The 105,806-nt window shown below is 61.0% G+C and carries 110 protein-coding genes (1 of these 110 cut by a window edge); 53 read left to right on the top strand and 57 right to left on the bottom strand.

Annotated features, from left to right (window positions below; genetic code table 11):
- On the bottom strand, positions 1 to 374 hold the 5' end (the start) of the coding sequence (locus tag AC1RO0_RS18780) for a diacylglycerol/lipid kinase family protein (protein WP_498594329.1). Its footprint begins 574 nt before the window's first position; the window shows 374 of its 948 coding nt (coding positions 1-374); its start codon is at positions 372 to 374; its stop codon lies beyond the left edge, outside the window.
- Here AC1RO0_RS18780 and AC1RO0_RS18785 point away from each other — a divergent pair.
- Positions 352 to 723: a hypothetical protein gene (locus AC1RO0_RS18785; RefSeq protein WP_498594330.1), complete on the top strand. Its 372-nt coding sequence runs from the start codon at positions 352 to 354 to the stop codon at positions 721 to 723. The two genes, AC1RO0_RS18780 and AC1RO0_RS18785, sit on opposite strands and share 23 nt — an antisense overlap.
- Positions 720 to 1,937, top strand: a complete 1,218-nt coding sequence (locus AC1RO0_RS18790; RefSeq protein ID WP_498594331.1) for an MFS transporter — start codon at positions 720 to 722, stop codon at positions 1,935 to 1,937. Before AC1RO0_RS18785 ends, AC1RO0_RS18790 begins: the two co-directional genes overlap by 4 nt.
- Here AC1RO0_RS18790 and AC1RO0_RS18795 read toward each other — a convergent pair.
- On the bottom strand, positions 1,902 to 2,306 hold the full coding sequence (locus AC1RO0_RS18795) for a winged helix-turn-helix transcriptional regulator (protein ID WP_498594332.1): 405 nt from the start codon (positions 2,304 to 2,306) through the stop codon (positions 1,902 to 1,904). The two genes, AC1RO0_RS18790 and AC1RO0_RS18795, sit on opposite strands and share 36 nt — an antisense overlap.
- 101 nt (positions 2,307 to 2,407) lie before the next feature.
- Here AC1RO0_RS18795 and AC1RO0_RS18800 point away from each other — a divergent pair, with 101 nt between their 5' ends.
- The gene (locus AC1RO0_RS18800; RefSeq protein WP_498594333.1) at positions 2,408 to 3,421 is read left to right on the top strand and encodes a zinc-binding alcohol dehydrogenase family protein; all 1,014 of its coding nucleotides are present in this window, start codon (positions 2,408 to 2,410) and stop codon (positions 3,419 to 3,421) included.
- A 354-nt stretch (positions 3,422 to 3,775) separates the two neighbouring features.
- A complete protein-coding gene (gene mgtE, locus AC1RO0_RS18805) occupies positions 3,776 to 5,149 on the top strand; it encodes a magnesium transporter (protein ID WP_498594334.1) in 1,374 nt (457 codons plus the stop codon).
- A gap of 52 nt (positions 5,150 to 5,201) precedes the next feature.
- Here mgtE and AC1RO0_RS18810 read toward each other — a convergent pair whose 3' ends face one another.
- Positions 5,202 to 5,723: an Lrp/AsnC family transcriptional regulator gene (locus AC1RO0_RS18810; RefSeq protein WP_498594335.1), complete on the bottom strand. Its 522-nt coding sequence runs from the start codon at positions 5,721 to 5,723 to the stop codon at positions 5,202 to 5,204.
- 97 nt (positions 5,724 to 5,820) lie between these two features.
- Here AC1RO0_RS18810 and AC1RO0_RS18815 point away from each other — a divergent pair, with 97 nt between their 5' ends.
- From AC1RO0_RS18815 to AC1RO0_RS18825, 3 genes are all read left to right on the top strand, one after another.
- Entirely contained in the window at positions 5,821 to 6,723 is a 903-nt protein-coding gene (locus AC1RO0_RS18815) for a DMT family transporter (RefSeq protein ID WP_498594336.1), read from the top strand.
- A gap of 104 nt (positions 6,724 to 6,827) precedes the next feature.
- A complete protein-coding gene (locus AC1RO0_RS18820; protein WP_371109162.1) occupies positions 6,828 to 7,025 on the top strand; it encodes a type II toxin-antitoxin system VapB family antitoxin in 198 nt (65 codons plus the stop codon).
- Positions 7,022 to 7,387: a type II toxin-antitoxin system VapC family toxin gene (locus AC1RO0_RS18825; protein ID WP_498594337.1), complete on the top strand. Its 366-nt coding sequence runs from the start codon at positions 7,022 to 7,024 to the stop codon at positions 7,385 to 7,387. Before AC1RO0_RS18820 ends, AC1RO0_RS18825 begins: the two co-directional genes overlap by 4 nt.
- Positions 7,388 to 7,396: 9 nt before the next feature.
- Here AC1RO0_RS18825 and AC1RO0_RS18830 read toward each other — a convergent pair whose 3' ends face one another.
- Positions 7,397 to 7,903, bottom strand: a complete 507-nt coding sequence (locus tag AC1RO0_RS18830) for a GNAT family N-acetyltransferase (RefSeq protein ID WP_498594338.1) — start codon at positions 7,901 to 7,903, stop codon at positions 7,397 to 7,399.
- Positions 7,904 to 7,929: 26 nt separating this feature from the next.
- On the bottom strand, positions 7,930 to 9,594 hold the full coding sequence (locus tag AC1RO0_RS18835) for an electron transfer flavoprotein-ubiquinone oxidoreductase (RefSeq protein ID WP_498594339.1): 1,665 nt from the start codon (positions 9,592 to 9,594) through the stop codon (positions 7,930 to 7,932).
- 297 nt (positions 9,595 to 9,891) lie between these two features.
- Between AC1RO0_RS18835 and AC1RO0_RS18840 the strand changes: the two genes are divergently transcribed.
- The 7 genes from AC1RO0_RS18840 to AC1RO0_RS18870 all read left to right on the top strand — a co-directional run bounded on the left by AC1RO0_RS18840 (position 9,892) and on the right by AC1RO0_RS18870 (position 18,462).
- Positions 9,892 to 10,680, top strand: a complete 789-nt coding sequence (locus AC1RO0_RS18840; RefSeq protein ID WP_498594340.1) for an SDR family oxidoreductase — start codon at positions 9,892 to 9,894, stop codon at positions 10,678 to 10,680.
- 426 nt (positions 10,681 to 11,106) lie between these two features.
- Positions 11,107 to 12,351: an efflux RND transporter periplasmic adaptor subunit gene (locus tag AC1RO0_RS18845; RefSeq protein ID WP_498594341.1), complete on the top strand. Its 1,245-nt coding sequence runs from the start codon at positions 11,107 to 11,109 to the stop codon at positions 12,349 to 12,351.
- Positions 12,348 to 15,467 carry an efflux RND transporter permease subunit gene (locus tag AC1RO0_RS18850; RefSeq protein WP_498594342.1) on the top strand — a complete coding sequence of 1,040 codons (3,120 nt, stop codon included), beginning with the start codon at positions 12,348 to 12,350 and terminating at the stop codon, positions 15,465 to 15,467. Before AC1RO0_RS18845 ends, AC1RO0_RS18850 begins: the two co-directional genes overlap by 4 nt.
- Before the next feature lie 243 nt (positions 15,468 to 15,710).
- Positions 15,711 to 17,000 carry an Hsp70 family protein gene (locus tag AC1RO0_RS18855; RefSeq protein WP_498594343.1) on the top strand — a complete coding sequence of 430 codons (1,290 nt, stop codon included), beginning with the start codon at positions 15,711 to 15,713 and terminating at the stop codon, positions 16,998 to 17,000.
- 55 nt (positions 17,001 to 17,055) lie between these two features.
- Positions 17,056 to 17,949 carry a uracil-DNA glycosylase gene (locus tag AC1RO0_RS18860; RefSeq protein WP_498594344.1) on the top strand — a complete coding sequence of 298 codons (894 nt, stop codon included), beginning with the start codon at positions 17,056 to 17,058 and terminating at the stop codon, positions 17,947 to 17,949.
- A gap of 142 nt (positions 17,950 to 18,091) precedes the next feature.
- A complete protein-coding gene (locus tag AC1RO0_RS18865; protein WP_371109154.1) occupies positions 18,092 to 18,283 on the top strand; it encodes a hypothetical protein in 192 nt (63 codons plus the stop codon).
- A gap of 14 nt (positions 18,284 to 18,297) precedes the next feature.
- Positions 18,298 to 18,462, top strand: a complete 165-nt coding sequence (locus AC1RO0_RS18870; RefSeq protein ID WP_498594345.1) for a hypothetical protein — start codon at positions 18,298 to 18,300, stop codon at positions 18,460 to 18,462.
- A gap of 106 nt (positions 18,463 to 18,568) precedes the next feature.
- Here the strand turns inward: AC1RO0_RS18870 and AC1RO0_RS18875 are convergent, their stop codons facing one another.
- Complete coding sequence (locus tag AC1RO0_RS18875; RefSeq protein WP_498594346.1) at positions 18,569 to 19,444, bottom strand: hypothetical protein; 876 nt, start codon at positions 19,442 to 19,444, stop codon at positions 18,569 to 18,571.
- A 307-nt stretch (positions 19,445 to 19,751) separates the two neighbouring features.
- Between AC1RO0_RS18875 and AC1RO0_RS18880 the strand changes: the two genes are divergently transcribed.
- The 4 genes from AC1RO0_RS18880 to AC1RO0_RS18895 all read left to right on the top strand — a co-directional run bounded on the left by AC1RO0_RS18880 (position 19,752) and on the right by AC1RO0_RS18895 (position 27,650).
- The gene (locus tag AC1RO0_RS18880; protein WP_498594347.1) at positions 19,752 to 20,990 is read left to right on the top strand and encodes an MFS transporter; all 1,239 of its coding nucleotides are present in this window, start codon (positions 19,752 to 19,754) and stop codon (positions 20,988 to 20,990) included.
- Positions 20,991 to 21,178: 188 nt separating this feature from the next.
- A complete protein-coding gene (locus AC1RO0_RS18885) occupies positions 21,179 to 22,288 on the top strand; it encodes a methyl-accepting chemotaxis protein (protein ID WP_498594348.1) in 1,110 nt (369 codons plus the stop codon).
- 168 nt (positions 22,289 to 22,456) lie between these two features.
- Positions 22,457 to 25,105 carry an aminopeptidase N gene (gene pepN / locus AC1RO0_RS18890; protein WP_498594349.1) on the top strand — a complete coding sequence of 883 codons (2,649 nt, stop codon included), beginning with the start codon at positions 22,457 to 22,459 and terminating at the stop codon, positions 25,103 to 25,105.
- Positions 25,106 to 25,334: 229 nt separating this feature from the next.
- Positions 25,335 to 27,650: a PAS domain-containing sensor histidine kinase gene (locus AC1RO0_RS18895; RefSeq protein WP_498594350.1), complete on the top strand. Its 2,316-nt coding sequence runs from the start codon at positions 25,335 to 25,337 to the stop codon at positions 27,648 to 27,650.
- Between the two features lies 1 nt (position 27,651).
- On the opposite strand, the gene AC1RO0_RS18900 is transcribed toward AC1RO0_RS18895, so the two are convergent.
- The 14 genes from AC1RO0_RS18900 to AC1RO0_RS18965 form a co-directional block, all read right to left on the bottom strand.
- Entirely contained in the window at positions 27,652 to 30,612 is a 2,961-nt protein-coding gene (locus tag AC1RO0_RS18900) for a bifunctional [glutamine synthetase] adenylyltransferase/[glutamine synthetase]-adenylyl-L-tyrosine phosphorylase (protein WP_498594351.1), read from the bottom strand.
- Between the two features lie 138 nt (positions 30,613 to 30,750).
- Positions 30,751 to 32,166 carry a sensor histidine kinase gene (locus AC1RO0_RS18905; protein WP_498594352.1) on the bottom strand — a complete coding sequence of 472 codons (1,416 nt, stop codon included), beginning with the start codon at positions 32,164 to 32,166 and terminating at the stop codon, positions 30,751 to 30,753.
- Positions 32,163 to 32,921, bottom strand: coding sequence for a response regulator transcription factor (locus AC1RO0_RS18910; protein ID WP_153366283.1), 759 nt, complete (start codon positions 32,919 to 32,921; stop codon positions 32,163 to 32,165). The genes AC1RO0_RS18905 and AC1RO0_RS18910 overlap by 4 nt, the downstream gene beginning before the upstream one ends.
- Before the next feature lie 105 nt (positions 32,922 to 33,026).
- Positions 33,027 to 34,580, bottom strand: a complete 1,554-nt coding sequence (locus AC1RO0_RS18915) for a Do family serine endopeptidase (protein ID WP_498594353.1) — start codon at positions 34,578 to 34,580, stop codon at positions 33,027 to 33,029.
- Positions 34,581 to 34,754: 174 nt separating this feature from the next.
- Positions 34,755 to 35,204 (bottom strand): cytochrome c-type biogenesis protein, encoded by a 450-nt coding sequence (locus tag AC1RO0_RS18920; RefSeq protein ID WP_498594439.1) that lies wholly within the window; start codon positions 35,202 to 35,204, stop codon positions 34,755 to 34,757.
- Positions 35,205 to 35,365: 161 nt separating this feature from the next.
- Positions 35,366 to 37,357 carry a heme lyase CcmF/NrfE family subunit gene (locus AC1RO0_RS18925; protein ID WP_498594354.1) on the bottom strand — a complete coding sequence of 664 codons (1,992 nt, stop codon included), beginning with the start codon at positions 37,355 to 37,357 and terminating at the stop codon, positions 35,366 to 35,368.
- A complete protein-coding gene (gene ccmE / locus AC1RO0_RS18930) occupies positions 37,354 to 37,803 on the bottom strand; it encodes a cytochrome c maturation protein CcmE (protein ID WP_498594355.1) in 450 nt (149 codons plus the stop codon). Before ccmE ends, AC1RO0_RS18925 begins: the two co-directional genes overlap by 4 nt.
- Positions 37,800 to 38,957 (bottom strand): c-type cytochrome biogenesis protein CcmI, encoded by a 1,158-nt coding sequence (ccmI, locus tag AC1RO0_RS18935; RefSeq protein ID WP_498594356.1) that lies wholly within the window; start codon positions 38,955 to 38,957, stop codon positions 37,800 to 37,802. The genes ccmE and ccmI overlap by 4 nt, the downstream gene beginning before the upstream one ends.
- Positions 38,958 to 39,209: 252 nt before the next feature.
- Positions 39,210 to 39,641: an RT0821/Lpp0805 family surface protein gene (locus tag AC1RO0_RS18940; protein WP_498594357.1), complete on the bottom strand. Its 432-nt coding sequence runs from the start codon at positions 39,639 to 39,641 to the stop codon at positions 39,210 to 39,212.
- A 90-nt stretch (positions 39,642 to 39,731) separates the two neighbouring features.
- On the bottom strand, positions 39,732 to 41,129 hold the full coding sequence (locus AC1RO0_RS18945; RefSeq protein WP_498594358.1) for an ATP-binding protein: 1,398 nt from the start codon (positions 41,127 to 41,129) through the stop codon (positions 39,732 to 39,734).
- Entirely contained in the window at positions 41,119 to 41,790 is a 672-nt protein-coding gene (locus tag AC1RO0_RS18950) for a response regulator transcription factor (RefSeq protein WP_007693256.1), read from the bottom strand. Before AC1RO0_RS18950 ends, AC1RO0_RS18945 begins: the two co-directional genes overlap by 11 nt.
- 136 nt (positions 41,791 to 41,926) lie before the next feature.
- On the bottom strand, positions 41,927 to 42,178 hold the full coding sequence (locus AC1RO0_RS18955) for a hypothetical protein (RefSeq protein ID WP_371109139.1): 252 nt from the start codon (positions 42,176 to 42,178) through the stop codon (positions 41,927 to 41,929).
- A gap of 569 nt (positions 42,179 to 42,747) precedes the next feature.
- Positions 42,748 to 43,056: a Dabb family protein gene (locus AC1RO0_RS18960; RefSeq protein WP_012651154.1), complete on the bottom strand. Its 309-nt coding sequence runs from the start codon at positions 43,054 to 43,056 to the stop codon at positions 42,748 to 42,750.
- A gap of 105 nt (positions 43,057 to 43,161) precedes the next feature.
- The gene (locus tag AC1RO0_RS18965; protein WP_498594440.1) at positions 43,162 to 43,647 is read right to left on the bottom strand and encodes a YcgN family cysteine cluster protein; all 486 of its coding nucleotides are present in this window, start codon (positions 43,645 to 43,647) and stop codon (positions 43,162 to 43,164) included.
- A gap of 165 nt (positions 43,648 to 43,812) precedes the next feature.
- Here AC1RO0_RS18965 and AC1RO0_RS18970 point away from each other — a divergent pair, with 165 nt between their 5' ends.
- From AC1RO0_RS18970 to AC1RO0_RS18980, 3 genes are all read left to right on the top strand, one after another.
- Entirely contained in the window at positions 43,813 to 46,008 is a 2,196-nt protein-coding gene (locus AC1RO0_RS18970; protein WP_498594359.1) for a transglycosylase domain-containing protein, read from the top strand.
- A gap of 138 nt (positions 46,009 to 46,146) precedes the next feature.
- Positions 46,147 to 46,734 carry a DUF1214 domain-containing protein gene (locus tag AC1RO0_RS18975; protein ID WP_498594360.1) on the top strand — a complete coding sequence of 196 codons (588 nt, stop codon included), beginning with the start codon at positions 46,147 to 46,149 and terminating at the stop codon, positions 46,732 to 46,734.
- Positions 46,727 to 47,275 (top strand): DUF1254 domain-containing protein, encoded by a 549-nt coding sequence (locus AC1RO0_RS18980; protein ID WP_498594361.1) that lies wholly within the window; start codon positions 46,727 to 46,729, stop codon positions 47,273 to 47,275. The genes AC1RO0_RS18975 and AC1RO0_RS18980 overlap by 8 nt, the downstream gene beginning before the upstream one ends.
- 111 nt (positions 47,276 to 47,386) lie before the next feature.
- On the opposite strand, the gene AC1RO0_RS18985 is transcribed toward AC1RO0_RS18980, so the two are convergent.
- A complete protein-coding gene (locus AC1RO0_RS18985; RefSeq protein WP_007693246.1) occupies positions 47,387 to 47,554 on the bottom strand; it encodes a hypothetical protein in 168 nt (55 codons plus the stop codon).
- 523 nt (positions 47,555 to 48,077) lie between these two features.
- Between AC1RO0_RS18985 and AC1RO0_RS18990 the strand changes: the two genes are divergently transcribed.
- Positions 48,078 to 48,284 (top strand): hypothetical protein, encoded by a 207-nt coding sequence (locus AC1RO0_RS18990; protein WP_498594362.1) that lies wholly within the window; start codon positions 48,078 to 48,080, stop codon positions 48,282 to 48,284.
- Between the two features lie 426 nt (positions 48,285 to 48,710).
- Positions 48,711 to 49,727 (top strand): DUF2336 domain-containing protein, encoded by a 1,017-nt coding sequence (locus AC1RO0_RS18995; RefSeq protein WP_498594363.1) that lies wholly within the window; start codon positions 48,711 to 48,713, stop codon positions 49,725 to 49,727.
- Between the two features lie 10 nt (positions 49,728 to 49,737).
- Here AC1RO0_RS18995 and AC1RO0_RS19000 read toward each other — a convergent pair whose 3' ends face one another.
- From AC1RO0_RS19000 to AC1RO0_RS19010, 3 genes are read right to left on the bottom strand one after another with little or no spacing between them, the layout of a single operon-like run.
- The gene (locus AC1RO0_RS19000; RefSeq protein WP_498594364.1) at positions 49,738 to 50,097 is read right to left on the bottom strand and encodes a DUF1491 family protein; all 360 of its coding nucleotides are present in this window, start codon (positions 50,095 to 50,097) and stop codon (positions 49,738 to 49,740) included.
- A 48-nt stretch (positions 50,098 to 50,145) separates the two neighbouring features.
- Positions 50,146 to 50,988 carry a peptidoglycan-binding domain-containing protein gene (locus AC1RO0_RS19005; RefSeq protein ID WP_498594365.1) on the bottom strand — a complete coding sequence of 281 codons (843 nt, stop codon included), beginning with the start codon at positions 50,986 to 50,988 and terminating at the stop codon, positions 50,146 to 50,148.
- Positions 50,960 to 52,492: a sensor histidine kinase gene (locus AC1RO0_RS19010; protein WP_498594366.1), complete on the bottom strand. Its 1,533-nt coding sequence runs from the start codon at positions 52,490 to 52,492 to the stop codon at positions 50,960 to 50,962. Before AC1RO0_RS19010 ends, AC1RO0_RS19005 begins: the two co-directional genes overlap by 29 nt.
- 469 nt (positions 52,493 to 52,961) lie before the next feature.
- Here AC1RO0_RS19010 and AC1RO0_RS19015 point away from each other — a divergent pair, with 469 nt between their 5' ends.
- Both AC1RO0_RS19015 and AC1RO0_RS19020 read left to right on the top strand, forming a co-directional pair.
- Positions 52,962 to 53,423 carry a DUF5330 domain-containing protein gene (locus AC1RO0_RS19015; RefSeq protein ID WP_498594367.1) on the top strand — a complete coding sequence of 154 codons (462 nt, stop codon included), beginning with the start codon at positions 52,962 to 52,964 and terminating at the stop codon, positions 53,421 to 53,423.
- A 123-nt stretch (positions 53,424 to 53,546) separates the two neighbouring features.
- On the top strand, positions 53,547 to 53,969 hold the full coding sequence (locus AC1RO0_RS19020) for a SufE family protein (RefSeq protein WP_153366301.1): 423 nt from the start codon (positions 53,547 to 53,549) through the stop codon (positions 53,967 to 53,969).
- A 72-nt stretch (positions 53,970 to 54,041) separates the two neighbouring features.
- Here AC1RO0_RS19020 and AC1RO0_RS19025 read toward each other — a convergent pair whose 3' ends face one another.
- The 9 genes from AC1RO0_RS19025 to AC1RO0_RS19065 all read right to left on the bottom strand — a co-directional run bounded on the left by AC1RO0_RS19025 (position 54,042) and on the right by AC1RO0_RS19065 (position 61,620).
- Positions 54,042 to 54,473, bottom strand: coding sequence for a Ros/MucR family transcriptional regulator (locus AC1RO0_RS19025; protein ID WP_007701904.1), 432 nt, complete (start codon positions 54,471 to 54,473; stop codon positions 54,042 to 54,044).
- 535 nt (positions 54,474 to 55,008) lie between these two features.
- Positions 55,009 to 55,371, bottom strand: a complete 363-nt coding sequence (gene mnhG / locus AC1RO0_RS19030; protein ID WP_498594368.1) for a monovalent cation/H(+) antiporter subunit G — start codon at positions 55,369 to 55,371, stop codon at positions 55,009 to 55,011.
- The gene (locus AC1RO0_RS19035; protein ID WP_498594369.1) at positions 55,371 to 55,760 is read right to left on the bottom strand and encodes a cation:proton antiporter; all 390 of its coding nucleotides are present in this window, start codon (positions 55,758 to 55,760) and stop codon (positions 55,371 to 55,373) included. Before AC1RO0_RS19035 ends, mnhG begins: the two co-directional genes overlap by 1 nt.
- The gene (locus tag AC1RO0_RS19040) at positions 55,757 to 56,230 is read right to left on the bottom strand and encodes a Na+/H+ antiporter subunit E (protein WP_498594370.1); all 474 of its coding nucleotides are present in this window, start codon (positions 56,228 to 56,230) and stop codon (positions 55,757 to 55,759) included. The genes AC1RO0_RS19035 and AC1RO0_RS19040 overlap by 4 nt, the downstream gene beginning before the upstream one ends.
- Positions 56,227 to 57,792, bottom strand: coding sequence for a Na+/H+ antiporter subunit D (locus AC1RO0_RS19045; protein ID WP_498594371.1), 1,566 nt, complete (start codon positions 57,790 to 57,792; stop codon positions 56,227 to 56,229). The genes AC1RO0_RS19040 and AC1RO0_RS19045 overlap by 4 nt, the downstream gene beginning before the upstream one ends.
- A gap of 4 nt (positions 57,793 to 57,796) precedes the next feature.
- Positions 57,797 to 58,174 carry a Na+/H+ antiporter subunit C gene (locus tag AC1RO0_RS19050; RefSeq protein ID WP_498594372.1) on the bottom strand — a complete coding sequence of 126 codons (378 nt, stop codon included), beginning with the start codon at positions 58,172 to 58,174 and terminating at the stop codon, positions 57,797 to 57,799.
- A complete protein-coding gene (locus AC1RO0_RS19055; protein WP_183692071.1) occupies positions 58,174 to 58,593 on the bottom strand; it encodes a Na+/H+ antiporter subunit B in 420 nt (139 codons plus the stop codon). Before AC1RO0_RS19055 ends, AC1RO0_RS19050 begins: the two co-directional genes overlap by 1 nt.
- On the bottom strand, positions 58,590 to 60,965 hold the full coding sequence (locus AC1RO0_RS19060) for a putative monovalent cation/H+ antiporter subunit A (protein ID WP_498594373.1): 2,376 nt from the start codon (positions 60,963 to 60,965) through the stop codon (positions 58,590 to 58,592). Before AC1RO0_RS19060 ends, AC1RO0_RS19055 begins: the two co-directional genes overlap by 4 nt.
- A gap of 148 nt (positions 60,966 to 61,113) precedes the next feature.
- A complete protein-coding gene (locus tag AC1RO0_RS19065) occupies positions 61,114 to 61,620 on the bottom strand; it encodes a GNAT family N-acetyltransferase (protein WP_498594374.1) in 507 nt (168 codons plus the stop codon).
- Positions 61,621 to 61,825: 205 nt separating this feature from the next.
- Between AC1RO0_RS19065 and AC1RO0_RS19070 the strand changes: the two genes are divergently transcribed.
- Complete coding sequence (locus AC1RO0_RS19070) at positions 61,826 to 62,341, top strand: hypothetical protein (RefSeq protein WP_498594375.1); 516 nt, start codon at positions 61,826 to 61,828, stop codon at positions 62,339 to 62,341.
- Here the strand turns inward: AC1RO0_RS19070 and trhA are convergent.
- Positions 62,316 to 62,984 (bottom strand): PAQR family membrane homeostasis protein TrhA, encoded by a 669-nt coding sequence (trhA, locus tag AC1RO0_RS19075; RefSeq protein WP_498594376.1) that lies wholly within the window; start codon positions 62,982 to 62,984, stop codon positions 62,316 to 62,318. The genes AC1RO0_RS19070 and trhA overlap by 26 nt on opposite strands.
- Positions 62,985 to 63,315: 331 nt before the next feature.
- Between trhA and AC1RO0_RS19080 the strand changes: the two genes are divergently transcribed.
- Together AC1RO0_RS19080 and AC1RO0_RS19085 are read left to right on the top strand one after the other, a co-directional pair.
- Entirely contained in the window at positions 63,316 to 64,182 is an 867-nt protein-coding gene (locus AC1RO0_RS19080) for a VOC family protein (protein ID WP_498594377.1), read from the top strand.
- Between the two features lie 100 nt (positions 64,183 to 64,282).
- The gene (locus AC1RO0_RS19085; RefSeq protein ID WP_498594378.1) at positions 64,283 to 65,455 is read left to right on the top strand and encodes an AI-2E family transporter; all 1,173 of its coding nucleotides are present in this window, start codon (positions 64,283 to 64,285) and stop codon (positions 65,453 to 65,455) included.
- Between the two features lie 42 nt (positions 65,456 to 65,497).
- Here AC1RO0_RS19085 and AC1RO0_RS19090 read toward each other — a convergent pair whose 3' ends face one another.
- Entirely contained in the window at positions 65,498 to 66,292 is a 795-nt protein-coding gene (locus AC1RO0_RS19090; RefSeq protein WP_498594379.1) for a polysaccharide deacetylase family protein, read from the bottom strand.
- 269 nt (positions 66,293 to 66,561) lie between these two features.
- On the opposite strand from AC1RO0_RS19090, the gene AC1RO0_RS19095 reads away from it, so the two are divergent.
- Both AC1RO0_RS19095 and AC1RO0_RS19100 read left to right on the top strand, forming a co-directional pair.
- The gene (locus tag AC1RO0_RS19095; RefSeq protein WP_498594380.1) at positions 66,562 to 67,473 is read left to right on the top strand and encodes a DnaJ C-terminal domain-containing protein; all 912 of its coding nucleotides are present in this window, start codon (positions 66,562 to 66,564) and stop codon (positions 67,471 to 67,473) included.
- 3 nt (positions 67,474 to 67,476) lie between these two features.
- Positions 67,477 to 67,809: a chaperone modulator CbpM gene (locus AC1RO0_RS19100; protein WP_498594381.1), complete on the top strand. Its 333-nt coding sequence runs from the start codon at positions 67,477 to 67,479 to the stop codon at positions 67,807 to 67,809.
- A gap of 5 nt (positions 67,810 to 67,814) precedes the next feature.
- Here AC1RO0_RS19100 and AC1RO0_RS19105 read toward each other — a convergent pair whose 3' ends face one another.
- Complete coding sequence (locus AC1RO0_RS19105; protein WP_498594382.1) at positions 67,815 to 68,204, bottom strand: DUF930 domain-containing protein; 390 nt, start codon at positions 68,202 to 68,204, stop codon at positions 67,815 to 67,817.
- A 292-nt stretch (positions 68,205 to 68,496) separates the two neighbouring features.
- On the opposite strand from AC1RO0_RS19105, the gene AC1RO0_RS19110 reads away from it, so the two are divergent.
- Positions 68,497 to 70,590, top strand: a complete 2,094-nt coding sequence (locus AC1RO0_RS19110) for a S9 family peptidase (RefSeq protein WP_498594383.1) — start codon at positions 68,497 to 68,499, stop codon at positions 70,588 to 70,590.
- A gap of 20 nt (positions 70,591 to 70,610) precedes the next feature.
- Positions 70,611 to 71,132: a DUF1697 domain-containing protein gene (locus AC1RO0_RS19115; protein ID WP_498594384.1), complete on the top strand. Its 522-nt coding sequence runs from the start codon at positions 70,611 to 70,613 to the stop codon at positions 71,130 to 71,132.
- A gap of 12 nt (positions 71,133 to 71,144) precedes the next feature.
- On the opposite strand, the gene AC1RO0_RS19120 is transcribed toward AC1RO0_RS19115, so the two are convergent.
- Both AC1RO0_RS19120 and AC1RO0_RS19125 read right to left on the bottom strand, forming a co-directional pair.
- The gene (locus AC1RO0_RS19120) at positions 71,145 to 71,522 is read right to left on the bottom strand and encodes a VOC family protein (protein WP_498594385.1); all 378 of its coding nucleotides are present in this window, start codon (positions 71,520 to 71,522) and stop codon (positions 71,145 to 71,147) included.
- A gap of 27 nt (positions 71,523 to 71,549) precedes the next feature.
- A complete protein-coding gene (locus tag AC1RO0_RS19125) occupies positions 71,550 to 71,741 on the bottom strand; it encodes a type II toxin-antitoxin system ParD family antitoxin (protein WP_498594386.1) in 192 nt (63 codons plus the stop codon).
- A gap of 130 nt (positions 71,742 to 71,871) precedes the next feature.
- Between AC1RO0_RS19125 and AC1RO0_RS19130 the strand changes: the two genes are divergently transcribed.
- Positions 71,872 to 73,377 carry a protein adenylyltransferase SelO gene (locus AC1RO0_RS19130; RefSeq protein WP_498594387.1) on the top strand — a complete coding sequence of 502 codons (1,506 nt, stop codon included), beginning with the start codon at positions 71,872 to 71,874 and terminating at the stop codon, positions 73,375 to 73,377.
- Positions 73,378 to 73,486: 109 nt separating this feature from the next.
- Here the strand turns inward: AC1RO0_RS19130 and bla are convergent, their stop codons facing one another.
- The 3 genes from bla to dmeR form a co-directional block, all read right to left on the bottom strand.
- Positions 73,487 to 74,506 (bottom strand): class A beta-lactamase, encoded by a 1,020-nt coding sequence (bla, locus tag AC1RO0_RS19135; protein WP_498594388.1) that lies wholly within the window; start codon positions 74,504 to 74,506, stop codon positions 73,487 to 73,489.
- 85 nt (positions 74,507 to 74,591) lie between these two features.
- Positions 74,592 to 75,551, bottom strand: coding sequence for a CDF family Co(II)/Ni(II) efflux transporter DmeF (gene dmeF, locus AC1RO0_RS19140; RefSeq protein WP_498594389.1), 960 nt, complete (start codon positions 75,549 to 75,551; stop codon positions 74,592 to 74,594).
- A 37-nt stretch (positions 75,552 to 75,588) separates the two neighbouring features.
- On the bottom strand, positions 75,589 to 75,861 hold the full coding sequence (gene dmeR / locus AC1RO0_RS19145) for a Ni(II)/Co(II)-sensing transcriptional repressor DmeR (RefSeq protein ID WP_498594390.1): 273 nt from the start codon (positions 75,859 to 75,861) through the stop codon (positions 75,589 to 75,591).
- 340 nt (positions 75,862 to 76,201) lie between these two features.
- On the opposite strand from dmeR, the gene AC1RO0_RS19150 reads away from it, so the two are divergent.
- Positions 76,202 to 76,690, top strand: coding sequence for a GNAT family N-acetyltransferase (locus AC1RO0_RS19150; RefSeq protein WP_498594391.1), 489 nt, complete (start codon positions 76,202 to 76,204; stop codon positions 76,688 to 76,690).
- 40 nt (positions 76,691 to 76,730) lie between these two features.
- Here the strand turns inward: AC1RO0_RS19150 and AC1RO0_RS19155 are convergent, their stop codons facing one another.
- Positions 76,731 to 77,381, bottom strand: coding sequence for a cysteine peptidase family C39 domain-containing protein (locus tag AC1RO0_RS19155; protein ID WP_498594392.1), 651 nt, complete (start codon positions 77,379 to 77,381; stop codon positions 76,731 to 76,733).
- A gap of 86 nt (positions 77,382 to 77,467) precedes the next feature.
- Between AC1RO0_RS19155 and AC1RO0_RS19160 the strand changes: the two genes are divergently transcribed.
- Positions 77,468 to 78,238, top strand: a complete 771-nt coding sequence (locus AC1RO0_RS19160; protein WP_498594393.1) for a class I SAM-dependent methyltransferase — start codon at positions 77,468 to 77,470, stop codon at positions 78,236 to 78,238.
- 24 nt (positions 78,239 to 78,262) lie between these two features.
- Here AC1RO0_RS19160 and AC1RO0_RS19165 read toward each other — a convergent pair whose 3' ends face one another.
- The 3 genes from AC1RO0_RS19165 to AC1RO0_RS19175 all read right to left on the bottom strand — a co-directional run bounded on the left by AC1RO0_RS19165 (position 78,263) and on the right by AC1RO0_RS19175 (position 80,521).
- A complete protein-coding gene (locus AC1RO0_RS19165) occupies positions 78,263 to 79,177 on the bottom strand; it encodes a c-type cytochrome (protein WP_498594394.1) in 915 nt (304 codons plus the stop codon).
- 106 nt (positions 79,178 to 79,283) lie between these two features.
- On the bottom strand, positions 79,284 to 79,730 hold the full coding sequence (locus AC1RO0_RS19170; protein WP_498594395.1) for a c-type cytochrome: 447 nt from the start codon (positions 79,728 to 79,730) through the stop codon (positions 79,284 to 79,286).
- Positions 79,731 to 79,885: 155 nt separating this feature from the next.
- Positions 79,886 to 80,521 (bottom strand): LysE family translocator, encoded by a 636-nt coding sequence (locus AC1RO0_RS19175; RefSeq protein ID WP_498594396.1) that lies wholly within the window; start codon positions 80,519 to 80,521, stop codon positions 79,886 to 79,888.
- Positions 80,522 to 80,649: 128 nt separating this feature from the next.
- Here AC1RO0_RS19175 and AC1RO0_RS19180 point away from each other — a divergent pair, with 128 nt between their 5' ends.
- Positions 80,650 to 81,351: a helix-turn-helix transcriptional regulator gene (locus AC1RO0_RS19180; RefSeq protein WP_498594397.1), complete on the top strand. Its 702-nt coding sequence runs from the start codon at positions 80,650 to 80,652 to the stop codon at positions 81,349 to 81,351.
- A gap of 32 nt (positions 81,352 to 81,383) precedes the next feature.
- On the opposite strand, the gene AC1RO0_RS19185 is transcribed toward AC1RO0_RS19180, so the two are convergent.
- Complete coding sequence (locus AC1RO0_RS19185) at positions 81,384 to 82,166, bottom strand: SDR family NAD(P)-dependent oxidoreductase (protein ID WP_498594398.1); 783 nt, start codon at positions 82,164 to 82,166, stop codon at positions 81,384 to 81,386.
- 163 nt (positions 82,167 to 82,329) lie between these two features.
- Here AC1RO0_RS19185 and AC1RO0_RS19190 point away from each other — a divergent pair, with 163 nt between their 5' ends.
- The gene (locus tag AC1RO0_RS19190) at positions 82,330 to 83,226 is read left to right on the top strand and encodes an AraC family transcriptional regulator (RefSeq protein WP_498594399.1); all 897 of its coding nucleotides are present in this window, start codon (positions 82,330 to 82,332) and stop codon (positions 83,224 to 83,226) included.
- Positions 83,227 to 83,254: 28 nt separating this feature from the next.
- Here AC1RO0_RS19190 and AC1RO0_RS19195 read toward each other — a convergent pair whose 3' ends face one another.
- The 4 genes from AC1RO0_RS19195 to AC1RO0_RS19210 form a co-directional block, all read right to left on the bottom strand.
- On the bottom strand, positions 83,255 to 83,506 hold the full coding sequence (locus AC1RO0_RS19195) for a toxin-antitoxin system HicB family antitoxin (RefSeq protein ID WP_498594400.1): 252 nt from the start codon (positions 83,504 to 83,506) through the stop codon (positions 83,255 to 83,257).
- Positions 83,503 to 83,919 (bottom strand): putative toxin-antitoxin system toxin component, PIN family, encoded by a 417-nt coding sequence (locus tag AC1RO0_RS19200; protein ID WP_498594401.1) that lies wholly within the window; start codon positions 83,917 to 83,919, stop codon positions 83,503 to 83,505. The genes AC1RO0_RS19195 and AC1RO0_RS19200 overlap by 4 nt, the downstream gene beginning before the upstream one ends.
- Positions 83,920 to 84,003: 84 nt before the next feature.
- Entirely contained in the window at positions 84,004 to 84,849 is an 846-nt protein-coding gene (locus AC1RO0_RS19205) for a metallophosphoesterase (protein ID WP_498594402.1), read from the bottom strand.
- A 106-nt stretch (positions 84,850 to 84,955) separates the two neighbouring features.
- Entirely contained in the window at positions 84,956 to 85,558 is a 603-nt protein-coding gene (locus AC1RO0_RS19210) for a superoxide dismutase (protein ID WP_007699507.1), read from the bottom strand.
- Positions 85,559 to 85,925: 367 nt separating this feature from the next.
- On the opposite strand from AC1RO0_RS19210, the gene AC1RO0_RS19215 reads away from it, so the two are divergent.
- The 8 genes from AC1RO0_RS19215 to AC1RO0_RS19250 all read left to right on the top strand — a co-directional run bounded on the left by AC1RO0_RS19215 (position 85,926) and on the right by AC1RO0_RS19250 (position 91,043).
- Positions 85,926 to 86,132 carry a cold-shock protein gene (locus tag AC1RO0_RS19215; RefSeq protein ID WP_498594403.1) on the top strand — a complete coding sequence of 69 codons (207 nt, stop codon included), beginning with the start codon at positions 85,926 to 85,928 and terminating at the stop codon, positions 86,130 to 86,132.
- A 197-nt stretch (positions 86,133 to 86,329) separates the two neighbouring features.
- Entirely contained in the window at positions 86,330 to 86,545 is a 216-nt protein-coding gene (locus tag AC1RO0_RS19220; RefSeq protein WP_498594404.1) for a hypothetical protein, read from the top strand.
- Between the two features lie 146 nt (positions 86,546 to 86,691).
- Positions 86,692 to 87,132 (top strand): hypothetical protein, encoded by a 441-nt coding sequence (locus AC1RO0_RS19225; RefSeq protein ID WP_498594405.1) that lies wholly within the window; start codon positions 86,692 to 86,694, stop codon positions 87,130 to 87,132.
- 14 nt (positions 87,133 to 87,146) lie between these two features.
- Complete coding sequence (locus AC1RO0_RS19230; protein WP_498594406.1) at positions 87,147 to 87,398, top strand: BON domain-containing protein; 252 nt, start codon at positions 87,147 to 87,149, stop codon at positions 87,396 to 87,398.
- A 48-nt stretch (positions 87,399 to 87,446) separates the two neighbouring features.
- On the top strand, positions 87,447 to 88,097 hold the full coding sequence (locus AC1RO0_RS19235; RefSeq protein WP_498594407.1) for an aspartate/glutamate racemase family protein: 651 nt from the start codon (positions 87,447 to 87,449) through the stop codon (positions 88,095 to 88,097).
- A 105-nt stretch (positions 88,098 to 88,202) separates the two neighbouring features.
- Positions 88,203 to 89,015 carry a helix-turn-helix domain-containing protein gene (locus AC1RO0_RS19240; protein ID WP_498594408.1) on the top strand — a complete coding sequence of 271 codons (813 nt, stop codon included), beginning with the start codon at positions 88,203 to 88,205 and terminating at the stop codon, positions 89,013 to 89,015.
- Positions 89,016 to 89,124: 109 nt separating this feature from the next.
- The gene (locus AC1RO0_RS19245) at positions 89,125 to 89,817 is read left to right on the top strand and encodes a YbhB/YbcL family Raf kinase inhibitor-like protein (protein ID WP_498594409.1); all 693 of its coding nucleotides are present in this window, start codon (positions 89,125 to 89,127) and stop codon (positions 89,815 to 89,817) included.
- The gene (locus AC1RO0_RS19250; protein WP_498594410.1) at positions 89,814 to 91,043 is read left to right on the top strand and encodes an MFS transporter; all 1,230 of its coding nucleotides are present in this window, start codon (positions 89,814 to 89,816) and stop codon (positions 91,041 to 91,043) included. The genes AC1RO0_RS19245 and AC1RO0_RS19250 overlap by 4 nt, the downstream gene beginning before the upstream one ends.
- A gap of 61 nt (positions 91,044 to 91,104) precedes the next feature.
- On the opposite strand, the gene AC1RO0_RS19255 is transcribed toward AC1RO0_RS19250, so the two are convergent.
- Positions 91,105 to 91,992, bottom strand: a complete 888-nt coding sequence (locus AC1RO0_RS19255) for a LysR family transcriptional regulator (protein WP_498594411.1) — start codon at positions 91,990 to 91,992, stop codon at positions 91,105 to 91,107.
- 140 nt (positions 91,993 to 92,132) lie between these two features.
- On the opposite strand from AC1RO0_RS19255, the gene AC1RO0_RS19260 reads away from it, so the two are divergent.
- The 3 genes from AC1RO0_RS19260 to AC1RO0_RS19270 are packed head-to-tail and all read left to right on the top strand — an operon-like array spanning position 92,133 to position 94,969.
- Entirely contained in the window at positions 92,133 to 93,425 is a 1,293-nt protein-coding gene (locus tag AC1RO0_RS19260) for an MFS transporter (protein WP_498594441.1), read from the top strand.
- Positions 93,328 to 93,801: a cyclophilin-like fold protein gene (locus AC1RO0_RS19265; protein WP_498594412.1), complete on the top strand. Its 474-nt coding sequence runs from the start codon at positions 93,328 to 93,330 to the stop codon at positions 93,799 to 93,801. The genes AC1RO0_RS19260 and AC1RO0_RS19265 overlap by 98 nt, the downstream gene beginning before the upstream one ends.
- Positions 93,802 to 93,853: 52 nt before the next feature.
- Positions 93,854 to 94,969, top strand: a complete 1,116-nt coding sequence (locus tag AC1RO0_RS19270; protein WP_498594413.1) for an alpha/beta hydrolase — start codon at positions 93,854 to 93,856, stop codon at positions 94,967 to 94,969.
- Positions 94,970 to 95,135: 166 nt separating this feature from the next.
- Here the strand turns inward: AC1RO0_RS19270 and AC1RO0_RS19275 are convergent, their stop codons facing one another.
- Together AC1RO0_RS19275 and AC1RO0_RS19280 are read right to left on the bottom strand one after the other, a co-directional pair.
- On the bottom strand, positions 95,136 to 95,387 hold the full coding sequence (locus AC1RO0_RS19275; RefSeq protein WP_498594414.1) for a DUF1488 family protein: 252 nt from the start codon (positions 95,385 to 95,387) through the stop codon (positions 95,136 to 95,138).
- Positions 95,388 to 95,458: 71 nt separating this feature from the next.
- Positions 95,459 to 95,581, bottom strand: coding sequence for a hypothetical protein (locus AC1RO0_RS19280; protein ID WP_007699477.1), 123 nt, complete (start codon positions 95,579 to 95,581; stop codon positions 95,459 to 95,461).
- Between the two features lie 158 nt (positions 95,582 to 95,739).
- Between AC1RO0_RS19280 and AC1RO0_RS19285 the strand changes: the two genes are divergently transcribed.
- On the top strand, positions 95,740 to 96,276 hold the full coding sequence (locus tag AC1RO0_RS19285; protein ID WP_498594415.1) for a GNAT family N-acetyltransferase: 537 nt from the start codon (positions 95,740 to 95,742) through the stop codon (positions 96,274 to 96,276).
- A gap of 24 nt (positions 96,277 to 96,300) precedes the next feature.
- Here the strand turns inward: AC1RO0_RS19285 and AC1RO0_RS19290 are convergent, their stop codons facing one another.
- Positions 96,301 to 97,188, bottom strand: coding sequence for a branched-chain amino acid aminotransferase (locus AC1RO0_RS19290; protein WP_498594416.1), 888 nt, complete (start codon positions 97,186 to 97,188; stop codon positions 96,301 to 96,303).
- 207 nt (positions 97,189 to 97,395) lie between these two features.
- Between AC1RO0_RS19290 and AC1RO0_RS19295 the strand changes: the two genes are divergently transcribed.
- The 3 genes from AC1RO0_RS19295 to zwf all read left to right on the top strand — a co-directional run bounded on the left by AC1RO0_RS19295 (position 97,396) and on the right by zwf (position 100,990).
- Positions 97,396 to 98,436, top strand: a complete 1,041-nt coding sequence (locus tag AC1RO0_RS19295) for a zinc-dependent alcohol dehydrogenase family protein (RefSeq protein ID WP_498594417.1) — start codon at positions 97,396 to 97,398, stop codon at positions 98,434 to 98,436.
- A gap of 57 nt (positions 98,437 to 98,493) precedes the next feature.
- On the top strand, positions 98,494 to 99,264 hold the full coding sequence (gene tam / locus AC1RO0_RS19300) for a trans-aconitate 2-methyltransferase (RefSeq protein WP_498594418.1): 771 nt from the start codon (positions 98,494 to 98,496) through the stop codon (positions 99,262 to 99,264).
- 205 nt (positions 99,265 to 99,469) lie between these two features.
- Positions 99,470 to 100,990, top strand: coding sequence for a glucose-6-phosphate dehydrogenase (zwf, locus tag AC1RO0_RS19305; RefSeq protein ID WP_498594419.1), 1,521 nt, complete (start codon positions 99,470 to 99,472; stop codon positions 100,988 to 100,990).
- 38 nt (positions 100,991 to 101,028) lie between these two features.
- On the opposite strand, the gene AC1RO0_RS19310 is transcribed toward zwf, so the two are convergent.
- The 3 genes from AC1RO0_RS19310 to AC1RO0_RS19320 form a co-directional block, all read right to left on the bottom strand.
- Positions 101,029 to 101,892 (bottom strand): carbon-nitrogen hydrolase family protein, encoded by an 864-nt coding sequence (locus AC1RO0_RS19310; RefSeq protein WP_498594420.1) that lies wholly within the window; start codon positions 101,890 to 101,892, stop codon positions 101,029 to 101,031.
- A gap of 126 nt (positions 101,893 to 102,018) precedes the next feature.
- Positions 102,019 to 103,380 (bottom strand): metallophosphoesterase family protein, encoded by a 1,362-nt coding sequence (locus AC1RO0_RS19315; protein ID WP_498594421.1) that lies wholly within the window; start codon positions 103,378 to 103,380, stop codon positions 102,019 to 102,021.
- A gap of 81 nt (positions 103,381 to 103,461) precedes the next feature.
- Entirely contained in the window at positions 103,462 to 103,860 is a 399-nt protein-coding gene (locus AC1RO0_RS19320) for a hypothetical protein (RefSeq protein ID WP_498594422.1), read from the bottom strand.
- 226 nt (positions 103,861 to 104,086) lie between these two features.
- On the opposite strand from AC1RO0_RS19320, the gene AC1RO0_RS19325 reads away from it, so the two are divergent.
- Positions 104,087 to 105,613 (top strand): helicase HerA-like C-terminal domain-containing protein, encoded by a 1,527-nt coding sequence (locus AC1RO0_RS19325; protein WP_498594423.1) that lies wholly within the window; start codon positions 104,087 to 104,089, stop codon positions 105,611 to 105,613.
- Positions 105,614 to 105,806: the final 193 nt, after the last annotated feature.

A 105,806-nucleotide genomic window follows, 5' to 3' on the forward strand; every position in this document is an offset into this window, starting at 1 on the left:
CCGATATCGACCTGCTCGACCTCACCGGTCGCCAGCACGTCCAGCACCTGCCAGATGTCGAGCGGCAGCTTCAGCGACCGCGCAAAGAGGTTCATGGTTCCAGCCGGAATGACGCCGAGCGCGACGCCGTTTTTCCATGCGACGGACGCTGCGGCCGAGATCGTTCCGTCACCGCCACCGGCGACGATGCCGTCGATATCGTCGCGCCGCGCCGCGCGCTCCATCGCCGCCACCACCTCGCGGCCCGAGACCACCAGGCCCTCGAACTCGTGACCTGCATCGCGGAAAACCTGTTCCGCCTTCTTTTCATAGGCGGCCATGTCCGTGGTCTTGAACGTACCGCCATCGCGGTTGAAAAAGCCGATCAGTTTCATCAATGCTCTCAATTTCCTGCCAATTGCGCCTCAGGAAGGAGCTGATCCCCACGCCTGCTCCTTCACAGGTGGTTCCAACTGGAGCGATTTCAAGCAGCCGGTGTCACTTGCGACGACCGTGATGGGCGCCAGAGGGGCAAGCCAGCGGCAATACGTATGCGTGAAGCGATATGCTGCACTGCAAAAAATGCACGCGACAGAGGTATGGTGCCGCTCATACTATCGCATGAGGCATATTCGTGCCTTCCCGATCTTTTCATTTTCTATGCTGTGCCCGAAGCCTTTATCCCAGGTTTCGCTGCCTGCTTCGCGGCACTTCCGCATGATCGCCGACATGGAGTTTTCATGAGCGATATTACCGCCGACGTCATCGATTCCCAATCCGTCATCGAGGCGCCGTCGCGCGCCGCGATCGCACTCGTCACCCTGGCTCTCGCCGTCGGGAGTTTCGGCATCGGCACCGGTGAATTCGTTATCATGGGCCTGTTGCCGAATGTCGCCGACGCATTCGGGGTGACGACCCCGCAGGCAGGCCACGTCATCAGCGCCTATGCGCTCGGCGTCGTCGTCGGCGCGCCGATCATCGCCATTCTCGCCGCCAAGATGGCGCGTCGCACGCTGCTCCTGCTGATGATGGCGATCTTTGCCGCCGGCAACATTTCCAGCGCGTTTGCTCCGACTTTCGAAAGCTTCGCGGCCCTGCGTTTCATCACCGGCCTGCCGCATGGTGCCTATTTCGGCGTTGCAGCGCTTGTCGCCGCCTCGATGGTGCCGGTTCATCGCCGCGTCCGGGCCGTTGGCCAGGTCATGCTCGGCCTCACCATCGCCACCCTGATCGGCACGCCGATCGCCACCTTCCTCGGCCAGATCCTGAACTGGCGGGCGGCCTTCATGTTGGTCGGCGGTATCGGCCTTGCGACCATGCTGCTGATCGCCTTGTTCCTGCCCAAGGACCGGGTTGAGGAAGGCGCCAGCATCACCCGCGAACTCGGCGCACTCAAGCGTATTCAGGTCTGGCTGACGCTCGGCATCGCCGCCGTCGGCTTCGGCGGCATGTTCTCGGTCTTCAGCTATGTCGCAACGACGACGACGCAGGTTGCCGGTCTGGGAACCGCGATGGTGCCCATCGTGCTGGCGCTCTTCGGCATCGGCATGAATGTCGGCAACGTCGTCGGCTCGCGCCTCGGCGATCTGTCGATCAAGGGCACGATCGGCGGCATGATGGTCTTCAACGTCATCGTCATGACGCTGTTTTCGCTGACCGCCGCCAATCCGGTGATGCTCTGTCTCTGCGTCTTCCTGATCGGCTGCGGCTTTGCCGCCTGCCCCGCCGTGCAGACGCGGCTGATGGATGTCGCGGCCGATGCGCAGACGCTTGCCGCCGCCTCCAATCATTCCGCCTTCAATATCGCCAATGCGCTCGGCGCCTGGCTCGGCGGCATGGTAATCGCCTGGGGCTTCACGGCCGCCGCGACCGGCTATGTCGGCGCGGTGCTTTCCGTCCTCGGCCTGGTCGTCTTCGGAATATCAGTTGCCCTGGAGCGCAAGACCCGGAGCGCATGAGGCGGGCGAAAGCCGCACCTCCTGCTTGCCGGTACGGCAGAGGACATTTTCCTCACCCCAGATGGCCATCGCCTTGATGATCGGCTCAAGGCTGGCGCCAAGCGGCGTCAGCGCATAGTCGACGCGTGGCGGCACGACCGGAAAAACGGTGCGCGACACCAGGCCGGACACTTCCAGTTCCCGTAGCTGCTTTGTCAGCATGCGCTGCGTCACCGACGGCAGCTTTCGGCGGATTTCATTGAAGCGCAGCGTCCCGTCCATCAGATGGAACAGGATCACGCCCTTCCACTTGCCATCGAGCAGGCTCAGCGTCGCCTCAACCGGACAACCGGGGAAATTCTGGACGAGCTTGGCGCGGGGTAGTGACATCGACAGTATCCTTTTAGGTACTACGTACAGAATTTGTGCATTCTTGTATGTTCCGATCATAAGACGCATCTGGATCCTGTGCAACAAAACAGGAGTTTGCCATGCGTGCCGTCGCCTACAAGATCCCGCAGCCCATTTCCGCCGAAACGTCGCTTATCGACGTCGATCTCCCGACACCCGAAGCCAAGGGCCGTGATCTCCTGGTCGAAATCAAGGCTGTCTCCGTCAATCCGGTCGATATCAAAGTCCGTGCCAGCGCCGCCCCCGCCGAGGGCGAATACAAGGTGCTCGGCTGGGATGCCGCCGGTGTCGTCAAGGCGGTTGGCCCCGATGTCACCATGTTCAAGCCTGGCGACGAAGTCTTCTACGCCGGCGCCATCAATCGCGATGGTTCGAACGCCGAGTTTCAGCTGGTGGACGAGCGCATTGTCGGCGCAAAGCCGAAGAGCCTCGATTTCGCAGCCGCTGCTGCCTTGCCACTGACCTCGATCACCGCTTACGAGATCTTGTTCGACCGCCTCAAGGTTCAAGATCCGGTTCCGGGTGCGGCCAACGCCATTCTGATCATCGGCGGCGCCGGCGGCGTCGGCTCGATCGCTATCCAGATCGCCCGGGCGCTGACCGGCCTCACCGTGATCGCCACCGCCTCACGGCCGGAAACCCAAGCCTGGGTGAAGGAACTCGGCGCCCACCACGTTATCGACCACTCCAAGCCATTGGCCCCACAGATCGAAGCCCTTGGCATCGGCGCCCCGGCCTTCGTCTTCACGACCACCAACACCAGCGATCATATCGCCTCGATCGTGGAGATCATCGCGCCACAGGGCCGCTTGGGGCTGATCGACGATCCGAAAGTGCTCGATATCGTCCCCTTCAAGCGCAAGGCGATCTCGATCCATTGGGAGATGATGTTCGCCCGCCCGCTCTTCAACACGGCCGACATGATCGAGCAGCACCGGCTGTTGACCAAGGTCGCCGAACTGGTCGACGCCGGCAAGATCCGCACGACGCTGACCGAAACGCTGGGCACGATCAACGCCGCCAACCTGAAGAAGGCGCATGCGCTGGTCGAGACCGGCAAGATGAAGGGCAAGGTCGTTCTGGCCGGCTTCTGAGGCTCATTTATCTGCTCAATTGGCCGGGTGCAGGTCACCCGGCCAAACCGTTTTTGGCCTTTCTACAATAGCGATTGCTGCAATGCACAAGCCATTAGCCACGCAATCGAATTTTTACTGCGACATTATGGCATTAACCGTCTCTGCCACTTGACTTTTCGCCACTTCGGAGCGACTTCTGGCCACATGTGGGGAACAGCGTTTTCCATACCGATTAACCGGAGCCATCTTACGATGCCTAGCGACAGTAGTAGTCGATTGCCTTTGCCGTCAGTGGCCTTCGTGCAGTAACCGACTCCTGTCGGCTCGCCACGATCCGCCACGACGGCAGATCGACTGGAAAGGCGAGCTATAATGAACATCAACAGCTTCCCCATGCGGGCCGGCAATGCCGCTCGTGCATTCATCAATAACAACCGCGTCGGTACCATCGCGGAACGCGTCGAGCAGCTAAATGCTATCGATGCGAAAGAGGCCGCGCGCATCCTCGCCAAAATGCCGGAGGAGCGCGCCGTGCGTATCCTCGACCGGCCGGAACTTCGCAACGCCTCCGCCATTCTCGAGGTCATGAGCAATGCCGACGCCGCACGGCTGCTGCACGGCATGTCCAACGACCGCGTGGCCGACGTCCTGCTGGAGCTGGACGGCGATGCACGCACCCGCCTGTTTGCCACCCTCGACGAGCCGGTTCGCGTCGCGATCCAGGGCCTGATGGGCTATCCGCCGCGCACGGCCGGCGGCATCATGACGACGGAATTCGTCAGCGTATCCGCCAGCTGGACCGTTGCCCAGACGCTCGACCATGTTCGCCAGGTCGAACGCTCCCGCGAGACCGTCTATGCGATCTATGTGCTGGACGACGAAACGCAGGCGCTGCTGCATGTCGTGACACTGCGCCGCCTCATCACCGGCGAGCCCGACGCCTGCATCCTGACGGTTGCACAGAAGGGCACACCGGTCACCGCGCCCGCCCTGATGAAGCAGGAGGATGTCGCTCGCCTCATTCGCCACCACGATCTGCTCGCGCTGCCGGTTGTCGACGAAAACTGTCGCATGCTCGGCATCGTCACGGTCGATGACGTCATCGACACGATGATCGCCGACACGACGGAAGCAGCCCAGAGGTTCGGCGGCATGGAAGCCCTCGGCCAGCCCTATATGAAGATCGGCTTCGCCGGCATGATCCGCAAGCGCGCCGGCTGGCTCGCCGCTCTCTTCCTCGGCGAAATGCTGACGGCGAGCGCCATGCAGCATTTCGAAGGCGAGCTGGAAAAGGCCGTCGTCCTGACGCTGTTCATCCCGCTGATCATGAGCTCGGGCGGCAATTCCGGCTCGCAGGCGACCTCGCTGATCATCCGGGCGCTGGCGCTTGGCGAACTCAAGCTTTCGGACTGGTGGCGCGTCGCCCTGCGCGAGCTGCCGACCGGCATGGTGCTCGGCTCCATCCTCGGCCTCGTCGGCTTCGCCCGCGTCGTGCTTTGGCAGACTATCGGCCTGTTCGACTACGGCCCGCACTGGCAGCTGGTCGGCCTGACCGTCTTCGCAGCACTGATCGGTATCGTTACCTTCGGCTCGCTTGCCGGTTCGATGCTGCCGTTCCTGCTGCAGAGGCTGCGGCTCGATCCGGCCAGCGCATCGGCTCCGGCCGTCGCAACGCTGGTCGATGTGACCGGCTTGGTGATCTACTTCTCGGTCGCACTGCTGATCCTCAGCGGCACGATGCTCTGAAGTCTATCGAAATCCCGATCTCGAAGGGGCCGGCATCGGCCCCTTTTTCATTTCAGGCAGGTTGAGACAGCTTCAGGGCACCGTTGGTCTTGAGGGTGCGGATCGCAAAATTCGAGCGCAGATCGGTGACACCGGGCAGGACGAGAAGCTTTTCCGACATCACCTTTTCATAGGCCGCCAGATCCTCCACCACGACCTCGGCCAGAAAGTCGGCCGTTCCTGAGATCAAATGGCACGCGACGATCTCGGGAATCGCAAGCAGTGCCGCCTGCTGAGCCTCGGAGTTTTCCTTCGAGTGATGCCCAACCTTGAGTTCAACGAAAACCGTCAGGCCGAGACCCGCCTCCTTGCGGTCGATATCGGCGCGGTAGCCGCGTAGCAGGCCCGATTTTTCCAGATTGCGGATGCGCCTCAGACAGGGTGACGGAGAGAGGTTTACCTTCTCGGCGATCTCGACATTGGTGGCGCGCGCATCTTCCTGCAGGCAGTTGAGGATGGCAATATCGAATTTATCCAGTTTTAGCATTTTTGCGAAATCCAATATCTTATATTGGCAGATTATTGCCCATAGCACGTTTTCAGAGCCATAACTAGCAAGGACATGCCTCGGCCTCCGGCGCTATCTTTTCTTCAACCGGATGATGATCCGGACGGTTAGAAAGGATATGTCGATGACCACTTTGGCTTTTTCCTCCCGCAAGACGATGCCCACCGCGATCGGCTATGCCGGCGCCATCATCACAGTTTTGATCTGGGCCAACTGGATCCTGGCCACCCGCCACACCGCTGAAACTCAGATGAGCACGATCGATCTCGGCCTCATCCGTTACGGCATTCCGGCGCTGGTGCTCTCCCCTGTCTGGCTGCGTACCGGTCTCTTGCCGAAAGGCGTGCCGCTGAAGCTTCTGGCGCTGATGGTGTGCGGCTCTGGCGCGCTGTTCTTCCAATTGACCACCTTCGCCATTCACGTCACACCCGCCACCTCGGCCGGCATCCTGCTCGGCGGCTCGATGCCTCTGGCGGCCGCCCTCATCGGCGTGCTGCTGTTTCGCGAACGTCCGGATGTCACCCGCTGGCTCGGCCTTGGCGGCATCGTCGCCGGCGTCGTCATCCTTCTGGTACGCAGCCTTTCCGGCGCCGAGGTATCCTGGATCAGCTTCACGCTGCTGCCGCTCGGCGCGCTACTCTGGGCCGGTTATACCCACGCCTTCCGTCGCTCCGGCCTGAATGCCGTCCAGTCGAGCGCCATCATCGCTGTCTGGTCGTTCCTCATCCATGTCGTGCTGGCTTTCGTCTTCGGGAGCTCGCTCGCCTCCATCCCGCTGCCGGAAATCGGTCTGCAGGTCGTCAGCCAAGGCCTGCTTTCCGGCCTCGCCGCCACCCTCGCCTACGGTCTTGCCGTCCAGGCCCTCGGCGGCACGCAAGCCGCCGCCTTCACCGCCATCACCCCGGTGCTTGCCACCTTCGGCGGCGGGCTGCTGCTGGGCGAGCCGCTCGGTGTCGCCGAGATTTCGGCAGCGGTGGTTACGGGATTGGGTGTCGCGCTGTCGACCGGACTGCTGTCTCGGAAATGAGAGCGCCGTCCGCAAAGGGATAGATTGAAGGCTGCCCATTGGCAGCCTTTGGCATTGAAAGTGACATCATCTGATGCTAATTTTGATGCCAAAGGAGCACATCAATGCGGACCACGGTAGCCATCGATGACAAATTGCTCGCGGATGCACGCGAGGTTACTGGCCTGGCCGAAACCTCAGCGATCCTGCGCGAAGCATTGAAAGCTCTCGTGGAACGCGAAGCCGCCAGAACCCTGATACGTCTTGGCGGCACGGAACCGGATATTACGGCTCCTCCTCGTCGTCAGTTTGGCGTCGAATGATCTTGGTCGATACATCGATCTGGATCGATCATTTTCATTCGCTGGACGCCCGGCTCCAATCTCTGTTGGAACAGAAACAAGTTCTTATTCATCCCTTCGTCGTCGGCGAGATCAGCCTTGGAAGTCTGCGGCAATATGATCTCGTGATGCGGAGCCTCAGCCGGCTGTATCAGATCGCGAAGGCGTCGGATGAGGACGTCTTCTATTTCATCCGGAGCAACCAATTGCAGGGTACAGGGATCGGCTATGTCGACGCTCATCTCGCCGCAGCCGCCATGCTGACACCCGGAACCTATCTCTGGACGCGTGATAAACGGCTTCAGCGCGTTGCGGAGGATCTTAGAATTGCTGCGCGCTTGTAAAGCTGCCATTCAGAACCACAGCGCCATCGCAACCCGCCGAGCCGGGTCGGCGCCGTGCTCGACCTCTCTTTCCAGGATCCGCGACAGCTCCGCCGATCTCTGGCTTTCGTTCAGTATGCGGAATCCAAGCGACGCATAGAATGGCGCGTTGAAGGGGACATGACGGTCCGTTGTCAGGGTAATGCCCGATACACCGCGCGCCCGAACGGTCTCAATGGCAGCCTGCATCAAGCGGCGCCCGACACCCTTTTTCTGCCAGTGCCGGATCACATCGATTTCGGCGATATGGACGGCATCTGCCATCGCGATACCCGCGAGGAAGCCGAACGGCTGGTCCAGCGCATCGACTGCGACGAACAACAGATCCGCCTCCAGGGATTGCCGGAGCACGCCGATCGGCAAGGAGGTCGGCTCGCAGGCGACCGCGCCGGCATCGTGCAGTGCCCAGAAAGCGTCGACCTCGATCGCCGCCAGCAGGTGCAATTCATCCGGCCGGGCGGAACGGATCGCATACATATCTCAACCGTTCCCCGACATCTCCGTCACATATTCGGATAGACCGGTCCCTCGCCGCCCTGCGGCGGGACCCAGTTGATGTTCTGGTTAGGATCCTTGATGTCGCAGGTCTTGCAGTGGACGCAGTTCTGGGCGTTGATGACGTAGGTCTCCTCGCCGTCCTTCTCCACCCATTCATAGACGCCGGCCGGACAGTAGCGGGTCGACGGGCCGGCAAAGATATCGTGCTCCGAGTTCCTCTGCAGAGCCATGTCATTGACCTTCAGATGAACCGGCTGGTCCTCCTCGTGATTGGTGTTCGACAGGAACACCGAAGAGAGACGATCGAAGGTGAGGACGCCGTCCGGCTTCGGATAGTCGATCTTCTTGTGTTTCGCCGCCGGCTCCAGCGATTGCGCATCTGTCTTGCCGTGCTTCAGCGTGCCGAAGAAGGAGAAGCCGAGGAGCTGGTTGGTCCACATGTCGAGGCCGCCAAGTGCCACGCCGACCGCCGTGCCGAACTTCGACCACAGTGGCTTGACGTTGCGCACGCGCTTCAGATCCTTGCCGATGTCGCTTGCGCGCCATTCGTTCTCGATCTCGATGACTTCGTCATTGGCGCGACCCGCCGCGATCGCGTCTGCAATCTTGTCCGCCGCCAGCATGCCCGAGAGAACGGCATTATGGCTGCCCTTGATGCGCGGCACGTTGACGAAACCGGCGGAACAGCCGATCAGCGCGCCGCCGGGGAAGGACAGCTTCGGCACCGACTGGTAGCCGCCCTCGGTGATGGCGCGGGCACCATAGGAAATGCGCTTGCCGCCTTCAAACGTGCCACGGATCGCCGGATGCGTCTTGAAGCGCTGGAATTCCTCGAAGGGGAAGAGATAAGGATTCTTGTAGTTCAGGTGCACGACGAAACCGACGGCAACCAGATTGTCTTCCAGATGATAGAGGAAGGACCCGCCGCCGGTCTTCATGCCGAGCGGCCAGCCGAAGGAGTGCTGTACCAAGCCCTGCTTATGGTTCTCGGGCTTCACCTGCCAGAGCTCCTTGATGCCGATGCCGAACTTCTGCGGTTCGCGATCCCTGGACAGATCGAACTTGGCGATGAGCTGCTTGGCGAGCGAGCCGCGCACGCCTTCGCCGATCAGCACATATTTGCCGAGCAGTTCCATGCCGCGCGTATAGTTCGGGCCGGGCTCGCCATTCTTCTCGATACCCATGTCGCCGGTGGCAACGCCGATGACGGCGCCGTCGTCATTATAGAGCACTTCGGTTGCGGCAAAGCCGGGATAGATCTCGACGCCGAGCGCCTCCGCCTTTTCGGCGAGCCAGCGACAGACGTTCCCGAGAGAGACGATATAGTTGCCGTGATTGTTCATCAATGGCGGCATGGCGAAATTCGGCAGGCGGATGGAACCGGCGGGACCCAGCAGCATGAAGTGATCGGCCGTCACCTCGGTCTTGAAGGGATGCCCCTCCTCGTCGCGCCAGCCGGGCAGCAGGCGATCGACGCCGATCGGATCGACGACGGCGCCGGACAGGATATGCGCGCCCACCTCGGCGCCCTTCTCGAGCACGACGACGGTCAGGTCCGGATTGACCTGCTTCAGGCGGATCGCCGCCGACAGCCCGGCAGGGCCTGCCCCGACAATCACAACGTCGAATTCCATGCTCTCGCGTTCAGGCAGCTCGCTGGCGTCAGTCATTCACTCTCTCCGATTGGCCAGGCTCCGATTGAACCGGATGCGCGGCCTTGTCCCCTTTGGGCGTCTTCCCCGTTTCGATTATCTCTTGTCAAAACGGGAGAGGATTGTCGAGCCGGGAAGCGACAGGCAATCCTCCAATTCACCCAACACGGCAATCAGGTTAAATTACGCTTACGTTAACGTCAATATTTTAACCCGTATTTCGCTGTCCTTTGTTGGCATTCAACTTTCAAAAGCAGTTTGCGACGCTCTATAAATTCCGCCTGAAAGACTCGAACACTATGAAGGATGAACAGGATGGATCTCGGCATCAAGGGAAAGCGGGCGCTGGTTCTCGCCTCGTCCAAGGGATTGGGTCACGGCATTGCTCTGGCGCTGGCGCGCGAGGGAGCAAATGTCCTGCTTTGCGGGCGCAGCGGCGAGCGGCTGGAAGCCAATTGCAAGGCCATCAATGCCGAAGGCAAAGGACGGGCCAACTGGATCTGGGCTGATCTCAACGACGAAAACTTCGTAGACGTCGTCAGCAAGGCGGTTACCGACAAGCTTGGCGGCCTCGACATTCTCGTCAACAATAGCGGTGGGCCGACACCGGGGACGACGGCGGATATGACCGCCGAGCGGCTGGAAACCTATTTCCTGTCGATGGTGGCGCGGATCATCACGCTCACCAACACGCTGTTGCCGGGCATGAAGGCACAAGGATGGGGACGGATCCTCACCGTCGCCTCCTCCGGCGTTATCGAACCGCTCTCCAATCTGGCGCTGTCCAACACGCTGCGTCCCGCGCTTGCCGGATGGAGCAAGACATTGGCGACAGAGGTGGCCGCGCATGGCATCACCGTGAACATGCTCCTGCCGGGCAGCATCGCCACCGACCGGCTGGCCGACCTCGACAATGCGGCGGCCAAACGCAGCGGCAAGAGCCTGGAGGATATCAGCGCCGAGCGACAGCAGCGCATCCCGGTCGGCCGTTACGGCCGCGTCGAGGAATTCGCCGCCACGGCTACCTTCCTCTGCAGTGAACCCGCAAGCTATGTGACCGGCTCGATGATCCGCTGCGATGGCGGCGCGGCGCGGTCGCTCTAAATAACAACTTTCACGCGCTAGAAGAGGCCGACTGAAACCACCAAAGGCAACACAATTGCGTGAGTAACAGCGAGTCTCGCCATGACGACGGGACTCGCCGTTTCAAGATAAACCCAGCAAAAATCGACTTTGCCCCAGTTTTATTACATGGCGGCAATCAAAAAATAGTCATTTCGGTCATTTGCTGCGCTGCGAGAAGCGTCGCGCCGGCAAAGCTTTCCAAGCTTTAATTTTTCACCACCGCGAACTGTGGTAAATTGCGGCGGAATGGCGTTCACGAATTCGCGTTATAGGGACAGAATAACCGAACGTTAGCGGTAACGGCGATGTGAGGAGTTGTAGCGAAACCCGTCTTTGTTTGCGCCGCAACAAATCCACTTCGAAGTCATCGCATTTCCCGCAACTCGCCTCGACCGGTTCTTAAATATGAAGAAATTCTGGCTCTCTCTCGGCCTCCTCGTTATTGCCGCCTTTGCAATATGGAATTACCGCGACCGTATTCCCTTTATGTCCGCTTTCGTCGACAAGGCGTCCGCCAAGACCGAGGACAGCGCCAAGACGGCGGATGCCGGCGGCCATGGCAAGCGCCAGGCCGCCGCACAGGTCGTCAAAACCGTGGCGGTCACCAAAACGACGCTTGCCAACGATGTCACCGCCACCGGCTGGGCCGATGCGCAGGATACGACAACGATCGCCGCGCAGGAGTCCGGTATCATCGTCTCGATAGAGGCTCAGGACGGCGCCATGGTCAAAGCCGGCGACCTGATCGCCAAGCTCGATCCGCGCACGGCCCAGGCCTCGGTCGACAAGGACCAGGCGACGCTGGCCAAGGATCAGGCGACCCTGACGCAAGCCGAATCCGCCCTCACGCGCGCCAAGAGCCTGTTGAACGGCGCCGGCACGCAGCAGACGCTGGACCAGGCCGTCGCGTCACGCGATACCGCCGTGGCAACGGTCAATGGCGACAAGGCACAGCTCGCCTCCGATCAGGTCCTGCTTGAGAACACCCAGATCCGCGCGCCCTATAATGGCCGCCTCGGCGACGTCGCTCTCAGCGTCGGCGCCTATGTGAGCCCGGGCACGGCGATCGTATCGATCGCACAGTACGATCCGATCTACGTCAAGTTCCATCTGCAGGAGAGCCATCTTCGCGAACTGGAAGAAGCGATGAAGACCGGCTCCGTGCCGGTCAGCACCGTGCCCCGGTCGGAACAAGGCAAGGCGCGCCAAGGCGCGATGAGCTTTTATGACAATCAGGTCGACGCCGCCTCCGGCACCATCCTCGCCAAGGCAAAGTTCGACAATGCCAATGGCGCGATCTGGCCCGGCCAGTCGGTCAATATCGTCGTGCACTTCAACGACAGCCAGCCAGTCATCGTCGCGCCCACGGTTGCAGTCAGCCCCGGTGCCGAGGGCTTCTACGCCTTCGTCGTCAAGGATAACAAGGTTCATATGACGCCGGTCACCGTCGCCCGCCAGAATGGCGGCTTCACCGCCGTCGCCACGGGTCTTTCGGAAGGTGATCATGTGGTGGTCGAGGGCCAGGTGCAACTCAACGACGGCCAGAGCGTTGTCGAACAGTTCAACGATGGCAAGTCCCAGAATGTCGCCTCGGCCGACGGCGCGTCGGGTCAGAAAACCGAAACGATCACGGTTGGAGCACAGCAATGATCCCCAATTTCTGTATCCAACGGCCGGTTGCGACGACACTTCTGGCCCTGGGTGTAGTCATGGCCGGTCTGGCCGGCTATCAGCTCGTGCCCGTGGCGGCCCTGCCCCAGGTCGACTTTCCAACCGTCAACGTTACCGCACAGCTGACCGGCGCCTCCCCGCAGACCATGGCGACCTCGGTTTCGACACCGCTGATCAAGCAGTTTGAAACCATCCCGGGCATCAGTGAAATCTCGTCGACGAACTCGCTCGGCAATACCAGCATCGTTCTGCAATTCGACCTCAGCCGCGATATCGATGCCGCCGCCGCCGACGTCCAGGCGGCAATCTCGAACGCGACGCGCCAGCTGCCCGACAATCTGACCGTGCCGCCAAGCTATCGCAAGACCAATCCGGCCGATGCGCCGATCCTGCTGCTCGCCGTACAAAGCGATACGATGCCGCGCAGCAAGCTCGATGAAATCGCCGAAGACATCATCTCGCCGTCGCTGTCGACCATTTCCGGCGTCGCCCAGGTAACCGTCTATGGCGCGCAGACCTACGCCGTGCGCGTCGAAGTCGACCCGAACAAGCTGCAGAACCGCGGCATCGGTATCGATACCGTCAATACGGCCCTTTCCAACGCCAACAGCCAGGTTCCGATCGGCACTCTGCAGAACAATTCGCAGAGCATGACAGTCAATGCCAACACTCAGCTGCTCAACGCCCAGCAGTTCCGCACGCTGGTCATCGCCAACCCCAATGGGGCGCCGATCCACCTGAGCGATGTCGCCGACGTCCAGGACAGCGTGCAGAACACCAATACGGGCTCCTGGTATGACGGCAAACGGGCGATCATTCTCGCCGTTCAGCGCCAGCCGGACGCCAACACCGTCGACGTGGTCGATGCGATCAATGCCAAGCTGCCGCAGTTGCACGCGGAAATCCCGGCTTCGGTGAAGACGAGCATCATGAACGATTCGGCACAGCCGATCCGCGATGCCATTGCCGACGTCAAATTCACGCTGTTGCTGACGATCAGCCTCGTCGTCCTGGTCATCTATCTCTTTACCGGCAAGCTGATGGCAACGATCATTCCGGGTCTTGCCGTGCCGCTGTCGCTGATCGCGACATTCGGCATGATGTATGTGCTCGGATACAGCGTCGACAACATCTCGCTGCTGGGATTGACGCTCGCGGTCGGCCTTGTGGTGGACGATGCCATCGTCATGCTTGAAAACATATTGCGGCACGTCGAGGAAGGCATGCCGGTGCTGCAGGCGGCGATCAAGGGCTCGGCGGAAGTCAGCTACACCATCATCTCGATGTCGATCTCGCTGATCGCGGTCTTCATTCCGATCCTGCTGATGGGCGGCGTGGTCGGTCGTATCTTCAACGAATTCGGCATGGTGGTCGCCATCGCCATCGTGTCGTCGGCGATCGTCTCCCTGACCGTCACGCCGATGCTCAGCTCTCGGCTTTCCAACGACCACCGCCCGCCACCGCTGCCGGTGCGCCTCTTCAATATCGGCTTCGACTGGGTCCAGCGCGGCTACGACAGGGGTGTCGCCTGGTGTCTGCGCAACCGGAGCATCGTTCTTCTCTGCTTCGCCGGCTCGATCGGTCTGTCCCTCTACCTGTTCATGGTGCTGCCGGCGAGCTTCTTCCCGCAGGAAGATATCGGCCGCCTGCAGATATCCACCCAGGCCCGCCAGGATATTTCCTATGCAGCCATGCGCGATCTGCAGAATCAGGCGGCAGCCGCCATCAAGCAGAACCCCGCCGTTGCCCATGTCATGTCGATCGTCGGCGGCAATGCGCGCCAGCCGTTGAACAACGGCACGATGTTCGTCGAACTGAAGCCGAAGGATCAGCGCGAGCCTCTGGACACGACATTGCGTGAACTGCGCGCCAGTATCGGCAAGATCGCCGGTATCAAGGCCTTCATCACGCCACAGCAGAGCCTTCGTTTTGGCGGCCGCCAAACGGCCAGCCAGTATCAGCTCGTCGTCCAGGCGCTCAGTGCCGACCAGACCAACCTCTGGGCCAACAAGATCGAAGACACCATGCGGCGCGATCCGCGCTTTACCGACGTGACGTCGGACGAGCAGAACAATGCGCTTCAAGCCAATATCGTCGTCGATACCGAAAAGGCCGCAGCCTACGGCATCAATAACAACCAGTTGCGCACCACGCTGGAAGAGGCTTTCAGCAGCTACGAAGCCGCGCAGATCCAATCCACCGGCGACAGCTACGACGTCATCGTCGAATTCGACACCAGCAAGCCCTGGGATGACCAGAAGCTTCAGGAGATCCAGATCGCCTCGGCAAGCGGCGCCCTCGTTCCGCTATCGAACTTCGCGCATGTCGAACGCACGACCGGTCCGGTCACCATCAACCAGACCGGACAGCTCGTTTCGACCACGGTGTCCTTCAACCTGCCGGCCGGCGAGGCGCTCGGCGACGCCACCGCTCAAATCGAACAGATCAAGAAGGACCTGAATGTGCCGGCAGACGTCTTCACGTCCTACGGCGGCACCGCGCAGATCTTCCAGCAGTCGCAGGGCAGCACACCTTACCTGATCCTAGCCGCCGTGCTGACGATCTATGTAGTCCTCGGCGTTCTCTATGAAAGCTTCATCCACCCGCTGACCATTCTTTCCGGTCTGCCGGCCGCGGCCCTCGGCGCGCTGCTCGCCCTGAAGCTCTTCGGCTTTGACCTGTCGATCATCGCGCTCATCGGCCTCTTGATGCTGATCGGTATCGTCAAGAAGAACGCGATCATGATGATCGACGTGGCGCTGGAAACACTGCGAACGACCGCCGGCATATCGCCCGCGGAGGCGATCCATGAAGCCTGCGTGCGCCGCTTCCGTCCGATCATGATGACGACTTTCTGCGCCCTGCTCGGCGCGCTGCCGATCGCCGTCGGCGGTGGCGCCAGCTCGGAGCTGCGACAGCCGCTCGGTATCGCCGTCGTCGGTGGTCTCGTCGTCTCGCAGATCCTGACGCTGTTCATCACGCCGGTCATCTTCCTCGAAATGAACCGCCTGAACGACTTCGTCGGCCGCCTCGGCAAGCGCAAGGACAAACATCCTCACGAAGAGGAAAGGCCGACCGCTATCGCGGCCGAGTGATAGATGACGGGCGCCGAGAAGGCGCCCGTTTCGCTTTGGCACGGTCTCGAACTCAAGGACGGCGCGGCGAAAAGCACGAGGCCGTTTCCGGATCGGATCTCGCCCAAATAAATCCGTCCTCCTGTCTTGCGCTTGCAATCCAGCCATGCCATGACGCGCCCTCTTTCAGACAGGGGCGCGTCTTGCGTTCCATGAGGGGCATCGGTCCCATTCCATAAAATTTCGACAGAAGGGAGTGCGGGCATGGCTCGGGCGCTTGGTCTTGACTTCGGCACAACGAATACGGTTCTGGCTCTGGCCGACGGTCCGTCGACGCAATCGGTCGCCTTCACCAGCGCGGCCGGCACGGCGGACAGCATGCGTACGGCGCTGTCTTTCATGAAGGATCCGGGATTGGGTGCCGCGGCTTTGAAGGTCGAAGCCGGGCATGCCGCCATCCGTCAGTTCATCGACAATCCCGGCGACTGTCGCTTTCTGCAATCGATCAAGACTTTTGCCGCCAGCGCGCTTTTTCAGGGCACGCTGATCTACGCCAAGCGCCATACGTTCGAGGATCTGATGGAGATCTTCGTGCGCCGTCTGCGAGCCTATGCCGGCGATGGCTGGCCGGCGGAAGTCGGCCGCATTGTTGCGGGCCGGCCGGTGCATTTTGCCGGCGCCAATCCTGATCCGGAGCTTGCCACCGCACGCTACAACGAGGCGCTGTCTCGCTTCGGCTTTCCGGAAATCCACTATGTCTACGAACCGGTGGCAGCCGCCTTTTACTTCGCCCAGCATCTGAAGACGGATGCGACCGTGCTGGTCGCCGACTTCGGCGGCGGCACGACGGACTATTCGCTGATCCGCTTCGAGAGCCATGCCGGTCGGCTGACGGCGACGCCGATCGGCCATTCCGGTGTCGGCATCGCCGGCGATCATTTCGACTTCCGGATGATCGACAACATCGTCTCGCCGGAGATCGGCAAGGGCAGCTACTTCAAGAGCTTCGACAAGCTGCTGGAAGTGCCCACCTCCTACTACGCCAATTTCGGCCGCTGGAACCAGCTTTCGATCTTCAAGACCTCGCGCGAATATGCCGACCTGAAGAAGCTGGTGCGCAGTAGCATGGAGCCGGACAAGCTGGAGACCTTCATCGATCTTGTCGAACATGACGAGGGCTATCCACTCTATCAGGCGGTGTCGGCGACGAAGATGGCGCTGTCGGCCGAAGAAGAAGCCGAATTCAATTTCCCGCCGCTTGGCAAGGCCGGCCGCAAGACGGTGCGCCGCGCCGATTTCGAGCGCTGGATCGGCGACGATCTCTCCCGCATCGAAGGCGCGCTCGATGACGTGCTGACGACCACCAACACGTCGCCCGACACCATCGACAAGGTATTCCTCACCGGCGGCACCTCCTTCGTGCCGGCCGTGCGCCGCATCTTCACCGAGCGCTTCGGTCAGGAGCGGATCGAGACCGGCGGCGAATTGCTGTCGATCGCCCACGGTCTCGCCCTGATCGGCGAGCGTGACGACATCAGTCAGTGGACGGCGTGAGAAGGAAGGGAACTCAGCACTTCCCCTGCCCTGCCGGGTTGGTTACAGTTCACCCATGATCTCCGCCAACGACCTCTCGCCAGCCGAACTCGCCGCCCTTCTGCATTTTCATGCGGATGCCGGCGTGGAGTGGCTGCTGGAAGAAGAGGCCGTCGACCGCTTTGCCGAGTTCGACGCGATGAAGGCCGCTCGGCAGGGTGCGCGGGCGGCTCAGCCGCGTGTCGAGGCACAGCAACCCGCAGCAGCACGACTGGCACAACAGCCGGAGCGCCGTCAGGCTGCGCCAAACGCCGCCGCCCCTGCAGCGGCGCCCCGCAACGCACCTGCCATTCCAGACGAACAAGCCGTCGAGCAGGCCCGCTTCGCGGCCGAAAGCGCGCGGTCTCTCAGTGAACTCAAGACGGCGCTCGAGGCTTTCAATAGCTGCAATCTGAAAAACAGCGCCCGCTCGACCATCTTCGCCAGCGGCACCCCGGAGGGCCGGATCATGGTGATCGGCCCGATGCCGAGCGCCGATGACGACCGCGAGGGTGCGCCCTTTGCCGGGCGGACGGGATTGTTGCTCGACAAGATGCTGGCTGCCATCGGCCTCAAGCGCGACGATATCCTGCTCACCAATGTCATCCCCTGGCGACCGCCGGGCAATCGCGCGCCGTCGGCGCCGGAAATCGAGATCTGCCGCCCCTTCATCGAGCGGCAGATCACTCTTGCCGAACCGCAAGCCCTGCTGCTGCTTGGCAATTTCACGGCCCGCCACTTCTTTGGAAGCAACGAAACGATCCACGGCCTGCGCGGCCAATGGCGGGACGTGACGATATCCGGCCGAGCGATACCGGCGATCGCCAGCCTCCACCCCCAGGAATTGCTCACCGCCCCAATCAACAAGCGATTGGCCTGGAATGACCTGTTAGCCTTCAGAACGCGCATCGACGCCGAAACCAAAGGCTAATTTTTTAGCAGCATTAACGGAATATGAAAGCTGCCATGCATCTTGCGCATAGCAGCACCCCAATTGCGTGCATTGCGAAATCAATGCTGCACTGCAATATATAGTGCGTGTCTTGGGAGGAACTTTAAAAGGAACCAAGGCCGTGACAGCACGTTTTCGACCTATCCATTGCGGGTTTGATACCCTGCGCCGCGCCATTGAACCTGTGCGCGCCATCAACGGCCATCGCAGCGTCGGTATTGCCGCTAATGAGCAGATGACTGCTCGCGGCACCGGGATTTCCGCGCGCGTTGCCCGCCCGACCGCCATATTCGCCGATTTTCGTCAGTGCTGAAGAAGGATCACATCATGTCTGCAGGATTTCGTTCCCTCTTCACCCTCCTCGATACTGTTGGGCATATCGGCTCGGCGGTGCGCGCGGCGGAAGAATTCGAGCGCTCCCGAGGCCTGCATAAGGTCGCGAAGCGCGAAATAAGCCCCGCCCATGCAGCGGCGGCTGGCATTCCCCTGTAAGTTTGGAAAGGGCGGGATCGATGATCCCGCCCTTTTTCGTTTCGGATTTTCATCATCAATTTTCATGAAGTACGCGCCGGGCCTAGCCCGGCGTTTTTTCTTCGGATCATTCCCTCGGCGCGGCGCCCGCCACAACGGCTTGCGCCCATTCGAACCCCTCGTCCACAGCCGCGAACTTCACCGCTTGCCAGCTGCAATATTCATCGAGAAAGTCACGCGACATCCATAGCCGCGTCTTCTTCGGCTCGTCGTACCAGCCGATGCAGCCGTGGTCGGCGGCCTTGCGCAAAAGGCGCTGCAAATGAGTGCGCGACATCATGAACTGCGCGGCGATGGCGCGCGCATCGATACGGCCAAGGTCGATACGACCATCGGCCTCTGCACTCGGATCCAGCCGGGACATGAGATTGTCGACCACGAGGCCGCCAGCCTCCGTCCAGAGAAACATGCCGACACGCTCCGGCGGCTCGCGCCAGGCCGTGTCTTCCAGACAGCGGCGCGCCATGCGTGGCTGCGCCAGATCGAACAACCCCGGATGGGTGGCAAGCGTCACGGCACGGCTGCCATTGTCGATGAGGTCGAGAGCGGCAAGATTGGCGAGAAACCAACTGAACATCGCAGCATGGCTGATCTCCGCCGGCTCATAGCGCCGCGGGCGCAGGACCGGGCCGGAAGCTGGAACGAGGAAGCGATAGGTCAGCAATTCCTCGATGTAGGTCAGCACGGTATTGCGGCTTGCCACGCGGTAATGAGTAATGAGATTGCGAAGCTCGACGGCGGTCAGGCCGGAACCGGGTATGGCGGGATCGTATTCCAGATGAAGCGCATAGGCCATCTGGGTCAAAAGCCAGCGCTGTTGCGAGGCAAGCAAGCGCGCAATCCGCGGTCCGCTGTCATAACGGTTCCGCAGCGCCTCCGCCAGAAAGCGCAAGGAAGATACGAATTCGGGATGGCGAGCAAGTTGCTCGACGGAAAAGCTCAAGCGGGCCTCCTTATGGCGCCCTTTTAAATACCAATAGGCAAGGAATGTTTCTAATTCTTACACAAATTTATCGTCACCGTGTACAATACTGGCACAACATAGCATGCTATAAACACAGTTGTCGCAATAGGTTAAACAAAAAATGCTTTCCTAACTGCCTTTTCCATAGCCGCGCGTGATCGCAAGACGGGAACGACCATCCGCGTCACACAGAGTCGCGATTGATCGCGCATCCTTGCCGGGTTAGAGCAAGATGGCCGTGGCAATCGGCGCGTTTTTCAACCCACTTGACCGGAATCCCGTTCCAATGCTGGCCAGCCTCGTCTCGATCGCCAGTCTGATGCTGTCAACGCTGTTGATGATGATCGGCTATGGCCTGATGAATTTCGTCGTTCCGATCCGCTCGGTAGCGGAGGGCTGGTCGACCTTCACCATCTCGGTGATCGCCACCGGCTATACGTTCGGCTTCACCATATCCTGCATCATCACGCCGCGCTTCGTGCGGCGAGTGGGGCATGTGCGCGTCTTTGGCGCGCTGATCTCGCTGCTCAGCATCGGCATCCTGCTATGCGCATTGATGGTCGATTGGCGTGCCTGGCTCGCCTTCCGCTGCATCAGCGGCTTCGGCATCGCCGGCGCCTACCTCATCATCGAGAGCTGGCTGAACGAGCGGGTCAACAACGAAAACCGCGCGACCATCTTCTCCGTTTACATGATCACCTGCTTGATCGGCTCGATCGGCGGCCAATATCTGGTGCCACTCGGCGATCCCAGCAATACCTCGCTTTTCATCCTCTGCGGCATCATCTTCGCGCTCGCCATGCTGCCGACGGCACTCTCGACCGCCAAGTCGCCGACGCCAATCCATGAGGCCAAGTTCGACCTGCCGAAGCTTTACCGGTTGTCGCCCATCGCCTTCATCGGCTCGCTGCTATCGGGCGCCCTCTCCGGCACCTGGAGCAGTCTTGGCGGCGTCTACACCCAGAATGTCGGCATGAACACGGCCGAGGGAGCGACGCTGCTTGCCTGCGTGCTCGCTGGCGGCGCGGTGTCGCAAATGCCGATCGGCCGCATCTCCGACCTGGTGGACCGGCGCTACGTCATGATCGTCTGCGGCGGCATCGGTGTCCTCGCCTGCATCATCATGACATTGTTCGACGCGCATACGCTGATGACGCTCTATGTCGCCGGCTTCTTCATCGGCACCGTGCTCTATCCGATCTATGCGCTCAATGTCGCCCATGCCAACGACCGCGCCGCACCCGACGAATATGTCACCATTTCCAGCGGCATCATGCTGCTCTACGGGCTCGGCACCGTCTCCGGGCCGCTGGTCGGCGGCGCGATGATGGAATTCGCGGGGCCATCCGGCCTTCTCTGGTTCCTGGCACTCGCCTTCGCCCTCTATGCCGGCTATGCCGGCTGGCGCATCGCCAGGCGCAAGCCAAACGAAGGCCGTATCGAGAAGACCGACTTCCAGTCGATCCCGCTCCCGGTACGCGGTGGCGAGCCACCCGTTCCTCCGGTGTCGTCAACAGTCGACTGATCGTCTTAGGTCGCGCGGCCAAGACTTTTTTTGGGTTAAAACGATATGGCTACTTCAGAACAGGCCATATTAACCTTTTAAAAACCATAGTATTTCAACTTCATTTCACCGCATTCAATAATTCCAGCGGCACAACATGTATTTCCGATAACTACTTCAGCTTTTACTGTTTACGAGGTCTTGGTCCGATGACAGCAGCCCCATCGATGAAACGGAGCTCTCAGCAGCATGCGGTAACGCCGCGCTCGATGCGCGTCGTGACCGATGGCATCGGCAAGGACCTCGAGCGCTTCAGCACCGATAACACCCATGTCGTCAAGCAGATCAAGCTTCTGGCGATCAACGCACTGATCGAGGCCGCCCGTGCCGGCGAAACCGGCAAGGGCTTCGCCGTGGTCGCCAACGAAGTGCAGCGCCTCGCTCAGATCGCCACCGATATCGCAAGCAAATTTCAGGATAACGTACTCAGCCGCATCGGCGTCAGCCGCGGCATGGCCGAAGCTCTGGTGGAGGAGATGGAGGGCGTTCGCCTGACCGATCTCGCCCAGACGCTGGTCCAGCTCATCGTCCGCAATCTCTTCGAGCGCACCGCCGACGTCCGCTGGTGGGCAACCGACACGGCCCTCTGGGAAGCGCTTCAGGACCCGCAGCCACAACGCATCGCCTTTGCCGCCGAACGGCTCGGTGTCATCAATCGCTTCTATACGGTCTATCTCGATCTGGTCGTGACCGACATGAAGGGACAGGTCATCGCCTCGGCCAATCCCGCCTACCAGCGCATGCTCGCCGGCGCCAATCTTGCCTCGGATCCCTGGTTCAGGGCGGCCGCGGCCTGCCGGTCGGGGGATGACTATGTCGTCGACGAGGTTCGGCCGAGCGAGTTCCACGAGCGGCGAAACGCGCTCGTCTACGCCACCGGCATTCGCGAAGGCGGACGATCGGACGGCAAGCAGATCGGCACGCTGGGTGTCTATTTTGACTGGCAAAACCAGGGACAGGCGATCGTCGACAAGGAAGCCAATCTGCCGCCGCAGGTCGCCGAAAAGACCGTGGTGATGCTGCTTGACGGCAAGAGGCGCGTGATCGCCTGCAGCGACCCGAAACTGATGTTCTCGCATTTCGCGCTTGCCAATCCCGAAGGCATGACGCGGGGAAGCTATTACGACAATAACGGCGCCATCGTCGCCTACGCCAAGACGCTCGGCTACGAGGATTATGATGGTCTCGGATGGTACGGCGTCGTCGTGCAACAGACCGAAGCCGACGATGTGATCAGGACTGCTTTCAACCTGAAATAAAGCACAACCTTCTCGATCAAATACTTTCCCGCCGTCACAAATTGCAGCGATGCGATGACATGACTTTAACTTTAGTTCAGATTTCGATGCAATGATGCGGCGGATTTCGCTCCAGAGCATTGCTCCGGATCAATGCCCGCCGCAGTATCAGCCCGATCAGGATAGACCATGCGAACAGACACCGGCCAGATCGTTCATCTGGCAGACTATCGTCCCACCGACTTCGTTCTGGAACGCGTGGACCTTACCTTCGATCTGCATCCGACGGAGACCAAGGTCGAAGCCCGGCTGATCTTCCATCGCCGCGAAGGCATCGATCCCAAGGCACCGCTGGTACTCGACGGAGACGAGCTTGTCCTTTCGGGACTGTTGCTCGACCAGACCGAACTGCCAGCCGAACAGTATGCGGCAACGCCCGATAGCTTGACGGTCAAGAACCTGCCGGAAAGCGCGCCCTTCGAACTGACGATCACGACAGTCATCAATCCCGAAGCCAATACGCAGCTCATGGGGCTCTACCGCACCAGCGGCGTCTACTGTACCCAATGCGAGGCCGAAGGCTTCCGCCGCATCACTTACTTCCCCGATCGGCCCGATGTTCTTGCGCCCTACACGGTCAACATCATCGCCGACAAGGCCGCCAATCCGCTGCTGCTGTCGAACGGTAATTTCCTCGGCGGTGCCGGTTATGGCGAGGGCAAGCATTTCGCCGCCTGGTTCGACCCGCATCCGAAGCCGAGCTACCTCTTTGCGCTGGTCGCCGGCGATCTCGGCGTGGTCGAGGATACGTTCGTCACCGCGTCCGGCCGCGAAGTCGCGCTGAAGATCTATGTCGAACACGGCAAGGAGCCGCGCGCAACCTATGCGATGGACGCGCTGAAGCGCTCTATGACATGGGATGAGGAGCGGTTCGGCCGCGAATACGATCTCGACATCTTCATGATCGTCGCCGTCTCCGATTTCAACATGGGCGCGATGGAGAACAAGGGGCTCAACGTCTTCAACGACAAATATGTCCTTGCCAATCCTGATATCGCCACCGACGCCGACTATGCCAATATCGAGCGGATCATCGCGCACGAATATTTCCACAACTGGACTGGCAACCGCATCACCTGCCGCGACTGGTTCCAGCTCTGCCTCAAGGAAGGCCTGACAGTCTATCGCGACCACGAATTTTCCGCCGACCAGCGCTCGCGTCCGGTCACGCGCATCGCCGAAGTTCGTCATCTGAAATCGGAGCAGTTTCCGGAGGATGGCGGCCCCCTCGCCCATCCGGTGCGTCCGACGACCTATCGCGAGATCAACAATTTCTACACGACGACGGTCTACGAGAAGGGCAGCGAAGTCACCAGCATGATCGCCACCCTGCTCGGCCGCGATCTGTTCAAGACGGGCATGGACCTTTATTTCGACCGGCACGACGGCCAGGCCGTGACGATCGAGGATTTCGTCAAATGCTTCGAGGATGTCAGCGGCCGCGACCTCGCGCAGTTCTCGCTCTGGTATCACCAGGCCGGCACGCCGCTCGTCACCGCTTCCGGCGCCTATGATGCCGCCACGAAGACCTTCACGCTGTCGCTCGAACAGATGCAGCCGGCCACTCCGGGCCAGACAAGCAAGGCGCCGCTGCACATTCCACTGCGCATGGCGCTGATCGCCGAGGACGGCACGTTGCTGACGCCGACATCGGTGACTGGCGCGGAACTGACGGGCGACGTCCTGCACCTGACGGCGCGGACGCAGACGGTCGTCTTCCACGGCATCCCGTCGCGGCCGGTGCTGTCGCTCAATCGTAGCTTCTCGACGCCGATCAATCTGCAATTCAGCCAGAGCGCCAAGGATCTGGCGCTGATCGCCCGTTACGAGACCGACCATTTTGCCCGCTGGCAGGCGCTGATCGACCTTGGCCTGCCCAACCTGTTGCAGTCCGCCCGCGACGCTCGTGAGGACGCTCCGGTCACCTGCGATGCCGTCTTCATCGACACGCTCCTGGCTGCGGCCAGTGACGAGAGCCTGGAGCCCGCCTTCCGCGCCCTGGCACTCGCTCTGCCGAGCGAGGCCGACATTGGCCGCGAACTCGGTGGCGATAACGATCCCGACGCAATCCACACCGGCCGCCAGGCGATCCTCAAGCAGATTGCCGAGGCCGGGAAGAACATCTTCGCAGCGCTCTACGACGGCATGCAGACACCTGGCCCCTTCAGCCCGGACGCGGCGAGCGCCGGACGGAGGGCATTGCGTAATGCCGCCCTTACCTATCTTTCGCAGTCGGACAATAGCCCTGCCCGTGCCAAGGCGGCCTATGACGGCGCCAACAACATGACCGATCTCAGCGCCGCGCTGACAATCCTTGCCCACCGTTTCCCAGATACGGCTGAGGCCAAGGCCGCCCTTCAGGACTTCCACGACCGTTTCGCGGAAAACGCACTGGTGATCGACAAATGGCTCTCCATCCAGGCGGCCATTCCGGGGGCAGCGACGCTCGAGCGCATCCAGGGCCTCATGAAGATGCCTTTCTTCAAGCGCACCAATCCGAACCGCATGCGCGCCCTCGTCGGCACCTTCGCCTTCTCCAATCCGACCGCCTTCGGCCGCGCCGATGGTGCCGGCTATCGTTTCCTCGCGCAGGAAATCCTCGATGTCGACCAGCGTAACCCGCAGCTCGCCGCACGCATTCTGACCTCGATGCGCTCCTGGCGATCGTTGGAACCTGTTCGCGCCGACCATGCTCGCTCCGCCTTGATGCAGATCGAACGCGCCAACAGCCTTTCGACCGACGTTCGCGACATTGTGGATCGCATCCTCAAGGACTGATTTTCCGCTTGCCATCCGGCGATCGAAGCGGGTGATTTGCACCCGCTTTTTCATCCTGAACGAGTCTTGGGTGCCCGTTCCCTACCCTTGCGGGTACAAAAAGCGCTGAAATCACTTATGGTTAACAAAGTTTTACCGGACCCTCTGGACAAGGCGAATCACGAGTGATTCATTAGGGTAGATTCGGGCGAGCGGCGCAGCGAATCACACGAGGGACAAGGCTAGAGCGATGGTGGACGTGCGGCGGGCAACCGCGGCCGAAGGACGGCTGCGTGTTAATTTCGACGGTCTGAAATCCTGGCATAGCGGTGTTAACGACAGAGCGGGAGTCCGCGCGGAGACCATTTCGCGCCGTTTTCCGCAAACGGAACATATCCTGAAGCGGGTCATTCCCGTGCTCATCGTCTCCTTTTTGATGGTCGTTGCCGCCTCGCATTTCTTCAGTATGATCACCGAACACGGACGCATGGCAGCCTCGGCCCGCCAGGCGACATCGCTTTCGATTGCCGCGGCGGCCGCTGCCTTTTCCAACGATCCCAGCCTGTTCCGGGCCGGGGATCGCAATGGCGCCGAGCAGAAGCTCGCGACCTACCTGCCGCAGGATCGGCTCGATCCCGGCGCCTTCGTGCTTATGGTCCAGGCGAGCGGTCGCGTCTTCGGCTCATCGGCTGCCGGTTCCAACTATATCGGCCTGACGATCTCCGATTTCTTCCCCGAGGTCTCGGCCATCCGCAGTTTCGGCGACCATGCCGGCGTGATCGAAACGATGATCGACGGGGCGCCCTATTATGCGGCGATCTCGCTAATCGGCGACAAGGGCGATTTCGTCCTCTCCGCGGCCTCCATGGAGCAGATCGACAAGCTCTGGCGCGATGAGTTGACCCTCAATGTCACGCTCTTTGCTGGCATTTCCTCCATTCTGCTCGTGATCCTCTACGCCTATTACACCCAGGTGAAACGGACGCGCGACGCCGACGAGATCTTCCTCGAATCCAACATGCGTGTCGAAACCGCACTGTCGCGCGGCCGCTGCGGTCTCTGGGATTTCGATTTCGCCAGCCGCGAATTCTTCTGGTCGCGGTCGATGTACGACATGCTCGGCCTGCCGGCCGCCGACCGGCCGCTGTCGTTTGCCGACGCGGAACGGCTGATGCATCCCGACGATAACAGCCTGCATACGCTGGCGCGCTCGATCACCCGCGGCAGTGCCGGCCAGGTCGACCAGATCCTGCGCATCCGTCATGCCAAGGGACACTATGTCTGGATGCGCGCCCGCGCCCAGGTCATCCGCACCAATTCCGGCCGCGTCCACATGATCGGCATCGCCATGGATGTCACCGAGCAGCACAGGCTGGCGCAGCGCTATGCCGAGGCCGACCAGCGTCTGGCGGACGCAATCGAATGTACCTCGGAAGCCTTCGTGCTCTGGGACAAGAACGACCGGCTGGTGATGTGCAACGACCATTTCCAGCAAGCTTACGGCCTGCCGAATGGCGTGCTGGTGCCGGGCACGGAACGCGCAGTGGTCAACGCCGCCGCGGCGCGCCCGATCATCGAGCGGCGCATCGTCGATCCCGGCCGGTCCAACCATTCGCAGACGACGGAAGTGCAGCTTGCCGACGAGCGCTGGCTGCAGATCAACGAACGCCGGACCCGCGATGGCGGCCTGGTATCCGTCGGCACCGACATCACCCAGCTCAAGCGCAACCAGGAGCGCCTGCGCGAGTCCGAGCGCCGGCTGATGGCAACGATCAACGACCTCTCCGCCTCCCGGCAGATCCTCGAGCGGCAAAAGGCGGAGCTTTCGACCGCCAACACCAATTATCTCGCGGAAAAAGAACGCGCCGAAGCCGCCAACAAGGCCAAATCGGAATTCCTCGCCAACATGTCGCATGAACTGCGCACGCCGCTCAACGCCATCCTCGGTTTTTCCGAAATCCTGCAGGACCAGATGTTCGGTCCGCTCGGTTCGGCGCGGTACAATGAGTATGCCAAGGATATCCACGACAGCGGCAAGCATCTGCTCAACGTCATCAACGACATTCTCGATATGTCGAAGATCGAGGCGGGCCATATCAAGCTGTCCTGCGAGAAGATTGATCTCGCACCCCTGATCGAAGAATGCCTGCGCCTGACCTCCATCCCGGCCGCCTGCAAGAACATCCACGTCGAGCAAAGCATCTCCTCCGGCATCAGGCTGACGGCCGACCGCCGCGCCATGAAGCAGATCCTGCTCAATCTCCTCTCCAATGCCGTGAAGTTCACCAACAATGGCGGCCGCATCGCGGTGCGCACCCGAAAGGTCGACGACGCCGTCGTGCTGACCATCGCCGATACCGGTATCGGCATTCCCAAATCGGCGCTCAGCAAGATCGGCCAGCCCTTCGAACAGGTGCAAAGCCAATATGCAAAGAGCAAGGGCGGCTCAGGCCTAGGGCTTGCCATCTCGCGGTCACTGACATTGCTGCATCACGGCCGCATGCGGATCCGCTCACGCGAAGGCATCGGCACCGTCATCGCCATCCGCATCCCCGACCGGGGCTGAATCAAGCCTTCACGACCGAGTGAAAAACTTTCCGCACCGCTTTCGACAGCCGCTTCAGCTCCGCCTCCAACGTGCGGATATCGGGGCAGTCTCCGGCGCGGCAAACAAGCTCGATCAATCCCGAGGGCGCCTTGCCCGGATCGAATGGGCCGTCGACGCAGAGCCGGATCAGCTGCGACAGCTCGGTGTAGAGATGCAGCGCTTCGAGGCAAAGATCGAGATCGTTGCGGTCCATCAGGCTGCCGCCAAGCAGTTTCAGCGCCTCGCCGGTGCTCAAACCATTGGCATCGATGCCGACGCCGCGAACAGGCGCGATCAATCTCAGATATTGCGCAATGAATTCGATATCGATCAGCCCGCCGGGGATCAGCTTCAGGTCCCAGATGCTGACCGGCGGCTTTTCCTGTTCGATGAGACCACGCATCTCGGCGACATCTCCGGCGATCTTCGGGATATCTCGTTTTGCCGAGAGCACTTCGCCGATGATCCGTTCGGCACTGAGAATAAGGTCCTCATCGCCGCAGATCAGGCGGGCGCGGGATAGCGCCATATGCTCCCAGGTCCAGGCCTCCTCGCGCTGGTATTTCTCGAAGGAATTGATGCGGGTCGCGACCGGCCCCTTGTTGCCGGAGGGACGTAGGCGCATGTCGACCTCGTAGAGCACGCCCTCCGCCGTCGGCGCTGACAGAGCCGCGATCAGCCGTTGAGTGATGCGGCTAAAATAACGTGTGGCGTCGAGAGGCTTCGGACCGGAGGATTCGCCTGCGGTGTCGTCGTAGTCGTAGAGCAGGATGATATCGATGTCCGAATCGGCGGTGAGCTCGAAGCTGCCAAGCTTGCCCATGCCCATGACTGCGACGCGGCCGCCGGGATAGTCGCCATGCGCCGCCGTGATCTCTTTCATCACTGCGTTCAGCGCCGCCACAACAATCAGATCGGCAAGATAGGTGAAGGCGCGGGCCGCCATGGCGCCGCCGATCGTGCCCGTTAGCAGACGGATGCCGATCAGGAAGCGTTGCTCCGAGGCGAAGATGCGCAGGCGGTCCAGCACCTCCTCATAGTGCCGCGCCGATGCCAGAAAGCTGGTGATGCGCTCGGCCAGATAATCGCGCGTTGGCAGCTCCGCCATCAGGCCGGGGTCCAGCATCCCGTCGAAGACGTGCGGCTTGGCGGCGATGATCTCGGCGAGTCGAGGTGCCGACGACATGATATTGACGATGAGGGAGAGCAGCGCCGGGTTGGTGCTCAGCAGCGAGAAAAGCTGGATACCGGCGGGCAGGCCGGAAATGAAACTGTCGAAGCGCAGCAGCGCCTCGTCCGCCCGCTTGCTTTCACCGAAGACCCGCAGCAGCTCAGGCGTCAGTTCGGTCAGCCGCTCGCGCGCCTCGACTGACTGCGTGGCGCGATAGCGGCCGTAATGCCAGGTGCGGATGACGTTGGAGATGTCGGAAGGGCGTTCGAAGCCGAGGCGGCGCAGCGTCTCCAGCGTGTCCGGATCGTCGCCCTGCCCGGTGAAGACCAGATTGCCCGTTCCGCCCGAAAGCTTCGCTTCCTGTTCGAACAGATGTGCATAGCGCCGCTCCACGGTCTTCAGCCTGGCGACCAGCGCCTCGGAGAAGCTGGAGATATCGGTGAAGCCCATCATGAAGGCGACCCGCTTCAGCTCGGCATCGGTTTCGGGCAGCAGATGCGTCTGCTCGTCGCGCACCATCTGGATGCGGTGTTCGACATCGCGCAGGAACCAATAGGCCTCCGTCAGCTCGTCGCGCGTTTCCGCGTCGATCCATTTCGCCTTGGTCAGCTCCGCCAGCGTTTCCTCGGTGGCGCGGGAGCGCAGCTCCGGCATGCGGCCGCCGGCGATCAGCTGCTGCGTCTGGACGAAGAACTCGATTTCGCGAATGCCGCCACGGCCAAGCTTGACGTTGTGGCCTTTGACCGCGATCGCGCCGTGGCCCTTATGCACATGGATCTGCCGCTTGATCGAATGGATATCCGATATCGCCGCATAGTCGAGATATTTGCGGAAGACGAAGGGCACGAGATCGCGGATGAAGGCCTGGCCGGCGGCAATATCACCGCCAACGGCGCGCGCCTTAATGAAGGCGGCGCGCTCCCAATTCTGTCCCCTGCCCTCGTAGTAGATCATTGCCGCATCGACGGGGATGGCAAGCGGCGTCGAGCCGGGATCAGGACGCAGGCGCAGATCGGTGCGGAAGACATAGCCGTTGGCAGTGCGTTCCTGAAGGATACGCACCAAGCGGCGCATCAGGCGCGGGAAGATATCGATGGCATCATCGGGATTGGGGACGATGCCGGCCATTTCGTCGAAGAAGACGACCAGGTCGATATCGGAGGAATAGTTCAGCTCGCCGGCGCCGAGCTTGCCCATGCCAAGCACGATCAGGCCGGAACCACGGCTTGGCGCGGCGGGGTCGCGAAGCGTGATCTTGCCGGCCTCATGCGACGACAGCAGCAGATGATCGATCGCCGCCGAAATCGAGGCCTCGGCGAGTGCGCTCAACCAGCGCGTCGTCACCCTGCCATCGAAGATGCGAGCGAGGTCGGCAAGCGCGATCAGGAAGGCGGCGCGGCGCTTGGCGATGCGCAGACGGCTCATGACCTCGGATTCGGAAGGAGAGCATGTATCCCTCTCTCCCGGCAGCCAGGCACGGCGGGCCTCGGCCACCAGGGTCTCGATCTGCGGCGACAACGGCTTGCTGATGGCCGCAACGAGCAATGCCGGATCGAGATTGGCGGTTTCACAAAGATAGGGCGAGAGCGTCAATGCGGCGACGATAAAATCGCGCAAGGAACTGTCGCCATCGAGAAGAGCGGCGATTGCCGGTTCCGATTTGGCGATATCCTTGAGGTCGGCGAGCGCCGCTTTCAGCTCCGTCTGGTTGAGCGGCCGAAGTCGACCCGGCGGAACATTCCGCAACAAATCGCTTTCCATCATCGTCATGCAGTGTCCTCCCTACCGCGGCGCACGTCCGATTGAACACGCAAAGACGCAGTAACCCCTTGAATCGAAACATGATCCCAAAGATCGTCAACGACTTTCGGGATCATGTTTCGAGCAATCCGATGAAGCAGGATTAACCTATTGTTTCTGCGTGGGGAAGATCATGGTCACGGTGAGGCCACGGGCATCGGGGTTGGCGGGGTCGGTATCGGAAAGTTCCAGCTGGCCACCATGCAGCTCCATCACCGCCTCCACCAGCGAAAGGCCAAGGCCGGTGCCGGGCTTGGAGCGGCTCTCGTCAAGGCGGAAAAAGCGCTTGAGTACCTCGGTCCGCTGGTGAGCGGGAATGCCCGGGCCATTATCCTCAACGGCAAGGTTCACGGCGTCCGGCGTCCGCGACAGTTTCAGTGTTACCGCCTGCTTGCCGGGGCAGCCGGAGGCATATTTGACGGCATTGTCGATGAGATTGAAGATCGCCTGGCCGATCAGTTCGCGATTGCCCTGCACCTCGACATCCGGTTCGATTTCAGCGGTCAGAGTGAGGCCTGCCTCTTCGGCGACAGGCTCATAAAGCTCGGCCGTATCCGCGACGATGGAAGAAAGATCGACGCCGGTCATTTCGGCAGCGACCGAGCCCGCCTCGACGCGGGAGATCATCAGCAGCGCGTTGAAGGTGCGGATCAGCTGGTCGGACTCGCCGATAATGCCTTCCAGTGCGACGCGACGGCCTTCGCCGTCGGCATTGTCGAGCGCATCCGCCGCCTTGTTGCGCAGCCGCGTCAACGGCGTCTTGAGGTCATGGGCGATATTGTCGGAGACCTGCCGCAGGCCTTCGTTCAGTTTCTCGATGCGTCCGAGCATGGCGTTCAGCGATGTCGACATGCGGTCGAATTCATCGCCGGAACCACCGACCGGCAGGCGCTGCGACAGATCGCCGGCCATGATCTTGCGGCTGGCGTCGGTCATGCGGTCGATGCGCTTCAGCGCGTTGCGGCCGATGCCGAACCAGATGACCAGCGCGCCGAGACCCATGATCGCCAGCGCCAGCATCAGCGCCTGACGCACCAGCACGCGGAAGCGCTCCGGCTCGCCAAGGTCGCGGCCGATCAGAATGCGCAAGCCGTTGTCGAGGAGGAAGATATTGGCGATGGCCAGATGCCGGCGCTCCGGATCGACACCGGAATCCGTGTAGCGTTCATAGACGAAAGGCAGCTCCGTCCAACCGGCCTGGCCGAGAACGCCGGGCTGCACCGAAGCGACGTTGCCGGCGAGGATATCGCCGGTGGGGCTGGCGATGACATAGAGGTTGGCGCCCGGCTGACGGGCGCGGCGTTCCATCGTGCGCAGCAGCAGGTTCAACCCGCCGACATCATAGGCGCGCTTGACCTGGCTGACTTCCTGCTGCACGGCATCGCGGATCTGCCCGGTCAGCAAGCGCTCGGACATGGCCGTGACGTAGAAGACGAGCGTGGCGGCGCAGAGCGCAAAAAGAAGGATATAGAGGGCGGAAAGGCGGACTGCGGTGGACTTGAAGAGGACGCGAAAGCGACTCATCCTTCGTCCTTGATCATGTAGCCGGCGCCACGGATGGTCTTCAACAGCGGCTGGCTGAAGTCTTTTTCGATCTTCGAGCGCAGGCGCGAGACGTGGACGTCGATAACGTTCGTCTGCGGATCGAAATGATAATCCCAGACATTTTCGAGCAGCATGGTGCGCGTCACCACCTGACCGGCATTTTTCATCAGATATTCCAGCAGACGGAACTCGCGCGGCTGCAAGGGTATCTCCTTGCCGCCGCGCCGGACCTCATGCGACAGCCGGTCGAGCTCCAGATCGGCAACGCGGTAGAGCACGTCCTGATCCGGCGTGCCCTTGCGGCGACCAAGGACTTCGACGCGGGCAAGCAACTCGCTGAAGGCGTAAGGCTTCGGCAGATAGTCATCGCCGCCGGCGCGAAGGCCGGTGACGCGATCGTCGACCTGGCCGAGGGCGGACAGGATGAGAACCGGCGTGTGCACGCCCTTGCGGCGCAGCTCGCTGATGACGGAAAGACCGTCGCGGCGCGGCAGCATGCGGTCGATGATGGCGACGTCGTAGACGTTCTCAGTGCCCATGAAGAGACCGCTCTCGCCGTCGCTCGCATGGTCGGCAACAATGCCGGCCTCGCGAAACGCCTTGGTGAGATAGGCAGCCGCTTCCAGATCGTCTTCGATAATCAAAATCTTCATGTGGGCAACATTATCCGCCGGCAGTGCTTTAGCACAACCGGAATCGGAGGAGTCCACAGCATGTTGGCCAGAGGTTGTCATCTTGTACCCGCCTGAAAACGTTGATCGATGAAGGCACGTTGGAAACAGAGGAGCCGCGCCAACCGTGGCCAGCGCGGCTCCCAATTCATTCAGTCGGCCGAAAAATCAGCCGGCGTTGATCGGCAGCGCAACGAAGCGGCTGCCGTCGCCGGACTGAATCTGGAAAAGCGCGCGGGTGCGGCCATCCTTCTTCGCCTGCTCGATGACCTTCGCGATGTCGCCGGCATTGGAGATCTCCTGGTTGTTGACCGAGGTGATCTTCTCGCCTTCCTTCACGCCCTTGTCGGCGGCGTCGGAGTCGGGATCGACACCGGTGATCGCGACACCCTTGCCATCGTCGGAGGGGCCGACGGTGAGGCCGAGATCGGCAAGCGCCTTTTCGGAAGACGGCTGCTGCGGCTGGGACTGCTGCGAATTATCGTCATTCGACGCCTGGCTCTGTTCGGCCGGCAGCGTACCGAGTTCGACGGTGACCGACTGCGACTTGCCGCCACGCCACAGCGAGACATCGACCTTGGCACCCGGCTGCATCGCGCCGATGCGGCGGGCGAGATCGCGTGGATCCTTGACCGGCTCGCCGTTGACGGCGGTGACGACGTCACCGTTCTTGATGCCGGCCTTCTGGCCCGGAGAACCCTCTTGCGGGGAGACAACCAGCGCGCCGCTCGGCTCGGACAGGCCGAGAGATTCGGCAATATCCTTGGTGACCGGCTGGATCTGAACGCCGAGCCAGCCGCGTGACACGGTGCCGCTCTTGATCAGGTCTGCCACGACGTCCTTGGCCGTGGTAGCGGGAATGGCGAAGGCGATGCCGACGCTGCCGCCCGACTGCGAGAAGATTGCGGTGTTGATGCCGACGACCTGGCCATTGAGGTTGAAGGTCGGGCCACCGGAATTGCCCTTGTTTACGGGCGCATCGATCTGGATGTAGTCGTCATAGGGGCCGGAATGAATGTCGCGGCCACGCGCCGAGACGATACCGGCGGTCACCGTACCGCCAAGGCCGAAGGGGTTGCCGACGGCAACGACCCAGTCGCCGACACGAACCTTCTCGTCGTCTGCCCAATTGACATAGGTGAACTTCTTGCCCTTGCCGTCGACCTTCAGCACTGCGAGGTCGGTGCGCGAGTCCTTGCCGACCAGCTTGGCGTCGAACTCGGTGCCGTCGTTGAGAATGACAACGAAAGCAGCGCCATCGGAAACGACGTGGTTGTTGGTGACGATATAGCCATCTTCCGAGACGAAGAAGCCGGAGCCCTGGGCGACGGGGCGCAAATGGCCCTTGCTATCGGGTTGAGCTTTTTGCTGACCTTGCTGCTGGTTGCGACCCTGCTGCTGCTGGAACTGCTTGAAGAACTTCTTCAGCGGATGATCGTCCGGCAGCTCATCGAAACCGCGGCCGAGACCAAAGGAATCGTCCTCGTCGGCCACCGGATTGATGCGGGATTCGACGCGAACGGAAACGACGGCCGGAGAGACGGCGTCGACGACATTGGCGAAGCTCGGAACCTGCGGAGCCTGAACATTGACGGCATCTGCATAGGAACGGCTGACTTCAGCCGGGACACCGGCAGCAAGGGCAGCGACAGCGAGACCGGCGACGACAGAAGCTTTCATAGCGGTGCTACGGGACAAAGTGTCCTTGATATTCCTGAACATATGCTAGTTACCTTTTCTTCTCTCGTCCGATTTTCTTCCACCGGCGGAACCGGTGATGAAGGCTCATGGGAATGATATAGGGCTTCGGACCTTACGGCGAACTGTCCGACCCATGAAAACTTGGTAATGTAACGAAATATTGTCGACAGGAGCAAAACAACCTGTCGTGTGACATCACTTGTCGAGGATCTCGCTGAGGCGCGCCTCTTCCTCCGGCGTCAGCCGTGTGCCCGTCGGCTTTCCGGCGCGGCGTCTGGCGTAAACTGCAAGAGCAAGCCCGCCGAAAACGAAGAGCGTCACCGGCGCTCCCCAGAGCAGCAACGTCTTTTCGGTAAAGCGTGGCTTCAACAGCACGAACTCGCCGTAGCGGGAGACGATGTAGTCGAGTACCTGCTTGTCGCTATCGCCGTCGGCGAGGCGCTTGCGCACCAGAAGGCGCAGGTCGCGGGCAAGATCGGCATTGGAATCGTCGATCGACTGGTTCTGGCAGACCATGCAGCGCAGTTCGGCCGAGATCGTGCGCGCCCGCGTTTCCAGAGCCGGGTCGGACAGCACCTCGTCCGGATTGACGGCGAAGGCGGGGATCGGACACAGCATGAGGGTGAAGACGAATAGCAGGCGCATCAGCGCCTTTACCTTCTCCCCGTCGGGGAGAAGGTCGCGCGCAGCGCGGGTTGAGGGGGCGTTGCACCGTAATGGGCTGTCGAACATGCCGAGCCACCCCCTCATCCGACCCTTCGGGCCACCTTCTCCCCAAGGGGAGAAGGGGACGTAGCCAGACTTCCTCATTCCGCCGGCTCCATGACTGGACCGGGTACCGGCTTCGCCTTGCGGCTCGGTGCGCCGACGCGCAGGCGGCGGTCGCTGAGCGAGATGAAGCCGCCCAGCGCCATGATGACAGCGCCGCCCCAGATGCAGAGGATGAAAGGCTTCCACCAGATGCGGACGACCATTCCGCCATCATTGGTGGGATCGCCGAGCGAGACGTAGAGCTGGCTCAAGCCGAGGGTCAGAATGCCGGCCTCGGTCGTCGCCGTGCGGCTGGCGGTGAAGACGCGCTTGGACGAGGAGACATCCGCGACAGCGACGCCACCGCGGCTGACCGTGAAGTGGCCACGGTCCTCGGTGAAGTTGGGGCCGACGCCCGGTTTCGTGCCGTCGAAACGCAACGTATAGCCGCCGAGTTCGGCCGTGCCGCCCGGCTTCATCGTGGTGATATTCTCGGTCTCGAACGTGGTGACCGCGACGATGCCGAGGACGGTGACGCCGAGGCCGGCATGAGCGAGCGCCGTTCCGAAAGCGGAGCGCGGCAAGCCGCTCAGGCGTCGCCAGGCGACATTGCCCTTAACCTTGCCGATGCCTGCACGATACCAGAGATCGGTGACCGCACCGAAAACCAGAAAGAAGCCTGCGGCAAGGCCGAGAACAGCAAGCACCGGGCCACCGTGGCGGACATAGAATAGGACGAGGCCCGCGATCAAAGCCAGACCGGCGGCGACATAGAGCCGCTGCAGCACGCCGAGCAGATCGCCGCGCTTCCAGGCCAGAAGCGGTCCGAAGGGAACGGCGACCAGGATCGGCGTCATCAACAGACCAAAGGTCATGTTGAAGAAGGGCGGCCCGACGGAAATCTTGTCGCCGGTCAGGGTTTCCAGCGCCAGCGGATAAAGCGTGCCGGTGAGCACCGTGCCGCAGGCGACCGTCAGGATGAGGTTGTTCAGCACCAGCGCGCCTTCACGCGAAATCGGCGCAAACAGGCCGCCGGCGGCAAGCCTCGGAGCACGGAAGGCGAAGAGCGACAGTGCGCCACCGATGAAGATCAGCAGGATACAGAGAATGAAGATGCCGCGTGTCGGATCGCTGGCGAAGGAATGCACCGAGGTCAGCACGCCCGAGCGGACCAGGAAGGTGCCGAGCAGCGACAGCGAGAAGGTCAGGATCGCTAGCAGAACCGTCCAGATCTTCAGCGCATCGCGCTTTTCCATGACCAGGGCTGAATGCAGCAGCGCGGTGCCGGCAAGCCAGGGCATGAAGGAGGCATTCTCCACCGGATCCCAGAACCACCAGCCGCCCCAGCCGAGCTCGTAATAGGCCCAGTAGGAGCCCATGGCGATGCCGAGCGTCAGGAAGGTCCAGGCGGCGAGCGTCCAGGGGCGAACCCAGCGCGCCCAGGCGGCATCGATACGGCCTTCGAGAAGGGCTGCGACCGCGAAGGAGAAACAGACCGAGAAGCCGACATAGCCGAGATAAAGCAGCGGCGGATGGATCGCCAGGCCGATATCCTGCAGCACCGGATTGAGGTCCTTGCCCTCGGCCGGCGCCGGGTTGAGGCGGATGAAGGGATTGGAGGTCAGCAGGATGAAGACCAAAAAAGCGGCCGAGATCCAGGATTGCACCGCGAGCACGTTGGCGCGCAGCGTATCCGGCAGATTGCGCCCGAACAGCGCGACCAGCGCACTGAACAGCGCCAGGATCAGCAGCCAGAGCATCATCGATCCCTCGTGATTGCCCCATACGCCGGAGATCTTGAAGATCAGCGGCATCAGCGAATGCGAGTTCTCCCAGACGTTCAGCACCGAAAAGTCGGAAACGACATAGGCATAGGTGAGCACCCCGAAGGAAAAGGCGACCAGCGCGAACATGAGCACCGCACCGATCGGGGCGATATCCATCATCGACAATTCGCCCCGCCGCGCACCGATCACCGGGATGATCGAGACGATGATCGCGGTCGCAAGCGCCAGCACCAGCGCGTAATGTCCAAGCTCGATGATCATTGGCTTGCTTCCTCGCCCTTCCAGACGCCGTCGGCCTTCAGCCTGTCGGCAACCTGCTTCGGCATGTAGCGCTCATCATGCTTGGCCAGCACGCTGTCGGCAACAAAGACGTCGCTGCCCGGCTCAAATTTGCCTTCGGTCACAACCCCCTGCCCCTCGCGGAAGAGATCCGGCAGGATGCCGTTATATCGGACCTTAACCGCATCGGAGCCATCGGTGACGGAGAACTGGACCTGCGTGCCCTCGCCGCGCACGATGCTGCCCTCGCCGACGAGACCGCCGAGGCGGATCAATGTGCCGGCGCCGATGGGGTTCTTGGCGAGATCGCCGGGCATGTAGAAATAGGCGACCGACTGGCTGAAGGCAAAGAGGACGAGCAGTACGGCGGTGGCGATGAAGCCCATGCCGCCGGCAATGACGGCGAGGCGTTTCTGCTTGCGGGTCATTGCTGCGTCACCTCCATCGGCAGTCCAAGCTCCTTCGCCAGAGCCACGAGTTGCTGCCCCTCGCCGCCATCGGCGGGAAACGCGGCAAGACCACGCTTCAGCGCGTCGGCCGCGCGGTCCCTGTCGTTCAGCACGGCATAGGAGCGGATCAACCGCATCCAGCCCTCGAAATTGTTCGGATCTTCCTTGAGCCTGGCGTCCAGGCTCTCAACCATGCTGCGGATCATTTGCTGACGATCGCCGCTGCTCAAGGAATTCATGGCCTCCACCTGCTCAGGCGTGGGGTTCCCCGGCGCCTTCGCGTCAGCCGATCCAGCCGTCGCCATATCATCGGCTGTGCCGCTGTTCTTGGCGATATGATCATTGACAGCAACCATCCACGGCGCCTCGGGCGGCGACTGCTTCGCCAGCGCCACGAAGGCGGTTCTGGCTTCTGCCGCCTTGCCGTCCTGCTCCAACGCCAGCGCGAGATAGAAGAGTGCGCGGGGGTTGTTGGCATCGAGCGCCAAGGACTGCTGCAACGTACTGCGCGCCTCTGCCGTGACGATACCGCCGGCCTTCATGATGAGCACCTCGCCCAGACTGCCGAACCGCTCGGCGCTGGGGCCGAGCAGGCGAATGATATTGCGGTAGGCAAGCTCCGCATCAACAATGCGGTTGGTCTTCAGGTAGATCGGCGCCAGCACCTCCCAGCCTTTGCCGTCATCGGGGTTTTGCGCCAGATGCTGCTCGACCTTGACGATCGAGATGGCGAGATCATTGCCGGGCTGCTCAAGGCGCGCCTCCAGCGGCTGCGACGGCAGGCCGGGGGCGCCTTTCATGAGATAAAGACAGAGGCCGATAGCCGGCAGGATGACGATGATGAAGGCCTGCGAGAAACGATAATGGCCCCGCGTCGCCGCTTTCGCGGTGTCCGATGCAGCATTCGAAACGGCCAGCAGGCGCCGTCCGATTTCGGCGCGGGCATAGCCGGCCTCTTCGGCGGAGATCAGGCCGCCCGCAAGATCGCGGTCCAGCTCACGAAGCTGGTCGCGGTAGACCGCAGCCTCTCCGGCACGGCTGTCTTCCGCCACATTTGCTCCGCGCAAAAGAGGATAGAGCAGGACGGCGCCGACAACGGCCGTCAGAACGGCCACGAGAATCCAGAACAGCATAGACGCCCAATACTTTAACCGGGCGCTTATTCCAACCATCAAAGCCGGGTTGACGAAGATTTGAGGCGTTTGGCCGCGCTTGCTAAAACCTTCTCCCCAGCGGGGAGAAGGTGCCCAAAGGGCGGATGAGGGGGTGAGGAGCGAAGCGACGAACGCCCTGAGCGACGACGACGGCAATCCTCACGGTGCAACGCCCCCTCACCCGGCGCTATCGCGCCACCCTCTCCCCGATGGGGCGAGGGTAGGAACACCTCAGTTCAACGGCGACCAGGTGCCGTCGTCATTGCGGCAGGCAGCGCCCCTTGCCTGGGTCGGCTTGCCGTCGACGGTGACCGTGTGCCGATACTGGCGGCAATTCTGCGAGCCGACCTGATAAGGGGCCGCGGCCACGACTTCGCCACTGATATTCTTGCTCGTCCAGACGACAGGCATACCAAGCGGCGCGGTTTCCAGTGCCCGATATTCAGCTTCCAGCGCCCGCCGCTGGTCATTGTCACTGAGCTGGATGCCGGTGCGACCGACAATACCGCCCTCCAAGGCCGCAATATACGGCGTCGAAGCCGGCGGTTTGGCGGTCGACAGGAAACTGACACCGGGGATTTTGCCACTCGATGTCGAGCAGGCGGAAAGGCCGATCATGACAAAAAAGGACGGAACGATCAGAAAAAAGGTGCGAAGCTTCATACAACCGAACCAATATCAACGAGCAAACCAGAGGTACTGCAGTGCGGCATCTTCATGACGCAGCACATCTTTTTGGCATCATGCCGCGCATCAAGCAACATCCTTCGTTACCCCCGGCAGAATTAGGCTGGCGCGAAGACCGCCCCAGGGACCGCGGGACAGTTCGAGCCGCCCCTGATATTCGCTGATGATCTCGCTGACGATCGAAAGCCCAAGGCCTGTGCCCGGCTTGCTCTCATCGAGCCTGCGGCCGCGCTTCATCGCCTCGCGGATCTGGTCCGGCTCCAGGCCGGGTCCGTCATCCTCGACCACCAGTTCCACCCAATGGCGCCTGGCCGGATCGATGCCCTTCACCTCGGCCGGCGCCTCATTGGCGGCCACGCGCACCTTATGCTCGGCAAAACGGGCGGCATTCTCGAGGAGGTTTCCGACCGTCTCCTCCAGATCCTGCTGCTCCATGGCGAGCGCCAGGTTCGGCGACACGGAAAGCTCGAATTCCTTGTCGGCATTGAGCCGCCGCATGACGCGCACCAGACGTTCCAGTGCCGGCTCCGCCTCGGTGCGGGCCAGTACGGATTCGCGCTGCGCGGCAATGCGAGCGCGGTTGAGATAGGACTGCACCTGCCCCTGCATGGCCTCGGCCTGGCTCTTGACGAGATCGCCATGCGAGCGTTCCAGCACGCGGGATTCGTTGAGCAGGACCGCTATCGGCGTCTTCAGCGAATGGGCGAGATTGCCGACCTGCATGCGCGCCCTCTCGACGATGCGGCGGTTGCTCTCGATCAGTGCGTTGACCTCGTTGGCGAGCGGCAGGATTTCGCGCGGGAAATCCCCCTGCAATCGTTCGCTCTCGCCGGCGCGGATGCGCTCCAGCGCCGCACGCGCCTTATCGAGTGGCATCAGGCCATAGAGAATGGCAAGCGCATTGACGATGAGGCTGCCGACACCGAAACCGACGAGCGCAAAATAGAGGCTGTGGGAGAAATTGCGGACATCGTCCTCGACGACAGCGACATTGCCGGTGACGCGAAAGCGCGCTGCACGGCCATCGGTGTCAAGCACGACCTCGGTCTCGGCCACCTGCACCTGATTTCCGAAGGCATCCGTGACGATGTAATAGCGCTCGTAATTCTTGTCGAAGGGCGCTTCCAGCACCGACAGAACAGGCAAGGTCGAGGCTCCGAGCGAGGGCGAAACCAGCGGCGTCGCCGTATAGGTGCCGAGCGGCTCGACCATCCAGTACCAGCCGGTCTTCGGCTGCGCGAAACGCAGGTCGCCAAGCTGCGGGCTGCCCGACAGCGCGCCCTGATCGCCGATCGTGACGGAGTTGATGACGTTATAGAGCTGCGCTCTCAGGAGGTCCTGAAAACCGCGCTCGGCGCTCTTGCGATAGATATTCGAGATGACGAGCCCGATCACCACCAGCGCCACGGCGGACCAGAGTGTGGTCAACAGCAAGACGCGAGCGGTGAGTGACTTAATTCGCATTGGTCGGAGCTTGGATGCGATAGCCGAGACCGCGGACAGTCTCGATCAGGTCGACGCCCATCTTCTTGCGCAGACGGCCAACGAAAACCTCGATCGTATTGGAATCACGGTCGAAATCCTGATCGTACATATGCTCGACCAGCTCGGTGCGTGAGACGACCTCGCCCTTGTGGTGCATGAGATAGGCAAGCAGGCGGTATTCATGCGAGGTGAGCTTCAACGGCTTGCCGTCGACACTCGCCTTCGAGCTCTTGGTGTCGAGGCGCACCGGGCCGCAGATGATTTCAGAGGAGGAGTGACCGGCGGCGCGGCGGATCAACGCCCGGATGCGGGCGAGCACTTCCTCGACATGGAAGGGCTTGGCGACATAGTCGTCGGCACCGGCGTCGATGCCGGCGACCTTGTCGCTCCAACGGTCGCGCGCCGTCAGGATCAGCACCGGCGTTCCCCGGCCCGCGCCACGCCATTTCTCAAGCACGGTGATCCCGTCCATTTCAGGCAGGCCGATATCGAGGATGATGGCGTCATAGGGTTCGGTATCGCCGAGGAAATGCCCTTCCTCGCCGTCGAAGGCGGTATCGACCACATAGCCAGCCTCTTTCAAGGCGTCGGCAAGCTGGCGGTTGAGATTGATATCGTCTTCGACAATGAGAATTCGCATATTCCGACCCAATTTCCCCGGTTCGAGAAACAGTACTGCAAATCAGGTTTGAGTGGAATCCACCCGGCCATAAGATTTTGCGTGAGATTCAAAGCGTTAGAGTGTTCCCTGCGTGTCGGCGTAACAGTGTTTCCACCTACATCGGCACCTTCATGGTCACTTTGCGAGGCCGCTGGCCGTTGCCCTGAACGAGGACGGTGACGACGCAACTATCACCCGACGGCTGCGCGGAAAGGAGCTGCCCTCCGGTCTTGGCGACAACTTCGGCCGCAGCCTCGCTGCAGTCGCTGTTTGCACGCGCCACCAGGGTCGGGGTCGACGGCGTCGGCAGAACAGTCGAGCCGGCCATGAGCGCGGCCGCTGCTGCTATGCTTATGAATGATGCCATACTCTGACTTCCCACGGGGACGTTAACTTGACCGAATATGTACCCAAACGCGTCTGAATGGCAAATGAATGGGTGGTAATTTTCCACGCGCAAAACGTGCGGCCGGAGTTTTTCCTCTTTTAAGTCATTGCGTTAATTATACTTATCGTAATCCATATCTCCGATCTGGCAGCGAGCGGCCCGATGAAGCGGCCAAGACCCCGGCCGCATCCGGAAACGGCTGACGAGCCGCGCCAATTGCCCGCTCCCGAGCACCAGAACCAAGCCTGAGACTCGGGAGAAGTCAGGCATTTTTAATCTTTCTTGATTATCATTACCTGATAGGCGCGCCATGACAGGGTGACGCATCACGGGCCGATGCAACCGGCCTTAAAGTGTTTTACGCACGTAAGACGCGTAGATTTCCTTGAGTCTTTTGAATCGCTTGCCGTCACTTTTTCGCGAGTTGAATCGTCAGCAAGAGAAGTTGAGTCGGGATCTTCGCGTGATGAATCCGGTCGCGGCGAAACTGATTCCGCTCCCATATCCAACTATCCGGATTGACTGCGCTATAGTGCTTTCGCCAAGCGTTAAACCGGCTCGCGTACTGCCGCTGTGCTTTCGTAATCCGCCGCGATCCGCATTTCGCGCAGCGGGCGAACCCGCTCGATCGAAAGCTGATAGTTCGGATGCGCCTTATAGGCGGCCAGCGCCGCTTCGTCGTCGAATTCGCCATAGACCACGATATCGACATCGGTGCCGAGCTGATCCGTCTTCACATTGGTGCCGATCTCCAGCAGGCGCGCATGCGGAATAGCCGTCAGGATCGACAGTCCGGACCGTACAGCCTCGAGATTGGCGCGATCGGGAACGGTGAAGAAGACGATATGACGGATCACGCGGAGGCTCCCTGTGCATTGGCGAAGGCACCGCGCGATATCATGCGTGGCCGGTGAATTCAACGCGCGTCCATGCGACAGCTTGGCGCGACAGGGTGCCGAAACCTAGGCTTTTGCCGGAGGGGTGGCCTCCATATCGTCTTCCACCGTCAACGGCCAGTCGACGACATAATCCTCGAAATCATCGACGGAGACCTCATTCTCGCTGATGGTGCGGCCGCGTGCCGAAGCGCGGGCGATATGAACCGTTTCCGGATCGCCCGATATCAGCGGATGCCACCAGTAGAGATCGCGCCCCTCGTCGACGAGACGATAGGCGCAGGTCGGCGGCAGCCATTGTAGATCCGGGACCTTTTCCGGCGTGAGCTGCACGCATTCGGGCACGAAATCCCAGCGGTTCGGATAGCTGGTGCATCGACAGCTTTCGCTATCCATCAGCTTGCAGCGGACCGAGGTGAAATAGACGTCGCCGCTATCCCAGTCCTCGAGCTTGTTAAGACAACAGAGACCGCAGCCGTCGCAGAGGCTTTCCCATTCGGGTGTGCTCATCTCCGTCAGCGTCTTGCTTTTCCAGAAAGGTGTGTCGTCCATGATCGTCGTCCTCGCCGCACGCGAGGGAAATGCGGGCTGCGGCATGCATGTCTCTTGTTCTTTTTGGTAAATCAACCAAATATTCAGTATGCCAGTCTATCAGAAGATAGGCATTGCGTGTTTCAAAAGAATACGCGACGCGGCATTGTGGTCGGGAAGTAGAGCGTGGAAGACCCATCCAACCCAGAAAACGGGCCAGAGACCAAGCCCGACACGCAACCGGAGGGCCAGGCGGAAAAGCGGCCGCGCCGGAAGCGGCATATTCTGCTGCGCATCGATTCCTGGATCGACTCCTCTCTCTGGAACGCGGGCTTTCGCCTTGGCGAGCTCTGGGAAGACATTACCATCTTCTTTCGCCGTTTCCGCGCCCGCGGCTGGAAGCGCATCCTGTTCGAACTGCTTGGCGAAGGATTGACGCTCGGCACAGCCGGCTCTGTCGTGCTGCTGATGCTCGCCATGCCGGCTTTCGAGGCGACGCAGGGCGACTGGCGCAATCGCGGCAATTTCGCCGTCACCTTCACCGACCGGTACGGCAACGTCATCGGCCATCGCGGCATCATCCATGAGAATTCCGTGCCGGTGGACCAGTTGCCGGACTATTTCGTCAAGGCGGTGCTGGCGACCGAGGACCGGCGCTTCTTTGATCATTTCGGCATCGACGTCATCGGCCTCTTCCGGGCGTTATCGGTGAATGCCCAGGCCGGCGGCGTCGTCCAGGGCGGGTCTACCCTGACGCAACAGCTCGCCAAGAACATCTTCCTCAGCAATGAACGCTCCCTCGACCGCAAAATCAAGGAAGCCTTCCTGGCGATCTGGCTGGAAGCCAATCTCTCGAAGAAAGACATCCTCAGCCTCTATCTCGACCGCACCTATATGGGCGGCGGCACGTTTGGCGCCGCCGCGGCCGCGCAATTCTACTTCGGCAAGAGCATTACCGACGTCAATCTGGCGGAAGCCGCGATGCTCGCCGGCCTATTCAAGGCACCGGCCAAATATGCGCCGCATGTCAATCTGCCGGCCGCCCGCGCCCGCGCCAACGATGTTCTGAGCAATCTCGTGCAAAGCGGGCTGATGACCGAGGGGCAGGTGATTGCCGCGCGGCGCAACCCCGCTTCCGTGGTCGACCGCGCCCAGATCGAATCCCCCGATTTCTTCCTCGACTGGGCTTTCGACGAGGTGCAGCGTCTCGCCGCCCGCTTCCCCGAACGGTCGCTGATCGTACGCACCACCATCGACATGGGGTTGCAGAAGGCGGCGGAGGATTCAGTCGAATCCAGCCTGATGGAATATGGCGAGCGCTATCATGCCAAGCAGGGCGCCACGGTCGTCATCGAAAACGGCGGCGCGGTGCGCGCCATGGTCGGCGGGCGGGATTACGGCGAGAGCCAGTTCAACCGCGCCACGCGGGCGCTACGTCAGCCGGGCTCGTCCTTCAAGATCTACACCTATTCCGTTGCCATGGAGAAAGGCATGACGCCGACCTCCACCATCGTCGACGCGCCGATCACCTGGGGCAATTGGAGCCCGCACAATTACGAAAACCGCTATTCAGGCAAGGTGACGCTGGCGACTGCGATCGCGCAATCGATCAACACCATTCCGGTGCGCCTCGCCAAGGAAAAATTCGGCATTCAGCCGATCCGCGACATGGCCAAGGCCATGGGCGTGGAAACGCCGATCCGCAACGACAAGACCATTCCGATCGGGACGTCCGAAGTGACAGTGCTCGACCAGGCGACGGCCTACGCCGTCTTTCCCGCCGACGGCATGCAATCCCGCCGCCATGGCATCGCCCAGATCGTCGGCTATGACGGCAAGGTGCTCTACGACTTCAGTCATGACGAACCGCCGGCCAAGCGTGTCCTTACCGAAAAAGCCAATTCCTACATGAACCAGATGCTGATCCAGATCCCGCAGATCGGCACGGGCCGCAGAGCGGCGCTCGATCGCGGCATTCTCGTCGGCGGCAAGACCGGCACGACGCAAGCCTATCGCGACGCCTGGTTCATCGGCTTCACCGGCAACTACACCTGCGCCGTCTGGTTCGGCAACGACGACTACACTTCCACCAACAACATGACGGGCGGCACCCTGCCGGCCATGACCTTCAAGAAGATCATGGACTATGCCCATCAGGGCATCGTGCTGAAGCCCCTTCCCGGCATCGACAATCCCTTCCCGGTGCAAAAACCGCAGGCGGTGGCCGCCAAGAAGCCGGCCGATGGAAGCGAAAACACCTTGCCGCCGCTTATTCGTCCACGCTCGCTATCGGTGGACTCCACCAAGATCCTGCGCGACCTCGGCGAGAAGCTGAAGGCAGCGGCACCGCTTGCGACGCAGAAGGTGGCGACAGCGGAATAAGGTCAAGCGGCCCGCACAACGCGACGGTTATAAGCTAGTTTTGATGCGCAAGTTCGGCAATCACCCCACTAACCCTTTCCCCTGCCGTCAGAATCAGGGATAAATCGCCACCTGATTGGTCATAAGGACGATCTTAGGGTGTTCCGAGTTCCGCTTCTTGTTGCGCTTTCGCTGATGCTCGCCTTTGGCGGCGGAATCCTGTTCACGCTTTTTGCTCTGGACGCGACCTCCGGCTTCGGTGCGATCAAGCTTGGCGCCTGGCAGGCTTTTCCTGATATGCACACCTCCGACGCCGACCCCTATGCGAAATCGCATCGCGCGCGCGCCGGACGATTGCTCTATGGCACAGCAGAGGGGTTGTCGTTCATTGCATCCGATGACGATAGCGGCGCTCGACTGACGGCGGCTTGCAGCTATCGCATCAGCGGACAGACCCCGCCGGCGCGGCTCTGGACACTGTTCGTCGCCGGCAATGACGGCGAAGCGCTTGAAGCGCCTCCAGGCCGTCCCTCGGCGATCAATTCCTGGCTGGTTCTGCGCAATCCGGATTCAAGCTTCAGCATCACCGTTTCATCCGACGCACAAGCCGGCAATTGGCTGGCCCTGCCCTCCGGAGGCAATTTCCGGCTGGCATGGACGCTGCTGGATACGCCGGCCGCCGGCAATTCCGGTCTGATCGACCTCTCCATGCCGAAGCTCGAAAAAATCGGATGCGGCCATGTTTAGGACCGTCTTCGCCATCCTGACTGGAGTGCTTGGCGCAGCCCTGCTGCACCTCATCATCATCCTGTCTCTGCCGCATTTCTCGGACCGCGACGCCTATACTCGCATCGAGGATGAGGGCGATGAAAACCACTTCTACATGCTGGACAACAAGGATGACGATGCGGGGCTTTCCAATAGCGATCCCTATATCCGCACCGCCGTCTGCGCTTTCGATATCGGGTCGCAACCGGTTCGCCTGACCGCCAAGGGCAACGTGCCGTTCTGGTCGCTATCGGTCTATGATGCGGCATCCAATGAGGTATTCAGCATGAGCGACCGCACCTCGGTCGGCGGGGCGCTGGACCTGTTGCTCGCCTCGCCGGTCCAGCTGACGGGCATCCGCAAGGCGCTGCCGCCATCGCTTGCGCAATCGATTCTGGTCGAAGTGCCGCGCGCGGAGGGCTATATCGTGCTGCGCGCCATGGCGCCCGAAGCAAGCTTCGACGATGCCGCCCGAAACTTTCTGTCGGAAGCCGGATGCGACGTGTTTGACGGAGAGTGAGATTGAGCTGAAAAGCCGAGGCTGATCGGCGGCATGTCGTGGTTTGAACCGCGAAGCTGAAAGCCGCCCTGGCGGCTGAGCGCCGGCGAGATGCGCCGGCCTATGATAGAGCTACTTGCCCTTTGCCCGCTTCGGTCCCGTGCCGGGACGGTGGGAGCTGGCGTCGAGGCGCTCGTAGCGCACGCCGGTGAACAGAAGGATCTTCGCCTCAACCGGCTCCTTTTGGGCACGTCGCGGCAACCGCGATCGTCGGTCCGAAAGGGATATGATCTTTGCCATTCTCGTCTCCATTAACAACCCGAGACGGATGAATTTGCGACTGATTTCACCCTGTCCGCCATCGAGGCGGACCAGCGTGCCCTGCGGTCTTCGCCGCCTCCTGCGGCTCCGACAAAGGGCATTCACGCCTTCTCACGGTATTCCCTGAACACCGTGACATGGACGCCCAACTGTGGCTTCCATGCGAACTATCCTACGACCAAATTCTGCAAATCGCTGTTTTCACCCGAATTCAGACATACTGTGGTTAACAGAATGCTAATCATCGCCGCGCCCTACCGCGGGCTTCCACGGCCTCCTGAGCAATAAACGCGGAAAGGCCGGTTTTGGTTTCATATGCGATGTAAAAAACTCGAAGACCCTTTCCTCCATAAAACATCGAAAAATCATATTCTTAAGTGAAGATAACCCTCTGTCCGCGAATGGAGCCGGGACACGGTGCGTTGCAGAAAAGTGTCACGCAAATATTATTTGCGGTAAAGGCAAATTAACGTATTGTGACGGGTGAAACAGAGGGTGGGCAATGTCAGTGGCGTCCAATTCCTTCTTCTCTCCCGAGGACGTCAACGTCCTGCGCGGCGCGCTTGACAAGTGGTGCCTGGAGAAGCGGATCGACATCAAAAGCACCGAAGCCCAGTTCGCGGCAACGGCGGCGATTAGCCTGTTTCAATCTGGTTGCGACACTTCCGAGAAGCTGCTGGTGGCGTTGCGTGAGCATAAAGGGCTCTGAGGCGGAGCCGTCGCAACCCGGGCATCCAGCCCCATCTTCACGCGATTGGACGACACAAGCCATCAAAGCTCTCATAAGTCGAGCACAGCAATCCAAGCATCGCGCCAAAACGCCCTCGATGCGGGCCGGGAACCATCAAACATAGGCGATCCCAAGCGAATGCCGCGGAAAACCCCGCGCAAGCTTAACGCGCAGTTTTTATTTGGATTTTAATAAAGTTTTCACCAACCATTAACCCTGCCAGCCTTACTCTCCCCAAAAGCCAGATCAGGACGACCGTGTATACGACCGTTTCGACAGCCACCGCCGATTGCGCGCGCGAAAACCACGCGCGCTCCGGCTCGGCGGCGAAAAGATGTCGCGTCGCATGCGTTTGATGACCGGGTTCCCGTTCTTTTTGTTTCGCGTATCAGTATGGGTGTTGGCGTGCGTGACCGGTTTCGAGATCTGGAAGAGCCTGCGACAGTTCGCAAGAAGGACGTGGTCCTGATGGCGACGGTTACCAGTTTCGAAACCATGAACCATCCGTCCAAATCGGAGCTTCGCCAGTTTGCCGAGCTCTTCAGCCCCCTCTTTCAGGCATCGACCGACGAGGCGAAACGCCAGGCGGTCGCCGCGCTTTCGCAATGCCCGAGCGTTCCGGCGGCCGTCGCTCTCTTCATCGGCTGTCAACCGATCGCCATCGCCGCACCGTTTCTGACAAGCTCGCAGGCGATCGACGACGACACGTTGATCACCATTGCCCGCACACAGGGCGCCGCGCATGCCAAAGCCATTGTCCGCCGACCGTCGCTATCTCCCAAAGTCATCGACGCCCTTGTCGGCCTGCACCAGGCAGAGCCGGAGCGTGGCATGACCGCATCGCAGATCTCGGCCGTCGAGGCTGCCTCGGAGGCGAGTTTGCCTAACCCCGAGGCCGAGCGCCTCGCCCGCGAGGAGGCCCTGCGGCAAACGATCAAGCAGGTCGCGCGCCATCTCGGCCGCGACGACAATGACCGTCTGGGCCTTCGCAATCTTTCCGATACGCAGGAAGCCTTGATGGTGCGCTTCGCCCGGGAACGGGACGCGCAGCATTTTGCCGCCACGCTCGCCGATGCGCTCACCTCCAGCCATTGGCTTGCCGAGCGTATCATGATCGACACCTCCGGCCAGCAGCTGGCGGTGACGCTGGTCAGCCTCGGCATGGGCTTTGCCGATGCCGTCTATGCGCTGGAGCGCTTTTATCCGCACCTTTCCGAACGTCACGGCAGCGTCAGCCGCGCCTGGCTGGTGCTGGACAGCATCGATGCGGAGGAAAGCCATGCCCGCGTCGAAGCCTGGCGCCGCGCCGACAGCTACACCTATCTGCCGCCGGAACAGAAGACCGCCCCACAGTCCGGTGCGCCGTTGTTCGGCAACAGGGAAAGCCCGATCCGCGAATTGCGCGTCGTCAGCCGGCGATAAAGCGTCTTCGTCAGCCGAGTGGATTGATGCGCTGGTCGGTCAGCGGCACAATATCGGCGATATCATCCGTCTCCAGCTCTATGATCCAGAGATCGGGATCGAATTTCAGCTCGCGATCGAGCATCTGCCTGATCTCTTCAGGCTCCTTGCGATCCATGCGGATTTCAAACAGGCGCGTCCCGCTTTCCTCCTCATCGAAAAAGCTCTGCGGTGCAGGGGCATAAAGCGTTTCCAGCCCATCGCGAAAACGCTGGCGGATGAAGATCGCTCCGGCCTCCTCCGAGCCCTTGTGTTCGACAGCCGCGAAGTCGCCGCGGGAAAAGAGGCGGCGAGTCAGGGCGGAAACGAAGATGTCGCTGCGCAATCTCATGGGGGAGCTATAGCCGCCGGCGGAAGACGAGGCAATTGACGGCGAGGATTAAAGCGCGCCGATGTCCTGCAGTTTCTTCAGGACAGCCAAGTCGGGCTCGCCGGTTTCCGGCAGCCGGTAATGTTTCTGGAAGCGGCGGATGGCGGCCTTGGTCTGCTCGCCGGCAACGCCGTCGACGCTGACATTGCTATAGGCGATGTTGCTCAGGCCCTTCTGGATCTGCATCACCATGTTGACGGTGTTGACCGCGTCGTTCGGGGCGCTCCTCGGCGTCGCTGCGCTTTTACCGAGCCCCTTCTCGGCGCTCTGGATGGCCGCAGCAACAGGATCGACAGCCGAGGCATTGGCGGAAACATTGATCGGCCGCTCCGCCGGGACGGCAGCGACCGTCGGCTTGCTGGCCGTGCGGGTGGCCGGGCTGGCGGTTTGAACCGAGGCCGTTGTTGCGACAGTCGGCTGATTGGAGGCGGCATCGTTCGATGCTTCGGAGTCCTGGCGCTCGATGCGGAATGTCGTGACATTGCCAGTATCGGCTTGCTGCCCGAGCAGGAAGGCCTTGCGACCGGGGATCTGATAGGGCGCACCGGGATCGCGGGTGCGCAAGAGCGGCGACGGGTGTATGCCCACCTGATACCAGAGAGCGTTGGCGGTGACGAAACCGAAAACCGCGAAGAAGAGCGCAATGCCGCCAGCCGCCGCTGGATGCCGGCCGACAGCGCCGCCCAGCAACCCGGCCAATGCACCCGCGCCGCGCACGCCAAGACCACCCAGCGCGCCGGCACCACGCAGGCCAAGGCTGCCAACGGCAACCGCCCCTCGGGAAGCAAGACCAGGCTGCTTGCGCCTGCCCTTGCCCCTTCCCTTAGGCGATTTTCGCTTTTGCGGGGCCATTCATCTCTTCCTCTTTTCGCTTTCCATTCATCTCCAGACTATGTTTCAGACGTGGCGGAAAATCGACCGTGCGGTTGGCATCCACAGACTGTTGTACCACCACGCCAGAGCCGTCGAGCGGGATCAGGATCGTAATCACCGTACCTTCGCCCGGCTCGCTGGCGATGGCAAAACTGCCGCCATGCAGCCCGACCAGCCCCTTGACCAGCGACAGGCCGAGACCGGTACCGGCATAACGACGAGTATAATCATTCTGGATCTGCACGAAAGGCTGACCAAGTGAGGCGAGCCGATCGGCGGCGATGCCGATGCCGGTGTCGCAGACCGAGAGCTTCAGCATCCCGTCGGCCATGGCCGCATCGATGGTGACGGCGCCGCCGGCATCGGTGAACTTGATGGCATTGCCGACGAGGTTGATGAGAACCTGCTGGATGGCACGCTGGTCGGCGACGATATCGCCGAGGCCGCGCTGTACGCGGCTCGTCAGCGTCAGCCCCTTCTCCTTGGCCTGCAGGGCCAGCATCGCTTCACAAGCGCCGATGGACGCCTCGATGGGGAACGGCTCGGGCACAAGCTCGTAGCGTCCGGCCTCGATCTTGCTCATGTCGAGCATGGTGTTGACCACGGAGAGCAGATGCGCGCCGGATTGACGGATCAGACCGACATATTCGCGCTGGCGATTGTTCTCGAGCTTGCCAAAATATTCGCCGCTCAGGATATCCGAGAAGCCGAGAATGGCATTGAGCGGCGTACGCAGCTCGTGGCTGACGGCGGCGAGGAACCGCGACTTGGCGTCATTGGCCGATTCAGCTTCCTCGGTCTTGCGGGCCGCCTCGTCGCGTAGCTGCTGGTCGTAGGAGATATCGCGCGACTGGCTGACGATCCCGGTCAGCCGGCCTTCGCCGTCGCGCCGCGCGCTCATCTCCATGCGGATATGGATGAACTGGTCGTTGCCCTCGATAACAGCCGAGCGCTCCAGGCGCAGATCGACGCCGAGGGCATCGCGGCCCTGGCGCAGCGTATCGACGGCCTGCAGGAAGAGGATACGATCGGAGATATGCACCTGCTCGATGAAGCCGCGCCCGGAGGGATCGCGCATCCAGCTCAGGAATTCCCCGCGATCGCGCCCACCGACAGTGGTGACACTGCCCTGCGGATCGAACAGGAGCACGAGGCCGCTGGCGGCTTCCAGCATCAGGTCGCGATGCTCGACGACGACAGCCTCGACGGCATCCGAGGCAGGCCGCTGGCGCGACAAAGCGATGCTGCCGACAGCGGAAAACAGGAACGCGGCGCAGACCGTGGCAACGCCGACGGGCAGCGCCACGGCCGGGCTGGTGATGAAGGAAAGCCCTGCCGGAACGGCGACAAGCGCCACGGAGGAGACGAGCGCGAGCCGGCGCAGGATCGCCAGTTCCTGTCCACGGACCTCGCCATTCCCGCTTGTCCGGGACAGCCAGCTTTCGCCCGTCCGGTCCACGAGGGCTCCTGCCCTGCCAGCCATGTTACTCAATACGCGCACACCAAAACCCGCACAAACGGTCATTTATCCAGGCCACAATAGGCTCTGGCGGCTTAAGGAAAGAATAAAGGACAGGCGCGCGGATCGGTCGAAAAAGCCCGAAAGTCCCGTTTTGGCGCACTTGGCGGGACCTTTGGGTTTTGTGGTTAACAGCGGGTAAGCAACGGATTTTATTTAGATTTCCGCTGCGCGTTAACTTTTTGAATGCCGCCGACGCCCGTAATCCCCTGGAGTTCAAGCAGATCGGCCGAGACATACTTAACAGCAATCGCTACAATTCGAGCTAAATAGGCTTCAAATTCCGAAAGCTAAAATTTGAATCAAATTTGCCAAAAATACATCCAAGTTTTGAAAAGCGATGTTGTCCTCTGCCGGATAGGGTCTGAGCAACGTCGGATCAACGGATTCGAATCGGTGGCAAGACCGAACGAAGTACAGGATGGGCAAGGCAATGTGGTTTCTCATTAGAACAGGGTTCTGGTTTTCGCTGGTTCTCATGTTTCTGCCGATCTTCGCCAAGCCGCAGGGCGATCCCCGACCGGCGGGCGAGCCGCAGGTGCAGGTTTCCGACGCATTGTCGGCTGCTTCCGGCGTGATGCAATATGTCGGCTCCATGTGCAGCGAGAAGCCAGATGTCTGCCTGAAGGGCGGCGAAACGCTGACCGCGCTGGGATACCAGGCGCGCGACGGCGCCCGCGTTGCCTATGACCTTCTCGGCCAGCATTTCAAGGATCAGAAGCCCGGCGAACAGGCTGCGGCGACACCAGTCGCCAGCCATGAGCAGGCAGCCGCGGAAGCGCAACCAATGCCCCCGAAGCGCGTGGCTGGCACCCAGACCGCGGATGCGGTCGTTACCGGCACGGTCAAGCTGCCCTCTTTCATTCCGGTGCCCTTGCCGAAGCCCCGGACCTGATACCCTCTTCATGAAAAGAACGCCGTGAGCCTGCCCATCGCTCACGGCGTTCTTTTTTGTCACGGGTTCAAATCATCGGCCATTTCACCTATATGCAAGCAGATAGACAATTGGACCGGCATAATGGCGACGCTTGAGCAGATCATTGAGGATTTCTCCTTCCTGGACGACTGGGAGGATCGCTATCGCTATGTGATCGAACTCGGCAAGATGCTGCCGGACCTGCCGGAAGAAAAACGAACCCTGGAAAACAAGGTGCAGGGTTGCGCCAGCCAGGTCTGGCTCGTGACCCATGCCTCGGGTGATCCGGACAATCCGGTGCTGACCTTCGAAGGCGATTCCGATGCCCATATCGTGCGCGGGCTGGTGGCCATCGTGCTTACCACCTATTCAGGCAAACCGGCCGCCGAGATCGCCGCGCTCGATGCGCTCGACGTCTTCGGCAAGATCGGCCTCGTCGAACATCTTTCCTCGCAGCGCGCCAATGGATTGCGCTCGATGATCAGACGCATCCGGGAAGAAGCGAGAGTCCGGGCCGCCGCATAGGCTTCGATACGCGACGGCAATAAAAAACCCGGCTCGAAAGCCGGGTCTTTTCGATAGCGTCCAGTCGAGATCTTACCGAGCACCACGCTTGCGGCGCTGACCGAGACCCATTTCCTTCGCGAGACGCGAACGGGCTTCGGCATAGGCGGGCGCAACCATCGGATAGTCGGCTGCCAGATCCCACTTCTCGCGGTATTCTTCCGGAGAAAGACTATGGTGGGTCATCAGGTGACGCTTCAATGACTTGAAGCTGCCGCCGCATTCCAGGCAGGTAATCTGATCGTCCTGCACTGATTTACGAACGGATACCGCCGGCTTCTGCTTTTCAACCACGGTAACGGCGGGTGCCGGAGCCGAAGTGCTGCTCAAGGCGGAATGTACGTCGGAAATCAGATTCGGAAGGTCGGTGACCGGGACTACATGGTTGCTGACATAAGCCGCCACGATGTCGGCAGTCAGCTCAACCAGCAAGTCCTGGCCAGTGCCAAGGGCCGTATCTGTCATTATCTTCTCCTGTTCATCGGCTTGCTTACCGTGTCACGCCTCCACTTGAGCGCGTAAGACACGGCATTCACATGATCCGCGCATAATCCTGTCGAAAACCATTTTGATTTTCGGGGCCTATGCACTGGGCAATCCGCTCAAGCGCGCATCGTCCATATTCGTAGCAGTCATCGGCAAAAAACGGGGCATTACATGCCAAAGTGCCGACAATACGACATCCACCCCTAGATGTCGTACGACGAAACCCGTTTCTATACCGCCTGATGATAGAATCAGTGATGACGGAGATAGGTCCGCCAATCCTTAACCGGAAGCAAGTTTTGCCCGCCGTTGCTTGAAAGAAAGATCAGAACATTGGGCACTTAAAGCCGGCCGAGACTAACTCAACATCAGAACTCTACTTGAATGTGAATTAGCACTCTTTACCCAAAAGTCCAGTTTTTAATTGTATCACTTACTGGCAAAATTCTCATCTATCAAAAATAGGTAACTTACAACTAGAACTTTATTCCTTTTCTAGCAATCCTTGCGTTTGTTAGCCTTTCGTTTTGTAAGAACGCTGCCCCATCTGTTCCTTCATCAAATCATCGCGCACCGACGGTGGCGTCAGCCGGTGGCCGGCCTTGTGGGCGGCCCGGGCGAGGAGATGAGCCGCAATCGGCGCGGTCAAGACGAAGAACAGGAAACCGGCGAGCGCCCGCGCCAGTGTGGGCAGATCCTGAGAATGAATACCGACCGCAAGTAGCAACAGACCGGAGCCGACCGTGCCGGCCTTTGAGGCGGCATGCATACGGCTGTAGAGATCCGGCAGGCGGACGACGCCGATCGCGGCGACGAGCGCGAACAAAGCCCCGGCCACAAGCAGGAAGGCGACGACGAGCGCTGCGATCAATTCCATTACCGCCCTCCTTTTTTGCGCCGGCTATCCTTACGGGCCTTTTTACTTGCGGCTGGCTTGGCTCCGCCCTCCGCCGTAAGTATCGGCGAGGTTGACGGCTCGTTTCCGTTTGACGCGCCATGGCTCAGAATGAACCGGGCGAAGGCGACTGTGGCAAGGAAGCCGACCAGACCGAGCGAGATGGCGATATCGATGTAGAGGGTGAAACCGGTCTTGATGGCAATGACAGCGATGAAGCCGATGGCGACCGCCACCAGCATGTCGAGCGCCAACACCCTGTCCGGCAGCGTCGGACCAACCACCACACGATAGACCGTGAGCAGGAAGGCCAGGCCGAGAATGCCGAGCGCGACCATGGCAGCAGTGGAGACGATGGACGCGGCGATCATCGGAAAGCCTCCAGGATCCGGCGCTCGAAACCCTCGGCTATGTCGCGCTTCACCGCCTCCGGATCCGAGCAGTCGAGCGCGTGCACGTAGAGCGTCTTGCGGTCGTCCGAGACGTCAACCGAGAGCGTGCCGGGTGTCAGCGTGATGAGGTTGGCCAGCAGCGCGATCTCGAAATCGCGGTCGACGGTGAGCGGAAAGGCGAAGATGCCAGGCTTTACGTCCATCTTCGGGCTCATGACCGTGACCGCGACGGCCCATGCGGATTTCGCCAGCTCGCGCAGAAACAGGAAGAGCAGGGCCAGAATGCGCCTGATGCGGCCGAGATAGAGCACACCGCCATAGGACTCCCGCACAATTGCCAGCGCAAGCGCGGAGAGCACGAAGCCGAAGACGAGATTGAGGAAGGAGGCGCTGCCGGTGATCGCAGCCCAGACGATGGCAAGCAGAAGGTTGAAGACAAACAGGATCATTGCGCCGCCGCCCCTCCTGGAAAGACCGAGTGCAGATAGGCGGAGGGATCTTCAAGACCGCTTGCTGCCCGTTGCGTCAGGTGCAGGAGCTGTTCGGGAAACAGGCCGAAGCCGATCACCAGGGCGGTCAACGCCAGGATCGGCAAGCCGGCCTGCCAGACGATCGGCGCCGGCGCGACGGCATCCGGCGCGGCTCTCGGACGCCAATAGGCCAGCAGGAAGATGCGGCCAAAGACGATGGTGGTGAGGAAGCCGGTCAACAGGATCGTGGCGGCAATCCACCAGGCGCCAGTGTCGAGCGCTGCCTTCACCAGGATGACCTTGGGCCAGAAGCCGGAAAACGGCGGCAGGCCGCAAGCGGCGAAAAACAGCACCAGCGACAGACCGGCGAACCAGCCGCTTTGCCGATAAAGCCCGCCGAGCGCGGAAAGCGAGAAGCCGCCGCCAAGACGCGCCGCCTGGCCCGCCAGCAGATAGAGCGCCGTCATCAGCACCATGGAATGCAGCGCATAGAAGATCGCGCCACTGAGGCCATCGGCACTGCCAAGCGCCACGCCCGCCAGCATCGTGCCGATGCCGGAGATAACGACATAGCCGAGCAGGCGGCGGAAATCGTTTTCGCCGAGCGCGCCAAGCACGCCGGCAAGCATGGTGGCGATGGCAACCACCGTTATGATCGGGCCGAGCCCGGCACGCTCGACCGGCAACAGCATGACCAGCACCCTGATCAGCGCGTAGATGCCGACCTTGGTGAGCAGGCCGGCAAAGAGCGCCGAAACGGTGACGCGCGGCGTATGATAGGAGGCCGGCAGCCAGAAATTGACCGGGAAAGCCGCAGCCTTCATGCCGAAAGCGAGAAGGAAGAGCCCGGCAAGCGTCATCAGCGGCGCCGTGTTGCCGGGCGCCCTCGCCTTCATCGCAATATCGGCCATGTTGAGCGTGCCGAAGATGGCGTAGAGATACCCGACGGAGACCAGAAACAGCGTCGTGGCAATCAGGTTCAGCACGGCATATTTCAAGGCGCCATCGATCTGCTCGCGCTCCGAGCCGAGGATCAGCAGGCCGAAGGACGAGATCAGCAGCACCTCGAACCAGACGTAGAGATTGAAGACGTCGCCGGTGAGGAACGCTCCGCTGACGCCGGCAAGGAGCAGCATCAGAAATGGGAAGAAGCCATAGCGACGGCCGCTGGTGGTAATTTCGCCGAGCGCATAGAGGCTTGCCGCCAGCGCCACCGCCGCCGCCGTCAGAGCCATGATCGCACTGAAAAGGTCGACGCTGAAGGCGATGCCGAAGGGCGGAAGCCAGCGGCCCATGACCATGGTTATCGGTCCTTCGGCGGCGACCTTGTGGAGCAAGGCCGCATCGATCAGCACCAGCAGGACCAGGCCGGGAATGGCGATCCAACCGTGCCATGTCGTGCGGTCGCGCAACATCATCAAGATCGCGCCGAGGCCGATGCATAGCGCCACCGGCAGGATGACCAGCCAATGCCCCGCCTCCACCGGCGCTGTCACCAGCGCGGCGGAAAGATCGACAGCGATGTTTGCGGGTGCCGCCATGTCGTTAGTACCCCAAGGGCGGCATCGGCCGCTCGTCCGGTTCCGCCACCCACATCTCACCGGTATTGTCGGTCTTGAGATCCTGATAGGCCCGGTAGGTGAGCACGAGCAGGAAGGCAAGGAAGGAGAAGGAAATGACGATCGCCGTCAGGATCAGCGCCTGCGGCAGTGGGTTGGCCGCATCCATGCCGAGCGTGTCAGCGCCAGCCGGAATGATCGGCGGCACTTCACGCGTCACCCGTCCCGCAGTGAACAGCAGCAGGTTGACAGCGTTGCCGAGAATAGCGATGCCGAGCATGATGCGGATCGAGAACCCCGATAGCATCAGATAGATCGCGACAGCGAAGAACAGGCCGACGAGGCCGGCAAAGACAGCCTCCATTACTCCACCTCCCGCTCTTCGAGCGCCAGTGCGATCGACGTGATCGCGCCGACGACGACCAGGTAAACACCGATATCGAACAGCATGACGCTGGAGAGCGGCACTTCGACGCCCAGGAGATGCGGATAGATCCACAGCCCGGTCATGAAGGGCACGCCGGAGAAGATCGACAGGAGCCCGGCAACCGTCGACGCCAGCAGGCCGAAACCGGCAATCGCCAGCGGATGAAAAACGATGGCGCGGCGCACCGCTGAGACACCGCAGGCAATGCCGTAGATCGCAAAGCCCGACGCGGCGATCAAGCCGCCAATGAAGCCGCCGCCGGGCTCGTTATGGCCGCGCAGCAGCACGAAGACGGAGAAGAGCAGCATCAGTGCGGTCAGAAACGGTGCGGCGGTCCGGAAGATCAGCGTGTTCATCGGCGCTCGGCCTCCATCTTCTCGTCCAGATCCGGATCATTGGCCGCGAGCTTGCGTTCGCCGCCGGCGCGGATGCGGATCAGCGCCAGGATGGCAAGGCCGGTGATGGCGACGACGGCGATCTCGCCGAGCGTATCCGTGCCGCGGAAGTCGACGATGATGACGTTGACGACGTTGGTGCCATGGGCGATCAGCTTGGAATATTGATTGAAGAAGGCCGTCAGCGTCAGGTCGAAGGGTGCTTGCGTCGCCTTCAGCAACAGCAGCCCGAAACCGAGGCCGCAGGCGGCGGCAAGCACCGCATGCCAGAGCATCCGCAGTGGTGGGCGGCGATCAGAGGCGGAAAGACGCAACCGTGTCATCACCAGCGCCAGGATAACGACGGAGAGCGTCTCGACCATGAACTGGGTGAAGGACAGGTCCGGTGCGCCGAAGAGCAGGAAGATGACGGCGACGGCAAAGCCTTGAATGCCGAGCGAAACGATGGCGGTCAGCCGGTCTCGCGCCATGACGACTGCGCCGAGACCGATGATGGCGATGAGGAAGATCGCCGCTTCATGCCATTGCATGTCGGGCCATGAGGGGACGGCGGGCAACTCGCCATAGAGCACCGGCGGCACCAGCAGCATGGCGGCAAGGCAGAGGAAGGTCACGGCGACATAGATTTCCAGCCGGCCAGGCTGCAAGACGCGCGAAACGGCATGCGACAGGCGCACCAGCCCGGAGATCAAACCATCGAAACCGCGATCAGGCCCCGGCCCGAGGTGGCGCAGCACCACGGACATCAGGAAGCGGGCGCGGTCGAGCTTCCAGTAGACAAAGAGACCGATCAGCACGGTCAGCGCCGACAGCAGCAAGGGCACGCCAATATGCGGAACGAGCGAGACCGATATCTCCATCGCCTTGCCGCCGACAGCACTCGCCATCGGCGAGGAGACGTAGCCATGCCAGAGACCTGAGAACAGCGCCGCGACCAGGCCGAGAACGGCAAGTACGACCGGACCGAGCCAGAGCAAAGGCGGCGCTTCATGCGGATGCCTGGGCGTCTCGACGCGAACCCCAAGGAACGGCTTCAGCGCCACAGCGAAGGCGATGGCGAACATAAGAGCGTTGCCAGCGACCGCAATGACGGTCAGAGCAATCGACCAGACGGAAGCCTCGGCCAGTGCGGCATAGATCTCCTCCTTGGCGAGGAAGCCGAAGGCGGGCGGCAAGCCACCCATCGAGACCGCCGCGACCAGTGCTGCCGCAAAAGTCAGCGGCATGGCGGCGCGCAGGCCGCCGAGGTGGGTGATGTCGCGTGTTCCGGTTTCGTGATCGACAATGCCGGCGACCATGAACAACGCGCCCTTGAACAGCGAATGCGCCACCAGATAGAGCACGGCCGCCTCGATCGCATAGTCTGAGCCGAAACCGGTCAACAGTACCAGCAGGCCGAGCGAGGAGACCGTCGTATAGGCAAGCTTCAGCTTCAGGTCGGTCTGGCGGATGGCAAGCAGCGTGCCTACCAACAGCGTCGCCGCGCCGAAGAGCGGCAGGATCGTCTGCCAGGCCGTCGTGCCGCCCATCGCGGGATTGAGGCGCATCAACAGATAGACACCGGCCTTCACCATGGTCGCTGAATGCAGGTAGGCCGACACGGGCGTCGGTGCTTCCATGGCGTTCGGCAGCCAGAAATGGAAGGGAAACTGCGCCGACTTGGTGAAGGCGCCGCCGAGGATCAGGATCAGTGCTGCAAGATAGAGCGGGCTTTCGCGCAACGTGCCGCCCGCCTTCAGCAGGCCGGACATGTCGGCAGCGCCGGTGATCTGCCAGATCAGCAACAGACCGGCGAGCAGCAACAGTCCTCCCCCGCCGGTAACGACCAGCGCCTGCAGCGCCGCTCGGCGCGCCGCCTCGCGCTGATGATCGAAGCCGATCAGCAGGAAGGAGGTGATCGAGGTCAGCTCCCAAAAGACGAACAGCGTCAGGAAACTGTCCGACACGACAAGGCCGAGCATCGAGCCCATGAACAGGAAGATAAAGGAGAAGAAGCTGCCAAGGTCTACGTGCCCCTTCAGATAGCCGCCCGCATAGAGCACGATCAGCACACCGATACCGGTGATCAGCAGTGCGAAGGTCAGCGACAGGCCGTCGAGCAGCCAGGAGAAGCGTAAGCCCAGGCTCGGCACCCAGTCGAAGCCGCCCTGGACACTATGGCCGGGAGCAACAGCAGAGAGGAAGCCGGCAAAATGCAGAAAGGCGAGCGCGGGAAACAGCGCCAGCGGCCAGGCCGCATTGTGGCCGAGATAACGAACAGCGGCCGGCGCGATGATTGCGCCGAGAAAAGGCAGACACAAAGCCAGGAATGTCAGGCCGGTGACACTGGCCATGTCTTCTCCCTGCTGAACGATCGCGTGGGTTCCGGCAAAGCCGAAATACTACACTTGGGATAGGCCAAAGGCCTGATCGCCTCAAGCCCCGCGGGAGAAAACTCGGACGTAACCCACTGAAATCATTTTTTTGGCGCGACTAGCGAGATCAGGCCGTAACGCGCAATTCCATGCAGGTCAGATCCAGCCAGCGACCGAACTTGGTGCCTACCTCGGAGAATTGCCCGGCGATACGGAAGCCCAGCTTTTCATGCAGGCGGATCGAGACGGCGTTGCCGGTCTCAATGGCGGCGATCATGACGTGGACATCGCCCTTGGCAGCGCGGGCGACGAGTTCGCGCAGCAAGCCCTCGCCGATACCGAAGCCACGGTGATCCTTGTCGACATAAATGGAATTCTCGACCGTATGGCGATAGCCGTCGAAGGCGCGCCAGTCGCCGTAAGAGGCATAGCCGGCGACCTTGCTATCCTTCTCCGCAACAACGACCGGGAAGCCTCGCGCCTTGCGCGCCTTGAGCCACTCGATGCGGTTGTCGACGTCGACCAACGTATCGTTCCAGATCGCGGTCGTGTGCACGACCGCGTGGTTGTAGATCTCGCAAATCGCTGGAAGATCGGCCTCGATTGCATCGCGAAGTAGCACGGCTTGGTCCATAAGCGTGTCATCCAATTGTTTATGAGACAATGTCGGCATTACTCCGCGATATTTATGAAGTAAATCCGCCATTCCTGCATGGCTCGCAATCAAGCTGTAACGAATTCGCGCTATTTTTCGGTCATTCTGAGAATCACTATGGAATTTCTGCCGAAAAACGCGCTATTCATAGCTTGTTTACAGACCCTGCCTCCCGGAAACCGCAATGCTCGCGCGATTGACCGCCCTTCTGTTTCTTTCCGTCGTGCCGGCGCAAGCCGCCGACTGGTGGTCCTATGACAACGCGCACTTTGGCTATGCGATTGAATTACCTTCTGAATTCCGCCTATCCGCGCGAAGCGACGACGGCAACGGATTGACCATGACGCCAGCCGATCAATCGGCGCGGCTGCTGATTTTCGGTGCCAACACTCTGAACGGTGATTTTTCCTCGGAAGCAAACATCCGTGTCGCGCGCGCCAAGGATGAAGGCTGGCAGATCTCCTATTCGAAATCGACCTCGCGCGGCATCAGCTTTTCAGGCATAAAACAGGGCCATATCATCTATGTGCGCGGCGTTGCCCTCTGCAATGGCGCTGCCGCCTTCTTCCAGATGGATTATCCGAAGGCATCCATGCAGCGCTACGACGCCGTGGTCATGCGCCTGGTGCGCAGCCTGCACCCCACGAAGAAATGCGCGCCGACGACGCAAGTCGTCAAAAGCTTCCCGGTGACAGGCTGAAGCAGGTGAACACCGCCGAATAGTGCACGGCGGCGGCGGAGATGACGAAGCCGTGCCAGATGGCGTTCTGGAAGCGCAGCTTCTCCCAAACATGGAAGATGACGCCCAGCGAATAGATGACGCCGCCGATCACGATCAGCAGCATCGATGCGGACGGTATATGCATGGACACCGGCTTGGCGACCAGCACGCCGCTCCAGCCCATGGCGAGATAGAGCAGGATCGCCAGCCGATCGTAGCGGCCGGGAAAGAAACACTTCAGCGCGATGCCGCAGGCCGCAAAAACCCACAGGGCGATCAACGTCGCAAACAACAGCGGATCCGCCGAGCCACGCTCGAGAAACGGCGTATAGGTGGCGGCGATCAGCACGAAAATGGCGGAGTGATCGAAGCGCCGCAGGAACCACTTCGTCTGCGATACCGGCCAGAGATTGTAGGTGAAGGACATGGCAAGGGTCAGGACGAGGCCGACGCCGTAGATCCAGGCGGCAGCAATCTCGCCATGGGAACTCCATACCGTCGCATAGAAGATCAGCGCGGTCGCGCCGATCAGGGCAAAGACCACACCGACGCCGTTGACGATACCGTCGGCGATCACTTCATATCGATCATAGGCCCAACGAATGCCTTTGAACTCTGACATCTCTATACGCGTTCCAATTCCATATCGGCATCAATCGTGGCATCTCGGAAGCATCGAGGCAACCGCGTTCGACCGGCATAGCGGTAAATCTTCGTGAATGGCGAGACGCGCAGGTGAGATAGCCCGTCAACGAATTGCGAACGCTTCATCCGCAATTTCTGGTCTTCTGTGAACAATCGAAATCCGCCATATACGAGCTCAAGTACAGCAGGCCAGAGGATCTCTAAAGAGGCATATCGACCGGCGACAGCTCTCAAGCCTGCCATTGACGGCGTTTTCGCCGCCGGCGCCGGTTCCTCTTTCTTCCGAACATCGAGGTTGGAATAAGCTCATGACCGAAACCGCCCTTCCCTACGCGCTGACGCGCCCCTCCTATGTCGGCCAGTCGCATCTTGTCGTCACCGATCTGGCGACGGTATCGCGCTTCTATCAGGACATATTGGGCCTGAAGGTCATCGAAAAGACCGCAAGCGGCGAGGTGCTGGGCGTTGCCGGGCGGCCGCTCTTGACGCTGACGACGGATCGCGCCGCCACGCGTGCGCCGCAGACGGCGGCCGGTCTCTTCCACACCGCCTTCCTGCTGCCCAACCGTGTCGAGCTTGCCCGCTGGCTGCGGCATGCGGCGCACAATAACGTCGCCCTTGAAGGCGCGTCCGACCACATCGTTAGCGAGGCGATCTATCTTTCCGATCCGGAAGGCAACGGCATCGAGATCTATGCGGACCGGCCGCATGACCAGTGGACCTTCCATGGCGACGGCACGGTCGAGATGGCGACCTTGCGGCTTGATCTGCAGAAGCTTTACGAAAGCGCGCCGCAGGATCGCTGGGACGGCATGGCGGACGGTTCGGCGATCGGCCACATCCATCTGCAGGTCGGCGATGTCGAGGAGGCGAACGCCTTCTATCGCGACGTGCTTGGCATGAACGTCATGGCGGCCCGCTACCCCGGCGCGACGTTCCTGGCAACCGGCGGCTATCACCATCATCTCGGCGCCAATACCTGGAATAGCCGTGGCGCCGGCGTCCGCTCCGAACACATGACCGGCCTCTCCGATTACACACTGCGCTTCAATGACAGACAAGCGCTCGACAAGGCGGTCGCAGCGCTCGACGCGCACGAAATCAAGACGGAGAAGCGTGACGGCGGCGTTTCGCTGCGCGATCCCTGGGGTATCGGGCTGAACTTGATCGCTTGATCGCAACCATAGATCGATCATCCAAAGGCCCGTTCCGGAACCGGAACGGGCCTATTTGCGTTTGCATATCGAGGCGATAGGGCTTCGAGGATTGTTCGGAATGGATATCGCCAAGGGCATACGAAAGCAGGAGCGCAAACAGGCCGCGCGACGCGAAGAGCGCTCCAGCGCCTGGGTGGACGCCCTGCGGGCGGATACCGAGCAATTGGATAGAACAACGGCTGAAACGCGCATCGAGAAAAGCGGACTGGATATCGCTTCCGCCTGGGCTCTTATCGGCATCTTCCTCATCCTGGCGCTGGCGGGCATCTATATGATGTCGCTCATTCTGATCCCGGTGACGTTGGCCGTCGTCGTCGGTATGATCCTCGGCCTTGCGGCGGAAAAACTCAGCAAGTTCGGCGTTCCGCGCATTCTCAACGCCGTTCTGCTATCATCAGCGGTGGCGCTGGTCATCTTCCTGTTCATCAACGCGCTCGCCGGACCGTTGGCACGGTTGGCGCAGGAGGGACCCGACGTCTTCCAGCGCACGGTCGATCGACTGATGCCATTCCTCGAACGGATCAAATGGCTGCATATCACGCCACAGACCTTCGAGAGCGGGCCGATGTCGATCAACGTGCTGCTCGAAAACACCGGCAATGTGCTGCATCTTGTCACCAACAGCCTGACGCCGGCCATTGTCCAGGGCCTGATCTTCTTTGCCGCCCTGATGCTCTTTCTCGCCGGACGCGCCAGCCTGCGCAAGACGCTCATCATGACTTTTGTCAGCCGGACATCGCGATTGACGGCGATCCGCATCATCAATGCGGTGGAACAGGTGCTCGGTTTCTATTTCGCGACCGCCGCACTGATCTATGCCGGTCTCGGTGTTGCCATGACGATCATTGCCTATGCCGGCGGCCTGAGTGCGCCGATCCTCTGGGGTGTCTTCGCCTTTCTCTCCAGCTTCATTCCCTTTCTCGGCATCGCCACCATGACGACCGCGCTGGCGATCGCCGGCATCATCACCCATGACGACATCATCTTCGCCCTTGCGCCGGCCGTGATCTTCTTCTCCATCCATCTCACGGTGGAAAATCTGGTGTTTCCGGCGGTCATGGGCCGGCAATGGGAGCTCAATCCCTTTGTCGTCTTCCTCGCCATCATCTTCTGGACGTGGATGTGGGGCGCTGTCGGCGCCATGCTCGCTTTGCCGCTATCCCTGGTCGTGATGACAGTGGTCAACGAGTTGTTCATCGAGGAAAAGGTGCAGCCGCAATTGCCTGAGTAACGATCCCGGCACGACTGGTGAGCGACCGTCGCCGATCACCACTCAGTTCGTGGTGTCGTCATCGCCCTGTTCGGGAATACCCTGCAGGCGGACGAACTGCACGCCCTTGGCCTTCAGCGCCAGGATGCTCGCCGCCACCCCCTCGCCGGCCGCATGGGTCGGCTGGTTGATGTGGGAGATGATGACATCACCATCCTTGGCGGAGGCATATTGCTTTTCCACCATCTTGGCCGGCAGCAGCGAGCCGCTGTCGCCATTCACCGAATAGCCGGCGATGCGATAGCCCATGCCACGGATCTGGGCGATGGCCGACAGGCTGTATTTTGCGGTAGCGCCCCGAAACCAGCGCGGCTGCGGGATGCCGGCGGCAAGCATGGCGTCGGCCCCGCCCTTGACTTCCTGGGCCACGGCCTGCGGCGAGCCGGCAGCGGCGATGCCATAGACTTTGGTCGGGATATCGACGGCGGGAATATGGTTCTGACCGTGGTTTTCCAGCTCGAATAGGTCGGGATGGGCGAGGAAGGTGGCGAGCGCATCGGGGTTGGTTCGCAGCCAGCGGGCGGTGACGAAGATCGTCGCGGGGATGCGCTGATCGATGAGGGTGGAGAGGATGCGCGGATCGGTCTTGCCCATGCAGGCATCGAAGGTCAGTGCGATGCGCGGCGCGCCCTTGCCGGCGCGATTGACGTGTAGGTGCGGCTCGACCAGCTTGACGTTCGAAACCGGTGCTTTCGGCGGCAGCGGTGGCCAGCCGGCGGGCTGTGTTTCCTGCTTAGCAGCAAAGGCGGCCGGAACTGCGGCAGCTAGGAATGCGGACGTCAGCAGAAAGCGGTTCATCAGGCAGCCACCAATCGGATAAAACAACGTGAAGTTTGGCGGAAAAAGCGTGCGATTGCCACAGACCCTTCCCTTTGCGCCCGCAATCCTCCGGCAAGGCGACGGAAATATGGCGGCTTGCCGGCAAGAGGATCATTTGCCATCACAAAAGCGCCTATAACCATTCTGTGGCAGTCGCGGCTTCGATGCTCCTCATTTATGATATCATTGATACCAGACCGGCCTGCTACTATTTGCATATTTTCCTGCGCTCCCAAAGGGAACCATCCATGAGCCGCGATCCCTATGACATTCTGGGCGTAAAACGGGACGCCCCGCAAAAGGACGTCCAAAGCGCCTATCGCAAGCTTGCGAAAAAGCTGCATCCCGATCTCAATCCCGGCGACAAGCAGGCCGAGGAGAAGTTCAAGGAAGTCTCTGCCGCCTACGGCATTCTCGGGGACGAGGACAAGCGTGCGCGCTTCGACCGAGGCGAGATCGACGGCAGCGGCGCAGAGAAGCCGCCGCGCAACTACTATCGCGACTATGCGGCAAACGAAGGCCAACGCGGCCCCTACCGCAACACTGGCGGCTTTGCCGATTTCGGCGATACCGACGATGTGCTTTCCAGCTTCTTTTCACGTCGCAGCCGAGGCCAATCCGGAATGCAAGGTCAGGATCGTAAATATTCCATGGAGGTCGACTTTCTCGACGCCGTCAACGGCACGAAAAAGCAGATCAGCCTGCCGGACGGACCCGCGCTCGATGTGCAGATCCCGCCGGGAACCAAGGACGGGCAGACGCTGCGCCTGCGCGGCAAGGGCGATCCCGGTTTTGGCAGCGGAGCCCCCGGCGACGCGCTGATCGAGGTGCATGTACGTCCGCACCGGTTCTTCACCCGCGACGGCGACGATATCAGGCTGGAATTGCCGATTTCGTTGACCGAGGCAGTGCTCGGCGGCAAGGTCCGCGTGCCCACACCTTCCGGCCCGGTGACCGTCACGCTCCAGCCGAATTCCAATACCGGCAAAGTCTTGCGGCTGAAGGGCAAGGGCGTGCCCGTCCGTGGCAAGGACGCCGGCGACGCCTATGTTTCACTGAAGATCGTCCTGCCGGACGCGCCGGATGCAGAGCTGACCGCCCTCGTTTCCGATTGGCAGGCCGGCAAGACGCATGATCCCAGAAAGACCATGGGAGGCTGAGCCATGAACGAGAGCGAGTTTCGTCTGCGCCTCGAGATTGATGTCACAGTGCTGGAAGTCTGGATTGGCCAGGGTTGGCTCGTTCCCGAAACCACGAATGAAGGCCGGTATTTCCGCGATGCGGATCTCGCCCGCGGACAATTGATCCTCGATCTGATCGACGCGATGGGCCTCAATGAGCCCGGCGTCGACCTTGTTATGGATCTGGTCGATCAGCTTCATGGACTGCGATCAACGCTACGCGAACTGACGGATGCGGTCTCCCGCCAAAGCCCCGACGTGCAGGAGCATATTCTCTCCGAACTTGACCATCTGGAGCGTCAAGAACGGCGCTGAAGGCATCAATCGTAGAGATAATATTTCTGCCAGCTATCGCGCGGCACCTTGTCGCCGATCTGAAAGCTGAGATTGCGCACGTCGACGTGCTCCGGGTCGGTCGTGCATTTATAGGAGAGATGATACCAATCGCCCTTGCTGCGGAAGACGGCGCCGGGAGCATTCATCGAATCCGGCGCCATGTTTGGATCGCCGAAGGTATAGGCAATCACCTTGTCCGGCTTGAAACCGGTCTTCTCCGTGCCGATCCGCTTCATCGCTTCCGCATCGCAGGCCTGCTCCATCCGCTCGGAAGGATCGAGCTTTTCCAGCTCCTTCTTCATGGTCGCATCGACGGCGAACGCCGAGCTCGCGATGCAGGCCAGAGGCAGGAGAATGGCGATGAACTTCAGCATGAAGACCGGTCCCTCATTTGTTTGTTTTCCGGGCTGGGCTGCGTCTGCTCCACGGGGAGCGCGATTCTAAGAAACACTTACTATCGACGCGACGCTAAGCGGACTTCGTTAAAGAATGTGGTCACATCAAGGCAGCCCTACGCGAGGCCAGCCATCGTCATCAGCTCGACATGAGCTTAGGAGCATCCGCTTGCATGAGGCTTGAGCCGGAATTGCCGCTTGAACCTCGGCCAAGCGCCCTCTATTTCTCTTTCATCGCATACTCGACTTTCAGCCCAGAGAAAGCCTTCCAGTGTCTTCATTCAAGAACCTCCCCGCCCCGCCCGCCGCACCGAAAAAGCCGGTCACGGATACGCGCCACGGCATTACCCGCAGCGACGATTACGCCTGGCTGCGCGCCGACAACTGGCAGGCGATGTTCAAGGACACGTCGATCCTCGACCCGGAAATCCGCGCGCATCTGGAGGCTGAAAATACCTATATGAACGCCGCCATGGCGGACACGAAAGAGCTGCAGAAGCTGCTCTTTGCCGAGATGAAGGGCCGCATCAAGGAAGACGACAGCTCCGTTCCGGTCAAGGACGGCCCCTTTGCCTATGGCACGCTCTTCGTCACCGGCGGCGAGCAGCCGCATTACTTCCGCGAGGCACGCGACGGCGGCGATCGCAAGCTGCTTCTCGACGGCGACAAGGAGAATGAGGGCAAGTCCTATTTCCGCCTCTCCGGCATCGACCATTCCACCGACCACAGCCACGGCATCTGGGGCTATGACGACAAGGGCTCGGAATATTTCACGCTGAAGGTCCGCAATCTCGACACCGGCGAAGATCTGGCCGACGTGATCGAGAACACCGGCGGCGACGGCGTCTGGGCGCCGGACGGCAAGAGCTTCTTCTATACGCTGCAGGACGAAAATCATCGTCCTTCAAAAATCTTCCATCACATTGTCGGCACGCCGCAATCGGAAGACCGGCTGGTCTACGAGGAAGAGGATTCGGGCTTCTTCATGGGCGTCGGCGGCTCCCTACTCGACGATTACATTTTCATCGACATCCACGATCACGAGACCAGCGAATATCGCCTGATCCCGACGTCGGATCTGACCGCCGAGCCGAAGCTGGTGGCCGAACGCGACACCGGCATCGAATATGAAATGGCGGAAGGCGGCGACGTCTTCTACATTCTCACCAATGACGGCGACGCCAAGGATTTCAAGATCATGGAGACGCCGGTCGACAGGCCGGGCAAAGAAAACTGGCGCGATGTCGTGGCCCATAAGCCGGGCACGCTGATCCTCGGCCATGAGGCCTATGCCCGCCACCTCATCTGGCTGGAGCGCAAGGACGGCCTGCCGCGCATCGTCATCCGCGATCGCCGCACCGGCGAAGAACACGCGATCGCCTTCGATGAAGAAGCCTATTCGCTCGGCCTGCAGGGCTCCGCTGAATACGACACCGACGTCATTCGCTTTTCCTACTCCTCGATGACGACTCCGAGCCAGCTCTATGACTATAACTTGGTGACGCGCGAGCGTACCCTGTTGAAGACGCAGGAAGTGCCCTCCGGCCACAATCCCGACGACTACGTCACCCGCCGCGTCTTCGCGCCGGCCTGGGACGGAGAAACGGTTCCGGTCACCCTGCTCTATCGCAAGGATACGCCGCTCGACGGCACGGCACCCTGCCTGCTCTACGGCTACGGCGCCTACGGCGTCACCATTCCCGCCGGGTTCAACACCAATTGCCTGTCGCTCGCCGATCGTGGCTTTGTCTATGCCGTCGCCCATATCCGCGGCGGCAAGGACAAGGGTTTTGCCTGGTATGAAGACGGTAAAATGGACAAGAAGACCAATACCTTCAAGGACTTCATCTCAGCTGCCGACTATCTGAATCAAGAGAAATTCACCTCCTACGCGAACATCATCGCCGAGGGTGGCTCGGCCGGCGGCATGCTGATGGGTGCTGTCGCCAACATGGCGCCGGAGAAATTCGCCGGCGTCATCGCCGCCGTTCCCTTCGTCGACGTGCTCAACACCATGCTGGACGACACCCTGCCGCTGACACCGCCGGAATGGCCTGAATGGGGCAATCCGATCGACAGCCAGGAAGAGTACGAGCAGATCGCCGCCTACAGCCCCTACGACAATGTCGGCGAAAAACCCTACCCGCCGATCCTGGCGCTCGGCGGCCTCACGGACCCGCGTGTCACCTATTGGGAACCGGCAAAGTGGGTCGCCAAGCTGCGTGAGAACACCACCGGCGACGCGCCGATTCTCCTCAAGACCAACATGGACGCCGGCCACGGCGGCGCTTCGGGCCGCTTCCAGCGGCTGGAAGAGATCGCCTTCGAATATGGCTTCGCCATCAAGGTCGCGGGGAAGATGTAAGCGAACATCGGGAGGAGCCGATGCCGGTCCATATCGCACTGCTGCGTGCCGTCAATGTCGGCGGCACCGGCACTCTGCCGATGGCGGAGCTGAAAGCGCTTTGCGAGGATATCGGCTTTACCGAGGTGAAGACCTATATCCAGAGCGGCAATGTGCTCTTCCGTTCGGATGAGAACGAGGCGACGGTGCGTGTGCGCCTGGAAGAGGCGTTGGCGCGCAAGATGGGCAAATCGCCGGGCGTGATCCTGCGCAGCCGGCAAGCTCTGGAAGCGGTGGTTGAACACTCGCCCTTCCCGCATGCCAAGCCGAACTATCTGCTCGTCACTTTCCTTCCCGAACAAGCGCCGGCCGATGCGCTGGACAGACTGGTGGCACCGGGCGGGGAAGAGGTGCAGATCGCCGGCAAGGAAATCTATATCCACTATCCCGACGGCTCCGGCCGCTCGAAACTGAAGCTACCGGCGCTGAAGCTTGGAACCGCGCGGAACCTCAATACGGTAAGGAAACTGGCGGAGATGGCGCGGGAGATGGCGGAACGCTAGGGATGCTTGGCATCATTGCGCGGGTACCCGCCAAGGAGGATCGATACGGTTCGATCCGGCGAAATAAAGGATGACGCGATTTCCACCGGGATCGAATAGCTCGGCCTCGCGCCAGAACCATTTTTTATCTTCAGGCCCGCTTGTGAAGTGAATATCGGAGGCTTTGAGAGCATCGACTGTTGCGTCAAGATTTTCGCACTCGAAATACACGGTGGTTCCCCCGCCACCCTTCTCGCCCTGATGCAGGGAAAAGGTGCTATCTCCATCCGGGCACACAAACCGCGCATATCGGGGGCGTGCATCAACGATCGGCTTGAGACCCAGGGCACAATAGAAATCCCAGCCCGCGTTCAAATCCGGCATCGTAACCGTTACTTGGTTTAAGCGCACAATCAGTACCTCCAACTTCGAGCCAAGCTAGGCCTTCCGGAAATGGGCTTCGAAATATTGCTCGACTTCTTCCCCACTCAAATTTGGCCTCGGATCATCCAGCGATGCCTTGACCGTCTGCCGGATCGCCGCGATCCGTTCCCGATATTCGTCCTCTTCCCGCAGCCGGACCCGGACGGCCGCGCCGGCATCGACGCGGCTTTTGATGGCGGCGACCATTTCGCTAGGGAGCGAGATGCTGAGTTTCTCATTTATGGCACACTCCTATCCTTGGTGGGAGAAAGTGAGATAATTTCCTGCTGGAGACAAGCGCCTTGCGCCGCATCTCCACCGGCCCTACCTTAGTCACATGAGCTCTTCTCTTCACGACAACGCAGTGCTTGAAGCACCGCCAATACCGTTCGACAACAGCTACGCGCGCCTGCCGCCGCAGTTCTTCGCGGAAAAGGCACCGACGCCGGTTGCGGCACCGCGGCTGATCAAGTTCAACACGACTCTGGCGTCGGAGTTGGGGCTGGAGGCCGAAGTTCTGGAGCGGGATGGAGCGGCGATCTTCTCCGGCAACGCGCTTTTGCCCGGCTCCCAGCCGATCGCCATGGCCTATGCCGGCCACCAGTTCGGCGGTTTCGTTCCGCAGCTCGGCGATGGCCGTGCGATCCTGCTTGGCGAGGTCATCGACAGTAACGGCAAGCGCCGCGACATCCAGCTCAAAGGGGCCGGACCGACGCCGTTTTCGCGGCGCGGAGACGGACGGGCAGCGCTCGGGCCGGTGCTGCGTGAATATATCGTCAGCGAGGCCATGTTTGCACTCGGTATTCCGACGACTCGCGCACTGGCAGCCGTCACCACCGGCGAGCCGGTCTATCGTGAAGGGGCATTGCCCGGCGCGGTCTTTACCCGCGTCGCTGCAAGCCATATCCGCGTCGGTACCTTCCAGTATTTCGCGGCCCGCGGCGATACCGACAGCCTGCGTATCCTCGCCGACCATGTCGTCGACCGGCACTATCCCGAGATCAAGGATCGCCAGAACCGCTATCTCGCGCTGCTGGAAGCGGTGGCCGACCGGCAGGCCGCCTTGATCGCCCGCTGGCTACATGTGGGCTTCATCCATGGCGTGATGAACACCGACAACATGACCATATCCGGCGAGACGATCGACTTCGGCCCCTGCGCCTTCATGGACACCTACGATCCTGCCACCGTCTTTTCCTCGATCGACCGGCAGGGCCGCTACGCCTATGCCAATCAACCAGCCATCGGCCAATGGAACCTCGCGCGGCTCGGTGAAACATTGCTGCCGCTGATCGATCCGATGCTCGATACTGCCGTCGAACTTGCGAATGGGGTGATCAAGGCCTATGGCGAGCGCTTCCAGACCCATTGGCTTGCCGGCATGCGCGCCAAGATCGGCCTTACAACAGAGGAAGACAGCGATCTCGATCTGATCCAGGCGCTGCTCGCAGTGATGCACGAGCAGGAGTCGGATTTCACCCTGACCTTCCGGCGGCTTGGTGTGCTTGCCACGAGCGACGACGAGGTCGCCTTTGCCGCCAGTTTCAAGGATCCGCAATCCGTCGCGCCGTGGCTCGCGCTCTGGCGCGAGCGGCTGGGCCGCGAATCGCAATCGCCAGCCGCGCGCGCAAAGGCGATGTTGGGCGTCAACCCGGCCTTCATCCCCCGCAACCATCGCATCGAACAGGCGATCGCGGCTGCCGTCGAGGAGGATGATTTTTCATTATTCGAGGCGCTGCTGACCGTGCTTACCAAGCCCTATGAGGACCAACCGGCCTTTGCGCCCTATACCGAGCCGCCACGACCGGCGGAACGGGTGCTGCAGACCTTTTGCGGGACATAAGGGAAACTAGCGCTCGAACTTCTCGAACAACATGAAGGCGATGCGATCCTGATTCACATCGCGACCGTACTGCCCTGATTTATCGATTGCATTTCAGAGCGCTACTATTTCATCCCACCATGCCCGCAACGATCTTGCCGACCTCGGCGAAGACGGCTTCGATATCTTTTGCAGGCGCGGTCGCCTCGCCGACATAGGTCACAACGAGGATGGGGCCGCGATCCGGAAGCCAGATAACGGCAACGTCGGCATAGGAGCCGTTCTCGCCGGTGCCGGTCTTGTCGCCGACCTTCCATTCTTTCGGCAGGCCGGCGCGCAGGCGGGCATTGCCGGTGGTGTTGTTGACCAGCCAGTTCGACAATTGATCCCTGGAAGTCTCCGACAGCGTGTTGCCGAGCGTCAGAAGCCCGATCGTATCCAGCATGGAATCGGGCGTCGTCGTATCGCGCGGATCGTCCTTGATCGCCTGATTGACGTCTGGCTCCTTGCGGTCGAGTCGGGTTTCAGTGTCGCCGGTGGTGCGCAGCCACGCGGTCAGCGCCGCCGGACCGCCGAAGCTGTCGAGCAGCAGATTGCCGGCGGTGTTGTCGCTGAGCGTGATGGCCGCGTTGCAGAGCTCGGCAATCGTCATGCCGTCAGTGCCGGCATGCTTTTCAGTCTCCGGCGAATAGGTGACGACGACATCCTTGCCATAGGTGACGCGGCGGTCGAGCTTCTCGACGCCCTGATCGACGCGGGCGAGCACGAAGCCGGCGGCAAGCGCCTTGTAGCTGCTGCACAGGGCGAAGCGCTCCGCTTCGCGATAGCCGAGCGAAATATTGGTTTCCGTATCCAGCACAGAAACACCAAGGCGGCCGCCGGTCCTCTTTTCCAGGTCCGCCAGCTGCTTATCGGCATCTTCCGTCGCCTGGGAATTATCCGCCCCCTGGATGCCGTCCATTCCATCGTCGTCGTCAGGCACCGCGGAATTGTCCGGCGTATCGGAGGCGCCCGGCGCTGGCGCCGTCGCGTCCGGGCTTTTGTTGGCGTTGGCATCCTGCGCAAACAGGGCTTGCGGGCCAAATGTCAGGGCGGGAAGGAGCAGCGCCGAGCCTGCCAAGAGGCGGCGGCGGGTAAGCAATGTGGGCATACGGAAACCTCCAGCGGAATCAGGCGGATTCAGAGCTAAGCGAGGAATATGGCAAGCCTCTGGCACACCCTTCCTTTAACCCGCCTTATGCCGCCTTTTCGACCGTGACTTCAACGGTGACATGCGACAATTCATGCAGATCCGCCAGCCGCGCCTTGTAGAAAGCGGGATCACGCGGCTCCGGCGTCGCCACGGCAACGATCGCCGCATGATGACCGGGACCGACCTGCCAGACATGCAGGTCGGTGATGCGGTCGCCATCGGTTTCGATCACCTCCCGGATTTCGTCCGGCAACTCTTCGCCGGACGGAATGAAGTCGAGCAGAATCGAACCTGAGGAACGCAGCAGGCTCAGGGACCATTGCAGGATCACCAGACCGCCGACGATGCCCATCAGCGGATCGAGAAAGGTCCAGCCGAAGCGGCTACCGAGTAGAAGCGCGACAATCGCCAGAACGGATGTCATAGCGTCGGCGATGACATGCACATAGGCCGAGCGCAGATTGTTGTCCTTGCCGCCCTGGCGATGATCGTGGTCGTGATGATGATCATGTCCATGCGCGTGGCCATGGCTGTGGCCGTGATGGTCATGATCGTCGCGCAGCAGCCATGCGCTGACGATGTTGACGAGGAGGCCGACCGACGCAATGGCGATCGCCTCGCGAAAATTGATCGCGACCGGGCTCATCAATCGCAGAAGGCTTTCCCAGCCCATCAGCACCGCGATCATCGCGAGGATGATGGCGCTGGCGAAGCCGGCGAGATCGCCGAGTTTTCCGGTGCCGAAGGTGAAGCGCGCATTGTGCGCGTGACGGCGGGCGTAGAGATAGGCCAGCGCCGAAATCAGCATGGCGCTGGCATGTGTCGACATGTGCCAGCCATCGGCGGTCAGCGCCATCGAGCCATAAAGCGTGCCGGCACCGATCTCGACCACCATCATCACCGTCGTGAGCGCGATGACCAGCCAGACGCGGCGCTCGTTGCGCTGATGATCGGCGCCCAGAAACACATGGTTATGCGTCAACGCATCCGAAGAACCACTCATGACATCCGTCTCCTGTTGAATGCTCCAAAGCCCCTGCTCAGCGCAGATAGGTCTTCAGCACATCGGATATTTCATCAACCGCCTGACGGCGGTCCTTTTCGCTTTCGGCATGAAGCACATGCTCATGCAGGTGGTCGTTCAGTATCTCGCCGGTCAGCCCTGTCAGAGCGCCCCGGATCGAAGCGAGAAGCTGCAGAACCTCCCCACAAGGCCGCTCGGCCTCCAATGCCCTCTCCACCGCCTCCATCTGCCCCTTCAGGCGACGGACACGCGAAAGAAGCTTGGCTTGCTCACGAACGGTATGGGACATGGCGACCTCAAATTATAGTATAGGGGGGTATACTATATTTGACAGAAAGAGCAAACCCTCTCTCGATGAGGCGCGGGTGCGATAGACTGACGTGCTCCTGCGGCAATTCGATACTGAGGAATTGGCCGGCCGGGCCAGCGGACGGCCCCCATTGACAAATCCGCCATTCCGGATCATTGATGCGCTCATGATCAAGCAAGCGCTCCACACCTGCTCGTATTTTTGGCTGTACCTGTAAAGGGCGGCTGGACAGATCATATTGTCAACAAGCCGCCGTCAGGCGGCTTTGTTGTATCAGCAGCGTCCTGACGGCTCATTCGAAACAAGGACGCGAAATGCCATGCTAGACGATAGCGAAATTTCCCTTCTCCGCCCGCCGGTGCTGACTATCCGCAGCGCGCAGCCGCGCGACATGCCGGAACTGAACGACATGATCCGGCTGCTCGCCGCCCATCATGGCGACCCCTCCGACGCAACGCCCGAGCAGCTCGAGCGCGATCTCTTCGGCCCATTGCCATGGATCACGGCGCTGGTGGCTGAGGGCGAGGACGGATTGATCGGCTACGCCATTCTCGTGCCGCTCTACAAGGCGCAGGAAGGCCAGCGCGGCATGGACCTGCATCATCTCTTCGTGCGGGACGGCCATCGCGGCCACGGCATCGGCCAGCATCTGGTCGACCGCGCCCGCGACGTCGCCCGCAAGGCCGGCTGCAGCTTCCTCTCCGTCGGCGCGGCAACCGGCAATGTCCAGGCGCATCGTTTCTACGAAAATATGGATTTCAAGCCACGTCCGGTCACCGGCATGCGCTATCTCCAGGCGCTGGCCTGATATCGGCCTTTACCCGGGATCGCCGTTGACCTTCCTATCGTCAGCGATCGATGGTGATCCCGCGCCCAGCGAAAAATCGGCCGAATATCTCCAGCGGTAGCTCCACATTTTCGCGCGTAACAACTTCTTGCCCGGAGGGATTGTGAAACCGCACCGAGCCCGCGTTGACCGCCGTCACCAGAACGAGATGTCCACCCTTTGATGGCGGCTCGGTATCCGACCAGCGGATGGAATGGTGCACGGACGCGATGAAGAATTCGGATTGCGTCAGAATCTCGCCGATATCTGCGACCGAAATCCCCGTGACGACCCTGGCGTTCAAGCCGAACTGGTCTTTGACGAAGGGAACGAAAGGCGCATAGATCAGCCCTTTGATCCTGCCGTCGGTCTCCTCGACATAACCGCCATAGTCCTTGCATCCCATGGCCAGATCCATGATCGGCACCGTCAGGCCGGTGCGAGCGGCCAGAACCATCTTCAGGCAGGCCATGCCGCAAAGATTGCCGGCCCAACGGGCATAGTCCTCGACCGTGCGGGCTCCCGAAGACGCCCAGAGCGGATCTTTCAGCAAGGCTGCCTGCGCGCCCTCCGCCACCACGGCCAGCGTCATGTCAGGCGTTTCCCATTGGCTGAAATAAGGAACCTTATGCTTCACCGCTATGTCCACGGCCACCCTCTCCCGTTGCTGCATCCCAAGCTCACGGAGCTGTAAAGTTCACCGCAAATGCGCTAGAAAAATGGCTACGCATCCGCGATTTCTCAACTGAGGATACCCCCTTGGAACAGCGGTTTACTTTCGACGGCGTGGCAGCCCTTTATGGCGGCGCCCGCCCCGTTTATCCCGAGCCGCTCTTCGATGACATCGTCGCCTTCGCCGGTTTAGCTGCTACGGATCAGATCCTCGAGATCGGCTGCGGCACGGGACAAGCGACACAAGGCTTTGCACGCCGCGGCTTTTCGGTCCTCGCGCTGGATCCCGGTTCGGACCTGATCGGCATCGCGCGGGAAAATCTGGCGGATTTTTCCAATATCCACTTCACGACATCGACCTTCGAGGCTTGGCCGGGTGAAGCGTCAAGCTTCAAGCTGGCGCTCGCCGCTCAGTCCTTTCACTGGGTTGCGCCGGAGGTCCGCTTTGCCAAGACAGCCGCCCAGCTGACGCCGGATGGAACGCTTGCCGTTTTCGGTAACGTGCCGCTGCCGCCGGCTTCACCGCTCGGTCCGGAGTTTGCCCACATCTATTCGCAATACGCACCATCCCTCTCCGGCCCGCCGGCGGAAGCCTGGTATTTGCCGGATGGCCCCTTCGCGGCATTGCTCGAAGAGTCCGATCATTTCGGGCCGGTAAAGCACCGCTGCCATCCCTGGAGCCGGATGCATAGCGCAGCGAGCTATACCGATCTGCTCCGCACGCTCTCAGGCCATCGCCTCTTGGCCGATGGGCAAAGAGAGACGCTGCTGGGAGCGATTACAGAGGCGATCGTCGCGCATGGCGGAGAGTTCGAGCTTCGTTATGAAACCCATCTCTATCTAGCAACGCGACGCTGAGAGAGCAGGCAAACCGCCCTCTCTCTACCGCGCCGGCAGCGCCTTCAGATAGGCCGCGATCGCCTCGCGGTCAGTGGCCGGGAGATGCGCGATGTTCTGCTGCACTTCGGCCATCGAGCCGCCGGCGGAATCATAGTCAGGCGTGAAGCCGGTTTCCAGATAGGTGGCGATATCGCCGGCGATCCAGCTGCCGATCGCCTTCGAGCCGGGGGTAATGTCGGGAATGTTGCCCTTGCCCTCCGGGTTCGGAGCGCCGGCGAGCCACTGGTCTTTCAGGAAGCCGCCGAGCCCGTCGCGCGGGGTGTGACACTCGCCGCAATGACCGGGGCCTTCGACCAGATATTGGCCGCGCCTGATCTTGTCGTCGGCATTGGCGAGGACGACGCGCGGCTGATCGTTGAAATAGAGGAATTTCCAGCCGCCAAGCGCCAGCCTGATATTGAACGGGAATGGCAGCTCATGCGGCGAGGCGACATTGTCGCTCTTCGGCAGGGTCTTCAGGAAGCCCCAGAGGTCGTTGACGTCCTTGTCACTCATGCGCGCATAGGAACCGTAGGGGAAGGACGGATAGAGATGTTCGCCGTTTTTACCGACGCCGCGCTTCATGGCGTTGCCGAAATCGGCAAGCGTCCAGTTGCCGAGACCGGCCTTTTCATCGGGCGAGATATTCGGGACATGGAAGGTACCGAAGGGGCTGGCCAGCGCCAGCCCGCCGGACAGCACCAGCTTGGCATCGCCCTCAGCGCCGGAGGCTGCGTGACAGCTCGTGCAGCCGGCCGCCCAGAACACCATCTCGCCATTCTTGATATCGGGATCGCCGAGATTTGCCCAATGGCTTGCCGGCAAGGGCGACGGCGCGGTGACGACATAGAAGGCACTGAGGCCGATGATGACGAGGCCGACAAGACAGAGCAGCCACCGGACAAATCGCGCAATCATGCCTCACCCCCTCCACTCAACCTGCATCATGAAATACCGAAATCCGCACCGGCGACAAAGCCGGCGCGGATGTTTAACCTGATGTCCGGACGATGCCGGCCTACCGCTAGTCCTTCTTGATGCGGTAGGCCTGATGACAGGCGCCGCAGCTGCCGCCCAGGGTCTTCAGCGTTGCACCGACACCGGCCTGATCGGCCGGGAGCTGTGCAAGCGCTGTCTCGGCATCGGTGGACAGCTTGGCGGCCTTGCCCTTGAAGTCGTCGAGGTTATCCCAGATCTTCGGATTGACCTCGGCATCGGCCTTGTCGCTGTCGGGGTTGAACTGATCCGGGAAAGCCTTGGCCGTTTCGGCGATCGTCGTCAGAGAAGCTTTGACGATTTCGGCGTCGTAGGGCTTGTCGCCCTTGGCGATGGCGCCGAGAGCGCCGGTCGCGCCGCCGATCTTCTTCATCAACGCAATACGGGCATCATGCGTGCCGCCATCGGCCGCCAGAACCGAACCAAAGGCAACGCCGGCCAGAGCCGTCGCCACCACAATCGCTCTCCATTTCATATGCTTCTCCTACCTCTGCGGATGTGATCAGGACCGCGAATGCGGTCGGCGCGTCGTCACGCTAGCATGTTTGCCGTTTTCCGCGCTGGCGATGAAGTCACAAAATGGTGAGAGCTGAGCAAAATCAGCGTCATATTCGAGACATATGCGGGTACCTACGCCACCCTCCAGCCCTCCCAGACGGTGAAGACCGAGACCGCGAACAGGAGCAACCCGGCGGCACGCCCGGCAAAGGCGGTCGCCTCGGGATTGGCGATCAATAGATCGCGGCTGCGGCCGGCGGTGACGGCGAGCCCGCCATAGATGAAGAATTGCGTGGCAACGGTCATCAATCCCATGATGGTCGCTTGTATCCAGATCGGGCCATAGTCCGGCTTCAGAAACTGCGGATAGACGGCGAGAATGAAGAGATAGGCCTTGGGGTTGATCAGGCAGGTGACAGCGCCCTGGCGAAAGGCCTTCCAGGCGGAGCGGCTGCTGGTCGGCCCCTCATGACCGACGGTGATCGAGCTGCGCATCAGCGTGATCCCGATAAAGGCCATGTAGCCGGCGCCGGCAAAAAGCAACGGATTGAAGAGAACCGGCACGAAATGCATCAGCAGGCCGACGCCGAGCGCGCCGTTCAGCGAATGCACCACGCCACCCAGCATGATGCCGCCCGTCGCGGCCAAACCCCTGTTGCGCCCGCCGGTCAGCGAATTGGCGAGCACGAAGAGCATGTCCATGCCCGGAACGATGATGATGCCGAAGAGGAGGAGAAAGAAGAGCCAGAGGTTTTCGGTGTATCCCATGTCAGTTGCCTATCGTCTCCTGCGGGTGAGCCGCAGGGGAATTTGTTGATTTTCAAATCGATAGGCAGTCTTGTAGTTCAACCCAACTGACAGGGTATTGTCAGGAGCCTTCAAGCCGGGAGGATGAAATGCGCAAGGCGTCGCGCCTGTTCGAGATCATCCAGATCCTGCGGCTGGCGAAAAAGCCTATAACGGCGGCCGTCATCGCCGAGCGGCTGGAGGTGACGGTGCGCTCGGTCTATCGCGATATCGTCGCGCTGCAGGCGATGCGCGTGCCGATCGAGGGCGGGCGCGGCATCGGCTATATCATGCGCCCCGGCTTCGACCTCCCGCCGCTGATGTTTTCGATCGAGGAGATGGAGGCGATCGTGCTGTCGCTGGCACTACTGGAGCGCACCGGGGACGACGAGCTGAAGCTCGCCGCCAAGCGCGTCAGCGCCAAGATCGCCGGTGCGGTGCCACCGCCGCTTCGCCAGACATTCGAGGCCAATGCGCTGCACGCCTGGGGCTTCGCCGCACCCTTGGCCGGCGCCATCGATCTGGCGCTGGTGCGCCGCGCCATCCGCGACGAGGAGAAGCTTGATCTCTCCTACCGCGACGAACTCGGCCGCGCCACCGAGCGCATCATCCGCCCGATCGCCCTCATCTACTACGCCGAAACCGCCAACATCGTCGCCTGGTGCGAACTGCGCCAGGCCATCCGCAATTTCCGCAGCGACCGGATCGAAGGTTGCGAGGCGACGGGGCTATCGTTCAAGGGTGAAGGAGATCGGTTGCGGCAGATCTGGGTGAGCGGGTGGCAGGTGAATGCCCAAGTCGCCCGCGGTTGACGGCGCCGGCGGCTGGATCGTCGCCCGCCTATCTAGAGCATCATGCCGCCGGACACTTCGATGCGCTGGCCATTGATCCAACGATTGTCCTCCGACAGCAGCGAAGCGATCATCGGGCCGATATCATCGGGCAGGCCAACGCGACCGAGCGCCGTCATCGAGGCGACGAGCTTGTTGACCTCGGGATTGTCGCGCACCATGCCGCCGCTGAAATCGGTCGCGATAGCGCCCGGCGCAACGGTGTTGACGGCGATGCCCCGCGCGCCCAGTTCCTTGGCGAGATACCGTGAGAGAACCTCGACCGCGCCCTTCATCGCCGCATAGGCCGACGATCCCGGGTTGCTGAAACGGGCAAGGCCGGAGGAAATGTTGACGATGCGGCCGCCATCCGCAATCACGGGCAGCAGCTTCTGCGTCAGAAAATAGACGCCCTTGAAATGGACGTTGTAGAGCTTGTCGAGCTCGGCTTCCGTCGTTTCCGCGAAGGAGGCGTGGTAGGACGTGCCGGCATTGTTGACGAGAAAATCGAAACGATCGCGATCCCATTCCTGTCGCAAAACCCGTCCAACCTCGGAGACGAACGTATCAAAGGAGCTGACGTCACCGGCATCGAGTTGCAACGCCACGGCCTTCTGTCCGAGCGCCTTAATCTCGGCGACGGCACTTTCCGCTTCTGCCCGATTTGAGTTGTAGCTGATGATACTGTCGACACCGCGCTGGGCGAGATGGACGGCCGTGTTTCGGCCGAGACCACGGCTGCCGCCTGTGATGATTGCGATCTTTGTCTTTGATTTATCGATATTTTCGGTTGTCATTGTCGCTCTCCAGGGAATGCTTGATGGCGTAAACCTACGCTCGTTGCCCCATCTCCTTGAATGCCGGAACTCTCGAATTTCTTGCCTATTCCTCCAACCGCCTTGCCGGCCGGCACCACGCTGCTATGATGATGGCATTCGCCCCCTGCCCTGGAGACCGCCGATGTCGTCAGCCCTTAAAGATGCGCTCATACACTTCATCGAAAGAAGTGATGGCGGCGACAACGGGGTCTTTTCGACCGGCATCGATGGCTTTTGCGTCATGCGCTCGAGCGAGCCGAAGATGCCACATAAGATGATCTACAGGCCGGCGCTCTGCGTCATCGTCCAGGGCGCGAAGCAATTGATGCTACACGACCGGGTGATCGACTATGCCGAGATGCAAGCCCTCATCATCAGCATCGAGCTGCCCGCCGCCGGCCGGGTGATCACGGCAAGCCCAGAAAAGCCCTACATCGCCATCTCGCTCGAATTCGATGTCGGCATGATGCGCGAAGTGATGGAGCAACTCGATGCGCCACCGAAGCCGACGGGCGGTGCCGGTCTCGGCATCTTCGTCGAGAACCTCAGCCAGCCGCTGGCCGATTGCCTGGTGCGATTGACCGGCCTGCTCGCAACCCCGGGGGCAATCCCGGTGCTCCATCCGGCGATCATGCGGGAAATGTGTTTCTGGCTGCTCACCGGTCCCAATGGCGGCGAGGTCTGCAAGCTGGTGCTTCCGGACAGCCAGACGCGCCGTATTGCCGACGCCATCCGCCTGCTGCGCGACAATTTCGCCGAGCCGGTACGCATCGAGCAGCTTGCCGCCGCCGCGCGCATGAGCCCCTCTTCGTTCCATCAGCATTTCAAGACGCTGACTTCGATGACACCGCTGCAATATCAGAAGCAGATGCGGCTGCTCGAAGCCCGCCGCCTGATGGTTGCCGGCAGTGCCAATGTGGAAAATGCCGCCTATCGGGTCGGCTATGAAAGCGCCTCGCAGTTCAGCCGCGAATACAGCCGCATGTTCGGCGCGGCGCCGAAGCGGGACGTGGCGGAGATGCGGGTGGCGGCGGAATAATATCTGCCACCACCCTCAGTCTGAACGACTAGTTCTCCAATTCATCGCCTTGATCAGGCGGATTGCCTATACCGGAGCGATTGAGGATTTCAATTGCCTTGCCGACATCAGCACGCGACGCCCGTTCCTGGAAGTAACTTGCTGTTCTCAAAGCGGAGAGCTTTTCCGCCACAGCTGTATTGATGAATTGATTGAGCGCCACACCTTCCTGCTCCGCGACCTTGCGGGCTTCATCCAGAAGCGAGTTTTGCAGCCGTAGTGCAAAGTTGCTTTTTCTCATCTCGTATTCTCCAATCGTTTCAGCGCGCCGCCCGGAGAAATAACGTCAACACCGAAACGTTCCGGGTGCTTGCCGAAGTCCCTGAGATTAAATGTTACGATAGCGTGGGCTCGACCGTTGACGGCTGCTTCCAACACCATGTCGTCGTTGGGGTCATTCAGCACAGGCCGCCATAGAAATGCCAAGTGAACCGGCGTAGCTGCCTCCGTAACGGCATCCAGCAATGTATTCACATCGGCGATGGAGAGGCCGGATATTTTCAAATGCTCCGCTCTTGTCATCACGGCCTCATACTCGATTACGAGTGGAACTGATGCCAAAAGGACGAAGCGCCGTTCCAACGCCGCTATCAGTAATCGCCGAGACGCTCCTGCGTCACTGCGAATAGCCGCCACCATGATTGCGGTATCCAATATCAGCCTCATGAACGCATGATATCATATGCAATATTACAAGTCATCAAGAAGGCTTGCGTCGTGATGTACTGATACAGATCGCTAAAGTATCAGAACCCTGCTCTCCTCTCGCCCGAAACCGGCAATCTCCAGCCGATCCTCGTAGACCGCGACGAGCGCATAGGCATTGCTGTCCTCGGTATCGACCATGCCTTTGAAATTGATGAAGTAAGTTCCATCGGTAGTGCCGAAATTGCCGGCGTGGTTGTGGCCGTTGAGATAGGCGACAACGTGATCATGTTCGGAGAGCAAGGCCAGCAGGCGCTCGCTGTCGAGCGCGTTGTGCGAATTCTCCGGGAAAACCGGATAGTGGTTCATGACCACGACTTTCTCACCCGCGGCTTTCGCTTCATTCAGCTTGGCGGCGAGCCAGGCATATTGCGTGTCGCTGATGGCGCCATTCCAACGGTGCGAATTGGGCGCGCCGGCGTCATTGAGCGCCCTCATCAAAGCCTTGGCTTCATCGCGACGCGGGTCGCCCTCTGGGGGCGTAAACAGGCTGACCTCGTTGCCGTCAAGCGCGATGAAACGATAGCCGGCATGGACGAAGTCGTAATAGGCCGACGACAGCCCGACGCGGTTCGCAACCTTCGTCAGATGCTCTGGCGCGACCGCAAAATCGTGATTGCCGAGCAGGAAATAACGCTGATGCCGCAGGGTCTCGTAGACCGGCAGGATGTCATCGAAACTTCCCCAATGACGGTCGATGATATCCCCCAGCGTCACAACGAAGGCGAGGTCGTGACGGTTGAATTCCGCAATAGCCTCCTTCAGTTTGGCAAGGCTCTTCGCCGGATAACGATCGAGCTCGAGATTGGGCTCGAGAGCGGCATATTGCGGATCGGCGACGACGCCGAAACGGAAGAGCAGAGCGGACGAAGACGGCATGCAGCGCAGCCTCCCTGGGCTGACGGGTTAATCATCGGACAATAGATACGAAAACACCCGACGCTTTGACAGCGCCGGGTGTAAAAGCAAGCCGAAACGGCAAAGCTTACTTCGTGGCAGCTTCGTAGCGCTCCAGGACGTAGTCCCAGTTGATCAGGCTATCGATGAAGGCCTCGAGGTATTTCGGGCGCAGGTTGCGGTAGTCGATGTAATAGGAGTGTTCCCAGACGTCGACGCCGAGGATCGGGGTGGCGCCATGAACCAGCGGGTTTTCGCCGTTCGGGGTCTTGGAGATTTCGAGCTTGCCGTTCTTGACGGAAACCCAGGCCCAGCCGGAGCCGAACTGGGTAGCGCCGGCAGCGGCGAAATCGGCCTTGAACTTGTCATAGCCGCCGAGATCGGACGCGAAAGCAGCTTCGAGCTTGCCCGGCAGCTTGTTGCCGCCGCCGCCCTTCTTCATCCACTTCCAGAAATGGACGTGGTTGTAATGCTGGGCAGCATTGTTGAAGAGGCCGGCATTGGTGCCGAAAGACTTCTTCACGATCTCTTCGAGAGACAGATCGGAAAGGCCTGCTTCAGCAGCGAGCTTGTTGCCGTTGTCGACATAGGCCTTGTGATGCTTGTCATGGTGATACTCAAGAGTCTCACGCGACATGAAGGGGGAAAGAGCATCGTAATCGTAGGGAAGTTCAGGCAATTCGAAAGCCATGGTCATATCTCCTCTTGGCAATTGATTGCGTCGGCAGGTGACCCGGAACATAGGAGGGGACGATGGGAAGGGCAACCGGCGACATGCCAAAAAATCGTGGGCTGGAGGAAAATTTACCCGTCTTTCAACCAGATACCGCTTGTATTGCTCATCACCTAAATTGCGTGCCGAACGGCCTAATCGCCTTCTCGCCCAAGACTGGTCTTAATTAAACCTTAATCAGCTTGTAGTTGTCTTTCTATCGTCTTGGGCAGTTTGGCTTATCGCGGCGTCAGAGTTCTCGACCCGCCGATCTCCTCAACCGTATGGTCCTGAATATGCAAGGCATGACTGCCGGCATGGACCATGCCAAGCCCAAGGAGACAGCATGTTCAATGGCATCGTCAAGAATTTCGACCTGGAAAAGGGCTACGGCTTCATTCAGCCGACCGACGGTAGCGTCGCTATTTTCGTTCACGCGAAAATAGTGGCTAAATCCGGCTTGGAGACGCTCAAAAAGGGTCAGAAGCTGATCTTCGAAATCGAGCAGGACGGCATGGGCCGTAGCTCGATCTCTAAGCTCAGATTGGCATGATTGGAACGGAATACGGCGCTGACCACGGATGTACTGGCAGCCCGCGATCACTCCGTTGACAACCAAGCCGAAATGTTCGGCAAGCGGCATCTTGGCCGTCTTGCCGGACATGCATTTCCCGATAGACGACATTTGCGCGAAAGCGCCGTGATAACAGGGCCGTTGCAACAGACAGGGCCGGAAAGACGTAGCGCACCGTGGCCATCCACCGTTTCCCCATCGGCCAGACCGTTCGACTGAAGAGCCTGAAAGGCCTTTCCCCGAAGGCGGCGGAGGTTTACCGGATCACGGCCTATCTTCCAGCGAGGGACAATTCCCCGCAATATCGGATGCGCAACGACGAAGTCGCCCAGGAACGGGTGACGCAGGAAATCGATATAGAGCCGATCACCACGGCGGCAAAAGCCGACTAGATCGCGCCGTCGCAGCAATCGCGCGCAGCAATAGCATTCAGGGCCTCTGTTTAGACGATGGCGCGCGCGAAACCGTGCGCCGGTCCGGGAGACGGCGACAATCGCCGCGCTGAGTTCCGAGGCCATCAACTATGCCGGAAGGATTGATGATGCCCGCCGATACTGCCAGCGAGACCAGCAGCAATGACGGCCCGGTTGGCCTCATTCCATTCTTCGAAAGCCGTTCGTCCCGCCATATCAGGGACACATCCCTGCTGGATGATAGGGCGCCTCTCTTTGAAAACGATGAGTGGCTGATCGACGATTTCGGTGTCCGGGCGAAGATGCCCGAGGGCAGCTTCAAGATTCCAGCCGGCCGCCTCGGCGAATTGACGACCTCCGCGGCGGGTGCCTTTCTGTTCTGGCCGACGCATATGGCGCAGGAAAACTGGACCAAGATCAATCTGTTTATCGAAGCCTATAGGCAAGCCTTGAAGCTCCACAAGGGACGATACGGACCGCAAATTCCAGACGAGCTGCTTGACAGCAGCTTAGGCGCCGCGATGGCGATCTCCGCGGATAAAACGCGAAAGACAACCACTAGCTGAGGAAATCAGACCCCATGACACCCTCATTCTCTGCCAAAATGCCCCGCGCCAATGCGCCTGAAACGATCGACCTCGAATTCGCGGTGGAAAACGCGCTGGCCATCGCCGAAGATATCGACGGCCCGGATGTTTTCGTGACTGCGGACGGTCCCAAAATCGTCCTTAGCGGCTGGCTTGCAACCGAAGAAGAGATCGACCGCGCCGGCAAAATCGCGGCCACGATCTGCGGCATCGCACGCGTCGACAATCAGATCGTCAGAGGCTAGGTTCGGTGAACCGCTACCCTGTCGGGTGGCCTCAGCGAGACCAGGTTCGTGACAATCATCTGCCTGCACACTGCCGAAAGCAACATCCCCATCTATGAGGACGCAGCAAGGGAGCTTGGCCTTCCGGCTGGCGCCCTTCATCATCATGTCCGCGCCGACCTTCTCCTGACCGCCGAGCGGCTGGGAGGGCTGACAGCTGATATCACGGCGGAGACGGCGGACGTCCTCTTGCACCTCGCGCAGGAGGCCGATGCCGTTGTGCTCAACTGCTCCACCCTTGGCCCGGCGGCATTGCTGGCCGCCGACCGGTCCGCGGTCCCTGTTATAAGGGCTGATGGCGTGTTGGCGGAAAGAGCGGTGAAGGCGGGCGGCAAGGTTGTCGTCCTCTGCACCGTCGGAACGACCATCGATCCCACCACCCGACTATTCGAAGATGCCGCAAAGGCAAGCGGTGCCGACATCGACGTGCGGTTGATCGAAGGCGCCTGGGCTCTGTTCCGGGCCGGCGAACAGGATGCCTATCTAATGTCGATCGCCGAGGCGGTCGACATAGCACAGCGCGAGGGGGCGAAGACGGTCGCCTTCGCACAGGCGTCGATGACCGGAGCGCTCCGGCTGCTGACCGGAAGCGCTGCCCAGCCGATGACCGGTCCGCTTGTCGCGCTGGAAGCAGCTATGGCAGCGGTTGCCGCGAACTGAATCACCTGGAACCGAGAGAACCGACAAGGCACTTTGCGGGCTTGGCATCGCCAGTGACGTGGTCCAGACTATCGTCCTCATCGACACCAGCAGGACGCTGCCGCCATGCCCGAGGCCCATCAAATATTGGAGAAGCTGCGCCGGCTGGCGAGGAAAGACAATCGGCCGGCCGTCATGCCGGCTGATGGCAAAAGCTATTCCACGCTCTTCACCTTCGTCACCCGGCAGCGCGAGCGGATCGCCGGCTCGGCCTTTGCCCATGTCTCGATCGTCGTTCTCGTCGAGGGCTACAAGGAGGTGTTGAGCATGGGGCGGCATCAGCGCTTTCCGGCCGGTACGGTGCTGGTGCTTCCCGCCGGCTGGCGCGGCGATGTCGTCAACGATCCTGATCCGCAGAGCGGCATCTATCGCGCCATCTTCATCAGCTTTCCCGATGAACTCGTACGCCGCGCCGTCAGGGCATTTCCGCCTGCGCGCACGGCCTCGCAGATCGACCTGCCGCTCGATCCGGTGCTAGCCGCAGCCATCCATCATGCCGGCGACGGCATTGCCTCCGGTCAGCTGCCGGCGGAACTGATCGAGCATCGCTTGATGGAGGTGCTGATGGTGCTCGGCATGCGCGGCGCCCTGCCCGCATCGCCTGAAACGACGGCGGAGGCCGTACGTGCGCTGGTGCGCTGGCAGCCGGACCGCGCCTGGACAGCCGACCTCATCGCTGTCGAACTCGGCACCAGCAATGCGACCCTGCGCCGGCGTCTATCGCGGGAAGGTTCCTCGCTGCGCGACGTGCTGGCAAGCGAACGCGTGGCGCTTGCGACGACATTATTGACCGAAGACGGACTGTCGCTACGCGAGGCAGCCCTTGCCACCGGCTATCGCTCCCCTCGCCGCTTCGCCGAACGGCTGCGCGGCACTTGAGCGTTTCCGGCTTCACTTTGAGCGTTTACGTACGCAGGCGTGCCGGAACGATCTGTTAGACCCTGCCCCATGAAAGCTCGAAAGGGCTGAAACGCGAAAGGGCAAAACCATGCGACATACTCCCCATCTCCTCGGCGCAATCGCTATCGCAGCGGCAATCACCACCGGCTTGCCGGCTTTTGCCGCCGATCTCAAGGTCAAGTTTGAAAAGAGCGATGGCCGCATGCTGCTGCCGGAAAACGCCTCGTGTATCGCAACCCCAAACAGCAAGTCGGCGCCGGGGCCGAACAAGAGCGTCGCTTTGTCCTGGTCGAAAGGGCCGAAGGGCACGCGCTCCTATGCGCTGACCATGGTAGACCCCGATGTGCCCAGCGATTTCTCGTTGTTCAACAAGGACGACAAGAGCATCCCGAAGAACTTCAAGCGGATCGAATTCGTCCATTGGGTGCTCGCCGATATACCGGCCTCTCTCACCAGCCTTCCCGAAGGCGCCGATGGCGACAATTCACCGGCGGCCGGGTTGCCGCTCGAACGCACGGACCACGGCCGGCGCGGACAGAACGGCACAGGCGACGGCTCCTTGAAGAATGGGCCGCATGGGGGCTATATGGGCGCGTGCCCGCCCTGGAACGACGAGCGTGTCCACGGTTATCATGTCACCGTCTATGCGCTCGATGTCGACCGGCTCAATCTTCCCGATCTCTTCACCCGCGCGGACCTGCTTGCCGCGGCGAAGGGGCATATCCTGGCGTCGGGCAGCCAGGAATTACTGTATACGCTGAATGCAAAGGCCAGAAAATGACTGAGACGAGATGGGAGGCAGCCGCACCGGCTGAACCGGAAACCGCCTACTGGATGCGGAATCTGATCATCTGCCTCGTCGGCTCCTTCACCACCATCGTGGCGATGACGCTGCTGCTTCCCTTCCTGCCGCTTTATGTCGAGGAACTCGGCGTCACCGACAAGGCGGCGATCGTGCAATGGTCGGGCATCGCCTATGGTGCCACCTTCTTTGCCGCCGCCTTCGTCGCGCCGCTCTGGGGTCGGCTCGGCGATATCTATGGCCGCAAGCTGATGCTGGTGCGCGCCAGCCTCGGCATGACGGTGGCGATTTCGCTGATGGGCATGGCGGGCAGCGTCTGGCAATTGGTGGCACTGCGCCTGTTCACGGGCCTTGCCGGCGGCTATGCCTCGGGCTCGATGGTTCTGGTGGCGACGCAGACGCCGAAGCATCGCTCCGCCTGGGCGCTCGGCACGCTGTCCTCCGGCATCATGGCCGGCAATCTCGTCGGACCTCTGATCGGTGGCGCCCTGCCGCCGATCATCGGCATTCGCGGCACCTTTCTGCTGGCTGGCAGCGTGATCTTCTTCACCTTCCTGGCGACGACCTTCCTGATCAAGGAAGAGAAATCGCCGGCGCGCAAGAAAGCCGCAAAGGCGAGCGGCGGCTGGGCTTCCATCCCCGACAAGCGACCTGCGATCGCCATGTTGTCGATCGGACTGCTGCTGATGCTCGCCAATATGTCAATCGAACCGATCATTACCGTCTATGTCGCCCAGTTCGTCGAGAACGCGCATGTCACGATGGTTTCGGGCGTGGTCATGGCTGCGGCGGCTCTCGGCAGCATCCTGTCGGCCTCTTGGCTCGGCAAGCTCGCCGACCGTATCGGCCATTGGACTGTCATCATGGCGGCTCTGGCGGTCGCGGCGCTGCTGTTGATCCCGCAGGCTTTCGTGACCTCAGCCTGGCAATTGATCGCGTTGCGTTTCCTGATGGGTATCGCGCTCGGTGGACTGCTGCCCTGCATCACCGCCGTCATCCGCCATAATGTGCCGGACGCGGCGGCCGGCAGCATTCTCGGCCTTTCGATCTCGTCGCAATATGTCGGTCAGGTGGCAGGCCCGGTCATGGGCGGCTTCGTCGGCGGCCATATCGGCATGCGCGCGGTCTTCCTCGGCACCTGCGTGCTGCTGGCAATGGGGGCGGTCTATTGTTGGTGGGTCAGCCCGAGGAAAGAGGCGGAATAATCCCCTCAGCGAAAATCATTCGCCGTCAGGAAGAGAGATGGAGTTAAAGAGGGCCTTCATCTTAAAAACGCAATGCATCGACGATGACCTTGAACGCAGGGGAGTTCTGCCGCCTGTTCGGATAGTAGAGATAGTAGCCCGGAAACATCGGGCACCAGTCGTCGAGAACTTGAATCAATCGTCCCGAGGCAATGTCGCCCTCCACCAGATTCTCGGGCAGATAGGCGATCCCATAGCCATTGGCAGCAGCATCGATCATGGCATAGGAGGTGCTGAAGGTGAGCTGTCCATCGACACGGACACGAAGCTCCTTCTCTTTCTTTTCGAACTCCCAGGCGTAGAGGCCACCTGACCGGGACTGGCGGTTGTTGATGCAGTTATGCGCCACAAGCTCCTGGGGAGACCGAGGAACGGGCCGCGTGGCAAAATATCCCGGAGACGCAACCGCCACGAGGCGCCAGTCTGGCCCGATCCGAACAGCAATCATGTCCTTGTCCACGCTCTCGCCCAGCCTAATCCCCGCATCGAACCGGTCTTCGACAATGTTGCGGAAGGCGTTGTCTGTATTGAGCTCAAGCTTGATATCAGGATAGTCCTTCAGGACAGGACACAGCTTTGGCCACACCAGGCTTTCCAGTGCGTGATCGGACAGGGTGATCCTGATCGTGCCGGACGGCTTGTCCCGGATCTCCATCAGCTCGTCGATTTCAGTCTCGATCTCTTCGATACGTGGCGCGAGCGAGCGAATTAGCCGCTCGCCAGCTTCCGTCGGCGAAACGCTCCGCGTCGTGCGGGTGAGAAGTCGCAGGCCCATGCGCGCTTCAAGCCTTTTGATGGTGTGACTGAGCGTCGACTGCGAGGTGCCGAGCTTCGCAGCCGCCTTTGTGAAGCTCCGCTCTTCGGCGACGGCCAGAAACCAGAGCATGTTGTTCAGGTCTTCTCTTTTCACACGCATCTCCGGGCCATTTATATCAGAATCCAATAAGTCCATCCCAATTGCAACGGCTAATAAGGGAGATGGAGACGCTGTAAATTAGCCTCATGACACAGAAAACACTCATCCTTGATACCGATAGCGTCGCCGTCTTCATGGCCGAGAACGCGGCCCGGCCAGTGCGCGAAGACGCCCCGATGACCTCAGCCTGGGGGGCGGTGTTCTCCATGGCGCTTTGCGTCGCCGTCCTGATCGCATCCGAGTTCATGCCGGTCAGCCTGCTGTCGCCGATTGCGGCGGACCTCGGCGTGACCGAAGGCCATATGGGTCAGGCGATTTCAATCTCGGGTATATTCGCGGTTGTCACCAGCCTGATCGTTTCGTCGGTTACGCGGCAACTGGACCGTCGTCTGGTGGTGACCTCACTGACGCTTCTTCTGCTTGTCTCCGGAACGATCGTTACGTTCGCTCCGAACTACGTGGCGCTGATGATCGGCCGTGCCCTGCTAGGTGTCGCCATCGGTGGCTTCTGGTCGATGTCGACCGCCATCGTCATGCGCCTCGTACCCGAGGATGCGGTGCCAAAAGGTCTGGCAATGCTGAATGCGGGCAATGCTATTGCCGCCACGATTTCCGCACCGATCGGTAGTCTGTTAGGGGCATACATAGGCTGGCGTGGCGCGTTCTTTACCGTCGTGCCGCTCGCCCTGCTGGCACTTGCCTGGCAGTGGATCAGCCTTCCATCGCTTCCCTCGCATCGCAAAGAAGGCTCTCCGAATGCCCTGAGCTTGCTTGCACGTCCCGAGGTCGCAATCGGCATGACCTCCGTCATGCTGCTGTTCATGGGCCAGTTCGCGCTGTTCACCTATCTCCGCCCATTCCTGGAAACGGTCACTCGGGTCTCGATATCGACGCTTTCCCTACTTCTGCTCCTGATGGGCCTGGCGGGCATCGTTGGCACCTACTGTGTCAGCGGCCTGCTCCGGACCCGGTTGTTCAGCATCCTGGGATCAATCCCGCTCGTGATGGCCGCTATAGCGCTGTTGTTAATTGCGTTCGGCACATCGTCCGTCGTCACCGGAGCTCTTCTTGTTGCCTGGGGGTTCTTCGGCACTGCCGCGCCGGTCGGTTGGGGGACATGGCTGAGCCGAACCATGCCCGACGACGCAGAGGCAGGCGGCGGTCTCCAGGTTGCCACTATCCAGCTCGCCATCACCATGGGCGCTTCTCTGGGCGGCGTTCTGTTCGACACAGCGGGTTGGTGGACCACATTCGCCCTTGCCGCAGTCCTGATGACTGGTTCGTCCGCTCTTGCCGCTGTCGCGTGGTGTTACAAACAAGGCATCCGACATGGTTTCGAATTCGAAGACCCTCAGCCGTCGTACCGTTCTCGGGTCGATGATTGCGACGGCAGCATTCCCGATGCTGGCCCAAGGTCGGCAAGGTAACGATCCAGCTAGCCAGGAGCCGACCACCATGAAGATCAGGATGATGTTTGGCGGGCAGACGATGACCGCAGCCCTCTACGACAATGCATCAGCCCGCGACTTTGCGTCCATATTGCCACTCGACGTGAAGATCGAAGACTACTCGACCAACGAGAAGATCACATATCTTCCGCGCAAGCTGACCGAGGCCGGAAGCGGTCCGTTCAGCAACGAGCGTCCCGGCGATCTCTGTTATTTTGCCCCATGGGGCAATCTGGCGCTTTTCTACAGCGGCTATCGCTACTCGACGGGCCTGATCCGCCTTGGCCGTTTCGACGATAGCTTCGAACCTTTGCTCACGCGTGGCGAATTTCCGCTCCGCATCGAGAGGGTCTGACGACCCGGTTCCGAGTTTGCATTCCCTTATCCTCACCCATGGAGACACGACGATGAACGAGAAGAATGAATCCCAAGCCGCGCTCACAACATCCGGCGAAGGTATCGACCGCCGTCAACTGCTGAAAATGAGCGGCGCCAGCATCGCGGCGTTTGGCGCGATGTCCGTTATCAACCTTCCATTCGCACAGGCCCAAGACATGTCCAATGGCGCAAACAACTTCTACAAGAGCGATCGGGTGACGCTTCAGAAGGTCACCTTCAAGACGCAATACCAGATGAACGTCGCAGGCAATCTGTATCTCCCCAACGACCTCGACCGCAACGCCAAGGCTCCAGCGATCATCGTCGGGCATCCGATGGGTGCCGTGAAAGAGCAGAGCGCCAACCTCTACGCCACGAAGATGGCTGAACAGGGCTTTGTGGCGATGTCCATCGACCTGCCGTTCTGGGGCGAAAGCGAGGGGCAGTCCCGCAATCTGGTTTCGCCCGACGTCTACGCCGAAGGTTTCAGTGCCGGCGTCGATTTCCTTGGGAGCCAGGCTTATGTCGACAGGGCGCGGATTGGCGCTATCGGCATTTGCGGGAGCGGCAGCTTCGTCATCAGTGCCGCTAAGATCGATCCGCGCATGAAGGCCATCGCGACCGTCAGCATGTATGACATGGGCGCTGCCAATCGCGATGCGCTCAACCATTCGCAGACCGTCGAGCAGCGGAAGGGAATCATCGCCGCTGCCGCGGAACAACGATATGTCGAATTTGCAGGCGGCGAAGTCGAACTCACCGGCGGGACTGTTCACGAGCTGGTCGCGGATACCCATCCCATCCAGCGTGAGTTCTACGACTTCTACCGCACGCCGAGAGGCGAATTTACCCCGGCCGGCGCGACACGGCTCACGACCACGCATCCAACACTGACCAGCAACGTCAAGTTCATGAACTTCTATCCGTTCAATGACATCGAGACGATCTCTCCCAGACCAATGATGTTCATCACCGGAGACCAAGCTCATTCGCGTGAATTCAGCGAAGATGCGTACAAGCGTGCGTCGGAGCCGAAGGAACTCGTCTGGGTCAAGGGTGCAGGACACGTCGATCTCTACGACCGTGTGGACCTCATCCCGTTCGACAAGCTGTCCGCCTTCTTCGATCAGCACCTCGCGGCGTAATCCAGCGCGCCTTGTTCGACAGGATGAGAAGGCCCGGACCCTAAAATCCGGGCCAAGAACTGCATTTTCGCATGCGCGCCGTCTTCCTCGGCACCTGCGTGCTGCTGGCAACGGGAGCGGTCTATTGCTGGTGGGTCAGCCCGAGGAAAGAGGCGGAATAATCTCCTCAGCGAAAATCATTCGCTGTCAGGATGTACATGCGCCGGCGGGCATAGCCATAGGCTTTCATGGCCACCTGCTGTATCGCATCGCGCCCGGCATCGAAGGCGGCGAGATAGCCCGCCTCGGTGTTGGCCTCCGGAAAGACATCGGCTTCGACCAGAAATGGGACCTCGAACATGCCGTCATGCCCGATGAAACGGATACGTCGCGCCGACGCATCATAACTGCGGCTCCGGTTGGGAAAGCTCAAGCTCATCGTCGACTACCTTTAAACAAGAATGGACCCGGCGGCCTCATAAAGGTCGGCGGTTTCAATTGCTTCCGACATCACCACGTCAATCCGAACAGCATCGAATAGATGACGAACCCGATCGCCGCGATGACACAGAGCTGCAGAAACAGCCTGTAGTAGTCGAAAAGATAGACAGAAGCAGGAAGAGAGATTTTCATGGCGGCCTCCTTAGTGGTTTTGCCGACCATCTCCATAATAGCACAAAAGCAATTGCCGTGGGAGAATTCGCTACATTTTCTTGTACTGCGAATTATTCTTCCGCATCCCGACGTCTATTCTTATCTTTACGCGCAACGATAAATCAGGAGAAACAACCGTGCTTCCGACCTTTGAAACCGGCCGCCTGACCCTGCGTCCGCGCACTATGGCCGATATCGAGGCATGCATGGCCATGGATCGCGATCCGGAAGTGACGAAATTCATTCCCGGCCCATGGAACGATCCGGAAGCACACAGGCTGTTCCTGACAAACCGCATTCAGTCCGACTTTGGCGAGGGCCTCGGTTACTGGTCTATCTTCGCCAAGGAAAATCCGGAGCAATTTCTGGGATGGATTTTGCTGATCCCCGCCGATGCGGTTGGGCCGGAGATCGAGATCGGCTGGCGGCTAAACAGGCTCAGCTGGGGCAAGGGCTATGCGACGGAAGCTGCAAGGCCGGTCCTCGCCCATGCCTTTGCAACACTCAGCCTCGAGCAAGTGATTGCCGATATCGCGCCCGGCAACACGGCCTCCATCCGTGTCGCCGAAAAGCTCGGCCTATCGCCGACGCGCGCAACGGAATATCTCGGCCAACCCTTCGCATCCTACCGGATCACGAAGCAAACCTTCGAAGCCAATTGGAAGGCGCCGTGATCCGACGGTTGCGTTCCAATATTCCTATTCTTCGCTGGCGCTCCGGCCAAAGGCCCAATCCATGTAGAGTTCCAGCGCCTTGCGGGCGAGCGGACCCTGCTGGAATTCGCGGCCGTCGAGGCGGGTGACGCCGACGACCTTGGCGAAGTTGCCGGTGGTGAAGATCTCGTCGGCGGCCATGAACTGCTCGACCGACAGCGTTTCCTCACGCACCTCGAACCCTTCCTGGCGCAACAGGCCGATGACGCGGGCGCGGGTAATTCCGGCGAGGAAGGTGCGGTTGGCAACCGGCGTATAGACGATGCCGTCCTTGACCATGAAGACGTTGGACGAGGCGGTCTCGGCGACATTGCCGTTCATGTCGCATGCAAGCGCATTGTCGAAGCCGCGCTTTTTCGCTTCCAGGATCATGCGGCCGCTGTTCGGGTAGAGCGAGCCGGCCTTGGCGTCGGTCATCGCGGTTTCCGGCGACGGGCGGCGGAAAGGCGAAACGGTCAGCGAAATGCCACCCTGACCACCCAGCGGCGCCTCGAACAGGCAGAGCGCGAAGCGGGTCGATTCCCCATCGACTGCGACGACGCTGCCCGCCGTACCATGCTCGCCCCAATACATCGGCTTGATGTAGAGCGGCGTCTTGCCATCGAATTTCTTGATGCCTTCCCAGGCGAGCGCTTCGATTTCCTCCGGCGTCTTCACCGGCTTCAATCCCATGGCGAGCGCCGAGCGGTTGATGCGCTGGCAATGCAGGTCGAGATCCGGCGCGATGCCATCGAACCAGCGGGCGCCGTCGAAGACGGTCGATGCCAGCCACATGGCATGCGAAGTCGGCCCGATCAGCGGCGGATTGCCGGGGAGCCATTCTCCATCGACGTGGGTCCAGGTGGTGGTGCGGGGGGATGTATCGACAGCCATGATGATTTCCTCGTGAAAGCGGCAAAAGGAAATCCCTGTGCAACCTGGGGGTCAAGCGGAATTTTCGGCCCGAAATCCATTCGCAACAAAGCGCCGGATGATGCTTTTCACGCGCAATTTTCATGCGCCGAAACAACAGCTTGACGAATGGGTCAATCAGGAAAAATGATGAGCCAAACCAAACGCGGCGAGCTATACGGGATACCCATGAAAGCTATGTATTATGAGGCCTTCGAGGCCACCCCCGAAATCCGCACCCTCCCCGACCCCACGCCCGGCGAAGACGGCGTCGTCATTGCCGTCGGCGCGAGCGGGCTTTGCCGCAGCGACTGGCACGGCTGGATGGGACATGACCCCGATATCCAGCTGCCGCATGTGCCCGGCCATGAACTTGCCGGCAAGGTGGTGGCGACCGGCCGGGGCGTTGTCCGCTTCAAGGTCGGCGACCGTGTCACCGTGCCCTTCGTGTCCGGCTGCGGCCATTGCGCCGAATGCCATTCCGGTAACCAGCAGGTCTGCCCGAGCCAGTTCCAGCCCGGCTTCACCCATTGGGGTTCCTTCGCCGAATATGTGGCAATCGACTATGCCGACACCAATCTCGTGCATCTGCCGGAGACTGTGGATGATGCCACCGCTGCAAGCCTCGGCTGCCGTTTCGCCACTTCGTTTCGTGCCGTCGCCGACCAGGCGAAGACGCGGCCGGGCGAATGGATCGCCGTGCATGGCTGCGGCGGCGTTGGCCTGTCCGCGATCATGATCGCCAGCGCGCTCGGGGCGAACGCCATCGCCGTCGATATTTCCGACGAGAAGCTGGCCTTCGCCCGCGAATGCGGCGCGGTCGCAACGATCAATGCCGCCGGTGTTGCCGATGTCGCGGAAGCCGTGCGCGAGATCACCAAGGGTGGCGCGCATGTGTCGATCGACGCGCTCGGCCATCCCGTCACCTGCTTCAATTCGATCAAGAACCTCCGCCGCCGTGGCCGGCATGTGCAGGTCGGCCTGATGCTCGGCGATTATGCGACGCCGCAGATCCCGATGGCGCAGGTGATCGGCCACGAGCTGGAAATCTACGGCAGCCACGGCATGCAGGCCTGGCGCTACGACGCCATGCTCGACATGCTCGCCGCCGGCAAGATCGCCCCGCAAAAGCTGATCGGCCGCAGGATCAGCCTGGAGGAGGCCGTGCCGGCGCTGATGACGCTGGACAAGGCCGAGGGCACGGGGATCAGCGTGATTACACGGTTCTGATATATCCCGGTGCTATGCCCGGTGGAGACGAAGGCAATCTGAGAAGAGGATAGGATCATGGCATGGTCGGCCGGCCAATATGTGAAGTTCGAGGATGAACGCACCCGCCCGGCGCGCGACCTGCTGGCGCAGGTGCCGCTCACGCGCATCGACCGTGCCATCGATCTCGGCTGCGGCCCCGGCAACTCGACAGAGCTGATCGTCGAGCGCTATGGCGCCGCCGGCGTCTCCGGCCTGGACAGCGACGACAACATGCTCGAGGCTGCCCGCGCGCGCATGCCCGGCACGGACTTCGTCAAGGCCGATCTTGCGACATGGCAACCGGATGAGCCCGTCGACCTGCTGTTCGCCAACGCCGTCTTCCAGTGGCTGCCCGATCACCTCGAGATTTTCGACCGGCTGATGGACGGACTGAAGCCGGGCGGCGTGCTCGCCATCCAGATGCCGGACAACCTCACCGAACTCAGCCATCTGATGATGGAAGAGACCGCGAAAAGCGGCCCCTGGAGCGAGACTTTCGCGAAGAAGAGCGTCCGCCGCAATCCCCTGCCCGCGCCGTCGGTCTATTATAACAGGCTGATCGGCAAGTCCGCACGCATCGACCTCTGGCACACCAACTACAATCACGCGCTGGAAAACGCCGCCGCCATCGTCGAGTGGGTCAAGGCCACGGGCCTGCGCCCCTATCTCGATCATACCGGCTCCGACCATCGCGACGCCTTCACGGCCGATTATCTCGCGCGCATCGAAAAGGCCTATCCGCCACTTACAGACGGCAAAGTCTTATTGCGGTTTCCCCGGCTGTTTCTGGTGGCGGTGAAGAAGTAGGCCACTGGCAGCGATCCTTGATCCCATCGACAACCGGCGCTGTAGCACTTCAAATCTGCGGCATAATTTTATCCTCAGATCGATTCCGATCTAAGGAATTATGCAGTAGAACATGCGCAGCCAAAGCAAAAACTGCAACAGGTCCGAGGAGATACCCCATGTCGTCCAGAAACCCGATGTTCATCCGCTTTGCCGAGGTGCACGCATGAGCGGCCCGGATGTTGCACCGGCTCCGCCGCTGACCTTCGTGATCTTCGGCGCCACCGGCGATCTGACGCGGCGGCTGCTGATCCCGACGCTGATCAACATGTCGCGCAGCGGGCTTGTGGGCGACGACCTGCATATTCTTGGGATCGGCATCGAGCCCGGCGGCGTCGACATGCTGCTGGAGAAGCTGGATTCGTTTCTTGCCACATCAGGCGACATGCAGGAGCCGGAACGGCAGCAGGCATGGCAGAGCCTGCGCAAGCGTATTGCCTATATCTCCGGCGACTTCACCCAGAACGCCGTCTATGACGAGATCGGCAAATATCTGTCGCAAGCGCCGAGCGCCAATGCGGCCTTCTATCTTGCTGTGCCGCCGCGCTTCTTCGGCGATGTCGCCGAAAAACTCTCCGCCACCGGGCTTATGAACGAAACGGCCGGCGCCTTCCGCCGGATCGCCATCGAAAAGCCCTTCGGCCACGACCTTGCCTCGGCGCGCGAGCTGAACGCCCGGCTGCTCAGCCACGCCAACGAAAACCAGATCTATCGCATCGACCATTTCCTCGGCAAGGAAACCGTCCAGAACATCATGACAACGCGCTTCGCCAACATGATGATCGAGGCGCTGTGGAACAATAACTATATCGATCACGTCCAGATCACCGCGGCGGAACTGGTGGATGTCGGCACACGCGGCAAATTCTACGATTCGACCGGCGCGTTGCGCGACATGGTGCCGAACCATCTCTTCCAGCTCCTGGCCATGGTGGCGATGGAGCCGCCGAACAGCTTTGATGCCGAATCAATCCGCAATGAAAAAGGTAAGCTACTAAAGGCTTTGCGCGTCTATTCGCGCGAGGAAGCAATCCAGAACGGCGTGCGCGGTGCCTATACGGCCGGACCTCTCGCCGGCAAGGATCTGCCCGCCTATACCGGGACGGCCGATGTCGCGCCCGATAGCAACACCGAGACCTTCGTCGCGCTCAAACTGCTCGTTGATACCTGGCGCTGGGCCGGCGTGCCCTTCTACCTGCGCACCGGCAAGGCGCTGAAGGCGCGCGACACCGAGATCGTCATCACCTTCCGGCAGGTGCCCTTCGCGCAATTCCCGCGCCCGGCCTCGCGCCCGCAGCTGCCGCCGAACCGGCTGATCATCCAGGTGCAGCCGGACGAAGGGCTGGATATGGAAGTCTCGATCAAGGCCCCCGGCCTCGTGTTGAAGACCGTGCCGATCTCGCTCGATTTCCGCTATGCCGACCGCTTCGACATCGGCAAGCAGACCGGCTACGAGAGCCTATTCTACGAACTCTTCGTCGGCGACCAGACCCTGTTCCAGCGCGCCGACGGCATCGAAGCCGGCTGGGCCGCCGTGCAGCCCTTCCTCGACCTCTGGGCCGAAGGCGGCAAGCCCGACCCTTACGCGCCCGGCAGCATGGGTCCGGCCTGCGCCGACGACCTCATCCAGCGCGACGGCCGCGCCTGGCATCAGCCGGACGAGAAGCCGGAGGGCAAGAAGGGGTGAGACTACGGGCCGGCCCCAGAAGGAGCCGGTCATGCATCTCAATCCTCGAATTGATACAGGATACGCTCGGCGCGGTGCGATTCCAGAACGGCGGCGAAGAAACGATCCTGTTCGGGATCGTCCGCGAGCGCGTTCATCGTGAAGCCGGCCTCGTGACGCGTCGCCTGCCCGCCCATATATCCGCCGCGCTCGACCCATAGGCTCGGATAGTCCTGACTGTACCGGCAGGAATTGGCAGAGCTGACGGCATAGACGTGTTGCCGACCATAGGCTTGCATCAATGGCGGGATCGTATGGGTTTCATTCTTGTCGCGACCCTGACCGTCGGCGCAGGCGGAGTGAAAGACGAGCTCGACCTGCCCTTCATACGCGCGCCAGAGCTCGGGATAGGACCAATCGCGGCAGATGAGGAAACCGCAGGCGACGCCTTCGATATCCAGGATGAGCTGGTGACGCCCCAATTCGAAAGCCCGCAGATCATTGGTTGAGCAGCAACGCTTGTCATAGCGACCGGCGAGTTGACCATCGCGGTTGAAAACATAAAGAGAATTGAATTTCCTCTGCATGGCGTCATCGCGATGCACACAGCCAGTCGCGACCCAGACGCGGTGACGACGCGCTGCCGATTGCACCGCTTCCACCGCCGCCTGAAGACCAGCCCAATCGAAGCCGGCCCAGTCCGGCCAATTGGCCGAACCATAGCCGGACAGAGCACACTCCGGGAAATGAGCGACATCGGCGCCAGCCTTGGCCGCCGCTTCGATCAGTGTCAGGATCTGCGCCGTATTCGCCGCGATGTCATACCCCACGGGGATCTGGCACGTTGCCACTCTCAGACGATCCGGCGCTCCGATGGCCGACGGCCGCTTGTGCCAAGTATAGGCGCCATCCCATTTCGCCATGAACTTTCTCCGCAACGACTCGATTCGGCTAAGCGACCAGCCTAACAGAAACTGGTCCGCGCTCGAACGAACCATGCTACCTGCCGGCAGCCTTTCCGATGTGGAGCACCCCAGAACCTCGGCGGATCACCGTGCCGCAGCAATCGAAACCTGCAGCTCGCTGCCCATGAAGGGACGATCCGCCGCTCCACCGTGACCATGGCCCACGCTCCATTGCGACGGCCAGACCAGGCGCTCGAGGCCGGTTGCGGAGGCCGCATCGAAGGAGGTCCATCTATCATCGCCATGCATGCGGTAGAGGGCGCCGCCTGGCCCCATACCGGCATGCAAGACGATATCAAGATCGAAAGGCTGGCCAGCGGCGAGATCGGGACCCAACCAGTAGTGCGGACTGCGACCGCGATCGCGACCCAGGATCACGGTCAAGGTCTGTCGCGGACCGCGCAAACCGAGCCAGAGCGGCGCGATGCTGCCGGGATTGAAGGCGGAGAAGAGGGTTTGGGCCGGAGCATGTGCCGTGTCCGGCATCAAACCCCGTATCCGCAATTCGACAATACGCTCATTGCTCGTCGAGCCGCTAAAGCCAGCCGCATGCGTTCCAGCCGAGAGGCTTTGCCACTCCTCCGGATCAGCCGGCTTGAGAGGCCATTGCAACCGTTCGCGAACAACTCCGTCGGTATCCAACACCTGATAACGAAAACTGTCCGCATCGAGAGCCGCCTGGATGCAATGGAGATATTCCACGCCCTCCGGCATTCGATGCGCCGTGCCCGCGCCGGCGGTGCAAAGCTGCAGGACGCCGCGATGAACCTGGACGTCGAAGACAAGAATATGGCTGCAAACATAGGCCAGAACATCGGCTTCAACCAGAATATCCCAAAATCGCTTGGCATATTCGGGGCCGATCTCGCGCTGATACGCGCCGGAAAATCCGTTGACCGGGAAGACCGGGTGATGGCCGAGGACGATCTTGTGGCTGATATCGCCATGTGCCTTTAGCGTTGCTTCCAACCACTCGGTTTCGACATGGCCCTCGCCGCCGAGGCCGGTCCATAGCGTATGGACGAAGACCAGCAGAAGATCGCCGTGGCGCACCCAGTAGGACAGACCTTCCTGACCCGCCGGTCCGTTTTCCGGAAGCAGCAGGACCTCGCGGAAGATCTGCTCGCTCATCTCGTCATAGGTGGTGTGGTTGCCGGTCGTGTGCCAAAGCGGCGTCTTTTGACGATCGAGCCAGCCCATTTCGTGGTCGAGCCAATGCCGCCATTGTGCTCTCAACTCGTCGGCATCGGCGGTCAGGCCGATGATTTCATCGCCCGGAAACAGAATGAATTCCGGTGGCGGATCGAGCCGACGCAAGACGGTATTGACAGCGGCAAAGGTCTTTTCGTGCAGCGCTCCCGGAACGCCGGAACAGGAATCGCCATAGAGCACGAAGTTGTGGCCTGATCCTTGCGGCAGAAGAGAAGGAATAGGATTGGCGGACATGAGTGGCCTGCAATTTCCAGCATGACAAAACGAAAAACCCCGCGGCTAGACCGCGGGGTCCTTGTCTCGAATGACAGCAGATTACAGGAACTGGTTCAAGCCCGGAACGGAGCCGACGACCTGGTCGACCACGTCGTTGCCGGCATGCTGGCGGGCGGTTTCGATGGTTGCCTTGGCGAGCGAGGTGACCTCGCCCATGCTGAGGCCGCTGCTCATCAACTGCTGGCCGAGCGCCATGATGCCGCCGCCGGCGCCGACAGCATTGAGGAGGCCGCCAAGCAGGCCACCGCCGCCAGAGGCTTCTTCGCCGCCATATTGCGCCACCAAATCGGAAGCGCCGGGAATGGCGGCAATCATCTTGGTGACCGGGCCATCCGGAGATTCACGCTGCAGGAAGCCAAGGATCGTGCCGACGGCCTTTTCCGCGACATCGGGGGCAATACCGGCTTTTGCTGCAATTTGATCAATAACTTCGTTCACTTAAACCTCCAGCCTGTTGATTCCGACGTTAACGTCAACGTAACCGAATGGACCGACAGGCACAAGCCGTGCCGGATATGCGTAGCCTATCATAAACATAACCATGACGCGAATGGTTGTCGCCACTCAAGTCTGTTCTTATAACAGCTTCAGGACAAATCGATGAACCGGCCCTGGCAGCCTCTCTTAAGTTGCCGTGCCGCCGCCCACAGGGAGACGACACCTCATGCCGCAGCAAGATGGACAGATTTTCGTAGGCGCCAGCCGCAATCCGGACGACAGTCTCAACAAGAGCGAATATCTGACGCTGAAATTCGGCAACCGCCACGGCCTCGTCACCGGCGCGACCGGCACGGGCAAGACAGTGACGCTACAGGTGCTGGCGGAAGGCTTTTCCAAGGCGGGCGTGCCGGTCTTCTGCGCCGACATCAAGGGCGATCTCTCCGGCATCGCCGCCAAGGGTGAGCCGAAGGATTTCCTGTTGAAGCGGGCCGAGGATGTCGGCCTGAAGCCCTATGAATTTGAGCAGTTCCCGGTGATCTTCTGGGATATCTATGGCGAAAAAGGCCATCGCGTGCGCGCCACCATCGCCGAGATGGGACCGCTGCTGTTGTCCCGGCTGATGGACGCCTCGGAGGCACAGGAAGGCGTGCTCAACATCGCCTTCAAGATCGCCGATGAAAATGGCCTGGCGCTGCTCGACCTCAAGGATTTCCAGGCGCTCTTGAACTACATGGGTGAAAATGCCAGCGAGCTTTCCAGCAAATACGGCCTGATCTCGAAAACCTCCGTCGGTTCGCTGCAGCGGTCGCTTCTGGTGCTGGAGCAGCAGGGGGCTGCAAACTTCTTCGGCGAGCCGGCGCTGAAAATTTCCGACATCATGCGCGTCAACAACAACGGTTACGGGCAGGTATCGGTGCTTGCCGCCGACAAGCTGATGATGAACCCGCGCCTCTACGCCACCTTCCTGCTCTGGCTGCTCTCCGAACTTTTCGAGGAACTGCCTGAGGTCGGCGACCCTGAAAAGCCGAGGCTAGTGTTCTTCTTCGACGAGGCGCATCTACTCTTCAACGATGCGCCGAAAGTGCTGATCGAGCGCGTCGAACAGGTCGTGCGCCTGATCCGCTCCAAGGGTGTCGGCGTCTATTTCGTCACGCAGAACCCGCTCGACGTGCCGGAAACCGTGCTCGCCCAGCTCGGCAACCGCGTGCAGCATGCGCTGCGCGCCTATACGCCGCGCGAACAGAAGGCCGTGCAGACGGCGGCCGACACCTTCCGTCCTAACCCGGCCTTCAAGACCGCCGACGTCATCACCACGCTCGGCACCGGCGAGGCGCTGGTCTCCATGCTTGAAGGCAAGGGTGCGCCCTCGATCGTCGAGCGCACCTTGATCCGCCCGCCGTCCGGCCGCATCGGTCCCCTGACCGATGCCGAGCGCCAGGCCATCATCAATGCGAGCCCGGTCGCCGGCCTTTATGACCAGACTATCGACCGCGAATCCGCTTACGAGATCCTCGCTGCCCGCGCCGGCAAGGCAGCCGATCAGGCTGCGGCCAAGGAAGACGGAGAGAGCACCGGTGGCTGGACACTTCCCGGCTTCGGCGGAGACAGCAACAAGCCGGCGGGCCGCGGCCGCTCCGGCTACCAGCGCGAGACCATCCTGGAAGCGACGATGAAAAGCATGGCGCGTACGGTCGCGACGCAGGTCGGACGGGCGCTGGTGCGGGGGATTCTGGGAAGCCTGAAGCGGTAGACTAGCACCTCCCCCTTGAGGGGGGAGGTCGCGGCAAAGCCGCGGGTGGGGGTGACATGCCGCAAACACGGAGATCACCCCACCCCGGCCCTTCGGGCCGACCCTCCCCCTTAAGGGGCAGGGCTATCGCATATGAGCGAGGAGTTCGGTTAGGAATTGGTCATCCCATCCGGCCTTTTTGATTTTGCGTCGG

The organism is Rhizobium sp. GW821-FHT14E12, assembly GCF_058803745.1.

Coding starts and splice junctions, on each gene's coding strand:
- AC1RO0_RS18790 (WP_498594331.1), top strand. CDS start 720: ATGAGCGATATTACCGCCGACGTCATCGATTCCCAATCCGTCATCGAG.
- AC1RO0_RS18795 (WP_498594332.1), bottom strand. CDS start 2,306: ATGTCACTACCCCGCGCCAAGCTCGTCCAGAATTTCCCCGGTTGTCCG.
- AC1RO0_RS18800 (WP_498594333.1), top strand. CDS start 2,408: ATGCGTGCCGTCGCCTACAAGATCCCGCAGCCCATTTCCGCCGAAACG.
- mgtE (WP_498594334.1), top strand. CDS start 3,776: ATGAACATCAACAGCTTCCCCATGCGGGCCGGCAATGCCGCTCGTGCA.
- AC1RO0_RS18815 (WP_498594336.1), top strand. CDS start 5,821: ATGACCACTTTGGCTTTTTCCTCCCGCAAGACGATGCCCACCGCGATC.
- AC1RO0_RS18820 (WP_371109162.1), top strand. CDS start 6,828: ATGCGGACCACGGTAGCCATCGATGACAAATTGCTCGCGGATGCACGC.
- AC1RO0_RS18825 (WP_498594337.1), top strand. CDS start 7,022: ATGATCTTGGTCGATACATCGATCTGGATCGATCATTTTCATTCGCTG.
- AC1RO0_RS18830 (WP_498594338.1), bottom strand. CDS start 7,903: ATGTATGCGATCCGTTCCGCCCGGCCGGATGAATTGCACCTGCTGGCG.
- AC1RO0_RS18835 (WP_498594339.1), bottom strand. CDS start 9,594: ATGACTGACGCCAGCGAGCTGCCTGAACGCGAGAGCATGGAATTCGAC.
- AC1RO0_RS18840 (WP_498594340.1), top strand. CDS start 9,892: ATGGATCTCGGCATCAAGGGAAAGCGGGCGCTGGTTCTCGCCTCGTCC.
- AC1RO0_RS18845 (WP_498594341.1), top strand. CDS start 11,107: ATGAAGAAATTCTGGCTCTCTCTCGGCCTCCTCGTTATTGCCGCCTTT.
- AC1RO0_RS18850 (WP_498594342.1), top strand. CDS start 12,348: ATGATCCCCAATTTCTGTATCCAACGGCCGGTTGCGACGACACTTCTG.
- AC1RO0_RS18855 (WP_498594343.1), top strand. CDS start 15,711: ATGGCTCGGGCGCTTGGTCTTGACTTCGGCACAACGAATACGGTTCTG.
- AC1RO0_RS18860 (WP_498594344.1), top strand. CDS start 17,056: ATGATCTCCGCCAACGACCTCTCGCCAGCCGAACTCGCCGCCCTTCTG.
- AC1RO0_RS18870 (WP_498594345.1), top strand. CDS start 18,298: ATGTCTGCAGGATTTCGTTCCCTCTTCACCCTCCTCGATACTGTTGGG.
- AC1RO0_RS18880 (WP_498594347.1), top strand. CDS start 19,752: ATGCTGGCCAGCCTCGTCTCGATCGCCAGTCTGATGCTGTCAACGCTG.
- AC1RO0_RS18885 (WP_498594348.1), top strand. CDS start 21,179: ATGACAGCAGCCCCATCGATGAAACGGAGCTCTCAGCAGCATGCGGTA.
- pepN (WP_498594349.1), top strand. CDS start 22,457: ATGCGAACAGACACCGGCCAGATCGTTCATCTGGCAGACTATCGTCCC.
- AC1RO0_RS18895 (WP_498594350.1), top strand. CDS start 25,335: ATGGTGGACGTGCGGCGGGCAACCGCGGCCGAAGGACGGCTGCGTGTT.
- AC1RO0_RS18900 (WP_498594351.1), bottom strand. CDS start 30,612: ATGACGATGATGGAAAGCGATTTGTTGCGGAATGTTCCGCCGGGTCGA.
- AC1RO0_RS18905 (WP_498594352.1), bottom strand. CDS start 32,166: ATGAGTCGCTTTCGCGTCCTCTTCAAGTCCACCGCAGTCCGCCTTTCC.
- AC1RO0_RS18910 (WP_153366283.1), bottom strand. CDS start 32,921: ATGACAACCTCTGGCCAACATGCTGTGGACTCCTCCGATTCCGGTTGT.
- AC1RO0_RS18915 (WP_498594353.1), bottom strand. CDS start 34,580: ATGTTCAGGAATATCAAGGACACTTTGTCCCGTAGCACCGCTATGAAA.
- AC1RO0_RS18920 (WP_498594439.1), bottom strand. CDS start 35,204: ATGCGCCTGCTATTCGTCTTCACCCTCATGCTGTGTCCGATCCCCGCC.
- AC1RO0_RS18925 (WP_498594354.1), bottom strand. CDS start 37,357: ATGATCATCGAGCTTGGACATTACGCGCTGGTGCTGGCGCTTGCGACC.
- ccmE (WP_498594355.1), bottom strand. CDS start 37,803: ATGACCCGCAAGCAGAAACGCCTCGCCGTCATTGCCGGCGGCATGGGC.
- ccmI (WP_498594356.1), bottom strand. CDS start 38,957: ATGCTGTTCTGGATTCTCGTGGCCGTTCTGACGGCCGTTGTCGGCGCC.
- AC1RO0_RS18940 (WP_498594357.1), bottom strand. CDS start 39,641: ATGAAGCTTCGCACCTTTTTTCTGATCGTTCCGTCCTTTTTTGTCATG.
- AC1RO0_RS18945 (WP_498594358.1), bottom strand. CDS start 41,129: ATGCGAATTAAGTCACTCACCGCTCGCGTCTTGCTGTTGACCACACTC.
- AC1RO0_RS18950 (WP_007693256.1), bottom strand. CDS start 41,790: ATGCGAATTCTCATTGTCGAAGACGATATCAATCTCAACCGCCAGCTT.
- AC1RO0_RS18955 (WP_371109139.1), bottom strand. CDS start 42,178: ATGGCATCATTCATAAGCATAGCAGCAGCGGCCGCGCTCATGGCCGGC.
- AC1RO0_RS18965 (WP_498594440.1), bottom strand. CDS start 43,647: ATGGACGACACACCTTTCTGGAAAAGCAAGACGCTGACGGAGATGAGC.
- AC1RO0_RS18980 (WP_498594361.1), top strand. CDS start 46,727: ATGTTTAGGACCGTCTTCGCCATCCTGACTGGAGTGCTTGGCGCAGCC.
- AC1RO0_RS18985 (WP_007693246.1), bottom strand. CDS start 47,554: ATGGCAAAGATCATATCCCTTTCGGACCGACGATCGCGGTTGCCGCGA.
- AC1RO0_RS18990 (WP_498594362.1), top strand. CDS start 48,078: ATGTCAGTGGCGTCCAATTCCTTCTTCTCTCCCGAGGACGTCAACGTC.
- AC1RO0_RS19000 (WP_498594364.1), bottom strand. CDS start 50,097: ATGAGATTGCGCAGCGACATCTTCGTTTCCGCCCTGACTCGCCGCCTC.
- AC1RO0_RS19005 (WP_498594365.1), bottom strand. CDS start 50,988: ATGGCCCCGCAAAAGCGAAAATCGCCTAAGGGAAGGGGCAAGGGCAGG.
- AC1RO0_RS19010 (WP_498594366.1), bottom strand. CDS start 52,492: ATGGCTGGCAGGGCAGGAGCCCTCGTGGACCGGACGGGCGAAAGCTGG.
- AC1RO0_RS19015 (WP_498594367.1), top strand. CDS start 52,962: ATGTGGTTTCTCATTAGAACAGGGTTCTGGTTTTCGCTGGTTCTCATG.
- AC1RO0_RS19020 (WP_153366301.1), top strand. CDS start 53,547: ATGGCGACGCTTGAGCAGATCATTGAGGATTTCTCCTTCCTGGACGAC.
- AC1RO0_RS19025 (WP_007701904.1), bottom strand. CDS start 54,473: ATGACAGATACGGCCCTTGGCACTGGCCAGGACTTGCTGGTTGAGCTG.
- mnhG (WP_498594368.1), bottom strand. CDS start 55,371: ATGGAATTGATCGCAGCGCTCGTCGTCGCCTTCCTGCTTGTGGCCGGG.
- AC1RO0_RS19035 (WP_498594369.1), bottom strand. CDS start 55,760: ATGATCGCCGCGTCCATCGTCTCCACTGCTGCCATGGTCGCGCTCGGC.
- AC1RO0_RS19040 (WP_498594370.1), bottom strand. CDS start 56,230: ATGATCCTGTTTGTCTTCAACCTTCTGCTTGCCATCGTCTGGGCTGCG.
- AC1RO0_RS19045 (WP_498594371.1), bottom strand. CDS start 57,792: ATGGCGGCACCCGCAAACATCGCTGTCGATCTTTCCGCCGCGCTGGTG.
- AC1RO0_RS19050 (WP_498594372.1), bottom strand. CDS start 58,174: ATGGAGGCTGTCTTTGCCGGCCTCGTCGGCCTGTTCTTCGCTGTCGCG.
- AC1RO0_RS19055 (WP_183692071.1), bottom strand. CDS start 58,593: ATGAACACGCTGATCTTCCGGACCGCCGCACCGTTTCTGACCGCACTG.
- AC1RO0_RS19060 (WP_498594373.1), bottom strand. CDS start 60,965: ATGGCCAGTGTCACCGGCCTGACATTCCTGGCTTTGTGTCTGCCTTTT.
- AC1RO0_RS19065 (WP_498594374.1), bottom strand. CDS start 61,620: ATGGACCAAGCCGTGCTACTTCGCGATGCAATCGAGGCCGATCTTCCA.
- AC1RO0_RS19070 (WP_498594375.1), top strand. CDS start 61,826: ATGCTCGCGCGATTGACCGCCCTTCTGTTTCTTTCCGTCGTGCCGGCG.
- trhA (WP_498594376.1), bottom strand. CDS start 62,984: ATGTCAGAGTTCAAAGGCATTCGTTGGGCCTATGATCGATATGAAGTG.
- AC1RO0_RS19080 (WP_498594377.1), top strand. CDS start 63,316: ATGACCGAAACCGCCCTTCCCTACGCGCTGACGCGCCCCTCCTATGTC.
- AC1RO0_RS19085 (WP_498594378.1), top strand. CDS start 64,283: ATGGATATCGCCAAGGGCATACGAAAGCAGGAGCGCAAACAGGCCGCG.
- AC1RO0_RS19090 (WP_498594379.1), bottom strand. CDS start 66,292: ATGAACCGCTTTCTGCTGACGTCCGCATTCCTAGCTGCCGCAGTTCCG.
- AC1RO0_RS19095 (WP_498594380.1), top strand. CDS start 66,562: ATGAGCCGCGATCCCTATGACATTCTGGGCGTAAAACGGGACGCCCCG.
- AC1RO0_RS19100 (WP_498594381.1), top strand. CDS start 67,477: ATGAACGAGAGCGAGTTTCGTCTGCGCCTCGAGATTGATGTCACAGTG.
- AC1RO0_RS19105 (WP_498594382.1), bottom strand. CDS start 68,204: ATGCTGAAGTTCATCGCCATTCTCCTGCCTCTGGCCTGCATCGCGAGC.
- AC1RO0_RS19115 (WP_498594384.1), top strand. CDS start 70,611: ATGCCGGTCCATATCGCACTGCTGCGTGCCGTCAATGTCGGCGGCACC.
- AC1RO0_RS19125 (WP_498594386.1), bottom strand. CDS start 71,741: ATGGTCGCCGCCATCAAAAGCCGCGTCGATGCCGGCGCGGCCGTCCGG.
- AC1RO0_RS19130 (WP_498594387.1), top strand. CDS start 71,872: ATGAGCTCTTCTCTTCACGACAACGCAGTGCTTGAAGCACCGCCAATA.
- bla (WP_498594388.1), bottom strand. CDS start 74,506: ATGCCCACATTGCTTACCCGCCGCCGCCTCTTGGCAGGCTCGGCGCTG.
- dmeF (WP_498594389.1), bottom strand. CDS start 75,551: ATGAGTGGTTCTTCGGATGCGTTGACGCATAACCATGTGTTTCTGGGC.
- dmeR (WP_498594390.1), bottom strand. CDS start 75,861: ATGTCCCATACCGTTCGTGAGCAAGCCAAGCTTCTTTCGCGTGTCCGT.
- AC1RO0_RS19150 (WP_498594391.1), top strand. CDS start 76,202: ATGCTAGACGATAGCGAAATTTCCCTTCTCCGCCCGCCGGTGCTGACT.
- AC1RO0_RS19155 (WP_498594392.1), bottom strand. CDS start 77,381: ATGCAGCAACGGGAGAGGGTGGCCGTGGACATAGCGGTGAAGCATAAG.
- AC1RO0_RS19165 (WP_498594394.1), bottom strand. CDS start 79,177: ATGATTGCGCGATTTGTCCGGTGGCTGCTCTGTCTTGTCGGCCTCGTC.
- AC1RO0_RS19170 (WP_498594395.1), bottom strand. CDS start 79,730: ATGAAATGGAGAGCGATTGTGGTGGCGACGGCTCTGGCCGGCGTTGCC.
- AC1RO0_RS19175 (WP_498594396.1), bottom strand. CDS start 80,521: ATGGGATACACCGAAAACCTCTGGCTCTTCTTTCTCCTCCTCTTCGGC.
- AC1RO0_RS19180 (WP_498594397.1), top strand. CDS start 80,650: ATGCGCAAGGCGTCGCGCCTGTTCGAGATCATCCAGATCCTGCGGCTG.
- AC1RO0_RS19185 (WP_498594398.1), bottom strand. CDS start 82,166: ATGACAACCGAAAATATCGATAAATCAAAGACAAAGATCGCAATCATC.
- AC1RO0_RS19190 (WP_498594399.1), top strand. CDS start 82,330: ATGTCGTCAGCCCTTAAAGATGCGCTCATACACTTCATCGAAAGAAGT.
- AC1RO0_RS19195 (WP_498594400.1), bottom strand. CDS start 83,506: ATGAGAAAAAGCAACTTTGCACTACGGCTGCAAAACTCGCTTCTGGAT.
- AC1RO0_RS19205 (WP_498594402.1), bottom strand. CDS start 84,849: ATGCCGTCTTCGTCCGCTCTGCTCTTCCGTTTCGGCGTCGTCGCCGAT.
- AC1RO0_RS19210 (WP_007699507.1), bottom strand. CDS start 85,558: ATGGCTTTCGAATTGCCTGAACTTCCCTACGATTACGATGCTCTTTCC.
- AC1RO0_RS19215 (WP_498594403.1), top strand. CDS start 85,926: ATGTTCAATGGCATCGTCAAGAATTTCGACCTGGAAAAGGGCTACGGC.
- AC1RO0_RS19225 (WP_498594405.1), top strand. CDS start 86,692: ATGATGCCCGCCGATACTGCCAGCGAGACCAGCAGCAATGACGGCCCG.
- AC1RO0_RS19230 (WP_498594406.1), top strand. CDS start 87,147: ATGACACCCTCATTCTCTGCCAAAATGCCCCGCGCCAATGCGCCTGAA.
- AC1RO0_RS19240 (WP_498594408.1), top strand. CDS start 88,203: ATGCCCGAGGCCCATCAAATATTGGAGAAGCTGCGCCGGCTGGCGAGG.
- AC1RO0_RS19245 (WP_498594409.1), top strand. CDS start 89,125: ATGCGACATACTCCCCATCTCCTCGGCGCAATCGCTATCGCAGCGGCA.
- AC1RO0_RS19250 (WP_498594410.1), top strand. CDS start 89,814: ATGACTGAGACGAGATGGGAGGCAGCCGCACCGGCTGAACCGGAAACC.
- AC1RO0_RS19260 (WP_498594441.1), top strand. CDS start 92,133: ATGGCCGAGAACGCGGCCCGGCCAGTGCGCGAAGACGCCCCGATGACC.
- AC1RO0_RS19265 (WP_498594412.1), top strand. CDS start 93,328: ATGGTTTCGAATTCGAAGACCCTCAGCCGTCGTACCGTTCTCGGGTCG.
- AC1RO0_RS19270 (WP_498594413.1), top strand. CDS start 93,854: ATGAACGAGAAGAATGAATCCCAAGCCGCGCTCACAACATCCGGCGAA.
- AC1RO0_RS19275 (WP_498594414.1), bottom strand. CDS start 95,387: ATGAGCTTGAGCTTTCCCAACCGGAGCCGCAGTTATGATGCGTCGGCG.
- AC1RO0_RS19280 (WP_007699477.1), bottom strand. CDS start 95,581: ATGAAAATCTCTCTTCCTGCTTCTGTCTATCTTTTCGACTACTACAGG.
- AC1RO0_RS19290 (WP_498594416.1), bottom strand. CDS start 97,188: ATGGCTGTCGATACATCCCCCCGCACCACCACCTGGACCCACGTCGAT.
- AC1RO0_RS19295 (WP_498594417.1), top strand. CDS start 97,396: ATGAAAGCTATGTATTATGAGGCCTTCGAGGCCACCCCCGAAATCCGC.
- tam (WP_498594418.1), top strand. CDS start 98,494: ATGGCATGGTCGGCCGGCCAATATGTGAAGTTCGAGGATGAACGCACC.
- zwf (WP_498594419.1), top strand. CDS start 99,470: ATGAGCGGCCCGGATGTTGCACCGGCTCCGCCGCTGACCTTCGTGATC.
- AC1RO0_RS19310 (WP_498594420.1), bottom strand. CDS start 101,892: ATGGCGAAATGGGATGGCGCCTATACTTGGCACAAGCGGCCGTCGGCC.
- AC1RO0_RS19315 (WP_498594421.1), bottom strand. CDS start 103,380: ATGTCCGCCAATCCTATTCCTTCTCTTCTGCCGCAAGGATCAGGCCAC.
- AC1RO0_RS19325 (WP_498594423.1), top strand. CDS start 104,087: ATGCCGCAGCAAGATGGACAGATTTTCGTAGGCGCCAGCCGCAATCCG.